Consider the following 114498-nt stretch of genomic DNA (forward strand, 5'->3'; position numbering starts at 1 on the left):
GGCATAACAAACTAATTCGTCGACTATGACACACTGTTGAGTTCTCAAACATCAGACGCACACCGCCGGTTCGGCCTCTCGGCCTCCCCGTCCGGGGCAACTCGTCTAACTTAGCGGTTTTGTTTCGCTCGGCGCAAATCCGCCGCTTTCCCGCTACATCTGGGCGCGCACCATTGTTTTCACCGAGTTTTGGAGGGTCCTGATGCGGACTCGCTTCGCCACCGGTGAGGGTGGTGTGCCACCTGAGATGGCCGCCGGTGCCGGAGGCCCGACCTGCTGGTCTTGCCTCCCGCCGCTCCTGGCGACTCGGAGAACATTATGCGAGTGCGCCGCGGAGATCAAATCGAGTAAACGTGACGGCGCCCACACACGCGTTTGCGCAGGTCAGAGGCCCAATCGGCGCCGACACGCGGGTCAGCGGACCTCGACGCCGGCGAAGTTCTTCTTGCCGCGGCGCAGCACCAGCCAGCTGCCGCCGATCAGGTCGTCCTGCGTAGGCACCTGGTCGGGGTCGTCGACGCGCACGTTGTTGACGTAGGCGCCCCCCTCGGAGACGGTGCGCCGGGCCTCGCCCTTGCTCTTCGCGAGGCCGGCGGCGACGAGCAGGTCGACGACGGTCGGCCACTCGGCGTCGCCGTCGACCGTGGTGCTCCCGGCCTCGCGCAGCGCCGCCCCGAGCGTGGTGGGGCTGAGGGTGGCCAGGTCTCCCCCGCCGAACAGGGCGGCGGACGCGGCCTTGATCCGCTCGGTCTCCTCGGCGCCGTGCACGAGGGTCGTCACCTGCTCGGCGAGCGCGCGCTGGCCGGCCCGGAGGAACGGCTTCTCGGCGTGCTGCGCCTCGATCTCCTCGATCTCGGCGCGCGAGAGGAACGTGAAGATCCGCAGCAGCTCGCCGACCTTCTCGTCCTCGACGTTGAGCCAGAACTGGTAGAAGGCGTAGGGCGACATCATCTCGGGGTCGAGCCACAGGGCGCCGCCCTCGGTCTTGCCGTACTTGGTGCCGTCGGCCTTCGTCACGAGCGGCGTCGCGAAGGCGTGCGCCTTGCCGCCGTCGGAGCGGCGGATCAGCTCGACGCCACCGGTGAGGTTGCCCCACTGGTCGGAGCCGCCGAACTGCAGCGTCACGCCGTGGTCGCGGTAGAGGTTGAGGAAGTCCATCGACTGGAGCAGCACGTAGCTGAACTCCGTGTAGCTGATGCCGGCGTCGAGCCGGCTCTTGACGACGTCGCGGGCCAGCATCCGGTTGACCGGGAAGTGCTTGCCGATGTCGCGGAGGAAGTCGATCGTCGACAGGCTCGCGGTCCAGTCGTAGTTGTTGACCATGGTCGCCGCGTTGTCGCCCTCGAAGGAGAGGAAGGGCTCGATCTGGCGGCGGACCCGCTCCACCCAGTCCTTCACGGTGTCGAGGGAGTTGAGCGTGCGCTCGCCCGACTCCTTCGGGTCGCCGATCATGCCCGTGGCGCCGCCGACGAGTGCGTACGGCGTGTGCCCGGCCTGCTGCAGGCGTCGCGCGGTGAGGATCTGGACGAGGTTGCCCATGTGCAGGCTCGGCGCGGTCGGGTCGAAGCCCACGTAGAACCGCACGCTCCCCTCGGACAGCGCGGCACGCAGCGCGTCGAGGTCCGTCGAGTGGGCGATGAGGCCGCGCCACTCGAGGTCGTCGAGGAGAGTCGGGTCGATGTTCACGGGGAACCTTTCCGGTCGGGATGTGCGGGTCAAGCGTGCCATGGGCGCTCTGACTACGCTCGTCGGAACCGGCGAAGGGACGACTGTGATCGGTGGCAGGTACACGCTCGAGCAAGAGATCGGGCGTGGTGGGATGGGAGCCGTCTGGCTCGCCCGCGACGAGGTGCTCGGACGTTCGGTCGCGCTCAAGCGGGTCGGGTTCGGGCCGGGGGGCGGCGAGCCCGACCTCGACCGGGCCGAGCGCGAGGCGCGGCTGGCCGCGCGGCTCAACCACCCGCACGTCGTCGCGGTGTTCGACCTCCTCGTCGACGGCGACGACCGCTGGCTGGTCATGGAGCACGTCCCCGGGGTGACGCTCGCCGAGCTCGTCCGCCGCGACGGGCCGCTCTCCCCCGACCAGGCCGCGACGCTGCTGCGCCAGGCCGCGGACGCGCTCGCCGCGGCGCACGGCGCCGGCATCGTGCACCGGGACGTGAAGCCGTCGAACATCCTGGTGGGGCCTGACGGTCAGGTGAAGATCTCCGACTTCGGGATCGCCCGCGCCCAGGCCGACGCCTCACTCACGCAGACCGGCCTGGTGACCGGCTCGCCGGCCTACCTGGCGCCCGAGGTCGCCTCGGGCCAGGTCGCCTCGCAGGCCAGCGACGTGTGGTCGCTGGGGGCGACGCTCTTCCACGCGCTCGCCGGCCACCCGCCGTACGAGGTGGGCGACAACGTGCTCGGCGCGCTCTACCGCATCGTGAACGAGGACCCGCCGCGGCTGGGCGCGGCGGCCGGGTGGCTGGCGCCGGTGCTCGACGCGACGATGTGCCAGGAGCCCGAGCAGCGGTGGTCGATGACGCAGGTCCGGGACGTCCTGGCGGGCGGCGCCGCCGCGCCCGTCCCGGTCGTGGCTCCCGCAACACGTCCGGTGCCCGCGCCCGAGCCCACCCGGGCCATCGCCGTCCCGCCCGTGACGCCGCGACGTCGTCCCGGCCTGCTGCTGCCGGCACTGCTCGTCGCGGGGATCGCGGTGGCCGTGCTGCTGGCCGTCTGGTGGGCCGGGCTCGACGACGGGACGCCGGAGCAGGCCGACGGCGGTCGCAGCGCCGCCCCCGACCCGTCGGCCTCCTCGTCCGCGCCCGCGCCGGAGCCGGCGAAGACCGCGGAGGGCATGACGACGTTCATCGAGGACTACCTCTCCACCGTCACCAGCGACCCGAAGGCGGCGTGGACCCAGCTGACGCCGGCCTTCCAGGCGGCGAGCGGCAACTTCGGGCAGTACCAGAGGTTCTGGCGCACCATCGACAGCGCGCACGTGGTCTCGTCCGAGGCCGATCCCGACAACGGGACGGTCACCTACCGGGTGGAGTACGAGCGCGCCGACGGCAGCACGGCCTCGGACGAGGTGACGTTGCGACTCGAGGGCAGGGACGGCGACTACCTCATCGCCGGAGAGAGCTGACGACGTCGCCGAGACGGGCTCCGGTGCCACCTCGGGCCCCCTATCGTGGGAGGCGGGAGGTCTGATGGAGCTGTCGGCCCTGTACCGGGACGTCGTGGAGAGGTCGCCGGACGCGATCTGGGTCTGCGACATCGAGGGTCGCACCATCTACGCGAACCCGGCGATGTGCGCGCTGTACGGCGTGTCCGCCGACGAGATGCAGCACGTGACCGTCTGGGACTCGCTCGACGAGCAGGGCAAGCGGGACTTCGTCCGCCACATCGACGACCTCAGGATCCACGGCGGCAACGGTGAGGACGTCGACGTCCTGTTCTGGCGCCACGACGGCACCTCCCTGTGGGTGCTGATCAGCGAGATCGAGATCCGCGACGACAGTGGCGCCGTCGTCGGCTTCACCCACCGGATCAGCGACTACAGCGGCCGCCGCCGGGCGCTGGACGCGCTGCGGGAGAGCCGGGCACAGCTCGCCGAGGCCCACCGCATCGCCCGCTTGGGCAGCTGGTGGTGGGACGTCGACGCCGACGAGATCAACGCGTCCGACGAGCTGCGGGCGCTGTACGGCCTCGACGCGTCGTCGTTCCCCGCGACCTACGAGCAGTTCCTCGAGATCGTGCACCCCAGCGACCGCGACCAGGTGGACGCGGCCGTCCACGCGGCGCGGAAGAGTCCCCAGGAGTTCGTGTTCGTCGCCCGCATCCAGGCCGGGGACGACTGGGTCTGGACGCGCGGCCGGGGCGTGTCGACCGCCGACGAGGACGGCCGCGTGTTCGCCATGTCGGGCACGCACCAGGACATCACCGAGACCAAGCTCGCCGACCTCGCGCTCGAGGACCAGGTCCGCCAGAACGCGCTCATGCAGGCCGTCGCGGTCGCCGCCAACGAGGCGCGCACGCTCACCGACGTCCTCGGGCGCGCCCGCGACCTGGTGCTGCTGCACGACGACTGGGAGCGGGCCCGGGCGTTCGTGCCCGACGGGACGGGCGAGCGGCTGGTCCCCTTCTACGTCGACGACGCGGACCGGGCCGCCGACGCCGAGACCCAGGACGAGTCCGCGATGGAGCTCGAGCTGGCCAACCGGGTCTACGAGACGCGGACCCTGCTCTGGAGCGACTCCCAGCTCACGGTCGCGTTCCCGGTCCGCTACGCCGACGAGGTGCGGGCGGTCGTCACGATCACTTCCGCGCCACCGCTCTACCGCTTCGACATGATCGAGTCGATGGCCGAGCAGGTCGCCGTCGAGCTCGGCCGGGTCGCCGAGCGCGAGCGCGTCGAGCGCGAGCTCGCCGACGCCCGCGACGCCGCGATGGAGGCCTCCCGGCAGAAGTCGGAGTTCCTGGCGACCATGAGCCACGAGATCCGCACCCCGATCAACGGCGTCATCGGGCTCAACGACCTGCTGCTGCGGACCACGCTCGCCCCGGAACAGCTCCGGCTGGCGTCGGGCGTCCAGGTGGCCAGCCGGGCGCTGCTCGGGATCATCAACGACGTCCTGGACTTCTCGAAGATCGAGGCCGGCATGCTCGAGCTCGAGAAGCTCGACTTCGAGGTGCGTGCGGTCTTCGACCAGGTCGCCAGCATGCTCGGCGAGGCCGCCCGGGCCAAGGGCCTCGAGCTGATCGTCGCCTGCCACCCCGACGTGCCCGAGGTGCTCAACGGCGACCCCACCCGGCTCGCCCAGGTGCTGACGAACCTCGGCTCCAACGCCGTGAAGTTCACCGAGTCCGGCGAGGTGTTCGTCCGGGCCACCGCCGTGCCGCGGGCCGACGGCGGCGCCCAGCTCCAGGTGACCGTGACCGACACCGGCGTCGGCGTCGCGGACGTCGAGGTCGACCACCTCTTCGAGGCCTTCACCCAGGCCGACGCCTCCACCACCCGGCGGTACGGCGGGACCGGGCTCGGCCTCGCGATCTCCCGGGAGATCGTCGAGGCCCTCGGCGGTGAGATCGGGCTGCGCGCGAACCCGGGCGGCGGCTCGGTCTTCTGGTTCACGGCCGAGCTGGACGCGCCCACCGGCCCCGGCGTCGACCCCGACGACGAGTACGGCCGCAGCTGGCTGTCGGGCCGGCACGTGCTGGTGGTCGACGACAACGCCAACAACCGGCTGATCCTCTCCGAGCAGCTCGCCCGGTGGCGGATCCGCGCGAGCACCACCGGGGACGCCGACACCGCGGAGGCCGCGGTGTCGGCGGCGCGGACCGGCGGCGACCCCTTCGAGGCCGTGGTCCTCGACCTGTCGATGCCGGGCCGCGACGGCCTGGACCTGGCCCGCTCGCTGCATGCGGATCCCGCGAACGCCGACCTGCGCCTGATCATGCTCACCTCGTCGGGCACCCCGCCGGCCGCGCGGCTCCGGGAGGCCGGCGTCGGCGTCTGCCTCGCGAAGCCCACCCTCGCCGGCGAGCTGCGGCACGCGCTGCTCGCCGAGCTGGCCCAGCGCGGTCCGCGCCCGGACTCGCAGCCGGAGCCGGCGACCGAGGCCACGATCGCCCGCCGGATCCTGGTGGTCGAGGACAACCCGGTCAACCAGCTCGTCGCCAGCGGCCTGCTGGAGGCGCTCGGCTACCACGCCGACGTGGCCGACGACGGCCAGGCCGCGTTGGAGGTGCTCGCTGGCGGCGGCTACGACCTGGTGCTGATGGATGTGCAGATGCCGCGGATGGACGGGTACGCGGCGACGCGCGCGATCCGCGCCGGCGAGGACGGCACCGGCACCCGGCTGCCGATCGTCGCGATGACCGCCGCCGCCGTCGAGGGCGAGCGCGAGCGCTGCATGGCGGCCGGCATGGACGACTTCCTGACCAAGCCCGTCGACCCGCGTGCGCTCGCCGCCGTGCTCGAGCAGTGGGTCGGAGCCGGACAGGCGGTGGCGGAACGCCGTACGCTGCCCCTCGTGACCGAGGACTCCTCCCCTCTCGACGGGCTCGCGCTCGAGCGTCTCGACGAGCTGCGCGACCTGGACCCGGGCAACACCGCCTACCTGGACCGGGCGATCGGCAACTTCGTGGCCAACACGCCGGCGACGCTCGCGTCGATCCGCGAGGCCATGGCCGACGGCGACGCACATGCCCTGAAGCAGGTCTCCCACAAGCTCGCCGGCGGCGCGCTCAACCTCGGGGTGATGGCCGCCGGACGCACCGCGCAGGAGATCGAGCTGGTCGCCGACACGGGGTCGACGGACGGCGCGGCCACCCTGGTCGACGAGCTCGAGCGGCACCTGGCCGAGGGGCGGGCCGCGCTGCAGGCCTACCAGGCGACCTACTCGACCGGCGGCGTCTGACGGTTGGACCGGGCGCTGTGCGGGTAAGCCAGCGACATGAAATCCATCATCGGCATCATCGTCGTGGTCTGGCTCGTCATCGGTGCGCTGGCCGCCTTCCAGCGCGGCTACTTCGGCGACGACCGCGACGTGAGCTGCAAGAGCGCCGGTGACACGACGCTGACGATCCTCGCCGGTCCGCTCAACTACCTCGGCGCGAACCCCAAGATCGACTGCGACGACGTGGACCTGCCGCAGCCGTCCGAGTAGAGAGCAGCGTGGTCGAGCCGGTCAGGGGCTCTCGGGTCTCCCGAGGACGCGCAGCTGGAGCATCGCGACGAACCGCTGCTCCGGGTCCGCGAGGTTGAGCTCGCCGACCTCGGCGACCCGGCGCAGCCGGTAGCGGAAGGTGTTGGGGTGCACATACAGCGCCTCCGCTGCCGCGGTGACGTCGCCGAAGGCGTCCAGCCACGCCTCGAGGGTCTCGACCAGCGCGCTCTGGTGGCGGCGGTCGTACGCGATGAGCCTGGCCAGGGAGCCGGTCGGCCGGTCCCCGCGCGCGACGGCGAGGTCGCGGACCTCGAGCATCAGCGACTCGACCTGGATGTCGTCGAGCCGGGCGGCCCGGCGTTCGCCGCGCCCGTCGCGGAGCACCCGGAGGATCCGATCGACCGAGGCCCGCGAGTGCGCGAGCCCGGTGAGGTCGCTGGCGACCGGGCCGATGCCCAGCACCGGGCGGCTGCGGTCACCGACGCGGTCGAGGAAGTCGCGGGCGATGCGCTGCGCACGCTCCTCCCCCTCCGTCGCTTGCCCGATCACCGGCACCAGGCCGTAGGTGACGTCGCCGACCAGTGCCGCGGCCGACCGCGGATGCACCGCTGAGAGGTGCAGCGCGAAGGCGTCGCTGAGCCGCTGGCGCTCCCGGGCGAGTGTGGCGCCGTCGACCGGCTCGGCGCCGTCGGCGGCCGACATCGCCACCCCGAAGACCATCAACGGCTGGCCGGTGAGACCCAGCCGGTCCAGGGCCTCGCGCGCTCCGGACCCGCCCTCGAGCGCCGAGCCGAGCAGGTCGGCGCGCAGCCGCCGCTCGACGTCGGCGCCGGCACGGACGCGGAGCAGGTGGAGCGCCACCAGCTTCGCGGCGTCCTGCAGCGCCTGGGCCCGCTCCTCGCTCAACGGTCCGCTCACGGCGGCCCAGATCGAGCCGAGCACCTCGTCGCCCGCGCGGACGGCGATCGCGACACGGGGCATCGAGAACGCGTCGTCCCCGTCGGGGACCGGACTGATGAAGACCGGCCGGTCGCTGCGGTGCAGCTCGCGGAAGACCCCGCGCTCGGTGAGGTAGCGGGAGTACCGCTCCGGCACCTGACGACCCAGGATCGTCTCGACCCGCGACGGGTCGGCCTCGTCCTGGCCACCGGAGAACGCGAGCACCCGGGAGCTGCGGTCCTCGATCGTGATCGGCGCGTCGAGCAGCGAGGCGATCGCGTTGGCGACCGCGAAGAGGTCGCCGGACGGGAGGCCGCCGAGCGACTCCGGGCCGGCCACGCCGACGTCACCCTCGGCGAGCAGGGAGCGCAGCATCGCCGCCAGGTGCGCCCAGGGCGCACCGCGGCTCAGCCCGAGCAGTGCCACTCCGGACGCGTCGACGGCCGCCCGGACGTCGGACGTCGCAGGCACCGGAGCGCGCACCACCAGACCCGCGGCCCGCGCAGCACCGAGCTCCTTGAGCAGCGCCACCAGTGCCTCGGGGCCGTCGACCCCGACGCCGAGCACCAGGGCGTGCGGAGGCAGCACGGGGAGGTCGACCGGGTCGTGGATGACCACCCCGCCGATCTCCTCGGCGCTCTCGGCGTCGCCCTGGACGAGGTCGAGCAGGGTCGCGCCGAGGTCGTCGAGGACGCGGCCGAGGCTGGCGCGCGGTCGGGGGTTGGGGACGACGGTCATGGCGCGCACCAGCGTACGGCTCCTCAGACGGGCAGCCACTCCGTCGCCGTCGTCACCGCCGCGAGCTCGTCCTCGAGCGGTACGACGCCGAGGCCCGGCCCGGTCGGGACGGACAGGTGCCCGTCGTCGAGCACGAACGGCGTCGTGATGTCGGTGCGGTAGTAGCGCCCCGACCCGCTGGTGTCACCGGGCAGGGTGAACCCCGGCAGCGCGGCCAGCGCGACGTTGGCGGCCCGGCCGAGACCGGTCTCGAGCATGCCGCCGCACCAGACCGGGACGCCGTTGGCGACGCACACGTCGTGGATCTTGCGGGCCTCGAGGTAGCCGCCGACGCGACCGGGCTTGATGTTCACGATCGCGGCGGCACCGAGCCGGATCGCGGCCGCCGCGGACTGCGCCGAGACGATCGACTCGTCCAGGCAGACCGGCGTCCGGATCAGCTTGGCGAGGTCGGCGTGGCCCAGCACATCCTCCTCCTCGAGCGGCTGCTCGATGAGGAGCAGGTCGAACGGGTCCAGCTTCGCGAGGTGCCGGGCGTCCGCGAGCGTGTACGCCGTGTTGGCGTCGACCTGCAGCAGCACGTCGTCGCCGTACGTCTCGCGCACCGCCCGCACGGGCTCGACGTCCCAGCCGGGCTCGATCTTGAGCTTGATCCGGACGTAGCCCTCGTCGAGGTAGCCGCCGACCGCGTCGAGCAGCGCCGGGATGCTGTCCATGATCCCGACCGACACCCCGCACGGGACCCGGTCGTGGACCGCCCCGAGCTCGCGCGCGAACGACCGGCCCTGGGTGCGCAGCTCGGCGTCCAGGACGCCCATCTCCAGCGCGGCCTTGGCCATCCGGTGGCCCTTGAACGGCTCGAGGACGTGCGCGACGGAGTGCGCGTCGAGCGGGCCGGACGCGGCCAGCGCCGGCACCAGGAAGCGGCGCAGCACGTCGGCGGCGGCGTCGTTGTACTCCGAGGAGTAGAGCGGGTCCGCCATCGCGACGCACTCACCCCAGCCCTCGGCCTCGTCGGTGACCACGCGCAGCAGCATCAGCTCGCGCGCCGTCTGGGTCCCGAAGGACGTCCGGAACGGCGACACCAGCGGCATGGTCACCCGCCGCAGCTCGACCCCGGTCAGCTTCACGAGTCTCTCCTCATCACGTACCAGCCGGCTCGGTCGAAGCCGGTGACGCGGGCACCGTCGGCGACCAGGGCGGTCACCGCCTCCCGCACGGCGGCGCGCCAGCGGCGCGCCAGGTCGAGGTCGGCGGCGCGCAGCGCCGCGATGTCCGGGGGTACGCCGACCAGCAGCACGCGCCCGTCCAGCCGGCCCGCCTGCGGTCCCCCGTCGGCCCCGACGCCGAGCGCGACCACGGCACCGGCCGCGACCTCCTCGTCGTACTGGGACCCGTGGACGTGGCCCGCGCAGGCGGCGACGACCTCGGGGTCGCGCAGCCGCCAACGGACGAGAAGCCGGTCGGAGTCGTCCTCGCCGTTGATGGTGTCGAGCATCGCGCCGTAGAAGTTCGGCAGGTACTCGACCGGGCGGGCGGCGAGCTTGACGATGTTGAAGTAGGCGTTGCGGCTGACCAGCGGGTCGAAGGTCCAGGCGATCTCGCCGACGCCGCGCAGCATCGCCCAGGCCCGCTGGTGCAGCTTGAGCGCGAACCCGACGTGGCGGCCGACGACGTCCGGCGCGACACCCGCGATGTGGCTGTGCAGCGCATCCTCGGTGGGGGCGTGGAAGAAGCCGACGCAGGCGCCGACCAACCGGTCGCCGTCGAACGCGCCGCCGACGTAGTTGCCCGCCTTCGTGAACGCCCGCAGCAGCTCCAGGGACATCGGCGGGTTGTCCGTGCGGCCCCAGATCGTCGCGTAGAGGCGCACCACCTCGGCGAGGTCGGCGAGGTCGGAGAGCTCGCGGACCGACACCCCGGCCGCGAGCGCGGCGGCGTCGGCCGCCTGCACCGCCTGGTCCAGGTCGGCGTCCACCGCGGTCAGCTTGGTCACGGGTCTCATGCTGCTGAGGTTCTCGGGGCGCGTCATGGTCGTGCCGCACCAGCCGCGTGGCGGTCGTTCGTCGGTTGCGCCAGGAGGTCGGCGACCAGCGCGCGCAGGAGCAGCGTGCGGCCGGGGATCTCCTCGACCAGCACGTGCTCGTCGTCAGCGTGCGCGCCGCCCCCGACGGCGCCCAGACCGTCGAGGGTCGGCGTGCCCACCCCGGCTGTGAAGTTGCCGTCCGACGCGCCGCCGACGGCGGCGGACGGCGGCACCGGGAGACCGAGGCGCACGGCGAGCGCGCACGCCCGCTCGTACAGGGCGGCCGAGTCGTCGGCCGCGAGCGGAGGTCGGTTCGGTCCGCCCCCGACCTCGAGGGACGCGCCCGGGAGCACCGCCCGCATCGACCGCATCGCGGTGTCGACGCGCTGCTGCTCCGCGACCGTGCGGACCCGGACGTCGACGGCGAAGGAGCCGCCGGCCGGCACGGTGTTGGTCGTCGTGCCGGTGCCGGACGCCGTGGGCGTCACGGTCGTGCCCTCCAGCGGCGAGCCGAGCGCGTTGACCTGGAGCACCTGGTGGGCGAGCTCGACGGTGGCGTTGACCCCGCGCTCGGGCTCGAGGCCGGCGTGCGCGGCGCGGCCGAGGACGCGGACGTCGTACAGGGAGACGCCCTTGCGCTCGGTCTTGAGCGCGCCGCCGTCGGCCGAGGCCTCCAGCACCAGTGCCGCGTCGGCGCCTCGCGCCTCGTCCTCGATCAGCGAGCGCGAGCTCGGCGAGCCCAGCTCCTCGTCGCCGGTGACCAGCAGGGTGACGCCGTCGCAGTCCTCGAGGCCGGCGATCGCGTGGATCGCCATGGCCACGCCGGTCTTCATGTCGAAGCAGCCCGGCCCGCGCAGGACGCCGTTCTCGATCGTGCACGGGTGGACCGCGAGCGAGCCCACCGGCCACACCGTGTCGTGGTGGCCGACCACCAGCACCCGCGTCGGCCCGGTGCCGAACCGCCAGCGCAGGTGGGTGCGGCCGTCGAGGACGATGTGCTCCGGCGCCGCACCGAGCCGGCGCTCGCCGATCCGCGCGACCACGTCGGCACTCCGCGCGACGGCGACGAGGTCGGCCGAGGGCGACTCGCACTCGACCATCTCGCGGATGTCGTCGAGGAGCGCGTGCAGGTCCATCAGTCCACCCGCGGAGTCGCGCGGACGCCGAAGTGCACGTAGCGCTCCCCGGTCTCCAGCTCGTAGAAGGTCACCGGCGCCCAGGTGTCGGCCTCCGGCGGCTTCACGGCGAACAGCGCCGGGCCGACCGGGACCATCGGGTACTCGTCCACCGGGTCCGGCACCATCTCGGCCAGCGGGCCGAGGATCGTGGTCCGCAGCCGGGGACCGTCGTCGCCGGCGAGCACCTCCATGCGCACGGAGGAGCGGGCGTAGGTGCCGAGGTACGGCGTGACGTCGACGTCGACCGGCTCGGCCGGCGGGGTGAACGGCTCCGACATCTCGACGCCGGCCACCGCGCGGAAGATCTCGCGGTAGAGGTCCTCGTAGAGATCGCGGGTGTGCCCGCCGTTGGTGAGCAGGGCCACCGCGACGCCCTGCCCGTTGACGAGGTCGGGCAGCAGGCGCAGGAAGCCGGCCTGGCCCAGGGTGTTGCCGTCGTGGCCGACCAGCCGGTGGCCGTGCCAGTCGAAGCGGATCCAGCCGAGTCCCCAGGAGTCGCCGAGGATGAGCTTGTCGGGCAGGTCGGCCTCGTGCCGGGTCATCGCCTCGGTCGACTCGGGCGACAGCACCTGGGTGCCGTCGGGGGCCTGCCCGCCGGAGAGGTGCATCCGCGCGAAGCCGAGCACGTCCTTGACCGTCGACTTGATCAGGCCGGCCGGGCCGACCGAGCGCGGCAGGTCCCACACCGGGGTCGGCACCTGCTCGCCCTCGGCCTCGACGTGGCCGACCGCCGCCCCGAAGAGGATCGCCTCCTCGGCCAGCGTCATCGTGTGGTCGAGACCGAGCGGCGTGAAGAGCCGGTCCTTCATGGCCTGGTCCCAGGTCTTGCCGTCGACCTTCTCGATCACCCGGCCGAGCAGCGACCAGCCGGAGTTGCAGTAGGACCAGGTCGCGCCGAGCGGGTGGTTCTGCGCGACGTCGGCGAAGAGCGCGGCGTACTTCTCCAGGCAGTCGTCGCCGCGGCCGGTGTCGGTGAAGACGTCGCCGTCGAGGCCGCTGGTGTGGGTCAGCAGGTGCCAGATCGTGAGGCGCTTGGTGACGTCGGGGTCGGAGAGCTGGAGCTCGGGGACCACCTCGACGACCGGGGTGTCGAGCGCGAGCTTGCCCTCGTCGACGAGCTGCATGACGACGGTCGCCGTCCAGACCTTGCTGATCGAGCCGATCTGGAAGACGGACTCGGTGGTGGCCGGCTGGCCCGTGCGCTTGTTGAGCACGCCGTACGCCGTCTCGAGGACCTCGTCGCCGACGAGGATGCCGAGCTGGGCGCCGGGCACCTTGTGCTTCTCGGCCAGCACCTGCAGGCGCTGCTGCCAGTGGGCGGCGTCGAGCTGATCGGTCATCAGAGGCTCCTCTTTCCGGGGACGGCGGCCAGCAGCGCGCGCGTGTAGTCGTGATCGGGTTCGGCCAGCACCTGGGCGGTGGGGCCCTGCTCGACGATCCGCCCTTGGTGCATCACCGCGACGTGGGTCGCGACGTAGCGGACGACGGCGAGGTTGTGCGAGATGAAGAGCATCGAGAGCCCGAGCTCACGCTGGAGCTCGCGCACCAGGTTGAGCACGGCGCCCTGGATGGAGACGTCGAGCGCGGAGGTGATCTCGTCGGCGACGACCACGCTCGGCCGCCCGCCGAGCGCCCGGGCCAGGGCGACCCGCTGGCGCTGACCGCCGCTCAGCTCGGAGGGCCGAGCGCCCGCGCGTGCGGGGTCGAGGTGGACGAGCTCGAGCAGCCGACCGACCTCGGCCCGCCGCTCGGCGCGCGATCCCCCCGGGGCCATGGCCTCGGAGATGCTCTCCCCGATGGTCATCCGGGGGTCGAGCGACGAGTAGGGGTCCTGGAAGACCATCTGCAGCGGGCGGCGCCGGCCGCGGGTGGGCACCGGCTCCCCGTCGAGCAGGATCCGGCCGGCGTCGAGCGGGACGAGGCCGACCGCCGCGCGGGCGAGCGTGGACTTGCCGGAGCCGGACTCCCCCACCAGCCCGACGATCTGGCCGGCCGGGACGGTCAGGCTGACCTGGTCGACCGCGGTGTAGTGGCCGTAGCGGACGGTGACGTCCTCGAAGCGGAGCTCGCTCATGACGCCTCCACCTCCTCGAGCTCGTGGTCCAGCTCCCGGTCCCGGATCTCGATCGCGATCGGCTCACCGGCGTGCCAGCAGGCGACCCGGCTGCCGTCGGGCTCCGTCACCAGCGGCGGGTCCTCGGCGCGGCAGCGCGCGGACGCGAGCGGGCAGCGGGCGGCGTACGCGCACCCGGCTGGTACGTCGGACGGGTCGACCGGGCGGCCCGGGATCACCGCGAGCGGCTGGTCGATGTCGGTGGCCATGTCGGGCACCGCGGCCACGAGCGCGCGGGTGTAGGGGTGCCGAGCGGCGCTCTCCAGGCCGGCGGCCGGCAGGTCCTCGACGATGCGGCCGGCGTACATGACGAGCACCCGGTCGCAGACCTCGCCGACGACGCTGACGTCGTGGCTGATCAGCAGCAGCGCGACGTCGTCGGCGGCCCGGATGTCGGCGAGCAGGTCGAGCACCTGCTGCTGCACGGTCACGTCGAGCGCGGTGGTCGGCTCGTCGGCCACGATCAGCGCGGGCGAGCCCATCAGACCCATGCCGATCATCGCCCGCTGCCGCATGCCGCCGGAGAACTCGTGCGGGTACTGGTGTGCCCGGGTCTCGGGGTCACTGATGCGCACGGCGCGGAGCCGGTCGACGGCGCGCGCCAGCGCGTCCTTGCGGCTCAGGCCCTGGTGGTGCCGCGCCGACTCGGCGAGCTGGCCGCCCATCCGCTGGGTCGGGTTGAACGACGTCATCGGGTCCTGGAAGACCATCGCGAGCGAGGTCCCGAGCAGCTGCCGCTGGGCCTTGGTGTCGGCGGCGCGCAGGTCGCTCCCGAGCAGCTCGAGGCGGTCCGCCTCGACGCGGCCGGAGTCGTCGACGAGCCGCGAGATCGCGAGCGCCGTCAGGGACTTGCCGGAGCCCGACTCCCCCACGACGCCGATGGCCTCGCCGCGCCGGACGGCGAACGAGACGCCGCGCACCGGGCGGATCGGACCGTTCGGGCCGGGGAACGTGACCCGCAGGTCGCGGACGTCGAGCACGACGTCCTCCGGCGCGTGTCCCGCGTCCTCGACGGGTGCGACGTCGTCGAGGTGGGCCGCGACCGACGGCAGCTCGGGGATGCCACCGACCACGCCGACGCCGAACGCCTTCGCGACCGACTCGCCGAAGAGGTTGAATGCCAGGCCCGCGATGATCACGGCGATGCCGGGCGCGAGGGCGGCCCACGGGTTGACGTAGAGCGAGCTGATGCCGTCGAAGAGCAGCCGGCCCCAGTCGTACTGGGGCTGCTGCACGCCGAGACCCAGGAACGAGAGACCCGCGAACGCGAGCAGCGCGCCGCCGGCGCTGATGGTGGCGTTGACGACGAGCGGCTCGGAGATGTTCGGCAGCACGTGGCGGAAGAGCGAGCGGAGGCGTCCGACGCCGGCGACGCTGGCGGCGGCGACGTAGTCGCGGGCCGCCACGGACGCCACGAGGGTCTGGGTGAGCCGACCGAACGCCGGTGCGCCCGCCAGACCGATGGCGAGGACGGCTCCCGTGGCTCCGACGCCGAAGATGACCGCGAAGAACAGCGCGAGCAGGATGCCCGGGAACGCGACGGCGATGTTGATGCCGGCGCCCACCAGCCGACCGGGACGACGGCCCAGCACGAACGCCGCTGTGCCCAGCAGGAGACCGACGGTGACCGCGATCAGGGTCGCGGCCAGCGCCAGCTCGACGGAGAGGCGCGTGGCGACCAGCGTCCGGTAGAGGATGTCGCGACCGAGGTTGTCGGTGCCGGCCCAGTGCTCGCTCGACGGCGGGGCCAGGATGTTGCTCGTGTCGACCGCTTCCGCGTCGTCGGTCCAGAGGATCGGGGCGACGACGGCCAGCACGAGGACTCCGAGGGACAGCACGGTGGCCGTCAGGCCGAGCGGCGTGCGCAGCACGCCCATCAGGCGGCGCACGGCTCAGCCCTCCTTGATCATCGAGCGGGGGTCGAGCAGTGCCAGGGCCACGTCGACGAGGGTGTTGATGACCAGCACGCCGACGCCGTACACGATCACGATGGCCTGCACGACCTGGTAGTCCTTGTTGAGGATCGACGACACGATCGTGCTGCCGAGCCCCGGCCACGCGAAGACGTTCTCCACGAGCACCGTGCCGGCGACCAGCGCGCTGAGGATCAGGCCGCCCAGGGTCAGCGTCGCGGTCAGCGCGTTGGGCAGGGCGTGGCGGAGGTAGACGCTGCGGTTCGGGATCCGCTTGGCCCGCGCGGTGCGCACGAAGTCGGCCCCGAGCACCGCGACCATCTCGACCCGGAGGATCCGGGCGAGGATCGCGGCCGGGCCGATGGCCAGCGCCACCACCGGCATGACGTACGCCGACGCCGTGTCGTTGCCGGCGACCGGCAGCCAGCCGAGGCTGACGCCGAAGACGTAGACGAGACCGACGGCGACGAGGAAGTCGGGGATGATGCCGACCACGACGCTCGTGGTGGTGAACGCGAGCTCGGTGCGTCGGCCGTGGCCACGGCGGGTCAGCACCCCCATGGTGACCCCCACCGGCACCGCGATCGCCACCGCGAGCAGGAAGCCCAGCACGGCGAGCTCGAGCGTCGCCGGCAACCGCTGCGCGATGATGTCCGAGACCGGGAGCCGGGAGATGAGCGACGTCCCGAGGTCGCCGTGGAGCAGGTTCTGCAGGTAGTGCAGGTACTGCACGAGGAGCGGGTCGTCGAGACCCATGTCCGCCCGGGTCGACGCCACCAGCTCCGGCGGTGCGGTCGGCCCGAGGGCCGCGCGGACCGCGTCGCCCGGGATCAGGTGGATCATGAGGAACGACGCCGTCACCAGCACCCACAGGGACACCAGCAGACGGCCGAGACGTCGTACGCCGAACCGGACCCACGGGTGAGAGAGGACTCCCACCCGTGGGGCCGGGGCGACCGAGCTCGCCAACGACATGCGTGACCTCAGCTCACTTCGCCAGCATCCGGATGCTCGTCGGCACCAGGGCGCCCGGCACCTCGAACTCCGCGCCGTTGCCGAAGGTCTTCACCACGTTGTTGGCGAACGGCACGATGTCGGCCGCCTCCATCAGAGCGGACTCGGCCTGCAGCCAGGTGTCGCAGCCGTCGGTGCCGTCCATCTTGCTGGCAGCGGTGGCGCCGTCGGTGTAGTCCTTGTTGTCGATCCCGGAGAAGTTCGTCCCACCCTCGGCCATGCCGGCGCCCGACAGGAACGGCACGAGCTGGTCGGGGGTGTTGACGTTCAGCGGGACCCAGGCGATGTCCCAGTCGCCGGTGCCGAAGATGGCGCCCTGGAGCGCGGTCTCGTCGACGCCCTTGGCGTTCACCTTCACGCCGGCGGCCTCCCACTGCTGGACGGCGAGCTCGGCCGCGGCGGCGAAGGCGCTGCCCGCCGCGCTGGAGTAGAGGAAGGTCAGCTCGGGCTTGCCGGCGAGCGCGGCCTTGGCGGCGTCCACGTCCTGCGCCGGCAGCGAGGCGGCCGAGTCACCGGGGCAGGCGACCGGCGGGATCGCGGCGAGCGTGGTGGCCGGCGTGCCGGCGTCGGCGGTCGCGACCGAGGCGAGCTCGCCGAGGTCGAGCGCCTGGGTGAGGCCCATCCGGACGGCCGGGTCGCTGGTGGCGTGGCCGTCGTTGTGGTTGTACCACTGCTCGCCGAGCAGGGCCGGCGTCTCGGCGGCGAACAGTCCCTGGGCGTCGAGGCGCTTCACGTCGGGGCCGAGGACCTGCGCGGCGTTGATCTCGCCCGTGGAGATCAGGTTCGCCGCGGTGCTCTCGTTCTCGACGATCTTCATGACGACGGTGTCGGGCATGCCCTCCTCCGCCGTCGTCGCGCCGTTCGGACCCCAGGTGTAGCCGTCCCGGATCTGGTACGTGTAGTGGTCGTTCGGGACCACCTCGGTGAGCTCGTACGGGCCACTGCCGTTGGTGCTGTCGGCCAGCGACGTGCGGTCCTGCATGCCGGCGTCGCAGACCATCGGGAGGCTGGCGAGGCCGTTGAGCACGAACGGCGCGGGCGCCGCCAGGGTGATCGTCACGGTGCCGGCGGCGTCGTCCGCCTTCGCCTTCGCCCCGGCGGGGTAGAACGTGCCGAGGAACGGGCTCTTGTTCTTCGGGTTGCCGACGTAGTCGAGGTTGTCGACGGCGGTGGTGGCCGTGAAGTCGCTGCCGTCGGCGCAGGTGATGCCGTCGTTCAGGGTCAGCGTGACCGTCGTGCCGTCGACCGCCCAGTCCTTGGCCAGCTGCGACTCGACGGCGCCGGTCTCACCGTCGACCGAGACGAGGGTGTCGTAGGCCAGCTGGTTGACGGTGAAGAGCTGGGTGCCCGCGGACGACTGCGGGTCGAGCTTGCCCGGGTCGCCCTTGAGCGCCATCGTGAAGGTGCCGCCGTCGGCGTACGTGCTGGCACCCCCCTCGTTGGTCCCGGGGTCGTCGTCGCCGCCCCCGCCGCACCCGGCGAGGAGAGCTGCGGTGACGCAGAGGCAGATCGCAGAGCTGGCTAGCTTCATGGCGTTTCCTGTCGTCGCGTTGGTGTGGTGGGGATCAGGCTCCGGCGCGCCGGATGGCGCGACCGACGTGCAGGTAGAGGGCGTGGCCCTCTCCGTCGTCCCCGAGGAAGACGTGCGGCAGGTGCATGCCGTGCTCGGACTCCAGCGGGATCAGGCTGTCGTCACGGAACGGCACGAGCTCCTTGCGGTCCGGCTGCTCGCCGAGGTCCTCGAACATGCCCTTGGGCACGGTGACGACCCAGATCCGGCCGTCGTCGTCCTGGCTGACGGTCAGCTCCCCCACCTCGGTCGCGTAGGTGCCGACGTACCGGCTGGCGTCGATCCGCTCGGCGTCAGCGGGCGGGGTGGGCAGCGCCGGCACCTGGACGCCGGTGAGCTTCTCGATGATCGGGGTGACCAGGTCCTCGTAGAAGGAGATGATGTCGCCGCCGTTGGTGAGCAGCACGACCGCGACGCCGGCCTCGGGGAGCATCCGGAGGAAGGCGTTCTGGCCGATGGTGCTGCCGTCGTGGCCGACGATGTCGCCGGTCGGCAGGTCGAAGCGCTCGAAGCCGAGGCCCCACGAGGTTCCCATGACGCCGAGGTAGGGCACGTCGACGGCGTGCGCCTGCATCGCGGCGGCGGTGCCGGGCGCGAGGACCTGGGTCCCGTCCTCGGCCCTGCCGTCCGCCATGTGCATGGCGGCGAACTTCAGCAGGTCGCGCGGTCGCATGGAGAGCATCGACCCGGCCGGCGCGTTGGAGCGGGCGAAGGTCCAGATCGGGGCGGGCTGGTAGCCGGCGCCCGGCTCGAGCTGGACGTGACCCATCGCGGCGCGGAACATGATCGCCTCGTAGGGGTTCGTGGCCGCGTGGGTCAGGCCCAGCGGCGCGAAGAGGTGGTCGCGCAGGCACGCGTCGTAGTGCTTCTCGCGGAGCACCTCGACGAGCCGGCCGAGCACGCAGAAGCCCGCGTTGTTGTAGGAGAACATCTCCCCCGGCGGGAACAGCTGGGGCACCTCGCCGAGCACGCCGAGGTACTTCTCGACGCAGTCGTCGCCGACGCCGGTGTCGGTGAAGATGTCGCCCTCGAAGCCGGCGGTGTGGTTGAGCAGCATCCGGACCGTGATGACGGCGGCCGCGGCGTCGTCGCCGATCGCGAACTCCGGCAGGTAGGTGCGGACCGGCTCGTCCAGGTCGACCCTGCCCTCGTCGACGAGCTGCATCACCAGCGTGCTCGTCCAGAGCTTGGTGATCGACCCGATCTGGAAGAGGGAGTCGGTCGTCGCCTCGACCCCGGTCCCCCGGTGCAGGAGGCCGGCGGCGTCGTCGACGACCTCGCCGTCGAACAGGACGCCGACGGCCGCGCCGGGCACGTCGTACTTCTCGATCAGCGCGGGCAGCTGCTCGGCGATCCAGGCCTTCACCTCGGACAGGGTGGTCATGGCGCCCACCGTAGGAATGACCCGCGTCACTGTGTTCGTCGTACCGGACAACTCTCGTCGGTTCGGCTGTGCTCACCGACGAGGGTTGGTCACGGGCGTGTTACGGGCCCCGTGGCTCAGTCGTCGTCGCCCACGCGGACCACGAGCGCGTCGCGCTGGAGGACGAACCGGAGGGTGGCCGCCTCCGTGAGCACGTCGCCGTCGACCTCGCAGAGCTGGGGCGGGTCGACCTTCAGCGTGACGTCACGTCCACTGACCCGCTCGAGGGCCGGGCTGTCGTCGCGGTTGGCGAGCACCCGGGCCGCGACGCCGATCCACTGGGTCAGGCTCTCGGGGCTGACCGTGGCGACGTCGAGCAGGCCGTCGTCGAAGAGCGCGTCGGGCAGCAGGACCATGCCGCCGGTGAGCTCGCCGCAGTTGCCGACGACGACGGTCCGGGCCTTGCGGGCCCCGGTCGTCTCACCGTCGACGACGAGGTCGAGCGAGAACGGCGGGTCGGTGAGGTGCTTGCCGCCGCTGGCGACGTACGCCGCCCACCCGACCTTGTCCTTCACGCCCTCGGGGGCGTCGGCCATCATCTGCGCGTCGAAGCCGACCCCGGCCATCACCGTGAAGCAGTGGACGTTGTCGGCGGGCTCCGGCAGGCCCTCGAGCTGCTCCGGGGTGGGGTCGAGCACCAGCCAGCCGACGTCGATCGCGCGGTCACGACCGGTGAAGGCGACCCGCGCGGCGTCCTCCATGGGGTCGACCCGGCCGCCGACATTGCGGGCCAGCAGGTTGCCGGTGCCGCCGGGCAGCAGCCCGAGCGGGACGCCGGTGCCGACCAGCTCCTCGGCCACCGCGCGCACGGTCCCGTCGCCGCCGAGGGCACACACCACGGAGGCGCCGCCCTCGACCGCTGCCCGGGTCTGCCCGAAGCCGGGGTCGTCCTCGGTCGTCTCGACGATCGTCGGCTCCGGCACGCCCGCCGAGCGGGCGACCTCGGCGAGCGTCTCGCGGACTTCGTCGACGTCGACCTTGATCGGGTTGACGACGACGGTGATCTCAGACCCGCGCATAGCGCGCCCGGGCGAACGAGTAGACGCCGTAGGCCGCGAGCCCGAGTGCGATGGCGATCAGGATGACCGGACCGGCGGGCAGGTCGCGCAGCGCCTTCAGCGCGCCGTCGAGGCCGGTGGTCTTGCCCACGTGCTGCTTCAGGGCGGCGGCGACGAAGAGGACACCGACCGCGACGAGCGCGATGCCCTTGCCGATGTAGCCGATCCGAGCGGCGATCACGGCCCAGTGACCGGGGTGCTCCTGGAGGTCGCCGAGGAACTTCTGCTTCCAGCCCTTGTAGATGTGGTAGACCCCGACGCCGATGATCGCTGCACCGAGCAGGCCGACCAGCACGCGGCCGGCGGGCGCGTCCATCAGGCTCCGGGTGAAGTCCTTGGTCTGCTTGTTGCTCGACGTGTGTCCGCCGAGCGCGAAGACGAGCGCGGTGTAGGCGAGCGCGGCGTACAGGACGGCCTTGCCGCCCGCCTTGGCCTTGTCGAAGGCCTCGCGCTGCGAGAAGACCTCCGTGACCTGCCACAGCGCCAGCAGCGCGAAGCCGATCCCCAGCACCCAGAGCAGGAACTGACCGAACGGCTGGTGCGCCACGGTGGCGACGGCACCCGACTGGCTCGCCTGCCCGCCGTCGCCGGTCGCGATCTGCACGGTCAGCCAGGCGAGCACCAGGTGCAGCACGCCGCTGGCGGCGTAGCCCAGCCGTGCCCCCCACTCGACGACCGGGTTGTCCCCGGCTCGGTTCGCGGCCCCCTTGGCGGCCGAGGTGGCTCTGTCGGCGTGAGCCGACATGTTCTGATGCGTCATGGTCTCCCTCATGTCTCCCGGCCCCTTGTAGGGGTGTCTACCCCGCCTGAGCGGGGCCATACCTAGGCGAAGGTCTGGTCTGCCGGCCTCTTCGACTCGGTGCGGCCGTCTGCCGACCCGTCCCCGTCCTCGTCGCCCCGGCGCAGCCAGTGCCAGGCGAGCAGGCAGGCGACGAGGCCGTTGACCATCGCGACGGCGACGTCGCTGAGGTGGTGCATGCCGCGGTAGAGCCGGGCGGTGCCGACTGCGAACGGCACCAGCAGGCAGACGGTCACCACGACCGCCCGGAGCGCGGGCTGCCGGATCCGCAGGGCCATCAGCGCCAGCGTGAAGTAGAGGCCGGTGGCCGCTCCGGTGTGCCCGCTCGGGAAGCTGGAGGTGGGCGGGGAGTCGTCGAGCTTCTCGACGTCCGGCCGCTCGCGGTCGATGAGCAGCGTGGTGAAGAAGAACACCAGGGCCTGCGCGGAGATCGCGATCAGCGGCACCACGGCGTACCACCACTGCCGCGTGTGCCACCACACCAGCCCCACCACGATGAGGCAGACGCCGATGATGCTCACGGTCGCGCCGACCCACGAGAAGACCAGCGTCACGTTGTCGAGGAACGGCGTGCGCGACGACGCCATCGACTTGTTGAGCTTCTCCTCGGAGACGCCGAACTCCTTCAGCGGGCCGTCGGTGAGGGCCCAGCCGATCGCCAGCACGGCCAGCCACCAGACGAAGAGCGGCGCGACCACGCGCACGCCGAGGTCACGGGCGGCCTCCTTCGCGGTCGGGCGAGATTGGTCGTCATGCCACCTGGTGAGCATCGTCATCAGCGGCCTCCTTCGTGTGGTTCTCAGTGGGGTTCGGTGGGCTCCAGCCCAGGTAGCCGGCGTACGACGCGGCGCAGAGGCCCACGCCGAGCAGCACGCCGGCGGTGACGTCGGAGAGGTAGTGGGCGCCCATGAAGATCCGGTCGGCGCAGGTGATGAGCACCCACGCGACGCCGACGGCGAGCAGGACGCGACGAGCCGTCACGCCCATCGCGTGGCGCAGCAGCAGCAGGACCACCGTCACGACGATCGCGTTGTTGGTGGCGTGGCCCGACGGGAACGAGTAGCCGCTGTGCACGGCGAACGGGTCCTCGACCACGGGCCGGGTCCGCTGCACCAGGAGCTTGAGCAGGACGGCGATGAGCCAGCCCGTGGCCATCGTGGCCAGCGCCCACATCGCGCGCGTGCGCAGGTGCAGCCTGGCCCAGGCGAAGACGCACGCCGGCACCCCGAGCACGGCGTACATCACCCACGGCTGGCTGACCATCTCCCAGGCGTGCGCGAACGAGTGGAACCCGTCGTGCGACCTGGTGAAGTCGGTGGCGGCGACGCTCACCTCCTGGTCGAGGTCGATGAGCGGCCCGAACTGGGTGCGCACCAGGTAGGCGAGCACGGCGATCGGGACCGCCACGACCAGCGCGTACACCACGGCCCTGGTCAGTCGACGAAGGCGTGTCTGGCTCCCCTCCATGACCGGCATCTTGCGCCTCTGCGGTCCTCCGCAAACGCACCAGGCGTTCACGAGCCGTTTGCGCAGTGACCACCGGGAGCACAATGGCCCTCGTGGACGTGAGGGAGTGGCTCCTCGTGAGCGAGGAGAGGGAGAACCCGCACACCGCGATCGATGCGGTGCGTGGCGACGGGACGGCGTGGAGCACCGGCAACAGCGTCCGGGCGCTGGTGCACGGGCGCGACTACTTCGGCGAGCTCTACGAGCGCATCTGCACGCTCGGGCCGGGCGACCGGTTCTACTTCGCCGACTGGCAGGGCGACCCCGACCAGCAGCTGACCGACGACCCGCGCGCCACGCTCAACAACACGCTGATCGACGCCGTACGCCGCGGCGTCGACGTCCGTGGGCTGCTGTGGCGCTCGCACTGGCACCGGCTGGGCTACAGCGCCCACCGGCACCGGCAGCTCGGTGACGAGATCGGCGAGGCCGGCGGCCAGTGCCTGCGCGACATGCGCGTGCGCACCCGCGGCGCCCACCACCAGAAGTTCGTGGTGATCCGGCACGCTGCCGACCCGGAGCGCGACATCGCCTACGTCGGCGGCATCGACCTGTGCAACGGCCGGCGCGACGACGCCAAGCACCAGGGCGACCGGCAGCCGGTCGAGATGGCGCGGGCCTACGGCCCCACCCCCGCCTGGCACGACGTCCAGGTGGCGATCCAGGGTCCGGCCGTCCACGACGTCGAGACGACGTTCCGGGAGCGCTGGGAGGACAGCACCCCCCTCACGCTGAACCCCGGGCGGCTGCTGTCGAGCTTCGTGCACCGTGAGGACCTCTCCCCCGAGCCGCTCGGCGACCAGGCGCCACCCCCGCCGGCGCGGCCCGACGGGCACGAGGTGGTCCAGATCGTCCGGACCTTCCCGGTGATCTATCCCAAGTCCTACGACTTCGCCCCCGAGGGCGAGCGCTCGGTGATGCTCGGCAACACCAAGGCGATCGCGCAGGCCGACCGGCTCGTCTACGTCGAGGACCAGTACCTCTGGTCCGAGGAGGTCGGCGACCACTTCGCCGGCGCCCTGCGCGACAAGCCCGACCTCCGGCTGGTCATCGTGCTGCCCGTCGTACCCGACCGTGACGGCGCTGCCGTCGAGGTGCCGCAGCTCTACGGACGGTCGCTGGCGATGCGCAAGATCCTCGAGGCGGGTGGCGACCGGGTCGCCGTCTTCGGGCTGACCAACGAGGCCGGGATGCCGGTCTACGTGCACTCGAAGACCTGCATCATCGACCACCGGTGGGCGAGCGTCGGGTCCGACAACCTCAACCGCCGCTCGTGGACCAGCGACAGCGAGATCGCGTGCGCCGTCGTCGACGACCGTGGCGATGCCGACAGCCCGGCGCCCGAGGACTCCTTCCCGCGCGTGCTGCTGCGCACGCTCGTCGCCGAGCACCTCGGCTGCAGTCCGGACGAGGTGCCGGAGGACCCCCACGAGCTCTTCGACACGATGGTCGCCTCCGCCGACGCGCTCGACGAGTGGTACGCCGGCGGCGTCCGCGTCCGCGTCCGCGACCGCCGGACGGGCGTGCGCGGCCGGTTGTCCGGGAGGATCCCGCGACGGCGCCCGGTGCCGGTGCCCCAGTGGTTGAGCGGCCACGTCCCCGGGCATGCCTACCGACGGCGGCGAGCGCTCGACCGCGCGGCGGCGTACGCCGCGGCGCCGCACGAGCACCAACGACCGCCCGGCCGGCTACGCCGGCTGGCGACGCCCGAGCTCACCGCGACGCAGCTCATCTGGGCACCGCGGCTGTACGACCTGCTGTTCGACCCGGACGGCCGGCCACGACCCGGAGAGGGGAACTGAGGATGTCGAAGCGGCGTGACGAGTGGAGCGAGGATCCGCGCGACATGCTGCGCGCCGGTCCCGACTTCGACCTGGTCGGGATGGAGCGCGACGCGACGCCCGGGTGGCGGTCGGGGAAGAAGGCGGCGTCGCGGTTCTGCGACGAGCGGGGCGACCTGCTCAGCGAGCTCCAGGAGCGGCTGTTCGCCGAGGGCCGCGCCGGCGGCACCCGGTCGCTGCTGGTCGTCGTCCAGGGACTCGACACCGCCGGCAAGGGCGGCGTCGCCCGGCACGTGATGAGCAAGGTGGACCCGCAGGGGGTCGCGCTGCGCTCCTTCGGGCCGCCGACCGACGAGGAGCTGAAGCACCACTTCCTGTGGCGGATCAAGAAGAAGCTGCCCTCCCCCGGTCTCATCGGTGTCTTCGACCGGTCGCACTACGAGGACGTGCTCATCGCGCGGGTGGACGAGCTCGTGCGCCCGGACGTGTGGGAGCGGCGGTACGACGAGATCAACGACTTCGAGGCCGACCTGGTGGAGTCCGGCACGACCGTGCTGAAGTTCGGGCTGATGGTGAGCCACGACCAGCAGGGGCTGCGGCTCATGAAGCGGCTGGACCGACCGGACAAGCACTGGAAGTACAGCACCAACGACCTGGTCACGCGTCGCAAGTGGGACGACTACCAGGACGCCTACGCCGACGTGTTCCGCCGGACGTCCACCGAGGCCGCGCCCTGGTACGTCATCCCCGCCGACCACAAGTGGTACGCCCGGGTGGCGATCACCGAGATCCTCACCCAGACCCTGATCGACATGGACCCCGAGTGGCCCTCGGTGCGCTGGGACCCCGAGGTCCAGCGCCGCGAGCTCGCCGCGCTGATGAGCACCGAGGCCCTCCGGGCCTCGCTGAAGGACACCGAGTCACAGGTCAAGAAGGCCGTCAAGGACGACCGCCGGGTGCGGGAGGAGACCGCCCGGGCGCGCGCCGACGTCGCCGACTCCGACCCGCTGGCCGAGGCCGAGGCGCAGGCTCGCGAGGCGGAGGCCGTCGCCACCGCGGCCGCGGCCATGCTCGACCTGAAGCGGACCCGCGAGCAGAAGGCGGAGCTGCTCGAGGAGCGTGGGGCGGGCTGAGCCCACGACCCCGTGAGTACCCGGGTCAGCCCGCGTCGTTGGCGCACCGGAAGCCGATGTTGCCCGAGGAGGACTCCGCTGTGTTGGACGAGCGGGCAGCGACGCGGTAGCGGTTGCAGTAGCTGTCGTGGCAGAGGTAGGACCCGCCGCGCATCACCCTCGGGACGCGGGAGTCGTCCGGCTCGGCCGGCTCCGCCGCGACGGGATCGACGACGGGGTCCTCGCCTGCCCGATCGGCGTACTCGGTCGCGCGGAACGCGTCGCGGCACCACTCCCAGACGTTGCCGACCGTGTTGTGCAGGCCGTAGCCGTTGGGCTGGAACGCGGTCACCGGCGCGGTGGTGAGGTAGCCGTCGTCGAGGGTGTTGCGCTGCGGGAAGTCGCCCTGCCAGATGTTGCAGCGCCACCGTCCGCCATGGGTGAGCTCGTCGCCCCACGGGAACCGCGCACGGTCGAGACCGCCGCGCGCGGCGTACTCCCACTCCGCCTCGGTGGGCAGGCGCTTGCCCGCCCAGTGGGCGTAGGCCTGCGCGTCGCGCCACGACACGTGCACGACCGGGTGGTTCTGCAGGTCGCCGACGCTCGAGCGCGGCCCGGCCGGGTGCCGCCAGTCCGCGCCGCGCACCGCCAGCCACCACGGCACGCCGGCCGCGCCGCGCAGGATGTCGGCCGGCGCGGCGTCGACCGCGAGGTGGAACACTGCCGACACCCCGTCTCGCTCGGCCTCGGTGACGTAGCCGGTCGCCTTGACGAAGGAGGCGAACTGGGCATTCGTCACGGCCTTCGTGTCGATGAGGTACGGCGAGAGCTGCACTCGGTGCGTGGGCCGTTCGCCGTCCGCGGCGTACCCGTCACCGTGGCTGTCCCCCATCCAGAACGTGCCTCCCGGGATCCGGACCTGTCCGCGAGTGCTCCGCTCGCCGCGCGGGACCGAGGGCACGGTGTCCGCGGCGGCGCGGGCCATGGCGGTCGCGGCAGGGGCGCAACAGGACCCGGCGTGCTCACCGTCGTGCGGTCGCGTCCCGCGGTGCGACTCGAGGAGCGGCAGGAGCGGCCGTCCGGGGTCGGCGTTGATCGCCATGGCGCCAAACTACAGTAGATCGATCGAGTTCCTGACGCGGAGGGCGCGCGGACGGCCGCCGTCTGCATCGCGGACAGTGTTGAAGTAATCCGACTGACTAACACTAGATTGCGAGCCAGCACTCACCTCACCAGAAGGAACCCCGATGCCATCTCGGAAGATGCTCACGGCGATCGCTGCGCCCGCCGTCCTCACGCTGGCCAGCCTGACTCCTGTGCTCGGTGCCTCGCCGACGAGCACCGCCAGCGCCGCGCCGACGTCCACCCCCGGCCCGCGGCCCAACCTGGTCTTCATCATGGCCGACGACCTCGGCTGGTCCGACCTGAGCACCGGGCGGGTCAACGGCGGCTTCGGCAACGACTTCAACGAGACGCCTCAGCTCGACAGGCTCGCGCAGGAGGGTCAGTCCTTCACCGAGGCCTACGCCTCCGTCCAGTGCAGCCCGACGCGGACGGCACTGCACACCGGCCAGTACGCCACCCGACCGACCAACAACGTGTACGCCGTGGGCCCGGTCACGGGTCAGGGGGGCGACCCGCTGCTGGGCGTGACCCAGGGACGGCTGGCCGAGGACGGCCGAACCGCCATCCCGGTCGGGTACACGACTCTCGGCGAGACCCTGCAGCACGCCGGATACGCGACCGGCTACTCCGGCAAGTTCCACGTCACCGCGTCGGCCGCCGAGATCGTCAGCAGCCACGGATTCGACGAGAACTGGGGCGGCAGCCAGGCCTCGAACGCGACTCACTACTTCGCGACGAACAACCGGTTCAACGACTCGGTCTCCCCCAGCCTGGACCAGTTCGCGCAGGACTACACGCAGGAGTACGTCGACCAGAACATCGCGCCGTACAGCCACGGGGTCACCGATGCCCAGCTCGACGCCCTCGTCGGCACCGACAAGCACGTCACCGACGCCCAGACCGACGCAGCCCTGGACTTCATCGACCGCAGCAAGGACCAGCCGTTCTTCGCCTTCGTGAGCGAGTTCGCCCCGCACTTCCCGGTCGACGACGCCGAGGCTCGCCCCGACCTGCTCGCCAAGTACCACGCCAAGCCGGCGGGCGAGGACCCGGCGAAGCCGTCGTACGGGGCCTTGGTCGAGGGTGTCGACCAGTCCGTGGCCCGCATCGTCGACTACCTGGAGACCACTCCCGATCCCCGCAACGGGGGCAAGCCCCTGGCCGACAACACGCTGGTGATCTTCACCTCCGACAACGGTGGCGAGGAAGACCCGGTCATCGCCGGCGCCTACAACGGTCCACTGCGCGAGGACAAGGGCTTCAAGTACGAGGGAGGCGTGCGCGTCCCCTGGATCGTGTGGAGCGACAACGACGACCTCGTTCGCGGCGGCGGTCGGTCCAACGACACGATCGTGAACAGCACCGACCTCTACCCGACGCTCGCGTCCTACGCCCGGGCTCAGCTGCCCGCCGGAGTTCCGCTGGACGGCATCGACCTCAAGCCGGCGTTCAGCAAGGGCACCCGGATCAACCGTGAGCACTTCCACCACCTGCCGGGCTACGTCCGCTTCGGGGGTGCCCTGGAGTCGAGTCCCTTCTCGAGCATCCGCGACGGTCGCTGGAAGCTCTACTACAACTACGCCGACAACTCCTTCGCGCTCTACGACCTGACCAAGGACATCGGCGAGACCAGCGATCTCGCGGCTGAGCGGCCGGGGCTCGCGCGCCAGCTCGGCGAGCAGCTGATCGCATGGCTCGACGAGACGGACGCACCGCTGGCGACCCTCCGCGCAGGCCAGCCGACGCGGGTGATCCCCGACTTCACCGGGACGACCTACGCCAACGGTGAGGTGACCCGGCACCACCGCGACACCATCACGATCGCGGCCGGCCAGCAGGTGCCCTTCGTCCTGCCGAGGCCGTAGCAGTACGTGACAGCCAGAGGGCCCGGACGCGTTGCGGCCGGGCCCTCTGGCATCTCGGGTCCTGCGAGTGGTGCGGAACTCCGCGAGCCCCGGGACGCCTGAGCTACGACGTCTGAACCTGCCTGGGTCGACGAGGACGACACTCAGTAGGCTCACCGGCGCAAGGGGCGTTAGCTCAGCTGGTTAGAGCAGGCGACTCATAATCGCCCAGTCGTCGGTTCAAGTCCGACACGCCCTACTTCGACCTGACAGGCATCGTGGCCGAGCCCGGCGGCGAGGGACGCTATCCGCGCCAGACGAGCTCTTCGGCTCGGCGCTGCGTGTCGTGCGCCTTCTCCTCCAGCAGGAGACGCCGTCGTCGTGCGCTGGGTTGGTCGTGGCCCTGCCGCGCCTCCTCACGCAACAGCCGCACGGACCGCTGCGCCAGGTCCAGGGCCGGAACTCCCTCACCGATGGCCAGGTAGGCCTCCGCCAGCTGGACCTGGGAGCGAGCGAGGTCGACCACGAAGGCTGGCACTCGCTCGGCGACATCGGCGAACAGGCGCACCGCCTGCTCGCCGGCAGGAACGGCGTCCGCGGCCTGTCCGACCTTGAGGGCCGCCGTGCACAGCAGCTCGGCAGCGGCAGCTCTGGCCGGCACCATGGCGACTGCCTCCGCCGGGCCGAGGCCCGCGATGCGCTCGAACTCCTGGCTCGCGCGTCCGACCAGCTCGAGCGCCGTGTCGGGCTGACCGAGGGCGCCGGCGATGTTCGCTCGGTTCATCAGGGACCGCCCGAACGTGTCGTCGCTGAGCGCGAGCTCAGCGTTGGCGGCCAGCTCGGACAAGGCGGCTACCGCCTCGTCGGCCGACCTGGCTGCCTCGTCCAGCCGCCCTACCCCCTGCAGAAGCGCTGCGAGGTTGCTGTTGACCTTGGCGGCGTCACGTCGGGCATCGGGGCTGCCGGTTCGTCGAGCGAACGCCTGAAGGATCTCGACGGCCTCGTACTCGTACGAGATGGCCGCCTCGGCACGGCCGGTCTCTGCCATCACCGCGGCCTGCAGGTCCAGCGCCCGGCCGAGCACGTCGGGCTGGATCCAGCCCTGGCGGGTCGCGTTCCTGAGCTTGCCGACGACTTCGTCGATGAGTGTCAGCGCGGCGTCGAACGACCGGAGGTCGTTGAGGACCGCTGCCCGGGCGAGGTTGACGCGGAGGACGTGCTGCTCGTCGATGCCGGGACCGAAGAAGCGCTCGGCCGCACGTCTGAACTCCTGCTCGGCCCGCACCAGGTTGCCGGCCTCGTAGGCCTCAGTGGCCCGACGCTCTGCGTCCCGGCCGGCCCGCTCCACCTCGCTGAAGGTCGGCGTCGCCGTCGGTGGCGGAGGTGGTGCGGAGTCGGCCGGTGTGCCGCCGCCCCGGTCTGTGAGCTCCTCGTCCGCGGGACCGGGGCCGGTGTCGTGGAAGGGGTTGCTCGAGGAGAAGGGGTTCTCCCCGATACCGCGGCCGATGTCGTAGAGCCGTTCGGGCGCGCTGGATGCGGTCTCCCGCCCGGCGGTGGCCCCGCCAGCCCAGGTGTCCGGGTCGTAGCTGAAGTGGCCGTCGCGGCGCGAGTCCGGGAGCGCCCGCTGGAGCGGCAGTGGATCCGCGACCCGCCGGGCCGCTCTGTCGATGGCTTCCACCAGGGCGGGTCGCCCGCTTGCCGCCAGGAGGGTGACTTGTTCGGCCAGGTGGGCCTGGTGCGCCATGGCGCGGCCGATGACGACGAGCGCGTCCTGCAGCTCATCGACGTCCTCGGAACCGAGGAGGTGCCCCAGGAGGTCGGGGTCTTGCTTGCTGACGGCACCGACGAGGTGCTCACCGAGGCGGTCCGGCTGCAGCGGCCCCCAGTAGCGGGAACTGGTTTCGGTCGGGTACAGCGAGCGCAGCCAGTCGGCCACCCGCCCGGGTTCGGTGAGCTCGGGGATCCGCTGCAAGAGAGTGAGGGCCGCGGGCCGGCCCTGGACGCCGATGAGCGTCGCGGCGGTGACCGCCTGGTCGCGCACGGCCTCGGGGAGCTTCAGGTCACGGGCCTCGATGGTCTTGCGCCAGTACTGGCGCTCGTGGCCGAGCAGGCGCCGTTCGACGGGGCCGGTGGTGCCGGGCGTGGCCTCCCCGGCCTCGATCAGCTCCAGCAGGGCGGCGAGCTGAAGGCTGAGCGGGTCGCCGAAGCACGGGTCGGTGAGATCGGGCGCCGTGACTGCCGCGGCCGCCTCCTGCCATCCGGTCTGCGGTTCGTCGCGGTGCAGGCGGCGGGCGAACTGGTCCACGCACGAGTGGAAGGCCGCGACACGGTCCGGCGGCTCGTGCAGTGGGTTCAGCACGACGACGGCGTCCTCGCTGAGCAGGTCCGGATAGCCGTCGCAGAGCCTGGTCCACCAGTCGCCGCGGTCGCGGGCGAGCAGGAGCAGTCGGGTGCGGGGCGGATCGTCGGCGCTCTGGTAGGCCGAGAGCAGGTCTTGGAGCTGCTCGTTCCGGCTCTCGGCGTAGTCGGCGACCAGCAGGACGGCGTGTTTGCGGGCCGTGGTGGTGAGGTCGGTGAGTCGATGGGCGGGTGCGTTGGTGGCCAGCAGCCCGCCGAGCCAGTCGCCGCCGATGCCTGCGCCCTCGGGATCGTGCTGCAGCTGACGAATCAGCTGGTGCGCCAGCCTGGTCTTGCCCCGACCGCCGGGGCCGACCAAGAGGAGGGCGTCGAACATGCCGCCGGATCGGGTCCAGGTCACGAGTTGGTCGAGTTGACGGTCTCGTCCGAGGAAGTCGATGACGCTCTCGTCGGCGCGCAGAAGTTGCGCCCACGACAGTGGCCCGTGCGAAACGGGGGGCCGGGCGAGCACCGGGTCGAGCTCGGCGGAGCCCAGGGCGATCGGCTGCCGCAGCAGCGCCCTGGCTTGAGGGTCGGCGACGATGGCCGAGGCGGGGACGGCGGTGAGCTCGTCGCGGTCGAAGCCGGGGGTGTCGATGACGACCACGCCGACCAGCGTGCCGCGGCTCATCAGGGCGGCCCCGGACATGCCGGCCCACGGCGAGCCTTCGTTGGTGGGTCGCTCGTCGACCTTGACGACGTAGCGGCCCTCGGTGAGCGCCGACTGCGGATTGACGTGGCCGCTCAGCTGGAACGAGATCCTCGTGTCCCCCTGCCGCATCACCGCCGGGTACCCGGTGGCGTCCACTGCCTGGCGGGCCTCGCGACCGGTGAAGCGGGCCCAGCGGATCGGTGGCGATCCGGGCGGCATCGGGGAGGGACCTGCGATACGCACCAGGGCGGCGTCGACCTCGCGCCGCGGCAGTGGCCAGACAACCTCACCCGCGACCGGCTGATCGGAGCCGTCGAAGCGCAGTGCCACCGGGAGCGGTGCGTCGCCGTCGAACACGACGTGCGCGGCGGTCAGCACCAGTTCGTCGCTGACCAGCAGGCCGCTGCCGTTCTCGGCGTACACCTGGCCGTGGGCGTCGGCGGGATGGAGCCCGCGAACGTCGACGAGGCGGTCTGCGTCGGCGGCCATTCCTGGCTATCCCGTCGGCGCAGCAGTCGCTGGGGGCGCGGTCTCGAGGTGGCGCTCGGAGATGAGCGGGTCGGGCTGGCCGTCCATCAGGGGGGTGAGCTGGAGCGAGATCCGGTGTGTGGTCGTCGATGCCCGCTCACCGGTGGCACCGGCGGAGACCACCCAGAACCGCACCCCGGCCTCGCCGCCCACCGTCGCCGCGATGCCGACCTCGAACTCCATCGACACGGTGCCGAGCTGGAATCGGAGCCGCTCGCCGTCGCCGCGGCCCATGGCGTCGGCGAGCTCGCGACGCAGGTCGTCGATGGCGTCGGCCAGTCTCGGCCCGGGAAGCTCGGCCATCCGATGAGTCTGTCACCGAGAGCCGCCAGCCGGTATGCACCGAACGGGCCATGACGGTGACGGCTGTTGGACGGGGGCCTCGTGCGTGCGCCTCAACGACCGGAGAGCCGCGCCCGGAGGCGCTCGGCGTCGTGCGGCGCGTAGCCCTTGGCGTCGTTGTCGAAGTAGACGACGACGTCGGCCCGCTCGGCCCAGGCGCGGCAGCGCTCGGCCCAGCGGTCGAGGGCCGCGTCGGAGTAGCCGCTGGCGTAGAGCTCGGTGTCGCCGTGGAGGCGCACGTAGACCAGGTCGCTGGTCACCGCCTCGGCCATCGGCCAGCGACCGGCGCTGTCGGCGACCACGCAGGCGATGTCGTGCTCACGCAGGAGCGCGAACGCCGCGTCGGTGCAGTAGGTCGAGCTGCGGAACTCCAGCGCGTGCCGGACCCGCTTCCCCGCCAGGCCCTGCGGGGCTCGGGTGGTCGCGCGGTCGTCGGGCACCTTGGCGTCGTGCTGCCGGGCGAGCGCGGCGAGCTCACCGACGGTGCGCGGCAGCAGGTCGAAGAAGTCGGCCAGCAGGCGGGCGTCGTACTCCAGCCGCTCGGGCAGCTGCCACAGGAACGGCCCGAGGGTGGGCCCGAGCTCGAGGACGCCGGAGGCGAAGAAGTTGGCGAGCGGGGTCTCCACGTCGCGCAGCCGCTTGAGGTGGGTGACGAACCGGCCGCCCTTGACGGCGAAGCAGAAGTCCTGAGGGACCTGCTCGCGCCAGGAGCGGTACGACGTGGGGCGCTGCAGCGAGTAGAACGACCCGTTGATCTCGATGGTGTCGAGGCGCTGGGCGGCGTAGGCGAGCTCGTCGCGCTGCCGGAGTCCCCGCGGGTAGAAGTCGCCGCGCCAGCCGGCGTAGGTCCAGCCCGAGATGCCGACGCGGATCTCACCCATGGGGACGCGGTACCCCGCCGCTGGCATGCTCAGGACATGGAGATCGAGAAGCTGGAGCCGCTCCCCGAGGACTGGGAGCGCGCGCTCTGCGTGGTCGCGCACCCCGACGACCTGGAGTTCGGCGCCGCGGCCGCGGTCGCGCGCTGGACCGGCCAGGGCAAGCAGGTCGTCTACTGCATGGTGACCTCGGGCGAGGCCGGCATCGACGCGCTGGCGCCCGACGAGTGCCGCGCGGTGCGCGAGGCCGAGCAGGTCGAGTCGGCGCGGATCGTCGGCGTCGCGGAGGTGGAGTTCCTCGGCCAGCCCGACGGCATCCTCGAGTACGGCGTGCCGTTGCGGCGGGTCATCACCGAGGTGGTGCGCCGGCACCGGCCCGAGATCGTGGTGACCGGCAACTTCCGCGACACCTGGGGCGGGCTCAACCTCAACCAGGCCGACCACATCGCCACCGGCCGCGCGGTCGTCGACGCGGTCCGCGACGCCGGCAACCGCTGGGTCTTCCCCGAGCAGCTCACCGACGGGCTGGAGCCGTGGGGCGGCGTCCGCGCGGTCTGGGCGGCTGGCTCGCCCCAGGCGACGCACGCCGTGGACACGACCGGCACGTTCGACGCCGGCGTCGCCTCGCTGGAGGCGCACCGCGCCTACATCGACGGGCTGGGCTGGGAGAACTGGGACCCGCGCGAGTTCCTCGAGGGCTTCGCCCGGCAGGCCGGCCAGCGGCTCGGCACGGCGTACGCCGCGACGTTCGAGGTGTTCCCGATGGGCTGGGGCGAGTAGCCGGGAAATGCACAGCGGGCCCGTCTCGACCGAGACGGGCCCGCTGTCTGCTCCCCCGGTTGGACTCGAACCAACAACCCTCCGGTTAACAGCCGAATGCTCTGCCAGTTGAGCTACAGGGGATCGGTGCAGCCCGCACAGATTAGCAATCGGCCAGCCGCAGGGAAAATTGAGGGGTCTACGGCGTGCCGACCTCTGCGCGGGCCGCGGCGAGGGCGGCTTCCGCCGCCTCGCGGACGGCCGGGTCGTCGGGGTCGACGCCCTCGTCGTACTCGAAGAGCCAGCGGACCGGCTGGTCGCCGCGGGGGGCGCGGCGGGCGATCACCCGGACGCCACGGCCGCCGGCCACCGGCACGTGCCGCTGCAGCAGGACGCTGGCGGTGACCCGCTCGCGGACCAGCTGGAGCAGCAGCGCGGGCTCCTCCAGCGTGAGCATGTGCTCGGGCCGGATCTCGCCCCAGGAGCCGACCTCGACGACGTGCAGGACCGCGGCGTCCTGGTCCCAGTCGGCGGACTGCACGTCCTCCCACGGGATCCGCAGGGTCTCCTCGAGGGCGAGGCCGGTGCCGAGGCGGCGTACGACGTAGAGCGCGTCGCGGCTGCCCCCGACGAGGCCCTCGGCGGCGGTGGCGTGCGCGAGCAGCCGCTCGCCGCGCTCGACCCGGATCGGCGGCCGGCGCCCGAAGAGCGGGCTCACGCCGGCCCCGCCAGGCGGTCGAGCAGCCCCCGGCGCTCGTTCTCCAGGGCGGCGAGCTCGCCGAACATCGTGATGTACGACGGGTCCTCCGGGCTGGTGCGCTGCAGGCGCGAGCGGAGGTCGTCGATGCGCCGGCTCATCCCGCCCTCCTGCAGCCGCAGCAGGTACTGGGTGAAGTAGGCGGCGTCCGGCTCCTTCTTGAGCGGGGCGACGGCCAGCGCACTGACGGTGGAGGCCGTGGCCGGGTCGGGCGCCGCGTCGCGGAGCTTGGCCGCCCAGGCGGGGTCGCCGACCCCCGCCGCGATGCCGCCCGCCTGCTCCACCAGCGTCCAGATGGTGCGCAGCACCGGGTGGGTGAAGCTGTCGGCGTGGAGCTCGGTCGTCAGCCTGCCGATGTTCATGGGGTGCTGGATGACCAGCATCAGCGTCTCGCGCTCCTTCTCGAAGCGGGGGTCGCCGACGCTCGGCAGGTCCGGACGCGCGGTCTCGGTGGCGGCCGGCGCGGTCCCGCTGGGGGCCGGACGCCGGTTGGCGGCGCGGCGCACCTCCGCGCGGGCGTCGTCGGGGTCGGCGCCGACCATGCCCGCCAGCTCCCGGGCGAAGGCGTCCACCTTGGACTTGTCGCGGATGCTCGAGACCAGCCGCGCGCCCTCGCGCAGGGCGTCGACCCGGCCGTCGGCCCGGTCGAGGTCGTACTTGCCGACGACGTTGGCCAGCACGAAGCGATAGAGCGGGATGCGGGCGTCGACGAGCCCGCGCACGGCCTCGTCGCCGTCCTTGATCCGCAGGTCGCACGGGTCGAGACCGCGCGGCTCGACGGCAACGTAGGTCTGGGAGGCGAAGTTCTGGTCGCCGCCGAAGGCCCGGATCGCGGCCTTCTGTCCCGCCGCGTCCCCGTCGAAGGTGAAGATCACCTCGCCCTGCGCACCGTCGCGGTCGACCAGGAAGCGCCGGAGCACCCGGGCGTGGTCGTCACCGAAGGCCGTGCCGCAGGTGGCGACCGCGGTCGGGACGCCGGCGAGGTGGCACGCCATCACGTCCGTGTAGCCCTCGACGATGACCGCCTGCGAGGTCCGGCCGATCTCGCGGCGGGCCAGGTCGATGCCGTAGAGCACCTGGCTCTTCTTGTAGATCGGGGTCTCGGACGTGTTGAGGTACTTCGCCTCGACCCGGTCGTCGTCGAAGAGCCGCCGGGCGCCGAACCCGATGGTCTCGCCGTTGGACTCGCGGATCGGCCAGAGCAGCCGGCCCCGGAACCGGTCGTAGCCGGACTGGCCGATCAGGCCGCCGGCGTTGAGCTCGTCGCGGCTGAAGCCGCGACCCTTGAGGTGCCGGTCGAGCGCGTGCCCGTCGCGGGGCGCGAACCCGATGCCGAACATCTCGGCCGCCGCCTGGTCGAAGCCGCGCTCGGCCAGGAACTGCCGGGCCACCAGCGCGTCCGGCGTGGAGAGCTGCTCGGCGTAGAACTCCTGGGCGATCTTGTGCGCCTCGACGAGGCGGCGTCGCGACGGGCCCTTGGGGCGCTCGGGCGCGCCGGTGCCCTCGTCCTCGCGCCGCAGCACCACGCCGTACTTGTCCGCGAGCCGCTCGACGACCTCGCCGAAGTTGAGCCCGTCGATCTTCATCAGGAAGTTGATGACGTCGCCGCCCTCGCCGCAGCCGAAGCAGTGGTAGAAGCCCCGGCTCGGGTTGACGTTGAACGACGGCGACTTCTCGTCGTGGAAGGGGCACAGCCCCTTGAGGGACCCACCGCCGGCCGGGCGGAGCGTGACGTACTCGTTGATGATGTCGTCGATGCGCGCCTTCTCGCGTACCTCGGCGATGTCCTCATCGCGGATCCGGCCTGCCACGCGGCGATCCTACGGGCGGGTCAGTACGACCCGGACAGCACGTTCACAAGTTCCTCGCCCGCCGCGTAGCGGTGCAGCTGGTCGCGCACGAGCCGGTGGGCGCGCGGCCACATCGCGGTGCTCGCGCCGCCGACGTGCGGGGAGACGAGCAGGTTCGGCGCGTCCCACAGCGGGTGGTCGGCCGGCAGCGGCTCGACCTCGGCCACGTCGGTCGCGTAGTGGAGTCCCCCGCCGTGCAGCGCGGCGACGACGGCGTCGGTGTCGACGACCGCGCCACGGGCGACGTTGACCAATAGCGCGCCCTCCTTCATCGCTGCCAGGAAGGTCGCGTCGACCAGCCCGCGCGTCTCCTCGGTGAGCGGTACGACGAGCACGACGACGTCCGCGTCGGGCAGCAGGCGGGGCAGGTCCGAGATCGCGTGCACCGCCTCCCGGGCCGAGCGCGCCACCTTGACCACGTCGACCTCGAACGGCACGAGCCGCCGCTCGACGGCCTCGCCCACGGCGCCGTACCCGACGATCACCACCCGCTTGTCGGCCAGGGACTGGTGCCACCCGGTCTGCCAGTGGTGCCGGTCCTGGTCGCGCACGAAGCCGGGCACGCCGCGCAGGCTGGCCAGGGTGAGTGTCAGCGCGAGCTCGGCGGTCGAGGCGTCGTGGATGCCGCGGCCGGTGGCGAGCAGCACGCCCTCGGGCACGTGGGGCCGCACGTTGTCGACGCCGGCGGTCAGCGTCTGGAGGACCTCGAGCGAGGTCATCCGGGGCAGCACCTCCGCGACCCTCGGACCGACCTGGTAGGGCGGCACGTAGAACCGCACGTCGGCCACGCTGTCGGGCACGTGCTCGGTCGGGTCGACCACCTCGTAGCGCAGCCCCTCCGGCGGGTCGCCGAGCTCGGCGGGGTCGAAGGGCAGCCAGACGAGTCGCTCGGTCACGGCCGCAGCCTAGGCGCGTCCGGTGAGGGCGGCGTGCCGGGCGACCGCACTCTGGTCGGTCAGCGACGCGACCTGGTCGAGCACGACGCGCAGCCGGCCGGCGTCGTCGGCCGCGGCGCCCCAGTCGTCGGCGAACGGGCGGTCGAGCGCGTCCGGGCCGCGCTCCAGCAGCTCCGCCACCAGCTCCGCGAGCAGCTCGCGCTGCCGCTCCATCAGCGCGACCCGGTCGTCGGTGCGCATCACGTAGTGGGCGGCGATCCCCTTCAGCACCGCGATCTCGAGGCGGGTCCGCTGGGGGACGACCAGGTCGGCGGCGTGGCGGACGAGGGGCCCGTCCGCCGCGGCGAGCGTCGCGTGCTGCACGGCGCCGCAGAACCGGCCGATCAGGTCGCTGGTGAGGTTCTTGAGCGCCGCGAGCGAGCGCCGGCTCCCGTCGTACGGCGTGGCCGGCCAGCTGCCCACCGCGCGCAGGTCCGCGAGGGTGGCGTCGAGGGCGTCGTCGCCGGCGTGCGGCAGGTACCAGTCGCGGACCGTCTGCCAGACGGCCGCCGTGTCGAACGACGTGAGATCCACGCGGTCGGCGACGACGCCGTCCTCGACGTCGTGCACGGAGTAGGCGACGTCGTCGGCGAGGTCCATCACCTGCGCCTCGAGGCACTGCCGCTCGCCCGGCGCCCCGGTGCGCATCCAGTCGAAGACCGGCCGGTCGTCGGCGTAGACGCCGAACTTCACGGAGTGCGCGTCGGTGCGCGGCCAGGGGTACTTGGTGCACGCGTCGAGCGTCGCCCGGGTCAGGTTGAGCCCGGCGCCGTCGGTCTTGGCCTCCAGCCGGGTCAGCAGCCGGAGCGTCTGGGCGTTGCCCTCGAAGCCGCCGCAGGCCTCACCGACCTCGGCGAGCACGCGCTCCCCGTTGTGGCCGAACGGTGGGTGGCCGAGATCGTGCGCGAGGGCCGCGGTCTCCGCGATGTCGGGCTGGCTACCCAGCGCGCGGGACAGGTCGCGGGCCACCTGCGCGACCTCGAGGCTGTGTGTCAGCCGGTTGCGCACGAAGTCGTCGCTCTGCGGGCCGACCACCTGGGTCTTGGCGGCCAGCCGCCGGGAGGCTGCGGCGTGCACGACCCGGGCGCGGTCGCGCTCGAACGCGGTGCGGATCGGCGCGTCGACGCGCTTCGGTGGCTCGGGGACGAGGCGCTCGCGGGCGGCTTCGTCGTACAGGTCGTCCATCGGGGCAACCGTACTGAGTGGCGTCAGTAGGTCGCGACGTGCACGTGGTCGTAGTGGTTGGCGGTCGCCGAGCCGCGCGACGACATGCCCCGCCAGCCCTCGCCGGCCCGCTCCGGGGTCCAGATCCGCTGGCGCCACAGGATGTCGTAGAGGTTCAGCTCGCCGGCGTGCTGCTGGAGGAAGGCCGCGATCGCGTCGCCGAGCTCGACGTCGCTGGTCATGATGTCCAGCGCCCGGCCCGAGGAGTGCTCGCCGTGGCCGTCCCAGCCCCCGTACGACGTGATCTGCGGGAAGGCGTGGCACACCGACCGGTAGACGTAGACCGCGTTGTCGGTCAGGCCGCTCTCGACCGAGGGGTCCGGGCAGGGCTGCATGGAGAGTCCCGCCGCAGCAGCGACCGGCTTCTCGTCGGACAGGTAGCCGGCGGTGACCCACCGGGGCTCGCCGTCGACGACGACCTCGGTGCGGTCTGCCATCTTGCGGCCGGTGACGAGCACGCGCTTGCCCTCGGCGAGCTCGCCGAGGCGCTTGGCGTCCTCGCTGGGGGCGGCCCAGAGGTTGAGCGGGGCGGTCGTCCACAGCCGCGTGTCCGCGCGGCGGACGGCGAGCATGGTCGCGGTCTTCTTCGCGTTGCGGTCGACCGCGGCCTGGAGCTGACGACGCTCGGCGCGCGAGTCGAGCGCGGAGCGCGAGACGACGGAGTCGCGGTCGAGGGAGCCGGAGATGCTCGCGGCGTCCTCGGCGAGCAGGGTCCCGGGGTCGGGGTTGCTCGCCGCGACGCCGATCGCGACGACCGCCGCGGTCGCCACGAGGGCGAGCGGTGCGGCGACGGTGGCGGCACGGGGCAAGCGATGGGCAGCGGTTTCCCGCTTGTGGCGATGCTCTGCCACAGCGCTGATCCTTAGCTGTTTGCGATCTGGGCGGTGCCGCTGCCCGTCCGGACGCCCCGAGAAAAGGTCACGAAAAGGCAACGACCGGTCGAGTCAACCACACGGGTGGGAGCGTTCCGAATCGCGGGTCCGGGATCCGGCCGTGTTCCTGCTCACCCGCCGGAGGTGTCGTGCGCGTCCTCGTCGATGGCGCAACCGGCCCCGTCGGCGTCGTCGAGCCAGCCCTCGGGGAGCACCACCCGCTGGCGCGGCGAGCCCTGGCGGCCGCGCGGCGCGCCGAGCTCGCTGACCGGGAACGGCTCCGTCGGGTCGAGGTCCGCGAGCAGCGCGTCGAGGTCGGCGAGCGTGGAGACCAGCCCGAGCGAGCGGCGCATCTCGCCGCCGGCGGCGAAGCCCTTGAGGTACCAGGTGACGTGCTTGCGGAACTCCTTGCAGCCCCGCTCCTCGCCCATGTGCTGGCAGAGCAGCTTGGCGTGCCGGCGCATCATCGCGATCACCTCGCCGAGCGTCGGCAGTGTCGCGACCTGCTCACCGCGGAAGGCGGCGGCCAGGTCGCGGAAGAGCCACGGCCGGCCCAGGCAGCCGCGGCCGACGACGACGCCGGCTGCCCCGGTCTGCTCGACCATCCGCAGCGCGTCGCCGGCCTCCCAGATGTCGCCGTTGCCGAGCACCGGGATGTCGACGTGGTCCACGAGCGCGCCGATCGCGTCCCAGTCGGCGGTGCCGGAGTAGGCCTGCGAGACCGTGCGGCCGTGCAGCGCGATCGCGGCACAGCCGCTCTCCTGGGCGATCCGGCCCGCGTCGAGGTAGGTCAGGTGGTCGTCGTCGATGCCCTTGCGGGTCTTCATCGTGACCGGCACGTCGTACGGCGTGGCCGCGGCGACCGCGTGCTCGAGGATGTCGGCGAGCAGCCCGCGCTTCCACGGCAGCGCGCCGCCGCCGCCCTTGCGGGTGACCTTGGGCACCGGGCAGCCGAAGTTGAGGTCGATGTGCGCGACGCCGTACTCGGCGCAGAGGATCTCGGCGGCCTTGCCGACGTAGACGGGGTCGGTGCCGTAGAGCTGCACGGAGCGCACGGTCTCGAGCTCGTCGAAGACGAGCATGTCCTTGGTGTGCTGGTCGCCCTCGACGAGGCCGCGGCTGGTGATCATCTCGCACACGTAGAGGCCCGCACCCTGCTCGGCGCAGAGCCGGCGGTAGGCCGCGTTGGTGATCCCGGCCATCGGCGCGAGCACCACCGGCACGTCGACCGTCAGCGACCCCAGGGTCAGGCCCTGGGTCGGCGGGCTGGTCGGTGCGGACATGCCGCACATTGTCTAACGCTTGTTCTTCTTCTTCGAATTCGCGGGCTTCGGCGGGACGTACTTCTCCACGTCACCGGTCCAGTAGATCGGGTCGAACGTCTCCTCGGGGCGGAAGCTCACGGCTTCGAGCGACCCGTGGTCGGGCGCGAGGTAGACCAGGCACACGTCGGCCTCCGCGCCGGGGGTGAAGCCCTTCGGCAGGGGCGTGCTCGGGCACGGCTCGAAGGAGCTCGCGAACGGCGTGGCCTCGAGCAGCAGGTCGTCCTCGTTGACCGCGTAGAGCGGCACCGGGCGGCGGCTCAGGTCGGTCTCGCCGACGTTCTTCGCGGCCACGTGCACGAAGTACGGGGTGGACGCCTCCTGCTGCGGGGTGAGCTGCCAGGCCGACATCGTCTTGCGGGTCGTCGTCTCCTCGAGCTTGGTGACCGTCAGCTCGAGCACGCCGACCAGATCCTGCCGCGGCTCGTAGGCGACCACGGCGGTGTCCCCGACCTTGAGGTGGGTGCCCTGCGGGGTCAGCTCCACCCCGTCCGGCACGGGCAGGTACGGCGTCGCGCTGCCGGTGTCCGTCGGCCCGGAGGACTCCGCCGCGGGGTCCGGGTCGCCGTCGTCGGCGCAGCCCGTCAGCACCGCGGCGGCCAGCGTGAGGGCCACGGCGGCGCGCCCGAGCGATCGGCGGATCATGCCGACATCATGCCTGCGGACCGGGCTCAGCAGCCGACGAAACGCTCGGCGAAGTAGGACACGACCCCGTCGAGGCCGATCCGCTCCTGGCCCATGGTGTCGCGCTCCCGGACCGTCACCGCGTGGTCGTCGAGCGTCTCGAAGTCGACGGTCACGCAGTAGGGCGTGCCGATCTCGTCCTGGCGGCGGTAGCGACGGCCGATCGCCCCGGAGTCGTCGAAGTCGACGTTCCAGCCCGCGCTGCGCAGCTGCATCGCGAGGTCCTTGGCCTTCGGCGACAGGTCCGCGTTGCGCGAGAGTGGCAGCACGGCGACCTTGACCGGCGCCAGGCGCGGGTCGAGCTTGAGCACGGTGCGCTTGTCGACGCCGCCCTTGGTGTTGGGGGCCTCGTCCTCGGTGTAGGCGTCGACCAGGAAGGTCATCAGGCTGCGCGAGAGGCCGGCGGCCGGCTCGATGACGTAGGGCGTGTAGCGCTCGTTGTTGGCCTGGTCGAAGTAGGACAGGTCCTGGCCGGAGTGCTTGGCGTGGGTCGAGAGGTCGAAGTCGGTGCGGTTCGCGATGCCCTCGAGCTCACCCCACTCCGAGCCGGCGAACCGGAAGCGGTACTCGATGTCGACGGTGCGCTTGGAGTAGTGGCTGAGCTTCTCCTGCGCGTGCTCGTAGTGGCGCAGGTTGTCGGGGTCGATGCCGAGGTCGACGTACCACTTGGTGCGCTCGTCGATCCAGTACTGGTGCCACTCCTCGTCCTCGCCCGGCTTGACGAAGAACTCCATCTCCATCTGCTCGAACTCGCGGGTGCGGAAGATGAAGTTGCCCGGCGTGATCTCGTTGCGGAAGCTCTTGCCGATCTGCGCGATGCCGAACGGCGGCTTCTGCCGGCTCGAGGTCACCACGTTGGCGAAGTTGACGAAGATGCCCTGCGCGGTCTCGGGGCGCAGGTAGTGGAGGCCCGACTCGTCCTCGATGACGCCGAGGTAGGTCTTGAGCAGGCCGGAGAACTGGCGCGGCTCGGTCCAAGCGCCGCGGACGCCGCAGTTGGGGCAGGCGACCGTCGCGAGGTCGACCGCGTCGGGGTCGTCGAGGCCCTTCTTCTCCGCGATCTCCTCCTGGAGGTGGTCGGCGCGGAACCGCTTGTGGCACGACTGGCACTCGGTCAGCGGGTCGGTGAAGGTGTCGACGTGGCCGCTGGCCTCCCACACCTGGCGGGGCAGGATGATCGAGGAGTCGAGGCCGACCATGTCGTCGCGCATGGTGACCATGGACTTCCACCACTGCCGCTTGATGTTCTCCTTGAGCTCCACGCCGAGCGGGCCGTAGTCCCAGGCGGAGCGGGTGCCGCCGTAGATCTCACCGCAGGGGTAGACGAAGCCGCGGCGCTTGGCGAGCGAGACGACGTGGTCGACGGTGGACGGCGGCGGCTTGGCCACGGTGGCTCCTATGGTCAGCGGTTGAGCTCGGAAGCCCTCAGCCTATCGACCGCGCGCCACCGACATTCAGGGTGGTCTCGGGCTCGACCTGCTCGTAGGCCGACGGCTCCTCGACGGCCCGCGACAGCGTGGCGACGGCCCGCAGCTTCACGTCGTAGGACGAGAGCGCGCGGCGATAGCTGCCGACGTTCTCCCACCGCGTGCTGAGCACCCACAGCTCCGGGTCGTCCACGTTGCGACCGAGCTCGCCCCCGACGTACCCGGCGCACGCCGCCAGCGCCTCCCGGGCGGTCTGCAGGTCGACGCGGAAGGACTCACCCTCGGCGACGGGGACGCGGAACCGGTTCACGACGAGCACGGGGCGAGCGTAGCCCGACCACGAGTTGACAATCGTTCTCAATTGATCTGAGAATCATTCTCATGAAGTCCCCCGTTGCCGTCGCGGCCGTCTCCCTGCTGGCGCTCAGCGGGTGCGCGGCGTTCACCGACGACTCGGTCGGGCTCGACAACGGCGTCCAGGTCGCGGCCGCCTTCTACCCGCTGCAGTACGTCGCCGGCCGCGTGGCCGGCGAGCACGCCGAGGTCACGAACCTGGCCTCCGCCCAGGGCGAGCCGCACGACCTGGAGCTGACCCCCCAGGAGACCGCCGAGGTCGCCCAGTCCGACCTGGTCGTCTACGAGCACGGCTTCCAGCCGGCGGTGGACGAGGCCGTCGACACCAACGCGGCGGGCGTGACGCTCGACGTCGCGGACGTCGTCGAGGTGCGGCCGGCAGACCCGCACTTCTGGCAGGACCCCCTGCTGATGGCCGAGCTCGGCGACGCCGTCGCCGCGGAGCTCGGCGAGATCGACCCCGCCCACGCCGCCGACTACCGCGCCAACGCGGCCGAGCTGCGCACCGACCTCGAGACGCTCGACGCGGCGTACGCCGACGGCCTCGCGCGGTGCGACCGGCACACGGTGGTGGTGTCGCACGCGGCGTTCGGCTACCTCGACCGCTACGGCCTGGAGTTCGAGCCCATCGCCGGCCTCTCCCCCGACTCCGAGCCCACCCCGGCGGACCTCGCGCACCTCCAGGAGGTGATCGAGGACGACGGCATCACGACGGTGTTCTACGAGTCGCTCGTCAGCCCGGAGATCGCCGAGCAGCTGGCCGCCGACACCGGCGCCCAGGTCGCGGTGCTCGACCCGGTCGAAGGGCTCACCGACGACACCGCCGACGAGGACTACCTTTCCCTGATGGAGGCCAACCTGGCCGCGCTCGAGGAGGCGAACGGCTGTTGACCGACCCCACCCCTGAGCCCGTCGTCGAGCTGCGCAACGGCGCGGTCGCCATCGCGGGCCGCCCGATCCTGCGACACATCGACCTCACCGTCCGGTCCGGCGAGTTCGTCGCCCTCATGGGCGCCAACGGGTCCGGCAAGTCGACCCTCGTCCGCGCGCTCACCGGCCTGTGGCCGCTGGCGAACGGCTCGCTGCAGCTGTTCGGCACGCCGTTCGGGTCCTTCCACGACTGGCGGCGGGTCGGCTTCGTGCCGCAGCGCGGCGGCGCCGCGTCCGGCGTGCCCGCCTCCGTGTGGGAGGTCGTCGCGTCCGGCCGGCTCACCCACCGCAGGCTGCTCCGCCCGCTGGCCCGCGCCGACCGGGCCGCGATCGCGGAGGCGCTCGACGTGGTGGGGCTCGCGCACCGCAGCCGGGAGAGCGTGTCCGCGCTCTCCGGGGGTCAGCAGCAGCGGGTGCTGATCGCCCGCGCCCTCGCGGGCGACCCGGAGCTGTTCTTCCTCGACGAGCCGACGGCCGGCGTGGACCTGCCCAACCAGCAGGTGCTGGCCGACACGCTCGCGACGCTCTCGAGCCGCGGCGCGACGATCGTGCTGGTCGCCCACGAGCTCGGCCCGATGGCGCCGCTGATCGACCGCGCCGTGGTGATGCGCGACGGCCGGGTGGCCTACGACGGACCGCCGCTCGCCAGCGAGCAGGTCGCCACCGCGCACCTCCACGAGCACGAGCTCCACGAGCACGGCCACCATCACCACCACGCCGAACCGGAGCGCCACGACCACGCCCCGCACATCGCCTCGCCGATCGAGGGGGACCACCGATGAGCGACTACCTCGACCTGCTCGGCCTGCCGTTCATGCAGCGCGCGATCCTGGCCGCCGTCTTCACCGGCCTCGCCGCCCCGGCGATCGGCACCTACCTCGTGCAGCGGCGGATGGCGCTCATGGGTGACGGCATCGGCCACGTCGCCGTCACCGGCGTCGCGATCGGCCTGCTGACCGGCGCCTCCCCCACGTGGACGGCCGTGCTCGTCGCGATCGCCGGCGCCATCGCCATCGAGGTGATCCGCGAGCGCGGGCACGCGAACGGCGACGTCGCGCTCGCGCTCCTCTTCTACGGCGGCCTCGCCGGCGGCGTCCTCATCACCGGGCTCGCGAACGAGAGCGGTGGCCGGCTCAACACCTACCTCTTCGGCTCGATCACCACGATCTCCGTCGACGACGTGCTCGCCGTGATGGTGCTCGCCGCCGTCGTCGTGGCGATCTGCGTGGGCCTGGCGCCACAGCTGTTCGCGGTCGCGCAGGACCAGGAGTTCGCCCGCGTGGCCGGGCTGAACGTCCGCTTCTACAATCTGCTCGTCGCCGTGCTGGCCGCGGTCAGCGTGACGGTCGCGATGCGCACCGTCGGGCTGCTGCTGGTCTCCGCGCTCATGGTGGTGCCGGTCGCGACCTCCCAGCAGCTCACCCGGTCGTTCCGCACCACGCTGACCGCGGCGATGCTGCTCGGCACGCTCGCGTCGGTGGGCGGGCTGCTGCTCTCGGCGTACCTCTCCGCGCACGCGCGGGTCGCCCCCGGGCCGACGATCGTGCTGCTGGCGCTGGCCGGCTTCGCGCTGGCCTGGCCGGCCGGCGTGCTGCTGCGCCGCCGGCGCCGGCTGCGGCAGCCCTTCCCTGTCGTCGCGAGCGCCGCGCACCAGACGATCGACGTCCACCCCCACGAGCACGGGGATGACTGCGGCCACGTCGCGGTGCCGCACGGCGACCACGTCGACTACGTGCACGACGGCCACCGGCACGCCGCCCACGGGAGGCACTATGACGAGCACTGACGCGAGCCCGCCGCCCCCGAACCCGCCGCTGCGCCCCACCCGGCAGCGGCGAGCGGTGGTCGAGGCGATGGCCTCCTTCGCCGACTTCCGCTCCGCCCAGGAGATCCACGAGCTGCTCGGGCAGCGCGGCGAGGCGGTGGGCCTGGCCACCGTCTACCGCACCCTCCAGCGGCTCGCCGAGGCCGGCGAGGTCGACGTGCTGCGGACCGAGGACGGCGAGGCGATCTACCGCCGCTGCTCCGACACGCACCACCACCACCTGGTGTGCCGGGCCTGCGGCGCGACCGTCGAGGTCGAGGGTCCGGCGGTCGAGCGCTGGACCCGCAGCATCGCCGGCGAGCACGGGTACGCCGACGTCAGCCACACGCTGGAGATCTTCGGGACCTGCGCCGCCTGCCGCTAGGCGCGGCGTCGGTCACGTGGCGTTGGGCAGCGCCCCGCCGTACCGCCGGTCGCGGCGGGCGTAGGTGTCGATCGCCTGCCAGAGATGGCGACGGTCGACGTCGGGCCAGAGCACGTCGGTGAACACGAGCTCGGCGTACGCCGCCTGCCAGAGCATGAAGTTGGACAGCCGCTGCTCCCCCGACGTCCGCCAGACCAGGTCGGCGTCGGCGACCTCGGGCACGTAGAGGTGCTTGGCGAACGTCTTCTCGCTGATCTTGTCGGGGTCGAGCCGGCCGGCAGCGACCTCGCGGCCGATGGCGCGGGCGGCGTCGGCGAGCTCCGACCGGCCGCCGTAGTTGACGCACATCGTCAGCGTGAGGACGTCGTTCTTGCGGGTGAGCTCCTCGGCGACGCGGAGCTCCTCGATCACCGACTTCCACAGCCGGGGGGCGCGGCCGGCCCAGCGGACCCGGACGCCGAGCTCGTGCATCTCGTCGCGGCGGCGTCGGATCACGTCCCGGTTGAAGCCCATCAGGAACTTCACCTCGTCCGGGGAGCGGCTCCAGTTCTCGGTCGAGAACGCGTACGCCGAGATCGCCTTCACGCCGATCTCGATGGCGCCCTCGACCACGTCGAACAGCGAGTGCTCGCCCTGCTCGTGACCCTTGGTGCGGGGCAGGCCTCGCTCCTTGGCCCAGCGGCCGTTGCCGTCCATCACGATCGCGACGTGGTTGGGGACGAGGTCCTTGGGGATCGCGGGAGGTCGAGCCCCGGAGGGGTGGGGCGTCGGTCGTCGTACGGCGCGTCTCACAGACGCACCCTAGACGTCCTCCCCGAGCGGCAGGACGACGCGGAAGGTGCTGCCCTCCCCGAGCCTGCTGGCCACCTCGACCTTGCCGCCGTGCGCCTCGACGATCGTGCGGGTGATCGCCAGTCCGAGGCCGAGCCCCTGGATGGCGTGCTCGGCCGCCTCCTGGGTGCGGTAGAACCGGCCGAAGACGAGAGGCAGGTCCTCCTCGCGGATGCCGATGCCGCTGTCGCTGACGACCAGCTCGGCCTGGTCGCCGCACCGGGTCAGCCGGACCTCGGCCCGACCGCCGGCCGGGGTGTACTTGATCGCGTTGGAGACCAGGTTGTCGACCACCTGGCCGATCCGGGTGCAGTCCAGGTCCCCGGGCACGGGGTCGTCGTCGGGCAGCACCAGCCGCAGGTCGACCTGGGCAGCGGCGGCGTGCGGCTTGGCGGCCACGACGACCTCGGCCACGACGTCGGCGAGCAGGCACGGGGCGAGCTCGACGCGCATCCCGGTGCCAGCGACCTGGGTCGCCTCGAGCAGGTCGTCGACCAGCAGCTTCAGCCGGTCGGTGCTGCGGCTGATGACCGCGAGCTGCCGGTCGACCTGCTCGGGCAGGTCCTCGCGCTCGCTCAGGATGCTGACGTAGCCGTAGATCGAGGTGAGCGGGGTCCGCAGCTCGTGCGAGACCAGGCCGATGAACTCGTCCTTGACGCGCAGGGCGCGCATCAGCTCGGTGACGTCCTGGTAGGCCAGCGCGGACCCGGTGCGGCGGCCGTTCTCGTCGTAGACGTTGCGGGCGTTGACGGCGAGCGCCCGGCGGGCCGACGGCACCTCGCCGACCCAGATCCGGAGGCCGTCGAACTCCTCGCCGCGACCACCGCGGACGCTCGGCAGCTCGTCGAGCGCGATAGGGTGGGCGCAGTCGGCGGGGTAGACGTGCCCGACCGGGTCCTCGACACCCTGCGGGAGCCGCAGCTCGTAGAGCTCCCGCATGCGGGTGTTGGTGAAGACGCGCTCACCGGTCACGTCGACCAGCTGCAGTCCGACGTCGACCGCTCCGACCAGCGCGTCGATCCGCCGGCGCTGACGCTCCACCTCCGCGAGTGCGGCGCGCTCCCGCCTGCGCGCGGCGTACGCCATGTCGAGCCAGACCGAGATCGCGGCGGCCGACAGCATCGCCACGAACGGGAGCGGGAGGACCTGGGCCACGGTGCCGTCGTCGTTGCCGTGCGCGAGGATCGCCGGCAGCACGACCAGGACGGTCGTCGCGCCGCCCGCCGCGGGCACCGACCACCACCGCAGGTAGCGGGCGAAGGCGAGGGCCGGCAGCACCACCAGCGGCAGCGTGCCGACGTCGAGGTCCAGTGCCGAGACGCCCAGGATGCCGGTCGCAGCGAGGGCCATGCCCGCGATCAGCCAGCGCGGGTTGCCGACCCGTGGCGTGACGGCGAGCACCACCAGGATCGCGACGCCCCCGAGGCCGAGCGCCAGCCAGGCCGAGAGCGGCACGTGGTCCCAGCCCTCCAGAGGCACCCCGCTGAGCAGCGAGATGGCGAGCAGCAGGACGAACCCGATCTGGAGCGTGCGCGGGTCCAGGCCGGCGCGTCGCCAGGCGCGCCGGCGCGCGGCGCCCTTCGACTCCAGCATCGGTGCCCTCTCCCCCAGGTGTGCTCTGCTCCGGGCGTTGAAATCGGCCTCCCAGGCCCGGTCCTGAGGGGTTGGCGCGTGAGTCACCGCACCACGTGCGGCATCGACTTCAGGCCCCGCTCGAGGTGCCAGGCGAGGTACGCCGCCACCAGCGTGCCCGCCTCCTTGAGGTGCCGCGCGTCGGCGAGGTCCACGACCGGCCAGTCGCCGGTGAGCAGCGCACCGAGCACCGCGACGGTCTCGGGCGCCGGCCCGGCGGACCCGGGGACGCGGCAGGTGGTGCAGAGCATCCCGCCCATGGACGGGTTGAACCAGCGGTGCGGCCCTTCCAGGCCGCAGCGCGCGCAGTGCTCGAACGACGGCGCGTATCCGGCGACCGAGAGCGAGCGGAGCAGGTAGGAGTCGAGCACCTGGCCGGCGCCGTGCTCCCCCGCCGTCATCGCGCGCAGCCCGCCGACGAGCAGCAGGAACTGCTGGACCGCCGGCTGACGCTCCTCCGGCACCAGCCGGTCGGCGGTCTCGAGCATCACCGTGCCGGCGGTGTAGCGGTCGTAGTCGACGCCGAGGCCCTTCCCGAACGGCGTGAGCGTCTCGGCCTGCGTGATCGTGTCGAGGTTGCGTCCCTCGGCGAGCTGCAGGTCGACGTGGGTGAACGGCTCCAGCCGCGACCCGAACCTCGAGGTCGTGCGCCGGACCCCCTTGGCCACCGCCCGGACCCGGCCGTGCTGACGGGTCAGCAGCGTGACGATGCGGTCGGCCTCACCCAGCTTGTGGGTGCGCAGCACGATCGCCTCGTCACGGTAGAGCACTCACCAATTGTGCCGCGCGGGCTCAGGAACTCGTACGCCGGCGGCGGCGTGGCGTCCGCCAGCACCGGGTCGCGAGGTCCACGGCGGCCTCGTCGAGCCGCGCGGGACGCAACCGCCACTCCAGCGGCGACCGAGCGCGCACCAGGGTCGCATCGGGCATCTCCCCCGCGAGCATCTCGGCGTCGGCCATCGACCGCACCGGGTCCACCGGGTGGCCGACGACCAGGGCCGGGACCGTGATCCTCCGGCGCTCGGCCGCCGAGGGAGCCGCGCGGCCGAAGAGGGCGCCGTGCACCAGCGCCGCCAGCGGGGCCGGTCGCTGGTCGCAGGCGTCGAGGGCCACGCCGGCCCAGAAGGGCACCACCCCGCGCGGCACCGGCCGGGTCACCCGACGTACGGCGCTCACCGCCAGCGGCAGGAACCGCGCCGTGAGCAGCAGCGGGCCGAAGGTGAGGATCCCCGCCTCGACGCCGTTGTCGAGGATCGGCGCCTCGAGGATCAGGCCGCGGACCCGGGTCGGCGCGATCGCGGCGGCCTCCAGGGCGACGTTGGCGCCGAGGGACACGCCCCCGACGACGGCCTGTGTCGCGCCGAGGTGGTCGAGGAGAGCGACGACCTGCTGGGCAAATGCCGTGACCGAGTAAGACTGGGGGTCCGCCGGCCGATCAGAACGACCGTGACCGAGTGGATCGAGGCTGACGACGTGCAGGCCGGCGCCGGCGAGCACCCGCGCCAGGGGCTGCTGCATGCGCCGGGGCATCAGCTCGCCGGGCACCAGCACCACCCAGGCGTCGCCCGCGCCGTACTCGGTGTACTCCAGCCGGTCGCGGCCCGCGTCGCCCTCGACGAAGAACTGCCCGATCCGCTCCGACACCAGCATGTCCTCACCCTAGGCTGACCATCATGTCGATGTCGGGTCGCGGGCCGATCTCGTGGCCGTGGGCACTGGTGCTGCTGGCCGCGGTGTTCGCCGCGGACGTGGCCGCCGTCGTCCTCGCCCCGGACGGGCCGACCGCGACCTGGTGGCCCGGCTCCGGCATCTCGATCGCGCTCCTCGTCCTCGCCAGCAGGCGCTCGTGGTGGTGGCTGGTGCCCGCGATCGCCGCCGTCACCGTGGCGGCGAATCTGGCCGGCGACCGCCCGGTCGACCTCGCGTTCTGGTACGCCGTGGCGAACGCCGTCGAAGCGCTCGTGGTCGCGTGGTTCCTGCGCCGCCACGACGACCGACGGCCGACGCTCGCCACGCTCGACGACTTCGTCGGCCTCGTGATGGGCGCGCTGCTGGGCGGCCTCGTCATGGCGGCGCTCGCGGCCACCGGCATCGCCCTCCTCGACGACGGCTCGATGCTCGCCAGCTTCCGCTCCGTGTTCGTCTCGCACTCCGCCTCGACGCTGGTGATCCTGCCGCTGGCGATGGCTCCAGCCCGACGGCTCCCGCGCTCGACCGCCTGGGAGGTGGGCGTCCAGGCGACCGCGCTCGCCGCGGTCACGCTCCTGGTCTTCTGGCCGGGCCAGACGCTGACCACGGAGTTCCTGCCGCTGCCGCTGCTGGTATGGGCGGCGATCCGGTTCGGCACGTTCGTCGTGGCCGTCGAGCTCTTCGTGTTCGCGGTGACGGTGACGTTCATGAGCGCGGCCGGCAACGGCCCGTTCGGGTTCGACTACGAGCGCGGCGCGGTCGACGCCTTCGGGATGGGCGCCGTGGTGCAGGCCTACATCCTGGCCGCCGCCCTGATGTCCTTGCCGCTCGCGATCGGCGTCGAGCAGCGCCGCCGCCTCCTCGACCGGACGACGGCCAGCGAGCGGCTCTTCCGGCACAACTTCACCGAGTCGGTCGTCGGCATGCTGCTCATGCGCAGCAGCGGACCGCACCTCCTCGAGATCACCGACATGAACGACGCCGCCGCCCGCCTGCTGGGCCCGCCCGCGGAGACGGTGGGCCGCGGCCTCGGCGACCTGCTGGACACCTCCGAGCCCCTCGACCTGGTCGCCACCCGGATCCTCACGGGGACGCTCGAGGGCTGGCGCGCCCAGGTCGGCGTCCGCGGCCGGCCCGAGACGCGGGTCAACGTCGCCGTGTCGCTGATCGCGACCCGGCCGGAGCCGATGTTCGCCGCGCAGCTGCTCGACGTGACCACCGAGCACGAGGCGCGCCGCCGGCTCGAGGCGGCCGAGCGGCTCACCAGCGCCACGCTGGACACCACCAACGCGCTGATCATCGTCTGCGACCTGTACGGCGAGGTGGTGCGCACCAACCGGGCGACGACCGCGATCAGCGGCTTCCCCGAGGAGGCCATCCTCGGGTCCGAGGTCTGGGAGTTGCCGTTCATGCCGCCGGGCTCGAGCGGCTACCCGACCGGCCTGCCGGAGGACGTCCACGCCCAGATCAGCCGGGAGACCGGGCTGATCACCAGCAGCGGCGAGCGTCGCCAGGTGCTGTGGAACGCCAGCTACGTGTGCGACGACCGCGACCGCGCCCTCAACATCGTGCTCACCGGCATCGACCTGACTGGCGAGCGGACCGCAGCGGGCCTGAACCGGCACCTGCTCGAGGCCGCGATGACCACGGCGCTGATCGGCATTGATCCCCGCGGCCGGATCACGGTCTTCAACACCGGCGCCGTCAACCTGCTCGGGTACGACGCGCAGGACACCGTCGGCACGTCGTTCATCGACCTGCTCGACCCCGACCAGGTCGCGGCCCGCTGCCCCGGCGAGACCCCCGAGGAGTGCTTCGCGCGGCTGGTCGCCGGCGTCGAGACCGACCGGGAGACCCCGGCCCGCGACTGGACCTGGCTCGGCAGCGACGGCCGCCGGCACACGATCTCGATGACGCTCAGCATGGCGGCCGACACGGTCGCCGCCCGGCTCGGCTACCTCTGCGTCGGTCGCGACGTGACCGAGGCGCGCGCCAGCCAGGAGCTCCTCGTCGCGGCGCTCGAGAAGGAGCGGGTCGCGGTCGACCGGCTCCGCCAGCTCGACACCGCGAAGAGCGAGTTCGTGTCCACGGTCAGCCACGAGCTGCGGACGCCGGTCTCCAGCATCGTCGGCTACACCGAGATGCTGCAGGACGGGTCGGTCGACGAGCCCACGCCGACCCAGCGCCGGCTGCTCGGCAGCATCGAGCGCAGCGGCCGCCGGCTGATCGCGCTCTGCGAGGACCTGCTCACCCTCGCCGGCCTGGACGCCGGTGCCACCAACTGGGACCGCGCGCACGTCGACCTCGCCGAGCTCGTGACGTCGGCCGAGGAGGCGATCCGGCCGCTGCTCTCCGGCCGCGAGCTGACCGTGACCTTCGATGCTCCCGGGCCCGTGGTGGTGCTCGGCGACCGCCGGCAGCTCGACCGGGTGCTGATCAACCTGCTCAGCAACGCCGTGAAGTTCACCGAGGACGGCGGCCGGGTCGAGTGCCGGGTGCAGCGCTCCGGCGACGACGCGCTGCTCGTGGTCACCGACAACGGCGTCGGCATCCCCGAGGAGGAGCAGTCGGGTCTCTTCCAGCGCTTCTTCAGGTCCTCGACCGCCCAGCAGCGCGCGATCCCGGGCACCGGGCTGGGCCTCTCGATCGTCGCGGCGACGGTCGCTGCCCACGGCGGGCGGATCGAGGTGCGATCCGCCCACCTGGAGGGCACGACGTTCGCCGTGCGGCTGCCGCTGGCGCGGCTCGCCGGCGTCAGGACCGGTTGACCGCGCTGATCACGGCCTTGAGCGAGGCCGTGACGATGTTGGCGTCGATCCCGACGCCCCAGTAGACCTGGTCGCGCACGAGGCACTCGACGTACGCCGCCGCCACGGCGTCACCGCCGGCGGAGAGCGCGTGCTCGGCGTAGTCGAGCACGCGCACGTCCCAGTCGTGCGGGAGCTCGTTGATCGCAGCGACGAACGCGGCGATCGGGCCGTTGCCCACGCCGTGGAGCGAGGTGAGCTCGCCGTCGACGTACACGTTGACGTCGAGGGCGTCCTTCTCCCCCGCGGCCGAGGAGGTGTGCACGGAGTTGAGCTTCAGCGGCGCCTCGCGGTCGAGGTACTCGGCGCGGAAGATGCCCCAGATCTCGTCGGAGCTGAGCTCGCCGCCCTCGGCGTCGGTGCGCTCCTGGATGACCCGGCTGAACTCGATCTGGGCGCGGCGCGGCAGGTCGAGCTTGTGCTCGGCCTTGAGCAGGTAGGCGACGCCGCCCTTGCCGGACTGGCTGTTGACGCGGATGACCGCCTCGTAGGTGCGGCCGACGTCGCGGGGGTCGATCGGCAGGTACGGCGCCTCCCACGGAAGCGTGCCGACGTCGACGCCCTGCTCCTCGGCCTGGCGGTCGAGGTCCTCGAGGCCCTTCTTGATCGCGTCCTGGTGCGAGCCCGAGAACGCCGTGTAGACCAGGTCACCCGCGTAGGGGTGCCGCGGGTGGACCGGCAGGTTGGTGCAGTACTCGACCGTGCGCCGGATCTCGTCGATGTCGGAGAAGTCGACCATCGGGTCGACACCCTGGCTGAAGAGGTTCATGCCCAGCGTCACCAGGTCGACGTTGCCCGTGCGCTCGCCGTGCCCGAAGAGGCAGCCCTCGACACGGTCGGCACCGGCCATCATCGCGAGCTCGGTCGCGGCGACCGCCGTACCGCGGTCGTTGTGCGGGTGCAGCGAGATCACCGTGCTCTGGCGCCGGGTGAGCTGGCGGCCGAACCACTCGATCTGGTCGGCGTACACGTTGGGCGTCGCGACCTCGATCGTGGCCGGCAGGTTGAGGATGATCTCCCGGCCGTCCTCGGGCTGCCACACGTCGCTGACCGCCTCGCAGACCTCGACCGAGAACGGCAGCTCGGTGCTGGTGAAGATCTCCGGGCTGTACTCGTAGCCGATCACGGTCATGTCGAGGTAGGCCTCGCCGTGCTTCATGACCAGCTCGGTGCCGCGGACCGCGATGTCCTTGATCTCGTCCTTGCTGGCGCGGAAGACCACGCGGCGGAAGAGCGGCGCCAGCGCGTTGTAGAGGTGGATGTTGGCGCGGGGCACGCCGACCAGCGACTGCACGCTGCGCTCGATGAGGTCCTCGCGCGCCTGCGTCAGCACCGAGATCGTCACGTCGTCGGGGATGTGGTCGCCCTCGATGAGCTGGCGCACGAACGCGAAGTCGGTCTCGCTCGCGCTCGGGAACCCGACCTCGATCTCCTTGTAGCCCATCCGCACGAGGAGGTCGAACATCTTCATCTTGCGGGCCGGGCTCATCGGGTCGATGAGCGCCTGGTTGCCGTCGCGCAGGTCGGTGCTGAGCCACCGGGGCGCCTCGGTGATCGTGCGCGTCGGCCAGGTGCGGTCCGGCAGGTCGATCGGCGGGAACGGGCGGTAGCGGTGCACCGGCATCCCGCTGGGCTTCTGCTGGGGAATCATGAGGTCCTCGCTGGGTTGGGGCTCTGGCTCTGGAGGCCGGCGCACGCGATCACTCCGCAGCGAGGAGGTCCGGCTGGGTCAGACCTCGCTGCGGCAGCGAAGGAGGAGGCTGCGCATCATGACGCGCTCACCATAGCCCAGGTGGTTCTGGCCGTGCCTCGTGTTGTCCGGGTTGCGGACCGGCTGGTCGGTGTCGGTTGGCTGCGGGCGGTCTGGGGCGCGGACCGACAGGCAGCTACGGGACGATGCGGGCGCGGGCCGGCCTCGCCTGCCGGCTCGCGACAGGCGCCGAGAAAAGATGTTCCGAACACTAGAACATACGATCGAATAGATGTAGAATGTGGTATGGCCCGCCGCACCGCGACTCTCACCGATCCGGTGCTGGCGGCTGCCCGCGACGCCGCTCACGCGGAGGTGGTGGCGGCGGCGCGGAAGTTCGAGCTGGCCGCGACCTGGGCGGCGATGCATCCGGCTCCGGTCACCGACCCGGTGGTCACCGCGACCGGGGTGGTGGAGATGTACGGCGACCAGCCCGTCACCCTGGCCGGTGAGGGTGCGCCGGGCATGTCGGAGTTCGCGGTCGCCGAGTTCGCGGCCGCGATCGGCATCTCGACCCGTGCCGGGCGGGACCTGATCGGTGCGGCGCTGGAGTGCCGGCACCGGCTGCCTCGGGTCTGGGCGCGGGTGATGGCTGGTGAGGTGCCGGTGTGGAAGGTCCGCCGGCTGACCGAGCAGACCCACCGCCTCCCGATGACCGGCGCCGCCTACGTGGATCGGCACCTGGCGCCGGTGCTGGACTCGTGCTCGTTCGCGCAGATCGAGCGGGCCGTGGAGACCGCGTGCGCCCAGACCGAGGACGAGAAGGCCGAGCTCGACCGCCTGGACGCCGCCGCCACCGAGTTCTTCCAGGTCCGGTTGGGCGATGCGCACCTCAACAACGGCCGGGTGCCGGTCGACGGGCTGCTGGACTACCCGGTCGCCCTGGCCCTGGAGCAGGCGCTCCAGGCCGGCTCCCATCACCTGCTGGCCGAGCACCCCGAGCTCACGCTGGATCAGCGCCGTGCCCTGGCGCTCGGCCACCTCGCCGCCGGGAGTGCTGGTGTCGCGGAGGTCGTGGTCTATGCCCACCACACCCCGGCCGAGGGCCACGGCATCGTCGACGTCGAGAAGCTCGGCCACACCACCACCGAGCAGCTCACCGACTGGTGCCGCCACCTCGCCACCCGCGTGACCATCCGCCCGGTCCTCGACCTGGACGCCGAGCTCACCACCGACTGCTACGCCCCCACCGTGCTGCAGCGGGAGCAGGCGGTCCTGACCAACCCGACCTGCGTGTTCGCCCACTGCGCCCGGTCCGCGCAGGGCTGCGACCTCGACCACATCGAACCCTGGGATCCCACCGGTGCCGGCGGCGCGACGACGTCGTGGAACCTCGCGCCCCTGTGTCGCCTGCACCACCGGATGAAGACCCACGGCCACTGGACCTACCGACGCCTGAGTCGGACGCGGTTCGAGTGGACCAGCCCCTCCGGTGACCTCTACGACGTCGACCGCACCCTCACCAGACGACGAACCCGCTGACCCTCACCCCACCCGCTTCGGTTGGTGGGGCCACAGTCATGTCCGTCGTGTTCTCTCGGCGGTGACCACAGCACCCGGGCCCCAGCGAACCCGCCAGCCGGGCCCCGGGCCGCCACCACCGTTCCGACGAGCCAAGCGACCGCAACCACGCGTCTCGTCCCCGCGTCACCGCCGGCGACCCCAGACCACCGCAGCGCTACGCAGATCGGACCAGGTCCGTGGGCCGGCTGCCTGTCACCGGCCGGCCGGTGGTGCATTCGTCGTGTTCCCTCTCGGCGGTGACCACAGCACCCGGGCCCCAGCGAACCCGCCGGCCGGGCGACGGCCGCCACCACCGTTCCGACGAGCCAAGCGACCGCAACCACGGATCCCGTCCCCGCGTCACCGACGGTGACCACAGACCGCCGCAGCGCTACGCAGATCGGACCAGGTCCGTCCGCCGGCCGCCAGGCGAAGCCGACGACCGCGTCGTCGGCCTCGTCGGTGGCCACCACCAGCCGGTAGCCGTCGCGCGCGGCATGCCGGTCGAAGAGCTCCGAGCGCCACGTGGCGTAGTCGGCGAAGTCCCCGAAGACCTGGTCGTAGCAGGGCCACACGGCAGCGGCGAGAGAGAGCGCCTCGTCGCCGCGCAGCGACCTGACAGACACCGTGACAGGCTAGCGCCGTGGCGAGACTGCTGGTGGTGCACCACTCCCCCGCGCCGATGATGTCCGCGCTGACCGAGGCGGTGATCGCAGGGGCGCACGACGACGAGGTCGAGGGCGTCGAGGTGGTGGTGCGGCAGGCGCTGGAGGCGAGCGCGGCGGACGTGCTCGCGGCCGACGGCTACCTGCTCGGGACGACGGCCAACTTCGGCTACATGAGCGGGGCGCTCAAGCACTTCTTCGACACCATCTTCCTCGAGGCGGGCGGCGCGCTGTCCGACGACGGGTCGGCGTCGGCGGGCGCCCGGCAGGGCAAGAGGCCGTACGGGCTGTGGGTGCACGGGCGCTACGACACGACGGGCGCGGTGCGGTCGGTGCAGTCGATCGTCGGCGCGCTGCCGTGGGTGCCGGCGGCGGCGGTGCTCGAGGTGCTCGGCGACGTGACCGAGGAGCACCGCGAGGCGGCCTACGAGTTGGGCGGCACGCTCGCCGCGCTGCTCACGCCGTAGTGCCGGGCTCCAGCCGGGCTCCGCGGTCGAGCACGGTGCCGGGCGCGATGCGCGAGCCGCGGCCGACGAGGACGATCTCGTCGGAGTCGTCCGGGTCGGTGTCGGGGCTGCCGACCTCGGCGCCGGCGCCGATCACGCAGTCGCGGTCGACGATCGCCCAGTCCAGGCGAGCCCCCTCCTCGACGACGGTGTCCTCGAAGACCACCGAGTCGCGGACGAGCGCACCCGGCCCGACCACGACTCCCGGGCCGAGGACGCTGCGGATCACCGTGCCCTGGACGAGCGCTCCCGGAGACACCAGGCTGTCCGCGAGCCGGGCTCCCTCCGCGACCCGGGCGGCGTGCCGCTGGGGCTGGTGCCCGAGCACCGGCCAGTCCGGGTCACCGAAGACGCCGAGGTCGCTGGTCAGCACGTCGTGGTGCGCGGCGAGGTACTTGTGCGGCTGGCCGAGGTCCTTCCAGTAGCCGTCGATCGGGTGCGCGACGACCGTGCCGCGCTCCATCAGCCGCGGGACCAGGTGCTCCCCGAAGTCGCCCAGGCCGGTGTCGCCCGCCTCGGCGTCGGCGCCCAGCTCGCGGTGCAGCTCCTCGAGCGTCGCGACCAGGGTCGCGACGTCGTACACGAAGATCTCCGCCGCCACGGTCCCGGTCGTAGGCCGGGCCGGCTTGTAGTCGAACGACGTCACGCGGCCGTCGTCGTCGGTCTCGACGGTCGCGTGGTCGCCCGCCTCCTCGAGCGGGACGGTCGCCGTGACGATCGTGCAGTCGGCGCCGGCGCGGCGGTGGGTGGCGACGGCCGCCATCATGTCGAACCGGTAGACGTGGTCGGCGCTGCACACCACCAGGACCTCGGGGTCGTCGGCGACCACCTGGTCGCGGATCCGGTAGAGCACGTCCGCGTTGCCGTGGGCGAAGCCGTCCTCGTCGGTGCCGCCGGTGCCCTCCTCGGGCATCAGCAGGCGCAGCCCGCCGCGGTTGCGGTCGAGGTCCCACGGGCGCCCGTTGGCGACCTGCTCGCCGAGGTCGGCGCCCTGGTACTGCACCGAGAGCCAGACGTCGCTGATGCCGCTGTTGGCGAGGTTCGACAGGGGGATGTCGACGAGGCGGTAGACGCCCGCGAACGGCAGCACCGGCTTGGCCCGCTCCCGGGTGAGCACGTCCATGCGCGAGCCGGAGCCACCGGCCTGGACGAGGGCGAGGACGTGTTGCCGGGTCATGCCTCCGACCGTGCCCTCCCCACGGTGCCGCCACACCCCTCGGCGGTACGATCGCCGCCGTGCGCGCCGTCCTCCTCACCCTGTCGGTCGCGCTGTCCCTCTCCTGGCTCACCGCCTGCGGCGACGGCCAGCCGGCGGACCTCGCGGCACCCGAGGTCGGCGCCTGCCGGGAGCTGACGCCGGCCGACGTCGCGAAGCCCACCGACGACACCGAGCCGGTGCCGTGCGAGGACGAGCACACCGCGGAGACGTACGCCGTCGGCGAGATGCCCGCGACCTTCGGCGACATGGACTGGGACGACGTCGCGGTGAGCGAGTGGGCGGCCAAGACGTGCACGAGCGAGTTCCGCGACTTCCTCGGCGCCGACGTCAGCATGGTGATGCGGACCGTGCTCAGCTGGGCCTGGTTCCGACCGTCGGAGGGCGCCTGGGACGACGGCGCGCGGTGGTACCGCTGCGACGTGGTCGGCGGCGGGCAGCAGAGCAAGTCCTACGTCGCCCTGCCCACCTCCGCCAAGGGCCTGCTCGCCGGCCCACCCGAGGACGAGTGGATGGTCTGCGCGGACGGCAAGACGGTGGACGGCGCGGTGAAGGTGCCGTGCACCGAGCCCCACGAGTGGCGCGCGGTCACGACGATCTCGCTGGGCGAGGCCGACGACGACTACCCCGGTGACAAGGAGGTCGTCGACAAGACCCAGGACTTCTGCTCGAAGTCGGTGGGCGCGTGGCTGAACTACCCCGTCGACTACGACTACGGCTACACGTGGTTCCAGAAGGCCGCGTGGGACGCCGGCAACCGCCGCTCGGTGTGCTGGGCGAAGACGGAGCTGTGAGCCGCGCCCTCGGCCTCGTCCTCGCCGCCGCGCTGCTGCTCGGCGGCTGCACCGGCGACGACCCGGCCGACCCGGGGTCGGGGCCGACGGAGTCCGGCAGCCCGACGGACACCGCCAGCCCGACGGCCAGCCCGACGCCGCCGCCGCAGCCTCGCGACCGGTCGTGCTACCGGCTCGACCACGCCGACGCGCTCGCGCCGACGGCCGCGGTCGACAGCGTGCCGTGCACGGGGCGGCACACCGCGATGACCTACGCCGTCGGCGACCTCGGCGCCGGCGCCGACCCGGCCCGCACCTGCACGCAGCGGTTCGCGACGTTCGTGGGCGGTACGCCGGAGGACCGGCGGCTCAGCATGCTCCGGCCGGTGTGGTTCACCCCGACCGAGGACGACCTGGCGGCCGGCGCGAGCTGGTACCGGTGCGACGCCGTCGCGCTGGCCGGACCCGATCGGCTCGCGCCGCTGACCGGCCGGCTCAAGGGCGCGCTCGACCGCGAGCAGCAGCGGGACCGCTACGCGATGTGCAGCCCCGCCTCGCCGGGCGCGCCCGGCTTCGAGCGCGTTGTCTGCTCGGGCCGGCACGACTGGCGCGCGGTCGCGACCGTGCCGTTCACCGCCGAGCGCTACCCCGGGCTCGCGAAGGTCCGCAGCGGCGGCGAGGAGCCCTGCCAGGACGCCGGCGCCGACGCGGCGGGCGGCGCGCTCGACTACGAGTGGGGCTACGAGTGGCCCACCGCCGACCAGTGGCGGGCCGGGCAGCGCTACGGCATCTGCTGGGCGCCGGTCAGCTGAGCGGCCATCAGCTCGACCAGCCGCTGCAGGCCCTTGAACGGGCGCACCATCACCGTGAAGTCGGTCAGGCGTCCGTCGGGTCCCCAGGTCAGCATGTCGACGCCGTGCACGGTGAGCCCGTCGAGCTCGGCGCGGAACTCCAGCACGGCCGAGCCCGCGGCGTACCACTCCCGCACGTAGGTGAGCGTCGGGCCGAGCACGACGATCGCGGCCGCGAGGTACGCCGTCGTCAGGGCCTTGCCCTCCTGCGTCGCGTGCACCGCGGGCGAGTGGAAGGTGACGTTGTCCGCGAGCAGCGCGTCGAGCCGCGAAGGGTCACGCGCCTCGGCGAGGGCGTGCCACGCGATGACCGGCGCCGGGACGTCCATCAGAAGCCCAGCTTCCGGAGCTGGCGGGGGTCGCGCTGCCAGTCCTTGGCGACCTTCACGTGCAGGTCGAGGTAGACCGGCGTGCCGAGCAGCGCCTCGATCTGCTTGCGCGAGGTGGTGCCGATCGACTTCAGGCGCGAGCCCTTCGGGCCGATGAGGATGCCCTTCTGGGAGTCGCGCTCGACGTAGACGTTGGCGTGGATGTCGAGCAGTGGCTTGTCGTCGGGCCGGTCCTCCCGCAGCCGCATCTCCTCGACGACGACCGCCACCGAGTGCGGGAGCTCGTCGCGCAGCCCGTCGAGCGCCGCCTCGCGGATCAGCTCCGCGGCGAGGATCTCCTCGGGCGCATCGGTCAGGTCGCCGTCCGGGTAGAGCTGCGGACCCTCCGGCAGCTGGCCGACCAGCAGGTCCTGGAGGAGCGCGATCTGGTCTCCGGCCTTGGCGGACACGGGCACGATCTCCGCCCAGTCGACGCCGATCTCGGTGCCGAGGGCGGCGATGTCGAGCAGGTGGGAGCCGATCTGCTCGGACGTCGCCAGGTCGGTCTTGGTCGCGATCGCGACCTTCTTGGTGCGCTTGATCTTGGCCATCTCGGTGGCGATGAACTTGTCACCGGGACCGATCTTCTCGTTCGCCGGGAAGCACACGGCGACCACGTCGACCTCGGCCAGCGTGGTCTTCACGAGGTCGTTGAGGCGCTCGCCGAGCAGCGTGCGCGGACGGTGCAGGCCCGGGGTGTCGACCAGGATCAGCTGGGCGTCGTCGCGGTGCACGATCCCGCGGACCACGGTGCGGGTCGTCTGCGGCTTGTCGGAGGTGATCACGACCTTCTGGCCGACGAGCGCGTTGGTCAGCGTCGACTTGCCGGCGTTGGGCCGGCCGACGAACGAGACGAACCCCGACCTGTGGCTCTGCTCTTGCCCTGTGGTCATGACCCGTCCCTCGCCTCGTCGTACTCCGCCCAGATCTGCCCGTCGCTCTTGCCCGCCGCCTTGCCTGCCCGCCAGATCGGGCCGGGGTCGACCGCGCGCGGCTGGCGCTGCGCCACCCCACGCCAGTAGCCCATCACGTCGTAGGCCGCGGAGGGCAGCTTGCGGTCGCGCATCAGGTGCTTGCGGATCGCGCGCATCTGCGCGGACTCCCCCGCCATCCAGAAGTACCCGTCCCCCGCGGGCCAGTCGATCCCCTCGACGACCTCGGCCAGCCGGCTCTGACCCTCGCCCGGCGGCTTCAGCCAGGTGACGTCGGCGCTCGCGGGCAGGTAGCCGGTGAGCGTGTCGGGCACCTCGGCCCAGATCCGCGTGGGCACGTCGACGGTCTCGGCGATCCGGGCCATGGCGGGCATCGCGGTCAGGTCGCCGACCAGCAGCAGCCACCGCGCGTCCGCGGGCATCGCGAAGGAGCCCTTGGGCTCGGTGATGGTGACGGTCTCGCCGACGACCTCTCGCGCGGCCCACTCCGTCACGAGCCCGACCTCGTGCACGACGACGTCGAGCACGAGCTCCGCGCCGTCCCAGGAGCGCACCGTGTAGTAGCGGCTCTGGAACTGGCCGGGCACGACCAGACCGACCCACTCGTCCGGGACCCCGGTCGACCTGAACGACGCGAGACCGGGGCCGCCGAGCGTCAGTCGCACCAGGTGGTCCGACAGCTGCTCACGGCGCAGCACCTCTGCTGCGTGCTGCTGGGCCCTCGTGCTCACCACACGAGGCTATCGGCACTCAGAAGGTGTGGCGGAGGGGGTAGCCGCTGACGCCGTTGCCGTCGGTCTTCGTGGCGAGCACGTGGTGCAGCTGGATCTCGTTGCGCTCGAACGCGAGGCGCGAGCCCGCCATGTAGAGGCCCCACACCTTGGCGGTGCCCTCGTTGGTCTCGGCGACGCAGGCGTCCCAGTGGTCGACGAGGTTCTGGCACCAGCCCGCGAGGGTCTTGGCGTAGTGGACCCGGAAGTTCTCGTGGTGGTGCACCTCGAGGCCGACGTTCTCGACCGCGGAGACGATCGTCCCCGAGCCGATGAGCTCGCCGTCGGGGAACACGTAGCGATCGATGAACTGACCTGCGGTTGCCCGCGAGGCGTTGTCCTTGCGGGTGATGCAGTGGTTGAGCAGCCGGCCCTCCGGACGCAGCCGGTCGCGGATCCAGCCGAAGTACGCCGGGTAGTTCTTGACTCCGATGTGCTCGGTGAGGCCGATCGAGGAGATCGCGTCGAAGCCGGACTCCTCGACGTGGCGGTAGTCCATGAACCGCACCTCGGCCAGGTGGTCGAGCCCCTCCTCCTTGATCCGCTGCTGCGCCCAGGTCGCCTGCTCGCGCGACAGCGTGACGCCGAGCGCCCGGACGCCGTACTCACGCGCCGCATGGCGCACCATGCCGCCCCAGCCGCAGCCGAGGTCGAGCAGCCGCCGTCCGGGCTGCAGGTCGAGCTTGCGCGCCACGAGGTCGTACTTGGTCTCCTGTGCCTCCTCCAGCGTCGCGTCCGCCGACGGGTAGACCGCGCAGGTGTAGGTCATCGACGGACCGAGCACGTGCTCGTAGAAGGTGTTGGAGACGTCGTAGTGGTGGTGGATCGACTCGGCGTCGCGGTGCTCGGAGTGCCGGAACCCCTCGACCAGCCGGCGCCAGCGCGGCAGCGACTCCTGCGGAGGCGGCGGCGGGGGCTTGAGCTTGTCGAAGCCGAGGCCGCGCACGATGCTGAGCGCCTCGGCCGGCGTGGGGCGGCGGAACTTGGTGTGGTTCTGCAGCAGCCGCAGCGCCTCGTAGGGGTCGCCCGGGTGCACGCCGTGCAGCGCGAGGTCGCCCTGCACGTAGGCGCGCGCCATGCCGAGGTCGCCGGGCGCAGTGAGCATGTAGGAGAGCCCGCGCTCGTTGAGCAGCTCGAGGTGGATCTCGGCGTCCCGCGGACCGGCCTCGCTGCCGTCGTACGCCGTGAAGCGCACCGGCATGCCGTCGCGCAGGAGCGACCCGAACGCGTCGCCGATCTTCAGAGAGCTCATCGTCTCCTCACCGCCTTGTCGTAGAGGGTGGTCAACCGGTCCTGCGGGTCGTAGCGACCCTTCACGACGGCCAGGTTGGCGCCGTCGTAGAGATCGTCGAAGGTCTCGCGGTCGTAGAACGCCTCGCTGTAGAGCGACTTGTGGCCGTCGAGCGCGTGCACCTCGGCCTCGATCGCGCGGTTGCGCGGGGCGTCGACGGCCTCCGGGCCGACGTGGACGGTGCCCCAGAAGCCGACGTTGACGTAGAGCCGGTGCGGTTCGAGCGGGTAGGACGGCCAGTCGCGCTCGGCCTTGCACGGACACAGCCACACGGGCCGCATGCCGACCTCGTCATCGAACCAGTCCAGGAACTCAGGCAGCCGCTCGACCGGCACCTCGATGTCCTGGATGACCCGCTCGCGCAGCGGCCGTCCGGCACGCCGGTCCAGCCGGTCGGCGATCGAGAAGCGGCGGTCCAGGCCGAGCAGCCTCATGTAGACGTCGGATCGCCGCCAGCGCCTCGGCCAGAGCCGCCGCACGGTCGGGTGCTGGGCCCCGAACGCGCCCGAGCACCAGAACCAGTCGGTGTCCCAGCGCCACAGGTAGTCGTACATCGTCAGCAGGTCGGTCTCGCGCCGCTGGATGGACCGGTAGTAGATCTCCCGCCCGGCGTAGTCGCTCGTCGGCCCCGGCTCGTCCTGCCAGGTCGCCAGCGTCAGGTAGTACTCCCCCGGCTCGAACGCGACGCCGTCCATCGCGTCGACCCGCACCCCGTCGTACGACGCGGACTCGGCGACGTCGGCGATCGACTTGGCGAGCAGGCCGGCGTCGTCGAAGCGCACGTGCCGCAGCGCGACGTGACCGGGCACCGCCTCGAGCCGGATCTTGAGGCGGGTCGCGTAGCCGAGGGAGCCGTAGGAGTTGGGGAACGCGTCGAAGAGGTCGTCGCCGGGCGCACAGGTGACGACCGTGCCGCCGCCGGTGAAGACGTCCATCTCCAGCACCGACTCGTGCGGCAGCCCGTTGCGGAAGCTGGTCGACTCGATGCCGAGGCCGGTGACCGCCCCGCCGAGGGTGATCGTCCGCAGCTGCGGCACGACGTAGGGGATCAGCCCGTGCAGCAGGGTCGCGTCGACGAGGTCCTCGTAGGTGCACATCCCCTGGACGTCGGCGGTGCGGGCGTCGACGTCGATGGCGATCACGCCGTCGAGGCCGGAGACGTCGAGTCCCGGCGCCCTCGTGGCGTCACGGTGCCGGAAGAGGTTGGAGGTCCTCTTCGCCAACCGGACCGGGGCGTCCGGCGGGATCGCCGCGTAGGACGTCCGCAACCTCTCCACCGCGCGCTCGTGTGCGGGCCAGCCACGGAGACTCACGGTCGGAAACTTACTCCTCCGGAGCTCAGGCGTGGACCGTCTCAGCGATCGAACCCTTGACGTCGCCCCGGTGGACGACGACGCCGGGTCCCGCGAAGTCGCGGACGACGGTGAGGTCGTCGGGGAACAGCACGTCGGCGTCGGTGAGGACGACCGCGGCCTCGAGGCCCTGCGATCCGGAGGCCACGGCCATCGCGACGCAGACGCCGAGCGCCGAGACCTTGAGCGACGGCAGGTCGACGGTGGCGGCGGCGTAGGTGCGGCCGTCGGTGTCGCGCACGGCCGCACCCTCGGCGGCGCGGGTGCGGGCGCGGGTGGCGCGCGCCAGGGTCACCAGCTTCTTGTCCTCCGGCGACAGGGGGTCGGGCAGCTCACTCATCGTCGTCCTCGCCATCGTCGTCGGTCACCCGCGAGATCAGCACGGTGCCGATCCGGTTGCGGCGGCCGGTGGCCTGCTCGGCCTCGAACCGCAGGCTGTGCGCCTCGACGACCGAGCCCGGGATCGGCACCCGGCCCAGGTGCTTCGCCATCAGGCCGCCCACGCTGTCGACGTCCTCCTCCTCGACGTCGAAGCCGAAGAGCTCGTCGAGGTCGTCGATCGGGTAGCGCGACGAGACCCGCACCAGCCCGTCGTCGAGAGGCTCGACGTCGACCTCGTCGGCGTCGTACTCGTCGGTGATCTCGCCGACGATCTCCTCGAGGATGTCCTCGATCGTGATCACGCCGGCGGTCCCGCCGTACTCGTCGACGACGACCGCGACGTGCTGGCGCATCGCCTGCATCTCCGAGAGCAGCGCGTCGACCGGCTTGGAGTCCGGGACGAAGTGGGCCGGCCGCATCAGCTCGTCGATGCGCTGGGTCAGCTCCGCCTCGGGGGCGTCGAAGTCGCGGCGCACGACGTCCTTGAGGTAGGCGAAGCCGACGATGTCGTCGAGGTTCTCGCCGACGACCGGCAGCCGGGAGAAGCCGCTGCGCAGGAAGAGCGAGCGGGTCTGCCGCAGGTTCTTGTGCCGCTCGACGTAGACGACGTCGGTGCGGGGCACCATCACCTCGCGGGCCGTCGTGTCGCCGAGCTCGAGCACGTCGTGGATCATCTTGCGCTCGCCGGACTCGATGAGCGACGAGGCCTCCGCGAGGTCGACCAGCTCGCGCAGCTCGGTCTCCGTCGAGAACGGGCCCTCGCGGAAGCCCTTGCCCGGCGTCAGCGCGTTGCCGACCAGGATCAGCAGCCGCGGCAGCGGGCCGAGGACCGCGGTCACCCGCGCGAGCGGGCCGGCGGAGAGCAGCGCCACCCGCTCGGCGTGCTGCCGGCCGACCGTGCGCGGCGCGACGCCGATCGCGACGAACGAGACCACGAGCATCACGGCGATCGTGGTGATCACCGCGGGCCACCAGGCGCCGTCGTAGGCCTCGTCGACGGTCATCGCGACGAGCACGATCGCGGCGACCTCGCACAGCAGCCGCAGGAACAGCACCGTGTTGAGGTAGCGCGGGGGGTCCGAGAGGAGCGCGACGAGGCGACGTGCGCCCGGCCGGCCCTCGGCGAGCAGCTCGTCGGCGCGGGCGCGAGAGAACGACGACAGGGCGGCGTCGGCGGCGGAGAGGAGACCGGCGAGGACGACGAGGACCGCTGCGAGCACCAGCGGCCAGAGGCTCACTGCGTCTGTCCCGAGGCCCGCCAGGCCGCCAGCAGCCGGTCCTGGAGACCGAACATCTCCTTGTGCTCCTCGGGCTCCGCGTGGTCGTAGCCCAGCAGGTGCAGGATGCCGTGGACGGTGAGCAGCTCGATCTCGGCCTCGGTGCCGTGGCCGGCCGTCTCGCCCTGGCGGATCGCGACCGCCGGGCAGAGCACCAGGTCACCGAGCACGCCCTCCTCGGGGTCCTCGTCGACGAGCCCCGGCCGCAGCTCGTCCATCGGGAAGGCGAGGACGTCGGTCGGCCCCTCCTTCTCCATCCACTGCTCGTTGAGCTGGGCGATCGTCGGCTCGTCGACGGCCTTGATGCAGAGCTCGGCCATCGGGTGCACGCGCATGTCGTCCATGACGAAGCGGCTCAGCGCGGCCAGCCGCTTCACGTCGAGGTCGTAGCCGGACTCGTTGAGGATCTCGATGGTCATGACCGGCTGCCCTGCTGGCGCAGGGTGATCCGCGCGTCGTGCTCGTCGTAGGCTGCGACGATCCTGCCGACGAGCTTGTGGCGCACGACGTCGTGGGCGGTCAGCCGGTTGAACGAGATGTCGTCGATCTCGTCGAGGATCTCCTCGACCGCGCGCAGTCCGGACTTCTGACCATTGGGCAGGTCGGTCTGGGTGACGTCGCCGGTGACCACGATCTTGGAGCCGAAGCCCAGGCGGGTCAGGAACATCTTCATCTGCTCGGGCGTGGTGTTCTGCGCCTCGTCGAGGATCACGAACGAGTCGTTGAGCGACCGGCCGCGCAGGAACGCCAGCGGCGCGACCTCGATGGTCCCGGCCGCGAGCAGCTTGGGGATCGTCTCGGGGTCGAGCATGTCGTGCAGCGCGTCGTAGAGCGGGCGCAGGTAGGGGTCGATCTTCTCGGTGAGCGTGCCCGGCAGGAAGCCGAGCTTCTCCCCCGCCTCGACGGCGGGGCGGCTCAGGATGATCCGGTTGACGTTCTTGGACTGGAGCGCCTGGACCGCCTTCGCGACCGCGAGGTAGGTCTTGCCGGTGCCGGCCGGGCCGATGCCGAACGTGATCGTGTGCTTGTCGATCGAGTCGACGTAGCGCTTCTGGTTGAGCGTCTTGGGCCGGATCGAGCGGCCGCGGTTGCTCAGGATGTTGAGGCTGAGCACGTCGGCCGGCCGCTCCGTGGTCTCTGCGCGCAGCATCGAGAGCACCCGCTCGACGGTCTCGGGCGTGACGCCCTGACCGGTGCGGATGATCGCGACCAGCTCCTCGAGCAGCCGCTCGGCCAGTGCGACCTCCCCGGGCTCACCCTGCAAGGTGATCCGGTTGCCGCGGACGTGGACCTCCGCGTCGAAGGACTGCTCGATCAGCGCGAGGTGCTCGTCCCCGGCTCCGAGCAGGCTGACCATGTTGATGCTGTTGGGGACCACGACGGTGTGCCGGGTCGAGTGGGTCTCTGTCATGTCGGCTCCATGCTACGGGAGCGGCACAGCCCAGCCCACCGAGTTGCGGCGTACCGTGGTCGCATGCGGGAGGACGAGGACGACGACCTCGACGCGCCGCCGATCTGGTTCGCGGGCCAGCACCTGCCACCGGACGCGCGCCGGATGGGGCTGAGCCACCACGTGGGCGAGGGCGCGATCCTCGACTTCGCCGGCCGGCTGGACTCGGCCAAGCCGGTCCACCGGATCACCGCCTGGGTGCTGCTGCTGGTCTTCGGGCTGCCGGTCGTGCTCTCCGTGCTGCGGCTCGTCGCGGCGCTCTAGCTCTCCTCGTCCCAGGCGACGGTGAGCGTGCCGAGGCACATCTCGTCGGTGCTCCCCTCGGCCCAGATGACGTAGCGGTCGTCGCGCTGGCTCTCGAACGCCGGCAGGCGGTCGCGCAGCCACTGCTGGTGGGTGCAGCTCACCTGGACGTGGTCGCCCGCGTCGAGGTGCAGCGGCTCGCGGAGCGGCTGGGACCCCTGGTTGTCGAAGTCCCAGATCGGGATGTCGAGCACGGTCTTCTCGCGCGGTGTCCCCGGGTTGGTGACGATCTTGATCTTCCTGCCGAGCAGGTGCATGTGCCCGGCGACGCCGAGGATCGTCATCCCGCGCCACAGCTCACGGGTGCACGACGTCGTCTGCGTCGCCTTCGGCACCGTATTGCAGAGGATGTGCAGGGCGTTGTGGGTGAACTGGTCCGGACCGAAACGGGCTCGGACGTCGGCCTCGGCTGCCGGGCGGCTGCACAGCGGGCTGTCGTCGTGGTCGGGCCGGCACGGGAGCTCGACCGGAGCCGGCAGCAGGTAGGTGTGCAGCGGGGTCAGGCCCGTGCGGCCCGGCATCCAGCGCAGCTGGGCGCTGGACACGTCGGGTGCCGCGCCCTTGAGCAGGTTGTAGTGCACCTGCATGACGATCCGCGAGCCCGCCTGAAGACGAGTGCCGTAGCCGTCGCGCACCTTGGTCTCGTCGCCACCGGGCGCCCAGGCAGCCAGCCAGTTGGCGTCGTCGACGTTGGAGAACTCGCCGTCGAGGCCGGTGCCGCCGAAGCAGGTCCACCCCGGGTCCGCGCTGGCGGCGTCCTTGCGCTCCGCCTCCGCGACCTGGTCCGGCGAGACCCGGAAGAGGATCACGTGGTGCACGACCTGGGGGTTGCCGGGCAGCACGTGGCTGCCGGTGAGCCAGACGTCGTTCTTCAGGTGCGGGTCGAGCAGGAAGCAGCGGTAGTCGTCGGTGCCCTCCCCGGTGGGCGCGGAGGGCGTGTACTCCTGCTCCATCGTCAGCTTCATCCGGTGCTCGCCGGCGCGCAGCGGCAGCTTCTTGCCCGGCGGGAGGGCGGCGAGCTGGGCGGCCTCGACCTCGGGCGGGTCCGGCGGGGCCAGGACCTCGGCGGGTGAGCCGGTGCGCCGGTCCTGTCCCTCCTGCACGCAGCCGGTCAGGCTCAGCGCGGTGAGCAGCGCGAGCGGTACGGCGAGGGCGGCGAGTCGTCTCATCCGGGTGGCCAGGTCAGCGAGCGTCCACCGAGGACGTGGAGGTGCGTGTGGAAGACGGTCTGACCGGCGTCCGCGCCCGTGTTGAACACGAGGCGGTAGTCGGTGTGCCCCTCGGCCGCGACGATCGCCGCGGCCGCCGTGACCAGCTCGGCCGAGGTGGCGGGGTCGGCGGCAGCCAGGGAGGCGGCGTCGCGGTGGTGCTCGCGCGGGACGACCAGGACGTGCGTCGGCGCCTGCGGCGCGAGGTCGCGGAACGCGACGACGCGGTCGCTCGAGTGCACGACCTCCGCGGAGATCTCGCCCGCGACGATCCTGCAGAACAGGCAGTCGTCCACCAGACCTCCTTCGACGCCGTTGCCCTGAGGGTAAACCGATCGGCAGCCCGAAGCGTCCCATTAGCGTGACGACCGTGGCAGACCGACCCGTGTGGACGGCGGACGAGGCGCTGGTGCAGCTGTACGCCGCCCACTGGCGACAGCTCGTCCGCCTCTCGGTGCTGCTCGTGCGCGACCAGGGCACGGCGGAGGAGGTCGTGCAGGACGCGTTCGTCGCGGTCCACGGCCGCTGGGACCGGCTGCGCGACCCGGACCGAGCGTTGGCCTACCTGCGCCAGACCGTCGTCAACCGCTCCCGCTCCGCGCTGCGGCACCAGGCCGTCGTGGACCGGCACGCCGCACGTCGTACGCCGTCGGCCGACGAGCCCGGAGCCGACCAGGCCGCCCTGGCCACCGGGCGCCGCGCGGCCGTGCTCGACGCGCTCCGCGCGCTGCCGGACCGCCAGCGCGAGGTGCTCGCGCTGCGCTACTACCTGGATCTCTCCGAGTCCGAGATCGCCGAGACGTTGGGCATCAGCCGGGGTGCCGTGAAGAGCCATGCGTCCCGGGGCGCCGCCGCCCTGCGGCCCCTGCTCGAGAAGGAGCTGTGATGGACCTGCAGGAGCTGATCCACGACGCCGTGGCGGGAGTCGAGCCCACCGACCGGCTGGCGGCGATCCAGGCACGCGCCGCGACGCCCGCCGGCGCGGCCCGGCGGTGGTGGTACGCCGCCGGCGGGGTCGCGCTCGCGACCGCCGCCGCCGTCACCGTGGTGGCGGTCGTCAGCGACGACACCCCCGACCCCGGGCACCACCACGGCGAGCACGACATGACCGCCGACGACCCGGCGGTGGGCACCCAGCTGCTGCCGATCTACTTCGTCGGCGACGCGGCGGACGGGTCGCGTCTCTACCGCGAGTTCGACGAGGTGCCCGCGGGCGACCCCCTCGAGGCTGCGCTGGCGCGGATGCAGCGGCCGTCGACCGATCCCGACTACCAGGTCGTCTGGCCGCAGGGGACGCTCGAGTCCGCCCGGCTCGGCGACGGCACCATCGACGTGGAGCTCGGGGACGTGCGCACGGGGTTCCGGGCCGAGGACCTGGAGGTCCAGGAGGTCGTCTACACGCTCCAGGCGGTCGCCGGTGAGCGGCTGCCGGTGAGGTTCCTGCAGGACGGCGAGCCCGTGCTCGGGCCGGTCGACGCCGCGCCGGAGCTCGACGTCCTCAACCTCGTCAGCATCAGCGACCCCGGCGAGGGGACGGCGTACGAGGGACCGCGCGCGTCGATCCTGGCGCGGGGCCGGGCGAGCTCCTTCGAGGCGACGGTCCCGTGGGAGATCCGGGACGACCGCGGGGAGGTCGTGCGCGAGGGCTTCGCGACCGCCGAGGGCTGGCAGGACCATCTCTACCCCTGGCAGACCCGGGTCGACGTCTCGGACCTGCCCGCCGGGTTCTACACGTTCGTGGTCGAGACCGCGGACCCGTCGGGCGGTGCCGAGCAGAGCCTGCTGTTCACCGACACGCGCACGATCATCGTCCGATAGTCGGCCGGGACCGGGAAGATGGAGATCATGTCCACGCGCACCAGTCTCGCCGCCGCTGTGTCCGTCTCCGCGCTCGCCCTCGTGGGGCTGGCCGGGTGCGGCGAGGAGGAGCCGACGCGACCGAGCAGCGCCGACACGACGGAGGCGTCCGACCCGGCGGCCGCCGACGCGACCGACGAGCCGTCCCCCGACGCGCCGGCGACCACGACGGTGCCGGTCTACTTCGTCGGCGACACCCCGCAGGGGCCGCGGCTCTACCGCGAGTTCCGGCAGGTCGGGTCCGACAACCCCGCCGCCGAGGCGCTCGCGCTGATGACCGCGGGCGACGCGCTCGACCCCGACTACCGCTCGCTCTACCCCGAGGGGCAGTTCGCCGACGTCGAGATCACGGACTCCGCGATCACCGTCGCCCTGCCGGACGAGTCGTGGTCGCTGCCGGTCGAGGGCCAGTCCGACGAGGACGCGCGGCTCGCGGCCCAGCAGCTCGCCTACACGCTGCAGGGCATCGCCCAGGCGCGCACGCCCATCTCGGTCACCCTCGACGGCCAGCCCGCCGACCTCTTCGGTCTCGGGGGCGAGCTGAGCAACGAGCCGGAGCTCGACGTCCGTGCCCTGGTCAACGTCACCGCGCCCGCGGAGGGCGCGAAGGTGGGCGACACCTTCACCGCCGAGGGCGTGTCGAGCTCGTTCGAGGCGACGACCCCCTGGGAGGTCCGCGACGCCGACGGCACGGTCGTCAAGGAGGGCTTCGCCACCGCCGAGGGCTGGATGGACAAGCTCTACCCGTGGTCGAGCGAGGTCGACGTGTCCGACCTGCCTGCGGGCGAGTACACGTTCGTGGCGCGCACCGACGACCCGTCCGACGGCGAGGGCGCCGGCCCCACCGAGGACTCCAAGACGATCATCGTCTCGTGAGGCTGACGCGGCAGCGGCTCAACCGCACGCTGCTGCGGCGACAGCACCTGCTCGAGCGCACCTCGGCGACGCCCTACGAGATGGCCCGGCACCTGGTCGGGCTGCAGGGCCAGGAGCCGCTCCCGCCGTACCTCTCGCTCGACGCGCGGATCGCCGGGTTCGACCCGGCCGACGTGACGCGGGCGCTCGAGGACCGCACGCTCGTGCGGCTGCTGACCCTGCGCGGCACCATCCACGTGCTGACGGCCGACGACGCGCTGGCGCTGCGGCCCTGGACGCAGCCGGTGCTCGACCGGGTGCTGCGCAACCACGCGCCGGCCGACGCGGACGTGGTCCGGGCCGTGGTGCACGAGGCGCTCGCCGACGGGCCGGTCGGGCAGCGCGAGCTGGCCGACGCCCTGGCGTCGGCGCTGCCGGACGTGCCGCGGCCCGACCTCGGCGTGCTCGCCCGCGGGCTGGTGCCGCTCGTCCAGCTGCCGCCACGCGGCACCTGGCGCGGTCCCGGCGCGATCGTCTACGACCACCTGTCGCGGTGGGTGGGCCGCCCGGAGACCGAGCCGGACGTGCCCACGATCGTCCGCCGCTACCTGGGCGCCTACGGGCCCGCGACGGCCGCGGACGTCACCGCTTGGTCCGGCGTCACCCGGCTGGCGCCCCTGCTCAAGGCCATGGACGACCTGGTGCGGCACGAGGACGAGGACGGGAAGGTGCTCTTCGACGTGCCCGGCGCCGTGGTCGGGGACGAGGACACGCCGGCACCAGTGCGGCTGCTCGGCACCTACGACAACCTGTGGATCTCCCACGCCGGCCGCGACCGCGTCACCGAGCCCGCCAAGCGGGCCCGCTGGATGGGCGCGAACGGCGGAGTGGGGTCGATGCTGTTCGTCGACGGGTGGCTGGAGGGCCTGTGGCGCGCGGTCGACGACCGGGTCGAGGTGCTGGAGCTGTTCCGCGACCTCACGCCGGCCGAGCGGACCGGGCTCGACGAGGAGGTCGGGCGGGTCGAGGCGCTGCTGGCCGGCTAGGGCTCAGGCCCCAGCACTAGGCCCAGCGCTCGGTCCGGGCCAGGAGCGCGGCCACGGCCGCGACGCCCGCGGTGGAGGTGCGCAGCACCTCGAGACCCAGGCGCACGGGGACGGCACCGGCGGCGGCGAAGGCCGCGACCTCGTCGTCGGACAGCCCGCCCTCCGGGCCGACGACCACGACGATGCGTCCGGCCGGCACCTCGACCGCGGCCAGCGACGACGTGGCCTCCTCGTGCAGGACGACGGCCAGGTCGGCCTCCGCGACCAGCGCGGACACCTCGGCCGTCGACGCCAGCTCGGCGACCTCGGGGAACCAGGAGCGCCGGGCCTGCTTGGCCGCCTCGCGGGCGGTGGCTCGCCACTTCGCCAGCGACTTCGCGGCCCGCTCGCCCTTCCACACGGCCACGGAGCGCGACGCCGCCCACGGCACCACGCGGGCGACGCCGATCTCGGTGAGCACCTCGACCGCCAGCTCACCCCGCTCACCCTTGGGCAGCGCCTGCACGACCACGACCTCGGGCACCGGCGGTGGGGCGGCCGACACGGTCTCGACGGCCAGGGTGAAGACCCGCTTGCCGGTCGAGGCGACCGGCCCCTCGACCGCGACGCCCGCGCCGTCGGTCAGCACGACCCGTTCGCCGACCCGCAGGCGGCGTACGGCGACCGCGTGGTGGGCCTCGTCGCCCTCGACCGTGACCTCGTCGCCCACGCCGACACCCGCGAGCGTGGGCACCAGGTGGACGGGGAGGGACATCAGTGCTGGTTGAACGCGTCGCGGAGCCGGCCGAACATGCCCTTGTTGCTCGGGCGCACCTGACCGGAGGGCTTCTCCTCGCCACGGATCGCGGCCAGCTCGGTCAGCAGCTCCTCCTGGCGCGGGTCGAGGTTGCGCGGCGTCTCGACGACCACCGTGACGACGAGGTCGCCGCGGCCGCCGCGCAGCCCGGGCACTCCGCGCCCGCGGAGCACCTGCTCGGAGCCCGACTGGGTGCCCGCGCGGATGTCGAGGTCGACGCTCGTCTCGACGTCGCTGGACTCGTCGGTGACGACGTCGGCCTCGAGCGTCGGCAGCGTGACCGTCGTGCCGAGCGCGGCCGCGGTCATCGGCAGCGTGACCGTGCAGTGCAGGTCGTTGCCGTGCCGGGTGAAGACCTCGTGCTGCGCGACCACGATCTCGACGTAGAGGTCGCCGGCGGGGCCACCGCCGGGTCCGACCTCGCCCTCGCCGGCGAGCTGCACCCGGGTGCCGGTGTCGACACCGGCGGGGATCTTGACGGTGAGCGTGCGGCGGGCGCGCACCCGGCCGTCCCCGGAGCACTCGCGGCACGGGTCGGGGATGACGGTGCCGAAGCCACGGCAGGCCGCGCACGGGCGCAGCGTGCGGATCTCGCCGAGGAAGGACCGCTGCACCTGCGCGACCTCACCGGCGCCGTGGCAGGTCTCGCACGTCTGCGGGTGGGTGCCCGGCGCGGCGCCCTCGCCGTGGCAGGTCGAGCAGCGGACGGCCGTGTCGACCTTGAGCTCGCGGGCGACGCCGAACGCCGCCTCGGCGAGCTCCACCTCGAGCCGGATCAGCGCGTCCTGGCCGCGCCGCTCCCGCGGTCGGGGGCCGCGGCCGCCCTGGGCGCCGGCCGCGCCGCCGAAGAAGGCGTCCATGATGTCGGTGAACGAGAACCCGGCTCCCTGGCCGGCGAACCCGCCGCCCCCGAACGGGTCACCGCCGCGGTCGTACGACGCGCGCTTCTGCGGGTCGGAGAGGACCTCGTAGGCCAGCGAGATCTCCTTGAACCGCTCCTGCGCCGCGGGGTCGGGGTTGACGTCCGGGTGGTACTGCCGGGCGAGCCGCCGGTAGGCCTTCTTGATGGCGTCGGCGTCGGCGTCGCGGGCAACACCGAGAAGCTCGTACGGGTCCTGGCTCAACTGGGTTCCTTCGGTGTCGTGCTGGTGCGGGAGAAAGGCGCTCAGGCCTCGTCGAGGATGCGGGAGACGTAGCGGGCGACGGCGCGGACCGCGGCCATGCTGCCGGGATAGTCCATCCGGGTCGGTCCGACGATGCCGAGCCGGGCGAGCGCGAGCTCGCCGGGTCCGTAGCCGGCGGCGACGACGCTGGTGGACGCGAGCTCCTGGTAGGGGCCCTCGTGGCCGATGCGGACGGTGAGCGGCTCGGGCGACGCGGCCTCGCCGATCAGCTTGAGCAGCACGACGTGCTCCTCGAGCGCCTCGAGGAGGGGGCGTACGGCGGAGTCGAAGCTGTCGCCGTAGCGAGCCAGGTTGGCCGCGCCCCCGACCGCGATCCGCTCGTCGGAGCGGTGGTCGGACATCGCCTCGATGAGCGTCTCCACGACAGCCCGGGTGGCCGGCGGGACCGGCCCGTCGGCGGTGAGCAGCGCGGCGAGACCGGCGTTGGCGTCGGCGATGACCTCGCCGGTCGCGGTCCGGTTGACGAGCGCCCGGAGGTCGGCGAGCGCCTGCTCGTCGACCTCGGTCGCCAGCTCGACCAGGCGCTGCTCGACCCGGCCGGTGCTGAGGATGAGCACGACCAGGAGCCGGGTCGGCGCGAGGCCGACCAGCTCGACGTGGCGCACCGTGGAGCGGGAGAGCGTGGGGTACTGGACGATCGCGACCTGGCGGGTCAGCTGGGCGAGCAGCCGGACCGACCGCTGGACGACGTCGTCGAGGTCGACGGCACCGTCGAGGATCGTGGCGATCGCGCGCTTCTCGGCCGCGCTCATCGGCTTGACGGTGGTCAGCCGGTCCACGAACAGCCGGTAGCCCTTGTCGGTCGGCACCCGGCCGGCGCTCGTGTGCGGCTGGGTGATGTAGCCCTCCTCCTCGAGCGCGGCCATGTCGTTGCGGACCGTCGCCGACGAGACGCCGAGGCCGTGCCGCTCGACCAGGGCCTTGGACCCGACCGGCTCCTCGGTGTGGACGTAGTCCTCGACGATCGCGCGGAGCACGGCCAGCCGCCGGTCCTCCTGCATGTCCGCCTCCTGTCCGCGGGTCTCGGTCTGGCACTCAACAGCTCGGAGTGCCAAGCCTACTCGCTACCCTGAGCCGGTGGCATTCACCGAGGTCGCCGACCGGGTCTGGGTCGCGCGCTACGCGCTCTACGACGTCAACGTCACGCTCGTGGGCGGCTCCGACGGGCTGATCGTCGTCGACACCCACGGCACCGCGGCCGCGGCCGGCGAGGTGGTCGCCGACGTCGAGCGGCTGGGGGTGGGCCGCGTCACCGGCATCGTCAACACCCACGCGCACTTCGACCACGTGCTCGGCAACGCGACCTTCCACTCGGCCTACGGCGAGGTGCCGGTCGTCGCGCACGACGCGGCGGTCGAGGAGCTGGTCGCGTGGCGCGCGGCCGCCCCCGCCGAGGCGGCCGGGCTGGTGCTGCCCGACCGCACCTTCTCGAGCGCGATCGTGCTCGACCTCGGCGACCGCGCCGTCGAGCTCGTGCACCCCGGCCGCGGCCACACCAGCGGCGACCTCGTGGTGCGGGTGCCCGACGCCGACGTGCTGCTCGCGGGCGACCTGGTCGAGGAGTCGGCGGCGCCGGCGTACGGCGCGGACTCGTGGCCGATGGAGTGGCCGCTCAGCCTCGACATCGTGCTCGGCCTCACCACCGGCGGCTCGGTCGTGGTGCCGGGCCACGGGGCGCCGGTCGACCGCGACTTCGTCGAGGAGCAGCGCAACGCGATCGGCATCGTCGCCGAGACCATCCGCGACCTGGCCGGCCGGGGCGTCCCCCTGGCGGAGGCGCTGGCCGCCGGGGAGTGGCCCTTCCCGCGCGAGGGGCTCGCCGACGCCGTACGCCGCGGCTACGAGCAGCTGCCACGCAGCCAGAAGCGGTTGCCGCTCGTCTGACGGGGGTACGGCTCGGCCATGAGCAACCACGAGCCCGAGCGCATGCCGGAGCGCGACATCAGCGACGACGACCTGCCGGAGGACCTGCAGCCCACCGACGACAACCCGCTCGCGAAGGACCTCACCGACGAGGACGACCCCAAGCCCGCCGACGAGCTCGACATGCAGGGCGGCAAGCCGCCCGAGGGCTCCGAGGAGCAGAGCGACGCCGAGCAGAGTGACGAGGACGACTCCGAGGGGTGACCGGCGCGTCCGCCCAGCGACTGTCGGTGGCGCGACCTAGCGTGGCCGGGTGACTCCGAACGACCGCTACGGCACCGACGTCCTCGCCACCGACTGGCGCGCCCCCAAGCGCGGCCGCGCCGTCGAGGCGCCCGCCGAGATCGGCGCCGTCGTCGAGGAGGTCACCACCGACTGGTGCGGCGAGATCATCGCCGTCGACCGTGACCTGCACACGCTCACGCTCGAGGACCGCCGCGGCAAGCGCCGCACGTTCCCGCTCGGCCCCGGCTTCCTGCTCGAGGGCCGACCGGTGATCCTGAGCGCGCCCGTCCGTGGGGCCGCGCCCGCCAGGCCGACCCGCACGGCGTCGGGGTCGGTCGCGGTCCACGACGCGAAGGCCCGGGTCGCCCGGGCGAGCCGGATCTTCGTCGAGGGCCGGCACGACGCCGAGCTGGTCGAGAAGGTCTGGGGCGACGACCTGCGCATCGAGGGCGTGGTCGTCGAGTACCTCGGCGGCGTCGACGACCTCGCCGACCACCTGCGCGACTTCAAGCCCGGGCCGGAGCGCAAGATCGGCGTGCTCGTCGACCACCTGGTGCCGGGGTCGAAGGAGAGCCGGATCGCCCAGGGCATCGCGAAGTCCCCCGTCGGGCAGCACGTGCTGATCGTCGGCCACCCGTTCATCGACATCTGGGCGGCGGTCAAGCCCGAGCGGCTCGGGCTGGCGCGCTGGCCCGACGTGCCGCGCTCGATCGAGTGGAAGAAGGGCGTGTGCCAGCAGCTCGGCTGGCCGCACCGCGACCAGGCCGACACGGCGCGCGCCTGGCAGCACATCCTCAGCAAGGTCTCGTCCTACCAGGACCTCGACCCGGCCCTGCTGGGCCGGGTCGAGGAGCTGATCGACTTCGTCAGCGCCTGACGGCGAGCCGGGCGACCAGCAGGACCGCCACGGCCTGCAGGAGGCCGCCGGCGATGCTGAACGCGACCGGGAACTCACCGGAGCCGAGGACGAATCCCGCCAGGTAGAGCGGGCCGGCCCACACGGTGACCTCGGACCGGACCCGGATCAGCGCGATGCCGGCGAGCAGGCTGCCGAGGATAGTCATCACCAGCAGCGGGGTGAGGACGGCGAAGACCGGTCCCCCCTGGAGCCGCGTCCAGATCTCGACCGCGCCGGTGGTCACCTCGCCGTCGTCGACGAACGAGCAGGCCGCGAGCCGGAGTCCGGCGAACCCGGCACCGCCGATCGCCGCGAGGGTCAGCATCGTGGCGGCGGTCGCGGCCAGCCGGGGGATTCTCTCGTGCAGGGCGGCGAACAGCGTCAGCGCCCAGGCGACCAGCGTGATCATGCCGACCAGGAACACGACGCTCGAGGCGAGGTACTGGCCGGGGCTCTCGGCGATCGCGCCGAGCAGGGCGTCGGCGTCGTCGCGCGGCAGCATGCCGGTCGGGTCGAGGGCGTACTGCGCGGCCAGCGCCAGCGGCGACACGACCGCGGCACCGGCGAGCAGCCGGCGGCGGACCGGCACGGCGCGGACCGCCGTGGCCGTGGGGGTGGGCTTCGGGTCCAGGACACCGGTGCCCAGGCGGATCTCGTTCACTTCGTTCTCCTCAATGGATCGGTTGGTGGCGAGAACTCTCCGGCCGGCCACGTCCCGCCGGCATCTGCCCGATGTCCCGATCTCGGTCCGGGACATCGAACCCGCTCCCCCGGGACCCGTCCGCTGGAAGGATGGGCCGCACCATGAGGACCCGGATGATCACGATCGGCGCCGCCGCCGGCGGACTGCTCTGCGTGGCGCTCGCGCTGGTCGTCGCCGTCGACCTGGCCGTCAACGACAGCCATCGCCCCGAGGTCGACCAGCTCCTGCGCGGCGTGACCGCCGGCATCGCGTACGGCGGGCTGGGCGGCTTCCTCGCCACCCGCCGGCCGCAACTGTCCGTGGGCTGGGTGATGCTGCTGATCGGCTTCAGCAACGCCTTCTCGTCGGCGATGGGCGTGCTCGCCGACCGCTCGCTCGACGGCGGCACCGCCGTGACCGGCTGGGCCTTCTGGCTGTCGAGCTGGTCGTGGGTGCCGGGCTACGTGCTGGTGCCGACGGTGCTGCTGCTCATCCTGCCGACCGGGCGCGCCTACGGCCGCTACGGCCGGGCGCTGGTCGCCGTCGCCGGCGCCGGGACCGCGCTGGTCACCCTGGCCTGGGCGCTCACGCCGTACGACCAGCAGGACTACGCGCTGCCCGACCGCTTCTCCCACCTGACCAACCCGGTCGGCCTCGACGGCACCGGGATCCTGCTGCCGATCGCGCTGGCCGCGGTGCTCGTCGGCATGGTGGCCGGGCTGGTGACCCTCGCCCTCCGGCTGCGGACCTCCCGCGGCCACGAGCGGGAGCAGGTCTACTGGGTGCTCGCCGGCGCGCTGATGACCGCGCTGTGCCTGGTCGCCGCGTTCGGCGCTCCCGGCGCCAGCAACGTGCTGGTCGCGGTCGCGATGCTGCCGCTGCCGCTCGCGATCACCTGGTCGTCGGTGCGACGCCGGCTTTGGGACCTCGACCTGGTCGTCAACAAGACGCTCGTGCTCGCCGCGCTCGGTGCCGTAGGCGCCCTGGTCGGGATCGCGGTGCCGGCGCCGACCGGCCTCGCGGCCGCGATCGCGGTGGCGGTCGCCTTGCCGCTGCACGGCCCCGTCCAGCAGGTCGTCAACCGGTTCCTCTACCGCGACGCGACCGAGCCGACCGAGGCGGTGCACCGTCTCGGCGAGCAGGTCGGCGCGGCCACCTCGCCGCGCGAGGCGCTGCGCCACGTGCTGGACGTGGTGGCGAGCACCCTCGGCACCGAGCACGCCGAGGTGCGCCTGGCCGACGGGACGACCGTCCAGCGCGGCGAGGCGGCCCGGGAGCTGGCGACCGTGCCGCTGGCCCACCACCAGGTGCTGGTGGGCGAGCTCTCGGTCGGGGTGCCGCCCGGGGGTCTGGGAGCGCGCGGCGAGCTCCTGCTCGCCGAGGTCGCCCGGCACGCCGCCGTCGTCGCGCACGCGCTCGCTCTCCAGGACGCCGTGCAGCACTCGCGGGAGCAGGTCGTGGTGGCCCGCGAGGAGGAGCGGCGACGGATCCGCAACGACCTCCACGACGACCTCGGCCCCCGGCTGGCCGCCACCGCGCTCCAGCTCGAGAACGCCGTCGAGCTCGTGGGCGACGACCCCGGTCGTGCCGTGCAGGTGCTCGAGCGCGCGACCGGCTACCTGCGCGACGGGGTCGCCGACGTACGCCGGATCGTCGACGACCTGCGACCTGCGGCGCTCGACGACCTCGGCCTCGAGCAGGCGGTGCGGGAGCAGGCCGCCCGGCTGGGCGAGCACGGGCTCTCGGTGTCCGTCGCCACCGACGGCGACCTGGTCGGGCTGCCCGCGGCGGCCGAGGTCGCGGCCTACCGGATCACCGCGGAGGCGATGACGAACGTGGCCCGGCACGCCGAGGCCCGGCACCTGCGGGTGCGGCTGGCCCGCGTGCCGGACGGCATCGCGATCGAGGTCGCCGACGACGGCCGCGGCCTGCCCGACGACCTGGTGCTCGGCGTCGGGCTCGGCTCGATGCACCAGCGCGCGGCCGAGCTCGGCGGCAGCTGCGTGGTGCGCGGCGAGCCCGGGGAGGGGACGACAGTGGCGGCGACGATCCCGGTGGGAGTGCGATGAGCGAGCCGAACGAGCTGCGGGTGCTGGTGGTCGACGACCACCCGATGTTCCGCGAGGGGCTGACCGCGGTCGTCGACAGCCTGCCCTGGGCGACGGTCGTCGGCGAGGCCGGCGACGGCGACGCGGCGGTGGCCGAGGCGTTGCGCACCCGGCCGGACGTGGTGCTGATGGATCTCCAGATGCCGGGCACCAACGGGCTGGAGGCGACCCGCCGGCTGGTGGCGCAGCTGCCCGGGACGGCGGTCGTCGTGCTCACCATGGTCGAGAACGACGAGGCCGTCGCCGCCGCCCTCCGGGCCGGTGCCCGCGGCTACCTCGTCAAGGGGGCGAGCAAGCAGGAGATCACTCGCGCGCTGGAGGCCGCCGGCCACGGCGAGGTGATCCTCGGCGCCGGGGTCGGCGCCGGCGTGCTCTCCCGGCTCGTGACCCGTGGGGACGCGCTCGCGCCCTTCCAGCAGCTGAGCGAGCGCGAGCGCGAGGTGCTCGACCTGGTGGCGCGCGGCCTCACCAACGGCGCGATCGCGCAGCAGCTGTACCTCTCGGAGAAGACGGTGCGCAACGTCGTCTCGTCGATCCTCACCAAGCTCCCCGCCGCGACCCGCGCCGAGGCCGTGGCCCGGGCGCGGGACGCCGGCCTGGGCGGGGCGTCGGCCTGAGCGTCAGGGGCGCAGCGGCAGCCCGTTGGCGTCGGTGCTGTCGGTGGCCAGCATGATGATGCCGTCGATGAGGCCCCACAGCGACCCGATGCCGCAGGTCAGGATCGTCACCACGAGCTGCCAGACGCCGGTCTTGGTGTCGCCGATGTAGAAGCGGCCGACGCCGAACCCGCCGAGGAAGATCCCGAGCAGGCCGGCCACCAGCTTCTGCTTGTCGGAGTAGGGCAGTCCGGTCTTGGGGTCGACGCCGTAGGGCGCCTGGGGGCTCGCGCCGTACGGTGCGGCCGGGTAGCCGCTCGGCGGCGGCGGCGGCGGAGGCGGGGCCTGGCCGTACGGCGGCGGGGTGGGCTCGCCCTGGGGCGGCGGGACGGCGTTGGGGTCCTGCGGGCCTTCGGTCATGGCGCCAGCCTAGGGGTTCGCGGGCTACGGGAGCAGGTCCCGCACCAGAGCGTCGGCGAGCAGGCGGCCCTGCCGGGTCGGCACCAGCCGCTCCGCGTGCCGGGTCAGCAGACCCTCCTCGACGAGCCGGGCGACGTTGGCCCGACCGTCCCGGTCGAGCACCTCGACCGGCAGGCCCTCGCGGAGGCGGAGCTCGAGCAGCACCCGCTCGACGCGGCGGTCCTCGTCGCCGAGCACCTCGCGGGCGTGGGCTGGTGTGACCCCGCGGTCGAGGCGCTCGGCGTACGCCGCGGGGTGCTTGACGTTCCACCACCGCACCCCGCCGACGTGGGAGTGGGCGCCGGGGCCGACGCCCCACCAGTCGCCGCCCGTCCAGTAGTGCAGGTTGTGACGGCACCGACTCGCCTCGTCCTTGGCCCAGTTGGAGACCTCGTACCACTCCAGGCCGGCCCGCCCGAGGCGCTCGTCGGCGATGAGGTACTTGTCGGCGAGGTCGTCGTCGTCGGGCATCGGCAGCTCACCGCGCTTGACCCGGCGAGCCAGCGCGGTGCCCTCCTCGACGATGAGGGAGTACGCCGAGACGTGGTCGGGGCGACAGGCCAGCGCGGCCTCCACCGTGAGCTCCCAGTCGGCGACCGACTCCCCGGGCGTGCCGTAGATCAGGTCGAGGCTGAGCTGCTCGAACCCGGCCGCTCGCGCCCACTCCACCACCGCGGGCACGCGGAGCGGGTCGTGGGTCCTGTCGAGCACCGCGAGCACGTGGTCGACGGCCGACTGCATGCCGAAGGAGATCCGGTTGAACCCGGCCGCCCGCAGCTCGTCGAGGTCCCAGGCGGCGACGCTGTCGGGGTTGGCCTCGGTCGTCACCTCGACGTCGTCGGCCAGCCCGAACTCCCCCGCGATCGCCGCCACGATGCTGCCCAGGTCGCCGGGGCTCAGCAGGGTCGGCGTGCCGCCCCCGACGAAGATCGTGTCCACCCGGACGTCCGCGCCGCCGAGCACCGCGCGCGCCCGGCGTACCTCCGCGATCGCGGCCTCGGCGTAGGTCGCCCGGCTCGCACCCCGCGCGCTCCCGGCCGGCCCGAGCTCCTCGGCGGTGTAGGTGTTGAAGTCGCAGTAGCCGCAGCGGACCGTGCAGAACGGCACGTGCACGTAGAACCCGAACGGCCGCGTCCCCAGCCCCGCCAGCGCCGACGCCGGCAGCGCCCCGTCCTCCGGGACCGGGTCGCCCACGGGCAGTGCTGACGGCATGCGCCCATCCTCCCACCCGGTGCTCAGTGGAAGTCGCGGGACCGGTGCCGAGCGCGCAGCGCCTGCCCGGCGGCGGGGTGCACCTCCTCCAGTGGCGCGAGCCGGTCGGCGACCAGGTTGGTGACGCCGTCCTGCCGCTCCAGCAGCCCGCGGATCACCATGCCCGCTGACGACGCGGCGACCTGCCGGTAGCGCCGCCACACCCCCTGCGTGCAGATCACGTTGAGCATCCCGGTCTCGTCCTCGAGGTTGAGGAAGGTGACTCCCCCGGCGGTGCCCGGCCGCTGCCGGTGGGTGACCAGCCCGGCGACGTGGACACGGCGACCGGCCTCGGCGGTGAACGCCTCCTCGACCGACTTGATCCCTGCCGCCCGCAGCGGCTCGCGCAGCAGGGCGACCGGGTGGACGTCGGGGGTGATGCCGGTGGCCCAGAGGTCGGCCATCGTGGTCTCCACGACGTCCATGTCGGGCAGCATCGGCGCGTCCCCGCTCACCCGGATCCCGGGCAGGTGCTCCTCGCCCTCGGTCCAGCCGGCGTTCCACAGCGCCTGCCGGCGGGTCACCCCGAACGCATCGTCGAGCACGCCCGCCGTGGCCAGCGCCTCGAGCTGCCGGGCGTCCAGCTCCGCCCGACGGGAGAGGTCGGCCTGGTCGGCGAACGGCCGCTCCGCCCGCGCCGCCACGATCCGCTCCGCCACGGTCGTCCCGATGCCGCGCACGGAGTCGAGCCCCAGCCGGACGGCGTACGCCGTGTCGCGGCGGTGCTCGGGCGTCGGGTCGGGCGTGCCCGGCACCCACTCGGTGCGGGTGCCGTCGTGGAGGCACGCCAGCAGTCCCGTCGGGCCGGGCGGGCCGATCTGCTCGAGGTCGGCGAGCGCCGCCGACCGCAGCAGGTCGGGCCGCAGCACCTCGACGCCGTGCCGGCGGGCGTCGTGGGTCAACGACTGCGGTGAGTAGAAGCCCATGGGCTGGTTGCGCAGCAGCGCGGCCAGGAACGCGGCCGGGTAGTGCAGCTTGCACCACGAGCTCGCGTAGACGAGCTTGGCGAAGGAGAGCGCGTGGCTCTCGGCGAACCCGAAGTTCGCGAACGACAGGATCTTCAGGTAGATCGCGTCGGCCTCCTCGCCGACCAGCCCCTTGGCGGCCATCCCGGAGTAGAGCTTCTCCTTGATCGACTCGATCCGCTCCACCCCGCGCTTGGAGCCCATCGCCCGGCGCAGCAGGTCGGCCTCGTCGCGGGTGCAGTCGCCGAGCGCCCGCGCCATGTCCATCAGCTGCTCCTGGAAGAGGGGGACGCCGAGGGTGCGCTCGAGCACCGGCACCAGCGTCGGGTGCGCGTAGGTGACCTCCTCGCGGCCGGTCGCGCGGCGTACGTAGGGGTGCACCGCGCCGCCCTGGATCGGGCCGGGCCGGATCAGCGCGATCTCGATCGCGAGGTCGTAGAACTCCCGCGGCTGCAGCCGCGGCAGCGTGCCGATCTGGGCCCGGCTCTCCACCTGGAAGACGCCGACCGAGTCGGCGCGGCAGAGCATGTCGTAGACCGCCGGCTCCTCCTTGGGGATCGTCTCCAGCTCCCAGCGCTCCCCCAGGTGCTCCTCGACGATCCGCATCATGTGGTCGAGCGCGCCGAGCATGCCGAGCCCGAGCAGGTCGAACTTCACCAGCCCCATGAACTCGCAGGCGTCCTTGTCCCACTGGAGCACGGTGCGCTTCTCCATCCGCGCCCGCTCGATCGGCACCACCTCGCCGATCGGCCGCTCGGTCAGCACCATCCCTCCGGAGTGGATGCCCAGGTGCCGCGGCGCCCCGAGGAACTGGTTGGCCAGGTCGACCACCGGGGCGGGCACGCCGTGCTCGCCGTCCGCAGCGACCTTGGTCCAGCTGGTGACCTGCTTGGACCAGGCGTCCTGCTGCCCGGGCGAGTGGCCGAGCGCCTTCGCCGCGTCGCGGACCGCCATCTTGGGCCGGTAGCCGACGACGTTGGCGACCTGGGCGGCGTTGTGCCGGCCGTAGCGCTCGTAGACCCACTGGATCACCTCCTCGCGCCGGTCGGAGTCGAAGTCGACGTCGATGTCGGGCTCCTCGTCGCGGTGCTCGGAGATGAACCGCTCGAAGGGCAGGCGGTAGAAGACCGGGTCGATCGCGGTGATGCCGAGCGCGTAGCAGACCGCCGAGCTGGCGGCCGATCCCCTGCCCTGGCAGAGGATCCGCTTGCTGCGCGCGAACTCGACGATGTCGTGGACGATCACGAAGTAGCCGGCGAAGTCCTTCTCCTCGATCACCTTCAGCTCGTGGTCGACCTTGGCCCGTGCCTCGGCCTCCAGCGAGGTGCCGGCGTAGCGCTGCGCGAAGCCGCGCTCGGTCAGCTCGCGCAGCCAGCTGATCTGGGTGTGGCCGGGCGGCACCGACTTCGGCAGCCGCGGGGTGGCCTTCTGGAGGTCGAAGGAGACCTCGTCGGCGATCTCCACGGTGCGCGCGACCACGCCGGGGTGCCGCGCGAACCGTCGTGCCATCTCCTCCCCCGACCGCAGGCAGGCGGCCCCCGACACCGGCAGCCAGCCGTCCATCTCGGCGAGGCTGCGCCGGGCGCGCACGGCCGCCATCGCGCCCGCGAGCCGGTGCCGTTCGGGGGTCGCGTGGTGGACGTTGTTGGTGGCCACCACCCGCAGCCCGCGCTCGGCGGCGATCGCGGCGAGCAGGTCGTTGTCGCGGCTGTCGGTCGGGTGGCCGTGGTCGGTCAGCTCGACGACGACGTGCTCGCGGCCGAAGAGGCCGACCAGCCGGTCGAGCTCCGCCGCGGCGTACGACGGTCCGCGCGCCAGCCCCTGGCGCACGGCGCCCTTGCGGCAGCCGGTGAGCACCAGCCAGTGGCCGCCTCGTGGACCGTCGGCGCGCTCCGCGAGCTCGCGCTCGACGTAGAGAGGCCGGCCCTTCTCGTCGCCCCGCAGCTGGGCGTCGGTGATCGCGCCGGCCAGCCGGTGGTAGCCCTCGACCCCACGCGCGAGCACCAGCAGGTGGCTGCCCTCGGGGTCGGGCTCGCCGTTCTGCGGCCGGGTCAGCCCGAGGGAGAGCTCGGCACCGTAGATCGTCTGCAGCCCACCGTGGAGCTGCGCGGTCTCGGCGAAGAGCGGCGCGCCGTAGAAGCCGTCGTGGTCGGTGATCGCCAGCGCGTGCAGGCCGAGCCGGAGCGCCTCCAGCACCAGGTGGTCGGGTCCGCTCGCGCCGTCGAGGAAGCTGAAGTTGGAGTGGCAGTGCAGCTCGGCGTACGGCGTGACCGGGCCGGCCGGTCGCTCGACGTCGACCACCTGGCGCTTGCGCTTGCGCTGCGAGATCGGCGCCTCGGGGTCCTGGGGCGTGTTGGTCCGGCCGGAGAGCCGCTTCTCCAGCTCGCCCCAGGAGATGTTCGGGTTGCTCCAGCCCATCAGGCGGCACCCCTAGTCATAGGCAGCCTCGGTCCACCAGACGCCGGTGTCCCACGTCATCAGCCACGCCCGGCCGTCGACGCCGATCACCTGGAAGCGCGCGACCCGCCGCGGGGTGGCGTCCCACCACAGCTCCTCGACCGGCCACGGCCCGGCCCACGCGGCGACCGGGTGCCAGCCGCCGGTGGGGTCGGGCCGGAACCGGCTCGGCTCGCCGAGCACGGCGCCGCGGTCGTCGACCGCGACCGGCCGGCCGCCGTCGGTGACCACCTCGGCCGGCCACGGCGTCGCCAGCACCCGGGCGGGAGCAGGAGGCGGGATCGCGCCCGGCCACGGGTGGCTCGCGGGCCGCAGCCCGGTCGGCCGCTCACCCCACGGCACGAACGCCTGCCGCTGGGCCGGCGACCGGCCGCCCTGGAGCACCGGCTGCACGACCGCCTCGTGGCCGAGCATGCCCTGCACGCGAGCGATGCCGCGCTGCACGCGCTCGTCGGTGCCGCCCCAGAGCGCGTCGGCGTGCACCGCGTCGGGCACCACGGTCATCGGCGTGAACGCCACCCGGTTGACCGGCGCCCGCACGTCGCCGGCGCGGAACCCGCCCTGCAGCTGCCAGTGCAGCCGGTCGACGAGGTCGACCGCCGTGAACCAGCGCGGGTGCAGCCACTCGCGCACCGAGGGCGGGTCGTCCGCCCCTTCGACGTAGGCCTCGATCCGCACCTCGGTGCAGACCAGCTGCTGGGCGGCCAGTCCGGCGACCACCCGGTCGGCGGTCTGCCGGACGCTGAACGCGATCGTCTCGGCGCTGTCGAGCGGCGGCTCGAAGTCGACGTGGCAGGCAAGCTCGGGCGGCGGCGTGCGGGTGGCGAGGGGCACGGCGCCGGCGCCGCCGACGACCCGGTGCACCCAGGCGACCGTGCTGGCCGGACCGCCGAACCGGTCGCGCACCGCGGTCGCGGGCAGGTCGGCCAGCTCGCCGAGGGTGCGCAGGCCCAGCCGCCGCAGCAGGCTGACCGCCTCTCTGCCCTCGACACCGTCGTCGATGGCCTCGACCGGCAGCCCACGCAGGAACGGCACCGACTCCCCCGGCGCGATGACGTGGCAGTCCTGGGGCGCCGCGCGGCGGGCGGCCTGCTCGGCGGTGAAGAGCTCGTCGGCCACCCCGACCCGGCTGTCCCAGACCCCGAGCCCCACCAGCCGCTCGGCGAGCAGCGCGGCTGCCGCCGGCTCGCCACCGCGCAGCCGGCGAGGAGCGCGCAGCGCGGCCAGCCCCGGTCGCATCGGCGCCACCCCGGGGTGCTGCTCCTCGACCGCGGCGAGCACCGGCTCGAAGCACCGCGCGTCCCGGTCGGGGTTGGCGGGGTGCACCCGCAGCTCGGGGCAGCGGGACTGCGCATCGCGCCGCCGCATCCCCCGGCGTACGCCGTGCGTGCGGGCCGCCGCGTTGGTCGCCTGCACGATGTTGGCGTGGAGGACCGCCGCGGGCAGGTGGGTGGGCTGCCCCTCGTCGGCCAGCGCGGCGACCACCGGCCAGTCGGGGCACCACAGCGCCATCACGCGGGTCACGCCACCCCCTCGGCGAGGGGGACGGAGGGTGCCGGCTCGACGGGTCGGTAGGACTGGTCCTCGGCCGGGAACCACAGCGCGCCGCGGCGGGGCGGCGCCGTGCCGCGCTGCGCCTCGACCACGAGGCGGCGGGCGCGCAGGTGCCCGTGGCCGCCGCCGAGCCCGGACCAGGCCGGCTCGCGGGTGGTCAGCCGGACCTCGCAGCGGGGCCAGTCACCCCAGGCGACGAGGGCGGCGCCCCGCTTGCGGAGCCGGGCGGCGAGCTTCTCCGCCGCCGACGGGACGACCCGGCCGGGCGGCTTGACCACGACCACGGTGGCGACGTCCACCAGGGCGGCGGTGACCTCCAGCCACTGGTCCCCCGCGTCGGGCACCAGCACCGTGCGCTCCAGATCGACCCCCAGCGCGACCGCGGCCTCCGCCCCGAAGTCGGGGACGCCCACGACGCCGCACCAACCGCCGGCCCGCGACGGGCCGGCCAGCAGCGCCAGCGCGAGCGTCGCGCTGTCGACGGAGTAGGCCGCCCCCGCCCGCAGCTGCACCAGCCCGGCGAGCGCCGGGTGGGTCTCCAGCGGCGGCGCCGTCGTGCCGGCCTCCAGGCGCGCCATCCGGGTGCGCAGGTCGGCGACGACGTCGAGCGTGGTGTCGAGGGCGGTGGTCACACTCCATGATCGAACATGTGTTCGATCGGGTCAACACCGCCCCCACGCCGACTCGGCGCGTCTTGCCCGGCTGCGAAGCGCGAGTCGGCGCGTCTTGCCCGGACAGTGGGCAAGATGCGCCGACTCGGCGTCGGTCAGGAGTAGAACGAGTCGATCAGCGTCTTGTTGTTCTCCTCGACGACGTTGCGCTTGACCTTCATCGACGGGGTGAGCTCACCGGACTCGATGGTGAGGTCGTGGTCGAGGACCTTCCACTTCTTGATGGTCTCCCACCGGTTGAGCTTCTCGTTGAGCTGCTCGACGTACCCACCGACCATCGACTGCACCGCGTCGGACCGCACGATCTCGGTGTAGGACTCGCCGGCCATGCCGTTCTCCTCGGCCCAGCCCGCCATCGCGTCGGGGTCGAGCGTGATCAGGGCGGAGACGAAGTTGCGCTCGTTGCCGAACACCAGGAACTGGCTCGCGTAGGGGCAGATCGCCTTGAACTTCGACTCGATCGCCGGCGGCGCGACGTACTTGCCACCGGAGGTCTTGAAGAGGTCCTTGATCCGCCCGGTGATCGTCAGGTAGCCGTCGGCGTCGAGGCTGCCCTTGTCACCGGTGTGCAGCCAGCCGTCCTCGGTGAGGGTGCTGGCGGTCTCCTCCGGCAGGTTGTGGTAGCCGGCCATGATGTGCGGGCCGCGTAGCAGGACCTCGTCGTTGTCGCCGATCCTGACCTCGCTGCCGGGCAGCGCGGGGCCGACGGTGCCGATCTTGTACTTGCTCGGGTGGTTGACCGTCGCGCCCGCGGCGTTCTCGGTCATCCCGTAGCCCTCGAGGATGAGGATGCCCGCGGCGTGGAACCACTCGGCGATGTCGGCGTTGAGCGCCGCCGAGCCGGAGATGAAGAAGCGCACCCGGCCGCCGAAGCGCTCGCGGACCTTGCTGAAGACCAGCTTGTCGAAGACGTCCTTCTGCAGCGCCAGCAGCAGCGGCACGCTCTTGCCCTCGCGCTTGAGGCGGTCGACCTTGACGCCGACCTCGAACGCCTTGAGGAAGATCTTCTCCTTCAGACCGCCCTCCGCGGCCTGCATGGTGATGATCCGGGCGTGCGCCTTCTCGAAGATGCGCGGGGCGGCGCCCATGAACGTCGGCTTCACGATCGCGCAGTTGTCGACGATCCTCTCGACCCGGCCGTCGACCGCGGTCGCGAACCCGCACGCGAGCTGAGCGGAGAGCAGCACCTTGCCGAACGAGTGCGCCATCGGCAGCCACAGGAACTGCAGGTCGTCCTCGTGGAGGATGTCCTGCACCTGGATCGCGGTGCCCTCGTAGACCCACGCCCGGTGCAGCAGCCGGACGCCCTTGGGGCGTCCGGTCGTGCCGGAGGTGTAGATCAGCGTCGCGAGCTGGTCCGGGGCGATCGACTTCGCGGTCTCCTCGATCACGCCCGGATGCTCGGCCAGGTAGGCGTCACCCAGCTTCGCGAGGTCGTCGAGACCGATGATCCAGTCGCCGTCGGCCGTGCCGTCGAACGTGACGACCTTGGCGAGGTGCGGCAGCTCGGCCTTGTTGGCGGTCAGCTTCGCGACCTGCTCGTCGTCCTCGGCGAACACCACGCGGCACTCGGCGTCGGCGAGGATGTACGTCGTGTCCTCGGCGTTCGTCGTCGGGTAGACCGTCGTCGTCGCCCCGGCGGCGCACATGATCGCCAGGTCGGCGAGGATCCACTCGTAGCGGGTGCCCGACGCGATGCCCACGCGCTGCTCGGACTGCAGGCCGAGCGAGAGCAGGCCGGCCGCGAGCCGCTGGACCTGCTCGCCGGTCTGGCGCCAGGTCATCGACTCCCAGGTCTCACCACGCGGGTAGCGGAACGCCTCCTTGTCCGCCGAGGCAGCGACGCGGTCGAGGAACTGCACCGCGCAGTTCTGGGACAGTCGGTCGACGAAGCTCGCGTCGACGTTCGGGGGGCTGGCCTGGGCGGTCAATGTCACTCCTGCTGGGCGCCGAGACGGACGAGGTTGCGAAGTAACCTAGATCACTCACCCAACTCACGGGTAGCAAGGGTGGAATTCGTCACCATGCGCGCCCGGAAGGCGGCGCTCACCGTCACTCCGCCGGCCGGCCGGTGTACGACGGTGAGCCTGTCACCGGCCGAGACCTCGCCCTCCGCCACCACCCGCAGGTACGGCCCCGGACGTCCGGCGGCGACGAACCGCCGCGACCACGACCGGTTGTCGAGACCCGAGATCCGCAGCCACGAGCTGAAGACCCGGCAGGGCGTCCGGAAGCCCGCCACCTCGAGCTCAGCCGTCCCGATCCGCCAGCGCTCACCGAGCACCGCCTCGTTGACGTCGATGCCGGCCGTGGTCAGGTTCTCGCCGAAGAACCCGTCGGGCAGCTCCCGGCCGAGCTCCTCGCCCCACCGGTCCAGATCCTCCCGGGCGAAGGCGTAGACCGCCTTGTCCACCCCTCCGTGGTGCGTGCGGTTGGAGACCTGGTCGCCGTCGAGCCCGAGCGTGCGCACGGCGACCGGACCCGTCACCGGGGTCTTGTGGATCGCGGTCCGCCGGCTCCGCGTCCAGGACACCTCGCGGGGCGTTCCGACGTTGACCGAGCGCACGGACGCCATGGCGTCGGTCATTCCTGCACCGACTTCGCGATCGCGATGCACCGGGTCACCCAGCCGGGCTCCTGCGCGGCGCGGACGACGCACCGCAGCACCACCCAGTCCCGCGCCCGGTCCTCGTCCAGGCCAGCGGCGTCGATCACCGCGTGGAAGCGGGCCCGCACGCCACGGCGCACGTCTCCGGCGAGCTCGTCCCAGCGGTGCCACAGCAGCGGCGCGACCTCGAAGTGCGGGTCGCCGCTGAGCGGTTCGGGCGCGATCGCGAGCCACGGCTGCCGGTCGCCGGGGAGCACGTGCCCGTAGTGCAGGTCGGTGTGCAGGAGCCGCCCGTCGGTCCCGTCGTCGGTGGCGAAGGCGCGCCCGAGCGCGACCGCCTGCTCCACCAGCCGCCGCGGGAGCGGCGCCCCCGCGAGGCGCCCGGTCCGGCGCACCACCTCGTCGGACAGCCGCGGCAGCTGGGGCGGCGCGGTGACGTGCAGACGGCCGTAGAGGTCGCCGACGATCTCGCAGGCCTCGACGTCCCAGTGGTCAACCAGGCCCTCGGGGTGCACGCGCTCGAGGAGGACGGCGGACCGGTGCGGGTCGGCCCGCAGCAGCCGGACCGCACCCTGGCCGTGCCAGTGCTGGAGCGCGAGGTGCTCGTGCTCGGCGGCCCCGATCTTGAGCACGGCCGGCTGTCCTCCCGGCGTGCGCACCGGCACCACGGACGTCGGCTCGCCGTCCGGCACCAGCTCCCACTCGGCGAGCAGCTCGTCGACCACGGTCACCGCCCCATCCCAGCAGACGACGAAACACTTGCCGATCTGGAAAGCATTCGATAACTTTCCGGCATGGAAAGCGACGAGATCCGCCAGACCCTGCGGGAGGCCGACCGCGCCGAGGCGGCCCCGTGGACGGACTACCCGCCGACGCCACGCTGGTACCCGCCCGCCGTCGGGGCCTGGGCCGCCCTGCTGACCGTGGCCTTCACCGAGCTCGACGGCGCCTGGCAGTGGCTGGCCCTGGCAGCGCTCATCGGCGCCGAGCTCGGCTTCGTCCGCTGGTACGTGCGCTACCGCAACAGCGTGATGCCCACCGGGCGACCGCCGCGGGAGTTCCGCGGCGCCATCGCGCTCTTCCTGGTGGGCGCGACCGCCCTGGTGGTCGGCACCGGCGCGCTGGTCGCCCTGGTCGCGCCGTGGGCGGGCGCTGCCTTCGCGTTCGTCGGGACGACGCTGGTGGTCGCCTGGTACGAGTCGGCGTACGCCGACGCGGCCCGCCGCGCCCGCGAGCGGCTCGCGTGAGCACCTCCGCCCTCGACGGGCTGGACCCCGCCCTGACCGCGCCGAAGCGGCTGGCGGCGATGGCCCTGCTGTCGCGCTCGGCCGCTGCTGACTTCAGCGTGCTGCGCGACCACCTCGGCGTCAGCGAGTCGGACCTGTCCAAGCAGATGTCCGCGCTCGTCGCGGCCGGCTACGTCAGCGCGCGCAAGAGCGGCCACGGGCGCGGCAGCGCGACGACGTACGCCGCGACCCGCGCGGGGAAGCGTGCTTACGCGCGGCACCGGTCCGCGCTCGAGGCGATCCTCGACGGGCAGCCCGGGCCGGGGTGATCCGGCACCGCGTCACTTCTTGGACTTCTCCGTCGGCTGCGTGGTCGAGAGCGCGGCGACGAACGCCTCCGGCGGGACCTCGACGGTGCCGATGTTCTTCATCCGCTTCTTGCCGGCCTTCTGCTTCTCCAGGAGCTTGCGCTTGCGGGTGATGTCGCCGCCGTAGCACTTGGCGAGCACGTCCTTGCGGATCGCGCGGATGTTCTCGCGGGCGATGACCCGGGCGCCGATGGCGGCCTGGATCGGCACCTCGAACTGCTGCCTCGGGATGAGCTCCTTGAGCTTGCCGGCCATCATCACGCCGTAGGAGTAGGCCGCGTCCTTGTGCACGATCGCCGAGAACGCGTCGACCGGCTCGCCCTGCAGCAGGACGTCGACCTTGACCAGGGCGGCCGCCTGCTCACCGGAGCGCTCGTAGTCGAGCGAGGCGTAGCCCTTGGTGCGCGACTTCAGCTGGTCGAAGAAGTCGAAGACGATCTCGCCCATCGGCAGCGTGTAGCGCATCTCGACGCGGTCCTCGGAGAGGTAGTCCATGCCGAGGAGGGTGCCGCGCTTGGTCTGGCAGAGCTCCATGATCGTGCCGATGAAGTCGCTCGGGCTGAGGATGGTGGCGCGGACGACGGGCTCGCGGACCTCGTCGATCTTGCCGTCGGGGAACTCGCTCGGGTTGGTCACCACCACCTCGGAGCCGTCCTCCATGACCACGTTGTAGACCACGTTGGGCGCGGTCGAGATGAGGTCGAGGTCGAACTCGCGCTCGAGGCGGTCGCGGGTGATCTCCATGTGCAGCAGGCCGAGGAAGCCGCAGCGGAAGCCGAAGCCCAGCGCGCCGGAGGTCTCCGGCTCGTAGGTGAGCGCGGCGTCGTTGAGCTGGAGCTTCTCCAGCGCCTCGCGCAGGTCGCCGAACTGGTCGCCGTCGATCGGGTAGAGGCCGGCGTAGACCATCGGGTTGGGGTGCTTGTAGCCGCCGAGCGCCTCGGTCGCGCCGCCGTGCTGGGTCGTGACCGTGTCACCGACCCGGGACTGACGGACGTCCTTCACGCCGGTGATGAGGTAGCCCACCTCGCCGACGCCGATCTCACCGGCCTTGACCTGCTCCGGGCTGATGACGCCGAGCTCGAGCAGCTCGTGGGTGGCGCCGGTCGACATCATCTTGATCCGGTCGCGGTGGGTGAGGCTGCCGTCGATCACGCGGACGTAGGTGATCACGCCCCGGTAGGTGTCGTAGACCGAGTCGAAGATCAGCGCGCGGGCCGGCTTGTCGGCCTCGCCCACCGGCGGCGGGGTCTCGTTGACGATGTGGTTGAGCAGGCTCTCCACGCCCAGCCCGGTCTTCGCGCTGACCTGGAGCACGTCGCTCGGGTCGCAGCCGACCAGGCCGGCGAGCTCCGCGGCGTACTTCTCGGGGTTGGCGCTCGGCAGGTCGATCTTGTTGAGCACCGGGATGATGTGCAGGTCGGCGCCCATGGCGAGGTAGAGGTTGGCCAGCGTCTGCGCCTCGATGCCCTGCGCGGCGTCGACGAGCAGGATCGCGGCCTCGCACGCCTCGAGGGAGCGCGACACCTCGTAGGTGAAGTCGACGTGGCCCGGGGTGTCGATCATGTTGAGCACGTAGGTGCCCGGCTCGGCGCCCTCGGCGTTGCCGGCCGGCACCGTCCAGGGCATCCGGACGGCCTGGCTCTTGATCGTGATGCCGCGCTCGCGCTCGATGTCCATCCGGTCGAGGTACTGCGCCCGGGCGGCGCGCTCGTCGACGACTCCGGTGAGCTGGAGCATCCGGTCGGCGAGGGTCGACTTGCCGTGGTCGATGTGGGCGATGATGCAGAAGTTGCGGATGATCGCCGGGTCGGTGTGGCCAGGCTGCGGCGCGTTCAGATTGGACACAGACGTCTCTCGGGTCACGTACGGGGGGCCCGCTCATTCTCCCACAGGCGTGCGCCGGGAGCCGCCTCCGCGCACACCTGCGGCGATGTACCAGGATGGCGGCGTGACCGCCGCCGTACGCATCCCGACGACCATCCCCCACGGCCGGACGGCGCGGCGGCTGGAGTGGCCGCACCTGCCGCCGCACGTGCGGGCGCTCGTGGAGGAGCACTGCGGCTCCCCCGTCGTCGAGGCGGTCTCGCAGGGCGCCGGGTTCACCCCCGGCTTCGCGTCGGTCCTGGTCTGTGCGGACGGGACGCGGCACTTCGTCAAGGCCGCGTCGACCAAGGCGCAGCGGATGTTCGCCGAGGCCTACCGCGAGGAGGCCCGCAAACTCGCGGCGCTGCCCGACGGCGCGCCCGCGCCCCGGCTCCTGTGGCTGCACGACGCGGACGACTGGGTCGTCCTCGGCATCGAGCACGTCGCGGCGCGCCAGCCGGCCCGCCCGTGGCGAGCCGGCGACCTGGACGTCTGCCTCGCGATGACCGAGCAGATGGCGGCCGCGCTCACGCCCCCGCCGACCGGGCTCGAGGTCGCGGAGTTCCGCACGGAGTTCGCGGAGTGGCCGGCGTACTGGGACCAACTCCGGAGCACGCCGCCGGAGCTGGCGGGTTTCGCCGCCCACGCCGACGAGGCGGCCGGCCTCGCCGCCCGGTTCGCGGACGTCACTGCCGGCGAGACCCTCGTGCACACCGACATCCGCGACGACAACCTGATGCTGACCGACGACGGGCGCGTGCTGCTGTGCGACTGGAACTGGCCGGTCGTCGGTGCCGCGTGGCTCGACACCGTGTTCCTGATGATCGGCCCCCGCGGCGACGGGCTCGACGTCGAGGCGGCGCTCTCCGCGTCGCCGGTGACCCGCGACGTGCCGGCCGAGTCGATCGACGTGGTGATCGCGCTGATCACGGCCTACTTCCTGCTCTCGGCTACGCTGCCGGTGCCGCCGACCTCGCCGTACATGCGCGACGCGCAGCGCTGGCAGGGCGAGGTGTGCTGGCAGTGGCTCGCCGAGCGGCGCGGCTGGTCCTGAGCGCGATTTGGGCGGCCGCGAGCACCGCTGCTAGCCTTGTTCGTCGCGTGTCGGACGCCCTGGCTCCGATCGCGCCCCTGACGAACCGACCGATCACCCTCCCCATCACGAAGGCGTAGCAAGTGGCGAACATCAAGTCCCAGATCAAGCGCAACAAGCAGAACGAGAAGCGGCACGAGCGCAACAAGGCCGTGAAGTCCGGTCTCAAGACCGCCGTCCGCAAGTTCCGCGAGGCCGCCGAGGCTGGCGACAAGGACACCGCGGTCAAGCTCGGCCAGGACGCGGCCAAGAAGCTCGACAAGGCCGCCTCGAAGGGCGTCATCCACAAGAACCAGGCCGCGAACCGCAAGTCCGCGATCGCCAAGAAGGCCGCTTCTCTCTGATCCTGCGACCTGTCGGCGACAGGTCCTGATCGGTCGTCACGTCGACCCGTCCGAGTCTCTCGGGCGGGTCGTCGTCATTTCCGAGCGACCCTCAGCGCTGATCGCGCAGCGCGGTGACGGTGAGCACCAGCCGCTCGAGGGTGTACGACGCGTCGCTGGCGGCGCCCTTGATGTCGGCGTCGGCCTGGGCGATCGCGCGGATCGCCCGCGCGATGCCGCCGTCGGACCAGCCGCGCGACTGGTCGCGGATCGTGCGCAGCTTCCACGGCGGCACCCCGACCTCGCGGGCCAGGTCGGCCTCGCGCATGCCCCGCGGAGCCGACTTGTAGCGGGCGACGCCGCGCGCTCCCCCGGCGAACGCCGAGGTCACGAGCACGGGAGCGGTGCCGCCGTCGAGCGCCCAGCGCAGCTCCTCGAGCGCCTGCGTGCGACGGCCCCAGAAGGCGGCGTCGGCGACGGCGAACGACTTCGCCTCGGCCCGGCCGCCGAAGTAGCGCTTCACGATGTCGACGGTGAGCGCCTGCCCCGGGAAGTCGTTGGCGAGCTGGTGGGCAGCGGCCGCGAGCGAGCGCAGGTCCTGTCCGACCGCCTGGACCAGCAGGTCGGCGGCGTCCGGCTCCATGCCCGATCCGTGGAGGCGGGCCTCGGAGGCGACGAACGCCGGGAACTCCGAGGGTCGCAGCTCGGTGGTCTTGGTCTCGGTGACGGTGGCGAGCTTGCGCAGCTTGGTCAGCACTCCCGAGCCCTTGGGACCGCCGCTGTGCATCAGCACCAGCGCCACCTCGTCGGCCGGCGCCGCGGCGTAGCCGAGGATCCCCTCGACGGACTCCTCCGGCAGGTCCTCGAGGCCCCGGACGACCACGCACCGGGTCGAGGAGAAGAGCGACGGCGCCGACAGCTCGCCGAGCGTCGCCAACGTCAGGTCGGCCCCGCGGGTCTCCGCGAACTCCATCTCGGGGTCGTGGTGGCGCACCGCGTCGCGGACCGAGGTCACCGCCCGCTCCCGGAGGAACTCCTCCTTGCCGGTCACCAGCGTGACCTTGGCCAGGACGTCTGCTGCGCGGAGCTTCGTGGTGCCTGCCATGGTGGGCACAGCCTGTCACAGCCCGCCGACGGTGACCGTCGCGAGGCTCGTGCCATCGACGACGACGGCGAGGTCGCCGCCCGTGTCGGTGCGCAGCACCCGCGTCCCGGCCGCCACCAGCGGGCCGAGCGCCTCGGCGGCCGGGTGGCCGTAGTCGTTGTCGGCGCCCACCGACACCAGCGCGACCCGGGCACCGAGGCCGAGCAGCCAGGGCTCGTCCTGGTAGCGGCTGCCGTGGTGCGGCACCTTCAGCACGTCGACGCGCAGGTCCGGCCAGGTGCGGGCGAGCGCCGCCTGCCCGTGCGGCTCGACGTCGCCGGTCAGCAGCAGCCGGACGCCGCGCACCTCGGCCAGCAGCACCACGCTCGCGTCGTTGGCGGTGCTGCCGTCGCCGGGTCCGGTCTCGGGCGCGCCGGGCGGCGGCCAGAGGACCGTGAGCCGGAGGTCGCCGACCTGCTGCGGCACGGCGTACGGCGCGACCGTGGGCGTGACGCCGTGCGCGGCAGCGATCTCGGACACGGCCTGCACGGCCTCCGGCGGGTCCTGCAGGGACGTCGTCTCGACGGCTCCGACGGCGCGCCCCTCGAAGAGGGCGGCGAAGCCGTCCACGTGGTCGGCGTGGAAGTGGGTCAGCACCGCCAGCGGCACCGTGCGGACGCCGAGCCGGTCCAGGCACCGGTCCAGGGCGACCGGGTCCGGGCCGGCGTCGACCACGACGCCGGCGCCGCCGTCGGCGGCCAGCACCAGGGCGTCGCCCTGGCCGACGTCGCAGGCCACCATCACCCAGCCGCGCGGCGGCCAGCCGGGCTGCGGTGGGCGGACCGCCACGACCAGCCCGAGCAGCAGGCAGCACCCGACCCCGGTCACCGGGTGCCGGAGCAGCACGGGACCCGCGACCGCGACCGCTGCTACGAGCAGGGTCAGCACCGCGAGCGCCAGCGCACCGGACCCCCAGCCGACAGCGGCACCGGGGAGGTCGGCGGCACGGGTCGCGACCGCGACGATCCACGCCACGCACCAGCCGGCGAGCGTGCCCAGCAACCGCCCGGCCGGCGCCCAGACCAGGCCGACGAGGCCACCGCCGAGGCCGAGCACGGTCGCCGGGGCGACCGCCGGCGCGACCGCCAGGTTGGCGGCGACCGCGACCAGGCTGACCTGTCCCGACAGGGCGGCGACGACCGGCGTGCACGCGAGCTGCGCAGCGGCGGGGACGGCGACCGCCTCCGCCGCGACGCGGGGCAGCCAGCGGGCGAGCGCGTCGCGCCACACCGGTGCGAGCAGCACGATGCCACCGGTCGCCAGCGCCGAGAGCGCGAAGCCCGGCTGCACCGCCAGGCCCGGCTGCACGAGGAGCAGGACGACGACGGCGACGCCGAGTGCCCTCGGACCGCGGCGCCGTCCGTCGACGCCCAGGCCGACCAGGCCCACCGCCCCCATCACCGCCGCCCGCAGCACGCTGGGCTCCGTGCGCGCCAGGAGCACGAACCCGACGATCCCGAGCGCCCCGACGACGTAGAGCCAGCGGCCGCGCACCCCGCACGTGCGGGCGAGGAGCAGCAGGAAGCCGACCACCAGGGTCAGGTTCGTCCCGGAGACCGCGAGCAGGTGAGTCAATCCGGTCGTCCGGAAGTCGGCGGCGAGCTGCTCGTCGAGACCCGCATCGTCGCCGTCGACCAGCGCCGGCACCAACGCGGCCTGGTCGGCGGGCCGGTGCGCCACGGCGGCTCGCACCGATGCGCGGACTGCGCTCGCTGCGCGCCACCAGGGGTCCGGACCGGCCACCGCCTCGGGCGGACCTCGGCTGGCCAGGACCCCGGCGACGTCGTCGTCGGCCGGCCCGAGCCTGCCGGTCGTCCGCACCCGGCTGCCGAGCGGCGCCTCGAGCCATGCGGTGTCACCGACCACCAGCACGGTCGTGCGGGTCGCGAAGGTCTGAGCGCGCCCGGTGAGGGACCGGACCTCGAGGCGGCACACCACGGTGCTGCCGAAGCGGCCCTGGACCTCCCGCGGGTCGCTGACCACCACGCCTTCGACGCGCACCGCCGCTCGCTCGACGGCGAGTGCGGCGACCGGACCCCGTCGGACCTGCTCCAGCCGCAGCACGGTGACGCCGCCGACCGCCGCGAGCACGAGCACGCCGGCGAGCGCCGCTCCGAGGCCGCTGCCGGACCGGCGACGCAGCGCCAGCCCGAGCACCGCCGCCAGCACCAGGGCGCCGCCGACCGACCACCATCCCTGCCAGCGTCCCGCACCGGCGCCTGCCCAGGCGGCGACCGCGAGTCCGAGCATCCGCAGGTCGGGACCACCCGCACGCACGCCGCCTCACACCGTCACGTGCGGGGTCAGCTGGGCCAGGGTGGCGTCGCCGATGCCGTCGACCTCGAGCAGCTCCTCGATCGCGCTGAAGCCGCCGTGCTGCTCGCGCCAGGTCACGATCGCCTGGGCCGTGACCGGGCCGACCTCCGGCAGCGTCTCGAGCTCGGCCAGGGAGGCGGTGTTGATGTTGACGAGCACCGTGCCCAGCGGGCCGGACGGCGCGGGAGGCCCGGGACCGGCGCCCCCTGCCGCCCCCGCCGGTGCCCCGACGAGGATCTGCTCGCCGTCGACGAGCAGCCGGGCGAGGTTGACGGAGGACAGGTTGGCGCCGCGACGGGCTCCGCCGGCCGCCTCGACGGCGTCGACCACCCGCGACCCGGTGTCGAGCACGACGATGCCGGGCCGACGGACCGCACCGCTGACGTCGACGGTGACCGTGCCGGAGCCGGTGGGCGCCCCGGAGGCGGTCGGCGTGGAGGCCGCCGGCGTCGCGCCGGTGAGGGCCGGTGTCGTGCCGGAGGGAGCCGTCGGCGGGGGCGCCTCCACCACGCTCGGCTGGCTGCGCACCACCCACCACGCCGTCAGCGCCAGCCCGACGGCCGCCAGCACCGCGACGACCACCAGGTGGGTCGGGCCGAGCCCCCAGCGGTCCCGCCAGGGCTGGGGGCCGGGCGCCGCCCGCCGCGAGGCGTGCCGACCCGGCAGCGGGATCTCAGGACCCGGGTCGAGCGCCTCGTCGGGATCCGGTCGCTGGGCGGCCAGCTCGGCGCCGAGCTGCGCGAGCCGGCGCGAGACGGCTTCCTGGTGGCCGGTGCGGTGGCGGAAGGGAGGCATGACGCGACGCTAGGGAGACGGGCCGACGTCGGCGGCCGGCCGTCCCGTGGGCTGTGGAGAACGCGGTCGGGGCGGCGCCTGTGGACGATTCGCGGCTCAGGCGCGAGGAGCGACGCAGACCGCGATCATGCCGGGGCCGACGTGCGCACCGAGGACGGCGCCGAGCTCGCCGCACCAGACCTCGCGGCCCTCGAGGTTGGGCTCCAGGCGCTCGCCGAGCCGCTCGGCGAGCTGACCGGCCCGGTCGGGGTTGGCCAGGTGTGCCACGCAGACGTCCACCGGTACGTCCCCGGCCCGCTGGACCGCCAGCTCCTCCAGCCGGCCGAGCGCTCGCGCGGAGGTCCGCACGCGCTCCAGGGAGGCCACCCGGCCGTCCTCGATCTGGAGCAGCGGCTTGACCGCGAGCGCGCCACCGAGGAGCGCCGCGGCAGCGCCGATCCGGCCGCCGCGCCGGAGGTACTCGAGGGTGTCCACGTAGAAGAGCGACGACGACGCCTCCGCGCGCAGTCGGGCGGCGACGGCCGCGTCCTCGGCGCTGCCACCCGCCGCGACGACGTCGGAGGCGGCGAGGGCGGCGAACCCGGTGGCGAAGCCGACCTGCCGGGTGTCGACCGGCAGCACGCGGACCGACGCGTCCCGCGCGGCGAGCTGCGCGGACTCGAACGTCCCGCTCATCTCCCCGGAGAGGTGGACCGAGACGATCTCCGTGGCACCGTCGCGGGCGGCCCGCTCGTAGACCTCGAGGAGCGCCGCGGGGCTCGGCCGGGAGGTGCTCACCGGCTTCCACTCCCGCAGCGCGGCGGCGACCAGCTCGGGGGTGGCGCCGTCCGGTCCCTCGTCGAGCACCTCGGCGCCGATGACGACCTGCAGCGGGACCACGACGATCCCCCGCTCGGCCGCCACCTCGACCGGGAGGCTGGCGGTCGAGTCGGTGACGATCGCGACCGGCATGCGGGGAAGGTTAGACGAATCCCCGAGCGGGCGGCGCCGCGGACGCCGTAGGGTGCCCGCGACGGGGACCCCGAGGGAGAGACAGATGACCGCTTACGCCAGCGCCGTGTCGTCGAGCGGTCCGGCCCAGGAGCCCGGCGACGACGGCGCGTTCCGTCCGTCCGACCTCCGCAAGTACGGCCAGCAGCTGGTCCGCAGGTTCGTCGCCCAGGCCCGAGCTGCCGAGCAGCCGACGATCGCGTCCGTCGTCGGCGACCACCTCGGCCTGCCGCCGACCGACCTGGCGGTCGTCGACGAGACCTGGCCCGCCTACGAGCACGTCAACGTGCAGGCCGCCCTCGACGCCTGGCTCGACGCCGCCGACGCCCACGAGGTCCACGGCCTGACCGAGTACCGGCACCGCGGCTCGTTCGGGTTCGCCGACCTGCTCGGCCAGCATCCCGCGATGCACCTGCACGGCCCGCGGCTCGGCAACGTCACGAGGACGACGCTGCCGACCGGCCCCGACGGCCAGACCCGCGAGTGCCTCCGGGCGGCGATCCTGCTGGTGACGGACGGTGACGACAGGGTCGCAGCGCTGTTCCGCGGCCCCGACCCGGAGAGCGACCTGGGCGGCGTGGTCGTCGAGGTCGTCGCCAACCGCGTGGGCGCCGCGGCTGCCGTGACGGCCCGGCTGCGCGAGCAGTCGGTCGCCCGCAACGTCTTCCGCGGTCAGGTGGTCTCCTTCGGCCGCAGCATGTTCGGCGAGCGGTCCTCGCCGCTGCGGTTCCACACCCGGCCCGCGCTCTCCCCGGACGACCTGATCCTGCCGTCCGCGACCTTCGCCGACGTACGGCGGCAGGTGGTGGGCGTCGCCCGCAACAGCGACCGGCTCCGCGCGGCGGGCCAGCACCTCAAGCGCGGGCTGCTGCTCTACGGCCCACCGGGCGTCGGCAAGACGCACACGGTGCGCTACCTGATGGGAGAGCTCACCGAGACCACGATCGTCGAGCTGACCGGGGACACGCTCGGCGCGATCCGCGAGGCGTGCTCGATCGCGCGCACCCTCCAGCCGGCGATGATCGTCGTCGAGGACGTCGACCTGATCGCCCAGCAGCGTGACCACTACGGCGGCGAGACGCCGCTGCTCTTCACGCTCCTCAACGAGATGGACGGCCTCGACGAGGACGCCGACGTGGTGTTCCTGCTGACCACCAACCGTGCCGACCTCCTCGAGCCCGCCCTCGCGTCACGGCCGGGCCGGGTCGACCAGGCGGTGCACATCGACCTCCCCGACCGCGAGTCGCGACGCCGCCTCGTGCACCTGTACGCCGGCACCCTCGACGTCGACCTCTCCCGGCTCGACGACGTCCTGGACCGCACCGACGGCGTGACCGCGTCGTTCCTGAAGGAGCTGCTCCGGCGGGCCGCCGTGGTCGCCGCCGACAGGGAGCCGCCAGGCCCGGGCGCCGGTGACCGCCCGTTGTCGGTCACCAGCACGGACCTCGCCGGCGCCCTCGACGAGCTGCTCGACACCCGCAACCAGATGACGCGGGCCGTGCTGGGCCTCCGCGGGGAGTAGCCGCGTCAGACGACGACGTTGACCAGCTTCGGGGCGCGCACGATCACCTTGCGCACCGGGCGTCCGTCGATCGCCTTCACGACCCCCGGGTCGGCCATCGCCAGCTGCTCCAGGTCGGCCTCGCTGATGTCGGGAGCGACCTCCAGCCGAGCCTTGACCTTGCCCTGGATCTGCACGACCGCCGTCACCGACTCCTCGACCAGCAGCGCCGGGTCGACCGCCGGCCAGCCGGCGCGGGCGACGGTCGGCTGGTGGCCCAGCCGCGCCCACATCTCCTCGGCGGTGTACGGCGCCACCAGCGACAGCAGGATCGCGACCGCCTCGGCAGCCTCGCGCACGGCGGGGTCCGCCGGGCCGCAGCCCGAGTCGATCGCCTTGCGGGTCGCGTTCACCAGCTCCATCACCCGGGCGATCATGACGTTGAAGCGGTAGGCCTCGACCAGCTCGGCCGCGTCGTGCACGGTGCGCGCGGTGATCCGGCGCAGCGCGACGTCGCCCCCGTCGGCGGCCGTGCCTGCCGGCGAGGTCACGTCACCCGACAGCCGCCAGGCACGCTGCAGGAAGCGCAGCGAGCCGGCCGGCGACATCTCCGCCCAGTCGATGTCGTCCTCCGGCGGGCCGGCGAAGACCAGGGTCAGGCGTACGGCGTCCACGCCGAACTCCGCGAGCTGCTCCCCCAGGTTGACGCCGTTGCCCAGCGACTTGCTCATCTTCTTGCCGCGGTTGATGACGAAGCCCTGGTTCAGCTGGGCGGCGAACGGCTCGCCGACGTCCAGCATCCCCATGTCACGCAGCACCTTGGTGAAGAAGCGCGCGTACAGCAGGTGCAGCACGGCGTGCTCGACGCCGCCGACGTAGATGTCGGCCGGCATCCACGCCTTGGCCTTCTCCACGTCGAAGGGGCCCTCGGTGTAGTCCGGCGAGCAGTAGCGCAGGAAGTACCACGACGAGTCGACGAACGTGTCCATCGTGTCGCTGTCGCGCTTGGCGGGACCACCGCACGTGGGGCACTCGACGTTGACCCAGTCCTCGGCCGCGGCCAGCGGCGAGACGCCCTTCGGCTTCAGGTCCGCGCCCCGCAGCTCGGGCAGCTCCAGCGGCAGCTGGTCGTAGGGGACGGGGACCTCGCCGTCCCGCTCGCAGTGGACGATCGGGATCGGCACGCCCCAGTAGCGCTGCCGGCTCAGCAGCCAGTCGCGCAGCCGGAAGTTGACCGTGCCCCTGCCCGTGCCGGCGGCCTCCAGCTGCTCGACGATGGTGTGGATGCCGGTCCCCTTGTCGGTGATGCCGTCCAGCGGGCCGGAGTTGACGTAGACCCCGTCGCGCGTCGTGGCGACGTAGGTCTCCTCCGGGTTGTCCTCACCGGTGTCCACGACGCGGCGCACCGGCAGGCCGAACTTCTTCGCGAAGTCCAGGTCGCGCTGGTCGTGCGCGGGGACGGCCATGATCGCGCCGGTGCCGTAGTCGGCCAGCACGTAGTCGGCGGCCCACACCGGAATCCGCTCGCCGTTGACCGGGTTGACGGCGTGCACGCCCAGGAAGACACCGGTCTTCGGGCGGTCGGTCGACAGCCGGTCGACCTCGGTCGCCTTGCGCACCTCGGTCAGGTAGTCCTCCAGCGCAGGGCGCTGCTCCTCGCTGACCAGCTCCGCGGCAAGCTTGGCGTCGGCGGCCACGACCATGAACGTCGCGCCGTACAGCGTGTCCGGCCGCGTCGTGTAGACGGTGACCGGCTCGTCGCGGCCCTCGACGCGGAAGTCGACGTGCGCCCCCTCGGAGCGGCCGATCCAGTTGCGCTGGGCGGTGACGACGCGGGCCGGCCAGGTCGGCTCCAGGTCGTCCAGGCAGTCCAGCAGCTCCTGGGCGTACTCGGTGATCTTGAAGTACCACTGGGTCAGCTCGCGCTTGGTGACCTCGGCCCCGCAGCGCTCGCACTTGCCGTCGACCACCTGCTCGTTGGCCAGCACGGTCTGGTCGTTGGGGCACCAGTTGACCGGGCTGTTCTTGCGGTAGGCCAGCCCCCGCTCGCGGAACTTCAGGAACAGCCACTGGGTCCAGCGGTAGTACTCCGGGTCGGAGGTGTGCAGCCGGCGCGACCAGTCGAAGGAGATGCCGTAGTGCTTGAACGAGTCGTACTGCGTCTCGATGTTGGCGTAGGTGTACGTCGCCGGGTGCTCGTCGTTGCGGATCGCGGCGTTCTCGGCGGGCAGGCCGAAGGAGTCCCAGCCCATCGGGTTCAGCACCTCGTAGCCGCGCTGCCACCAGTAGCGCGCGATCACGTCGTGGAGCGCGGTGACCTCGGCGTGACCCATGTGCAGGTCACCGCTCGGGTAGGGGAACATCGTCAGCGCGTACCTCTTCTCGCGCGGCGAGTCGTCGTCGGCGCGGAACGGCTGCAGCTCCTCCCACACGGGCAGCCACTTGCGCTGCACCTGCTCGACGTCGTAGGTCTCCTGCTCGCTCATCTGTCTCTCTCCGGCCTGGTCACGGGTCTGCTCTGGGTTCACTCGGGGCACAAAAAAGCCCCTCGGGCACGAGGGGCAGCCGCGTCGATGTCATCGCTCCGACGCGGCTAGGTAAGGAGCAGGGTCCTCCGCATGGCCCCAGGGTACCGCGCTCGCCGTCGTGGCTACAGTCACCGCCATGCCTGACCAACGGACCGTCACCGACATGTTCCGCCTCGACGACCGGGTCGCGGTCGTCACCGGCGCCTCCAGTGGCCTCGGCGTCGCGTTCGCCCAGGGGCTGGCCGAGGCCGGCGCCGACCTCGTGCTCGCGGCGCGACGGGTCGACCGGCTCGCGGACACCGCGCGCCTCGTCGAGGCGGCCGGCCGCCGCGCCCTCGTGGTCGAGGCCGACGTCGCCGACCCCGAGTCCTGCACCCGGGTCGTCGCCCTGGCGATGGAGGAGTACGGGCGCGTCGACGTGCTCGTCAACAACGCCGGGATCGGCACGGCGGTGCCGGCGACCCGGGAGGCGCCCGAGCAGTTCCGCCAGGTCATCGACGTCAACCTCAACGGCTGCTACTGGATGGCGCAGGCGTGCGGACGGGTGATGCAGCCGGGCTCGTCGATCATCAACATCAGCTCGGTGCTCGGCCTCACGACGGCGGGGCTGCCTCAGGCGGCGTACGCCTCGTCGAAGGCGGGCCTGATCGGCCTGACCCGCGACCTGGCGCAGCAGTGGACCGGCCGCAAGGGCATCCGGGTCAACGCGATCGCGCCCGGGTTCTTCGCCTCCGAGATGACCGAGCAGTACCCGCCGGGCTACCTGGAGTCGCAGCAGCAGCGCATCCCGGCGGGCCGCAAGGGCGACCCCGCCGAGCTCGCCGCGGCGGTGGTCTTCCTGGCCTCCGACGCCGGCGGCTACGTCACCGGTCAGACCCTGGCCGTCGACGGCGGCATGACCATCACCTGACTTACTGTTGTTTCTTGATCTTTTGGGTCTACTTTGGAGTCCTCATCCCTAGGAGGCCCCATGTCCGTCACCGACCAGCTGCTCGAGAACAACGAGAAGTACGCCGCGGGGTTCGCCGGTCCGCTCCCCCTCCCGCCCGCCAAGCACGTCGCGGTGCTGGCCTGCATGGACGCCCGGATCGACGTCTACGGCGTGCTGGGCCTCCAGGAGGGCGAGGCGCACGTGATCCGCAACGCCGGCGGCGTGGTGACCCACGACGAGATCCGCTCGCTCGCGATCAGCCAGCGACTGCTCGGCACCCGGGAGATCGTGCTCATCCACCACACCGACTGCGGGATGCTGACCTTCTCCGACGACGAGTTCGCGGCCTCGCTCGAGGCCGACACGGGTGAGCGGCCGGGCTGGCACGCGCGCGCCTTCAACGACCTCGACGAGGACGTCCGGTCCTCGGTGCGCGAGATCGTCGCGAGCCCGTTCGTCCCGCACACCGACTCGGTGCGCGGCTTCGTCTTCGACGTCGCCACCGGGCGGCTGCGCGAGGTCCGCTGAGTCACGACGTCGGCGTCCGGCCGGTCCAGCGACGGAACCCGACGATGAAGCTGGACGCCTCGGCGTACCCGAGCCGCAGGGCGACGTCCTGCACGGGCAGCGTCCGGAGCAGCTCGACGGCGAGGGACTCGCGCACCTCGTCGAGCAGCCGCTGGTACGACGTGCCGTCCGCCGCGAGGCGCCGGCGCAGGGTCCGCTCGCTCACGCCGAGGGCGCCCGCGACGCCAGCCATCGGGGCTCCCGAGGACAGCTGCTGGGTGACGAGCACGCGCACCTCCCCCGCCAGCCCCGTGCGGGCGCGGCGGCGCGCGACGACGTCGCGGCACACCGCCTCCGAGACCGCGCGGGTCGCGGTGTCCGCCCGCGAGAGCCGACGATCGAGGTCGGCGAGCGGCAGCGTCACCACCACGGCGTCGCCGTCGCGCGCCGACCGCAGGTCGATCCCGCCGGGCACGATCTCGCGCAGCACCGCGCGGATCGCCGCCGCGTCGCGGTCGACCAGGAACCGGCGGACGTCCGCCGGCAGCCCGGCGCCGCCGACGACGATCCGCACCACGTCACCCTCGACCGACGCGGTCGGGATGGCGAAGGTGTGGCTGAGGTCGAGGAAGCGCAGCGCGACGTTCATCGCGTCGAGGACCGTGCGGCTGGAGACCAGCGCATACCCGAGGACCCCGAACGTCGCGGCCCGGTAGCGCCGGCCGACCTCCTCGCCGACCTCGCCCAGCCGACCCCGCAGGTTGCGCACGACCCGGAGCTCCTGGGCGGCGGTGACCTCCGTCGCCGCGTCGAGACCGGCCACGGTGAGGCCGGAGCCGGCCAGCAGGTCGTCGTCGGCGAGCCCCCGGTCGCGGGCGTGGTCGACGAGCAGCCGCACGCCGGACGCCGCGCGGGCGAAGTCCCAGTCCCGCACCGCCGCCTGCTCGAACCGCACCGCGCCGGACACCATGGCCGGAATTATGGATCAGGCACCGCGGCGCTGCTCCTACCGTTCACGCCATGGCTCCCCGCGTGGTGATCATCGGTGCCGGGTTCGGCGGCCTCGGCGTGGCGCACGCGCTGCGCGAGAGCGGGATCGACGACGTGACGGTGCTCGAGCGCGCCGACGACGTCGGCGGGGTCTGGCGCGACAACACCTATCCGGGCGCGGCCTGCGACGTCCCCTCCCCGCTCTACTCCTGGTCGTGGGCGACCAACCCCGACTGGTCGCGTCGCTACTCGCCGCAGCCGGAGATCCTCGACTACATCCGCCGGACCGCCGCCGAGCGCGGTCTCCGCGACCTGGTCCGCACCGGCGTCGAGGTCACGGGGCTCCGCTGGGACGACGGGTGGGAGGTGCGCACCGCCGGCGGCACGACCTACCTCGCCGACGTGGTGGTCTCGGCGGTCGGCCAGCTCTCGGAGCCGGTGGTCCCGGCGATCCCCGGCGTGGAGACGTTCGCCGGCCCGGCGTTCCACTCCGCCCGGTGGCGCCACGACGTGGATCTGCGCGGCCAGCGGGTCGCCGTCATCGGCACCGGGGCCAGCGCCGTCCAGCTGGTGCCCGGGATCGTCGACGAGGTGGCGGCGATGACGGTCTTCCAGCGCTCCGCGCCGTACGTCGTGCTGCGGCCGGACCGGCTGTACTCGACGCTCCACCACCGGCTCTTCCACCGCTTCCCGCGCGCCCTGGCGTTCGAGCGCCGGGCGACCTACGAGCTCACCGAGCTCTTCAACCGCGCGCTCGAGGGCAGCTCGCGGCTCACCCGCCCGCTGCTCGCGGCGATCAGGGGCGTCTGGCGGATGCACCTGCACCGGCAGGTGAAGGACGCCGGCCTGCGCCGCCGGCTGGTGCCGGACTACCCGCTCGGCTGCAAGCGGCTGCTGTTCTCCAACGACTGGTACCCCGCCCTCGCCCGCGACCACGTCGACGTCGTCACCGACCGCGTGGTTGCGATCGAGCCGGGCGGCGTCCGCACCAGCGACGGCCACCTGCACGAGGCGGACGTGCTGGTCTGGGGCACCGGATTCGCGGCGACCGACTTCCTCGGCAGCATCGCCGTGCACGGCGTGGCGGGCGCGGACCTGCACGACGTCTGGTCGGACGGCGCCCGGGCGCACCTCGGCCTGACGGTGCCCGGCTTCCCGAACCTCTTCTGCGTCTACGGCCCCAACACCAACCTCGGCGGCAGCTCGATCATCCAGATGCTCGAGGCCCAGGCGAGCTGGATCGCCGAGGTGGTGGGCCGGATCGCCGCGGGAGAGGCCCGGCGCGTCGCCGTCCGCCGGGAGGCGTGGGAGGCCTACGACCGGGAGATGCAGGGCCGTCTCGGCACCGGCATCTGGTCGCACTGCGACAGCTGGTACCGCGACGGCGCCCGGATCACCACCAACTGGCCCGGCCAGGTGGCGGAGTACCAGCGCCGGCTCGCGGAGGTCGACTGGTCCGACCTCGAGGACGTCGGCCGGCCGGGTCCTCGAAAGATCACCGGTTTTTGACGATGACGAGGACGACCGCCGGGTGACTTACTGGTCCCGGGACAGGGACTCGGTCGTCGATCGGCACGCGCAGTCACCCTGGCTCCACGGCTCCACGCAGTGCACCTGACCGGCTCCGAGCAGGTGCGAGGCGAGGAGGGAACCATGTTCCACAGGCGAGGTTTCGCGGTCACCTCGGTGACCATCGGCGCGCTCCTGGGCGCGCTCGGGGTGTCCGACGCGTCGACCCCACCGCACGTGGGGACCGACGCCAGCGAGGTGATCCGCTGGAACCAGATCGCGACGACGACGCTGGCGGCGGTCCCGGCACCGGACGGCGGCGCCCCACCCGCCTTCTCGATCAACATGGGGATGGTGCAGGGCGCCGTCTACGACGCGGTCAACGCGATCGGGCCGAAGCAGTACCGTCCGTACCTCCTGAACAGGCGCACCGGCGCCAGGGCGTCGGTCGACGCCGCGGTCGCGACGGCTGCGTACGACGTGCTGTCAGAGCTCGTCTCGACGGCGCCGGAGAGGGCGCCGTTCCCCGGTCGTGCGGGACTGCTGAGCGCGCTCGACTCCGCGTACGCGGAGTCGCTCGACGCGGTCGACGATGACTCGTTCACGAGGCAGGGCGTCGTGGTGGGACACGCGGCGGCCGACGCGATGCTCGATGCGAGAGAGGGCGACGGACGGTTCGGCCCGTCGCCGTGGGTGTCGAACCCCGCGCCCGGACACTGGCAGCCGCTGGCTCCTGGCGGCGTGCCCGCCCTCGACCCGACCCCGTGGGCGGGCGACGTGACGCCGTTCCTCCTCCGGAGCTCCTCGCAGTTCCGGTCCGCACCACCGCCCTCGCTCGACAGCCAGCAGTGGGCGACGGAGTTCAACGAGGTCAAGAGCCTGGGCAGGGCCACCGGCTCGACCCGCACCGCGGACCAGACCTACATCGCCAAGTGGTGGCAGAGCGCACCCGTGCTGAGCTGGAACGAGGTGTCCCGGCAGCTCATCGCCCGGACCGATCTCGACGCCGCCGACAGCGCACGGCTCCTCGCGCTGCAGAACCTGAGTGGCGCGGACGCGGCGATCAACTGCTGGAACGACAAGTACCACTTCGACTTCTGGCGGCCGTGGAACGCGATCCCACGGGCGTTGGAGGACGGGAACCCGGCCACGGATCCCGACCTCGCCTGGACGGCGCTCATCACCGCGCCGTACCCCGAGTGGGCGTCGGGACACAACTGCCTCGACGCGGCACACACCACCGTCCTGCGGATGTTCTTCGGCGACGACCCCGTGGGTGGGTCGTTCCAGATCACGAGCACCTTCGTGAACCCCGGCGGGCCGGCAGTGCGCACCTTCGACACGTTCACACAGCCGCTCGCCGAGCTCATCGAGGCACGCATCTGGGCCGGCCTCCACTACCGCAGTGCGGACGTGGCAGGCCAGGCGCTCGGCCGGAGGGTCGCCGCCTACGGCGCCGCTCACTACTTCCAGCCGGTCGGCCGCTGACTCGCAGAGTGTGACCGGCGCGCGTCACCACGCGCGCCGGTCGAGGCTCAGCCCTCGCCGCCGGCGATGTTGACCATCCAGCTCACGCCGAACCTGTCGGTGAGGTCGCCGAACCAGTCGCCCCACGGCGCCTTGTCGAGCGGCACGTTGACGGTGCCGCCGGCGGCGAGCCCGTCGAACCAGCCGCGCAGCGTGTCGGCGTCGTCACCGCTCAGCGAGATCCGGCCGTTGGGGAAGTCGCCCTCCATGTGGCTCGGGACGTCGGAGCCGAAGATGTTGACGGAGTCGGAGACGGTGAGCGCCGAGTGCATGACCTGACCCGCCTCGGAGTCGGGCACGCCCATGCCGCCCATGTCGCCGAACGTCATCACGTCCAGCTGGCCGCCGAAGACGGAGTGGTAGAAGGTCATCGCGTCCCGGGCCTCGCCGCGGAAGTTGAGGTAGGGGTTGAGCTGGGTGGTCATCGCACGCTCCTCGGTCGGTGTGGTTCGACGCTACCGACCACCGCCGACAGGCGGAATCATCGCCGCTGGGGGGCTCAGGACGTGGCCTGCACCTTGGCCCACCGGTAGTCGGCCTTGCCCGACGGCGACCGCTGCACCGACGCCACCCGGACGATCGCCTTGGGCACCTTGTAGCGGGCGACGTGCTTCTCGGCCTCGGCGAGCAGGTCCTCGTCGGTCGCCGAGACGCCGTCCTCGAGCTGGACGACCGCGACCGCCTCGCTGCCCCACCGCTCCGACGGGCGGCCGACCACGACCACGTCGCGGACCGCCGGGTGCGCGGCCAGGGCACGCTCGACCTCCTCGACGAAGATCTTCTCGCCGCCGGAGTTGATCGTGACCCCGTCGCGGCCGAGCAGCACGATCTGGCCCTCCGCGTTGATGACCGCCCGGTCGCCCGGGATCGAGAACCGCACCCCGTCGATCACCGGGAAGGTGCGCGCGGTCTTGGCGGCGTCGCCGAGGTAGCCGAGCGGCACCCGGCCGCGCTGGGCCAGCCAGCCCTCGCCCTCACCGGGCTCGAGCACGCGCGCGAACAGGTCGTCGACGACGGTCGTGGCCGGCACGGGGTTGAAGGTCGCGGTCCCGGCCTCCATGCCCTTGAGCGACAGCGAGCTCATCTGCAGCCCGGTCTCGGAGGCGCCGGCGGCGTCCATCACGAGAGCGTGCGGGAGCGCGGCCAGGATGCGGTCACGCACGCCCGGCGTCAGCGGCGCGCCGCCGTTGTTGAACGCCGCCAGCCCGGACAGGTCGTGGCCGCCGCGCTCGACCTCCTCGATCAGCGGCAGCGCGACCGCGTCGCCGACGACCGGGATGCTGACGACCCTCTCTCGGGCGGCGACGGCGATCGCGTCCGCCGCGTCGAGGTGCCGGACCTCGTCGGGGAGCACGATCGTGCCGCCGCCGGTGATCGTGTGGAACGTCGACCACTGGGCGGCGCCGTGCATGAACGGCGGGATCATCAACAGCCTCATGGCACCGCCGGCGGCGCGCGCGGCCTCCGCGATGGCGTCGTACGACGGGAAGGGCTCGTTGGTGCCGAAGGGCGTGCCGCCCATCGAGGTGACGTAGATGTCGTCGTTGCGCCACAGCACGCCCTTGGGCATGCCGGTGGTCCCGCCGGTGTAGAGGATGTAGAGGTCGTCGCCGTCGGGCTCGGGCATCCCTCCCGCGGGCGCCGGCGTGGCGACGACGGTCTCGTAGTCCAGTGCGCCCGGGAGCAGGTCGTGGCCGGAGTCGTCGGCGACCTGGACGAGCAGCTCGAGGTCGGGCAGCTGGTCGCGGATCGCGGCCAGGCGCGGCGCGAACTCGGCGTGGTAGACCAGCGCCTTCGTCCGGGCGTCGGTGAGGAGGTAGACCAGCTCCTCCTCGACGTAGCGGTAGTTGACGTTGAACGGGGCGACCCGGGCGCGGTAGCTGCCGACCATCGCCTCGAGGTACTCGTTGCCGTTGTGCAGGTAGATGCCGAGGTGGTCCTGCCCGGACTCGTGGCCGGCCAGCGCGTCCCGCTCGGTGTGGCAGCCCAGCCCCCGCTCGACCAGCAGGTGGGCGATCCCGGACGCGCGCGCGTCGAGCTCGGCGTACGTCTGCCTCCGGTCCCGCCACGCCAGCACCACCTGGTCGGGCACGGCGGCGGCGACCGTCGCGACCACCGTCGAGAGGTTGAATCCGTGCGGACCGGGACCGGGCATGCGACCACCTCGGGTAGAACGGGTTCTCGTTCCGCGGGATGCTAGCGGACGACCACCCCGCCCGGGGTGGGGTGCGGCCACCCGCCCAGCGCGGAGCATGGCTGGCACGCTCACCGAGGAGGCGCAGCACATGAGCACGCCACGCAA

At 72.7% G+C, this 114498-nt stretch carries 101 protein-coding genes, 2 tRNA genes and 1 pseudogene (1 of these 104 only partly in view); 37 read left to right on the forward strand and 67 right to left on the reverse strand.

The features are described from left to right. Nucleotides 1–414: 414 nt before the first annotated feature. Entirely contained in the window at nucleotides 415–1686 is a 1272-nt protein-coding gene (gene tyrS, locus HZF07_RS22110) for a tyrosine--tRNA ligase (RefSeq protein ID WP_309504924.1), read from the reverse strand. A 40-nt stretch (nucleotides 1687–1726) separates the two neighbouring features. Here tyrS and HZF07_RS22115 point away from each other — a divergent pair, with 40 nt between their 5' ends. From HZF07_RS22115 to HZF07_RS22125, 3 genes are all read left to right on the forward strand, one after another. Next, nucleotides 1727–3130: a serine/threonine-protein kinase gene (locus HZF07_RS22115; RefSeq protein WP_258562839.1), complete on the forward strand. Its 1404-nt coding sequence runs from the start codon at nucleotides 1727–1729 to the stop codon at nucleotides 3128–3130. A 64-nt stretch (nucleotides 3131–3194) separates the two neighbouring features. Further along, a complete protein-coding gene (locus HZF07_RS22120) occupies nucleotides 3195–6407 on the forward strand; it encodes a response regulator (RefSeq protein ID WP_157339749.1) in 3213 nt (1070 codons plus the stop codon). Between the two features lie 36 nt (nucleotides 6408–6443). After that, entirely contained in the window at nucleotides 6444–6656 is a 213-nt protein-coding gene (locus HZF07_RS22125) for a hypothetical protein (RefSeq protein ID WP_157339750.1), read from the forward strand. A gap of 21 nt (nucleotides 6657–6677) precedes the next feature. Here HZF07_RS22125 and HZF07_RS22130 read toward each other — a convergent pair whose 3' ends face one another. The 14 genes from HZF07_RS22130 to HZF07_RS22195 form a co-directional block, all read right to left on the reverse strand. Next, on the reverse strand, nucleotides 6678–8333 hold the full coding sequence (locus HZF07_RS22130) for a PucR family transcriptional regulator (protein WP_157339751.1): 1656 nt from the start codon (nucleotides 8331–8333) through the stop codon (nucleotides 6678–6680). A 23-nt stretch (nucleotides 8334–8356) separates the two neighbouring features. After that, the gene (menC, locus tag HZF07_RS22135; RefSeq protein ID WP_181645594.1) at nucleotides 8357–9463 is read right to left on the reverse strand and encodes an o-succinylbenzoate synthase; all 1107 of its coding nucleotides are present in this window, start codon (nucleotides 9461–9463) and stop codon (nucleotides 8357–8359) included. Next, a complete protein-coding gene (locus HZF07_RS22140) occupies nucleotides 9460–10329 on the reverse strand; it encodes a GNAT family N-acetyltransferase (protein ID WP_309504925.1) in 870 nt (289 codons plus the stop codon). Before HZF07_RS22140 ends, menC begins: the two co-directional genes overlap by 4 nt. Before the next feature lie 32 nt (nucleotides 10330–10361). Further along, on the reverse strand, nucleotides 10362–11495 hold the full coding sequence (locus tag HZF07_RS22145; RefSeq protein WP_157339753.1) for a M20 family metallopeptidase: 1134 nt from the start codon (nucleotides 11493–11495) through the stop codon (nucleotides 10362–10364). Beyond that, nucleotides 11495–12877 (reverse strand): serine hydrolase domain-containing protein, encoded by a 1383-nt coding sequence (locus tag HZF07_RS22150; protein ID WP_157339754.1) that lies wholly within the window; start codon nucleotides 12875–12877, stop codon nucleotides 11495–11497. Before HZF07_RS22150 ends, HZF07_RS22145 begins: the two co-directional genes overlap by 1 nt. Then, the gene (locus HZF07_RS22155; protein ID WP_157339755.1) at nucleotides 12877–13611 is read right to left on the reverse strand and encodes an ABC transporter ATP-binding protein; all 735 of its coding nucleotides are present in this window, start codon (nucleotides 13609–13611) and stop codon (nucleotides 12877–12879) included. Before HZF07_RS22155 ends, HZF07_RS22150 begins: the two co-directional genes overlap by 1 nt. Next, complete coding sequence (locus tag HZF07_RS22160) at nucleotides 13608–15539, reverse strand: dipeptide/oligopeptide/nickel ABC transporter permease/ATP-binding protein (RefSeq protein WP_309504926.1); 1932 nt, start codon at nucleotides 15537–15539, stop codon at nucleotides 13608–13610. The genes HZF07_RS22155 and HZF07_RS22160 overlap by 4 nt, the downstream gene beginning before the upstream one ends. A gap of 3 nt (nucleotides 15540–15542) precedes the next feature. Further along, on the reverse strand, nucleotides 15543–16502 hold the full coding sequence (locus HZF07_RS22165; RefSeq protein WP_309504927.1) for an ABC transporter permease: 960 nt from the start codon (nucleotides 16500–16502) through the stop codon (nucleotides 15543–15545). Nucleotides 16503–16551: 49 nt separating this feature from the next. Beyond that, a complete protein-coding gene (locus HZF07_RS22170) occupies nucleotides 16552–18108 on the reverse strand; it encodes an ABC transporter substrate-binding protein (RefSeq protein ID WP_157339757.1) in 1557 nt (518 codons plus the stop codon). Between the two features lie 34 nt (nucleotides 18109–18142). Continuing rightward, the gene (locus tag HZF07_RS22175; protein WP_157339758.1) at nucleotides 18143–19531 is read right to left on the reverse strand and encodes a serine hydrolase domain-containing protein; all 1389 of its coding nucleotides are present in this window, start codon (nucleotides 19529–19531) and stop codon (nucleotides 18143–18145) included. Between the two features lie 116 nt (nucleotides 19532–19647). Beyond that, nucleotides 19648–20589, reverse strand: coding sequence for a diacylglycerol/lipid kinase family protein (locus HZF07_RS22180; RefSeq protein WP_157339759.1), 942 nt, complete (start codon nucleotides 20587–20589; stop codon nucleotides 19648–19650). Then, nucleotides 20576–21388 (reverse strand): DUF1206 domain-containing protein, encoded by an 813-nt coding sequence (locus HZF07_RS22185; protein WP_198346316.1) that lies wholly within the window; start codon nucleotides 21386–21388, stop codon nucleotides 20576–20578. Before HZF07_RS22185 ends, HZF07_RS22180 begins: the two co-directional genes overlap by 14 nt. Nucleotides 21389–21450: 62 nt before the next feature. Then, the gene (locus HZF07_RS22190) at nucleotides 21451–22203 is read right to left on the reverse strand and encodes a phosphatase PAP2 family protein (RefSeq protein WP_157339760.1); all 753 of its coding nucleotides are present in this window, start codon (nucleotides 22201–22203) and stop codon (nucleotides 21451–21453) included. Then, on the reverse strand, nucleotides 22178–22849 hold the full coding sequence (locus tag HZF07_RS22195) for a phosphatase PAP2 family protein (RefSeq protein WP_198346317.1): 672 nt from the start codon (nucleotides 22847–22849) through the stop codon (nucleotides 22178–22180). The genes HZF07_RS22190 and HZF07_RS22195 overlap by 26 nt, the downstream gene beginning before the upstream one ends. Before the next feature lie 137 nt (nucleotides 22850–22986). On the opposite strand from HZF07_RS22195, the gene HZF07_RS22200 reads away from it, so the two are divergent. Further along, entirely contained in the window at nucleotides 22987–24735 is a 1749-nt protein-coding gene (locus tag HZF07_RS22200) for a phospholipase D family protein (RefSeq protein ID WP_181645595.1), read from the forward strand. 44 nt (nucleotides 24736–24779) lie between these two features. Continuing rightward, nucleotides 24780–25583 (forward strand): annotated as a pseudogene (locus HZF07_RS22205) (PPK2 family polyphosphate kinase); the annotation flags it as partial. Nucleotides 25584–25872: 289 nt separating this feature from the next. On the opposite strand, the gene HZF07_RS22210 reads toward HZF07_RS22205, so the two are convergent. Beyond that, on the reverse strand, nucleotides 25873–26718 hold the full coding sequence (locus tag HZF07_RS22210; protein ID WP_458329475.1) for a formylglycine-generating enzyme family protein: 846 nt from the start codon (nucleotides 26716–26718) through the stop codon (nucleotides 25873–25875). A 355-nt stretch (nucleotides 26719–27073) separates the two neighbouring features. On the opposite strand from HZF07_RS22210, the gene HZF07_RS22215 reads away from it, so the two are divergent. Together HZF07_RS22215 and HZF07_RS22220 are read left to right on the forward strand one after the other, a co-directional pair. Further along, nucleotides 27074–28816 carry a sulfatase-like hydrolase/transferase gene (locus HZF07_RS22215; RefSeq protein WP_157339762.1) on the forward strand — a complete coding sequence of 581 codons (1743 nt, stop codon included), beginning with the start codon at nucleotides 27074–27076 and terminating at the stop codon, nucleotides 28814–28816. Between the two features lie 164 nt (nucleotides 28817–28980). Further along, nucleotides 28981–29054: transfer RNA gene (locus HZF07_RS22220), tRNA-Ile, on the forward strand. A gap of 45 nt (nucleotides 29055–29099) precedes the next feature. Here HZF07_RS22220 and HZF07_RS22225 read toward each other — a convergent pair. The 3 genes from HZF07_RS22225 to HZF07_RS22235 form a co-directional block, all read right to left on the reverse strand. Continuing rightward, nucleotides 29100–32333 carry a S1 family peptidase gene (locus tag HZF07_RS22225; protein ID WP_157339763.1) on the reverse strand — a complete coding sequence of 1078 codons (3234 nt, stop codon included), beginning with the start codon at nucleotides 32331–32333 and terminating at the stop codon, nucleotides 29100–29102. 6 nt (nucleotides 32334–32339) lie between these two features. Next, a complete protein-coding gene (locus tag HZF07_RS22230) occupies nucleotides 32340–32675 on the reverse strand; it encodes a trypco2 family protein (protein ID WP_181645597.1) in 336 nt (111 codons plus the stop codon). 92 nt (nucleotides 32676–32767) lie between these two features. Next, complete coding sequence (locus HZF07_RS22235; RefSeq protein WP_157339764.1) at nucleotides 32768–33595, reverse strand: DUF72 domain-containing protein; 828 nt, start codon at nucleotides 33593–33595, stop codon at nucleotides 32768–32770. Nucleotides 33596–33631: 36 nt separating this feature from the next. On the opposite strand from HZF07_RS22235, the gene HZF07_RS22240 reads away from it, so the two are divergent. Further along, nucleotides 33632–34372, forward strand: a complete 741-nt coding sequence (locus HZF07_RS22240; protein WP_157339765.1) for a PIG-L deacetylase family protein — start codon at nucleotides 33632–33634, stop codon at nucleotides 34370–34372. Between the two features lie 50 nt (nucleotides 34373–34422). Here HZF07_RS22240 and HZF07_RS22245 read toward each other — a convergent pair. From HZF07_RS22245 to HZF07_RS22290, 10 genes are all read right to left on the reverse strand, one after another. Beyond that, a tRNA-Asn gene (locus HZF07_RS22245) sits at nucleotides 34423–34495 on the reverse strand. Nucleotides 34496–34550: 55 nt separating this feature from the next. Next, nucleotides 34551–35069: a hypothetical protein gene (locus HZF07_RS22250; RefSeq protein WP_157339766.1), complete on the reverse strand. Its 519-nt coding sequence runs from the start codon at nucleotides 35067–35069 to the stop codon at nucleotides 34551–34553. Then, entirely contained in the window at nucleotides 35066–36919 is a 1854-nt protein-coding gene (dnaG, locus tag HZF07_RS22255; protein WP_181645598.1) for a DNA primase, read from the reverse strand. The genes HZF07_RS22250 and dnaG overlap by 4 nt, the downstream gene beginning before the upstream one ends. A 20-nt stretch (nucleotides 36920–36939) precedes the next feature. After that, nucleotides 36940–37854 carry a 2-hydroxyacid dehydrogenase gene (locus tag HZF07_RS22260; RefSeq protein WP_181645599.1) on the reverse strand — a complete coding sequence of 305 codons (915 nt, stop codon included), beginning with the start codon at nucleotides 37852–37854 and terminating at the stop codon, nucleotides 36940–36942. A 9-nt stretch (nucleotides 37855–37863) separates the two neighbouring features. Continuing rightward, the gene (locus HZF07_RS22265; protein WP_157339767.1) at nucleotides 37864–39078 is read right to left on the reverse strand and encodes a deoxyguanosinetriphosphate triphosphohydrolase; all 1215 of its coding nucleotides are present in this window, start codon (nucleotides 39076–39078) and stop codon (nucleotides 37864–37866) included. A 23-nt stretch (nucleotides 39079–39101) separates the two neighbouring features. Next, nucleotides 39102–39968, reverse strand: a complete 867-nt coding sequence (locus HZF07_RS22270; protein ID WP_181645600.1) for an SH3 domain-containing protein — start codon at nucleotides 39966–39968, stop codon at nucleotides 39102–39104. Between the two features lie 152 nt (nucleotides 39969–40120). Then, nucleotides 40121–41272, reverse strand: a complete 1152-nt coding sequence (gene dusB, locus HZF07_RS22275; RefSeq protein WP_157339768.1) for a tRNA dihydrouridine synthase DusB — start codon at nucleotides 41270–41272, stop codon at nucleotides 40121–40123. 12 nt (nucleotides 41273–41284) lie between these two features. Then, entirely contained in the window at nucleotides 41285–41956 is a 672-nt protein-coding gene (locus tag HZF07_RS22280) for a hypothetical protein (RefSeq protein WP_157339769.1), read from the reverse strand. Between the two features lie 26 nt (nucleotides 41957–41982). Then, entirely contained in the window at nucleotides 41983–43383 is a 1401-nt protein-coding gene (locus HZF07_RS22285) for a glycine--tRNA ligase (RefSeq protein ID WP_181645601.1), read from the reverse strand. Between the two features lie 37 nt (nucleotides 43384–43420). Further along, the gene (locus HZF07_RS22290) at nucleotides 43421–43741 is read right to left on the reverse strand and encodes an antibiotic biosynthesis monooxygenase family protein (protein WP_181645602.1); all 321 of its coding nucleotides are present in this window, start codon (nucleotides 43739–43741) and stop codon (nucleotides 43421–43423) included. A gap of 62 nt (nucleotides 43742–43803) precedes the next feature. Here HZF07_RS22290 and HZF07_RS22295 point away from each other — a divergent pair, with 62 nt between their 5' ends. From HZF07_RS22295 to HZF07_RS22310, 4 genes are read left to right on the forward strand one after another with little or no spacing between them, the layout of a single operon-like run. After that, nucleotides 43804–44667: a metal ABC transporter substrate-binding protein gene (locus HZF07_RS22295; protein WP_157339771.1), complete on the forward strand. Its 864-nt coding sequence runs from the start codon at nucleotides 43804–43806 to the stop codon at nucleotides 44665–44667. Continuing rightward, nucleotides 44664–45488: a metal ABC transporter ATP-binding protein gene (locus HZF07_RS22300; RefSeq protein WP_157339772.1), complete on the forward strand. Its 825-nt coding sequence runs from the start codon at nucleotides 44664–44666 to the stop codon at nucleotides 45486–45488. The genes HZF07_RS22295 and HZF07_RS22300 overlap by 4 nt, the downstream gene beginning before the upstream one ends. Continuing rightward, nucleotides 45485–46492 (forward strand): metal ABC transporter permease, encoded by a 1008-nt coding sequence (locus HZF07_RS22305; RefSeq protein ID WP_157339773.1) that lies wholly within the window; start codon nucleotides 45485–45487, stop codon nucleotides 46490–46492. The genes HZF07_RS22300 and HZF07_RS22305 overlap by 4 nt, the downstream gene beginning before the upstream one ends. Next, entirely contained in the window at nucleotides 46479–46895 is a 417-nt protein-coding gene (locus tag HZF07_RS22310; protein WP_157339774.1) for a Fur family transcriptional regulator, read from the forward strand. Before HZF07_RS22305 ends, HZF07_RS22310 begins: the two co-directional genes overlap by 14 nt. A 12-nt stretch (nucleotides 46896–46907) precedes the next feature. Here the strand turns inward: HZF07_RS22310 and HZF07_RS22315 are convergent, their stop codons facing one another. The 4 genes from HZF07_RS22315 to HZF07_RS22330 form a co-directional block, all read right to left on the reverse strand. After that, on the reverse strand, nucleotides 46908–47687 hold the full coding sequence (locus HZF07_RS22315; RefSeq protein ID WP_181645603.1) for an isoprenyl transferase: 780 nt from the start codon (nucleotides 47685–47687) through the stop codon (nucleotides 46908–46910). A gap of 9 nt (nucleotides 47688–47696) precedes the next feature. Further along, nucleotides 47697–49319 (reverse strand): sensor histidine kinase, encoded by a 1623-nt coding sequence (locus tag HZF07_RS22320; protein ID WP_157339775.1) that lies wholly within the window; start codon nucleotides 49317–49319, stop codon nucleotides 47697–47699. 83 nt (nucleotides 49320–49402) lie between these two features. After that, nucleotides 49403–50128 (reverse strand): DNA repair protein RecO, encoded by a 726-nt coding sequence (recO, locus tag HZF07_RS22325; RefSeq protein WP_181645604.1) that lies wholly within the window; start codon nucleotides 50126–50128, stop codon nucleotides 49403–49405. A 22-nt stretch (nucleotides 50129–50150) separates the two neighbouring features. Next, nucleotides 50151–51008 (reverse strand): alpha/beta fold hydrolase, encoded by an 858-nt coding sequence (locus HZF07_RS22330; RefSeq protein ID WP_157339776.1) that lies wholly within the window; start codon nucleotides 51006–51008, stop codon nucleotides 50151–50153. A gap of 23 nt (nucleotides 51009–51031) precedes the next feature. On the opposite strand from HZF07_RS22330, the gene HZF07_RS22335 reads away from it, so the two are divergent. Next, nucleotides 51032–53815 carry an ATP-binding protein gene (locus HZF07_RS22335; RefSeq protein ID WP_157339777.1) on the forward strand — a complete coding sequence of 928 codons (2784 nt, stop codon included), beginning with the start codon at nucleotides 51032–51034 and terminating at the stop codon, nucleotides 53813–53815. Here the strand turns inward: HZF07_RS22335 and leuA are convergent. Continuing rightward, nucleotides 53802–55505, reverse strand: a complete 1704-nt coding sequence (gene leuA / locus HZF07_RS22340; RefSeq protein ID WP_157339778.1) for a 2-isopropylmalate synthase — start codon at nucleotides 55503–55505, stop codon at nucleotides 53802–53804. The genes HZF07_RS22335 and leuA overlap by 14 nt on opposite strands. A 345-nt stretch (nucleotides 55506–55850) precedes the next feature. Here leuA and HZF07_RS24225 point away from each other — a divergent pair, with 345 nt between their 5' ends. Both HZF07_RS24225 and HZF07_RS22350 read left to right on the forward strand, forming a co-directional pair. Then, nucleotides 55851–57086: an HNH endonuclease signature motif containing protein gene (locus HZF07_RS24225; protein WP_232522977.1), complete on the forward strand. Its 1236-nt coding sequence runs from the start codon at nucleotides 55851–55853 to the stop codon at nucleotides 57084–57086. 664 nt (nucleotides 57087–57750) lie between these two features. Next, nucleotides 57751–58239 (forward strand): flavodoxin family protein, encoded by a 489-nt coding sequence (locus HZF07_RS22350; protein WP_181645605.1) that lies wholly within the window; start codon nucleotides 57751–57753, stop codon nucleotides 58237–58239. On the opposite strand, the gene HZF07_RS22355 is transcribed toward HZF07_RS22350, so the two are convergent. Continuing rightward, nucleotides 58229–59455: a glucose-1-phosphate adenylyltransferase family protein gene (locus HZF07_RS22355; protein ID WP_157339779.1), complete on the reverse strand. Its 1227-nt coding sequence runs from the start codon at nucleotides 59453–59455 to the stop codon at nucleotides 58229–58231. The two genes, HZF07_RS22350 and HZF07_RS22355, sit on opposite strands and share 11 nt — an antisense overlap. Nucleotides 59456–59514: 59 nt before the next feature. On the opposite strand from HZF07_RS22355, the gene HZF07_RS22360 reads away from it, so the two are divergent. Both HZF07_RS22360 and HZF07_RS22365 read left to right on the forward strand, forming a co-directional pair. Next, nucleotides 59515–60288 (forward strand): septum formation family protein, encoded by a 774-nt coding sequence (locus HZF07_RS22360; RefSeq protein WP_309504929.1) that lies wholly within the window; start codon nucleotides 59515–59517, stop codon nucleotides 60286–60288. Continuing rightward, a complete protein-coding gene (locus HZF07_RS22365) occupies nucleotides 60285–61079 on the forward strand; it encodes a septum formation family protein (protein ID WP_309504930.1) in 795 nt (264 codons plus the stop codon). Before HZF07_RS22360 ends, HZF07_RS22365 begins: the two co-directional genes overlap by 4 nt. Here the strand turns inward: HZF07_RS22365 and HZF07_RS22370 are convergent. Genes HZF07_RS22370 through HZF07_RS22410 form a run of 9 tightly spaced genes read right to left on the reverse strand, consistent with a single transcriptional unit; the run spans nucleotide 61049 to nucleotide 68900 of the window. After that, nucleotides 61049–61447, reverse strand: a complete 399-nt coding sequence (locus HZF07_RS22370; protein ID WP_157339780.1) for a nuclear transport factor 2 family protein — start codon at nucleotides 61445–61447, stop codon at nucleotides 61049–61051. The genes HZF07_RS22365 and HZF07_RS22370 overlap by 31 nt on opposite strands. Beyond that, entirely contained in the window at nucleotides 61447–62379 is a 933-nt protein-coding gene (era, locus tag HZF07_RS22375; RefSeq protein ID WP_157339781.1) for a GTPase Era, read from the reverse strand. Before era ends, HZF07_RS22370 begins: the two co-directional genes overlap by 1 nt. Further along, nucleotides 62376–63149, reverse strand: coding sequence for a siderophore-interacting protein (locus tag HZF07_RS22380; RefSeq protein WP_181645606.1), 774 nt, complete (start codon nucleotides 63147–63149; stop codon nucleotides 62376–62378). The genes era and HZF07_RS22380 overlap by 4 nt, the downstream gene beginning before the upstream one ends. Before the next feature lie 19 nt (nucleotides 63150–63168). Further along, the gene (locus HZF07_RS22385; RefSeq protein WP_157339782.1) at nucleotides 63169–64440 is read right to left on the reverse strand and encodes a class I SAM-dependent methyltransferase; all 1272 of its coding nucleotides are present in this window, start codon (nucleotides 64438–64440) and stop codon (nucleotides 63169–63171) included. Further along, nucleotides 64437–65792 (reverse strand): FAD-binding oxidoreductase, encoded by a 1356-nt coding sequence (locus HZF07_RS22390; protein ID WP_181645607.1) that lies wholly within the window; start codon nucleotides 65790–65792, stop codon nucleotides 64437–64439. Before HZF07_RS22390 ends, HZF07_RS22385 begins: the two co-directional genes overlap by 4 nt. Before the next feature lie 25 nt (nucleotides 65793–65817). Further along, nucleotides 65818–66171, reverse strand: a complete 354-nt coding sequence (locus tag HZF07_RS22395) for a cytidine deaminase (protein WP_181645608.1) — start codon at nucleotides 66169–66171, stop codon at nucleotides 65818–65820. Next, nucleotides 66164–67450 carry a hemolysin family protein gene (locus tag HZF07_RS22400; protein ID WP_181645609.1) on the reverse strand — a complete coding sequence of 429 codons (1287 nt, stop codon included), beginning with the start codon at nucleotides 67448–67450 and terminating at the stop codon, nucleotides 66164–66166. Before HZF07_RS22400 ends, HZF07_RS22395 begins: the two co-directional genes overlap by 8 nt. Then, nucleotides 67447–67908, reverse strand: a complete 462-nt coding sequence (ybeY, locus tag HZF07_RS22405; protein ID WP_157339784.1) for an rRNA maturation RNase YbeY — start codon at nucleotides 67906–67908, stop codon at nucleotides 67447–67449. Before ybeY ends, HZF07_RS22400 begins: the two co-directional genes overlap by 4 nt. Next, nucleotides 67905–68900, reverse strand: coding sequence for a PhoH family protein (locus HZF07_RS22410; protein WP_157339785.1), 996 nt, complete (start codon nucleotides 68898–68900; stop codon nucleotides 67905–67907). The genes ybeY and HZF07_RS22410 overlap by 4 nt, the downstream gene beginning before the upstream one ends. Before the next feature lie 63 nt (nucleotides 68901–68963). On the opposite strand from HZF07_RS22410, the gene HZF07_RS22415 reads away from it, so the two are divergent. Continuing rightward, entirely contained in the window at nucleotides 68964–69203 is a 240-nt protein-coding gene (locus HZF07_RS22415) for a hypothetical protein (protein WP_157339786.1), read from the forward strand. Here HZF07_RS22415 and HZF07_RS22420 read toward each other — a convergent pair. After that, on the reverse strand, nucleotides 69200–70411 hold the full coding sequence (locus HZF07_RS22420; RefSeq protein WP_157339787.1) for a hypothetical protein: 1212 nt from the start codon (nucleotides 70409–70411) through the stop codon (nucleotides 69200–69202). The two genes, HZF07_RS22415 and HZF07_RS22420, sit on opposite strands and share 4 nt — an antisense overlap. Beyond that, a complete protein-coding gene (locus HZF07_RS22425; protein WP_309504931.1) occupies nucleotides 70408–70746 on the reverse strand; it encodes an HIT domain-containing protein in 339 nt (112 codons plus the stop codon). The genes HZF07_RS22420 and HZF07_RS22425 overlap by 4 nt, the downstream gene beginning before the upstream one ends. A 74-nt stretch (nucleotides 70747–70820) precedes the next feature. On the opposite strand from HZF07_RS22425, the gene HZF07_RS22430 reads away from it, so the two are divergent. From HZF07_RS22430 to HZF07_RS22445, 4 genes are read left to right on the forward strand one after another with little or no spacing between them, the layout of a single operon-like run. Beyond that, nucleotides 70821–71336 carry a SigE family RNA polymerase sigma factor gene (locus HZF07_RS22430; RefSeq protein WP_309504932.1) on the forward strand — a complete coding sequence of 172 codons (516 nt, stop codon included), beginning with the start codon at nucleotides 70821–70823 and terminating at the stop codon, nucleotides 71334–71336. Continuing rightward, nucleotides 71336–72268, forward strand: a complete 933-nt coding sequence (locus HZF07_RS22435) for a Gmad2 immunoglobulin-like domain-containing protein (protein ID WP_157339788.1) — start codon at nucleotides 71336–71338, stop codon at nucleotides 72266–72268. Before HZF07_RS22430 ends, HZF07_RS22435 begins: the two co-directional genes overlap by 1 nt. A 27-nt stretch (nucleotides 72269–72295) precedes the next feature. Beyond that, nucleotides 72296–73183, forward strand: a complete 888-nt coding sequence (locus tag HZF07_RS22440; RefSeq protein WP_181645610.1) for a Gmad2 immunoglobulin-like domain-containing protein — start codon at nucleotides 72296–72298, stop codon at nucleotides 73181–73183. Continuing rightward, nucleotides 73180–74208: a winged helix DNA-binding domain-containing protein gene (locus HZF07_RS22445; protein ID WP_157339790.1), complete on the forward strand. Its 1029-nt coding sequence runs from the start codon at nucleotides 73180–73182 to the stop codon at nucleotides 74206–74208. The genes HZF07_RS22440 and HZF07_RS22445 overlap by 4 nt, the downstream gene beginning before the upstream one ends. 16 nt (nucleotides 74209–74224) lie before the next feature. On the opposite strand, the gene HZF07_RS22450 is transcribed toward HZF07_RS22445, so the two are convergent. The 3 genes from HZF07_RS22450 to hrcA are packed head-to-tail and all read right to left on the reverse strand — an operon-like array spanning nucleotide 74225 to nucleotide 77189. Further along, nucleotides 74225–74962 (reverse strand): 16S rRNA (uracil(1498)-N(3))-methyltransferase, encoded by a 738-nt coding sequence (locus HZF07_RS22450; protein ID WP_157339791.1) that lies wholly within the window; start codon nucleotides 74960–74962, stop codon nucleotides 74225–74227. Continuing rightward, nucleotides 74962–76128 carry a molecular chaperone DnaJ gene (gene dnaJ / locus HZF07_RS22455; protein ID WP_157339792.1) on the reverse strand — a complete coding sequence of 389 codons (1167 nt, stop codon included), beginning with the start codon at nucleotides 76126–76128 and terminating at the stop codon, nucleotides 74962–74964. Before dnaJ ends, HZF07_RS22450 begins: the two co-directional genes overlap by 1 nt. 41 nt (nucleotides 76129–76169) lie before the next feature. After that, nucleotides 76170–77189, reverse strand: coding sequence for a heat-inducible transcriptional repressor HrcA (gene hrcA, locus HZF07_RS22460; RefSeq protein ID WP_157339793.1), 1020 nt, complete (start codon nucleotides 77187–77189; stop codon nucleotides 76170–76172). A 76-nt stretch (nucleotides 77190–77265) separates the two neighbouring features. Here hrcA and HZF07_RS22465 point away from each other — a divergent pair, with 76 nt between their 5' ends. Genes HZF07_RS22465 through HZF07_RS22475 form a run of 3 tightly spaced genes read left to right on the forward strand, consistent with a single transcriptional unit; the run spans nucleotide 77266 to nucleotide 79213 of the window. Beyond that, nucleotides 77266–78072, forward strand: coding sequence for an MBL fold metallo-hydrolase (locus tag HZF07_RS22465; protein WP_309504933.1), 807 nt, complete (start codon nucleotides 77266–77268; stop codon nucleotides 78070–78072). An 18-nt stretch (nucleotides 78073–78090) separates the two neighbouring features. Continuing rightward, entirely contained in the window at nucleotides 78091–78315 is a 225-nt protein-coding gene (locus tag HZF07_RS22470) for a hypothetical protein (RefSeq protein ID WP_157339795.1), read from the forward strand. Between the two features lie 49 nt (nucleotides 78316–78364). Continuing rightward, complete coding sequence (locus tag HZF07_RS22475; RefSeq protein WP_181645611.1) at nucleotides 78365–79213, forward strand: DUF3097 domain-containing protein; 849 nt, start codon at nucleotides 78365–78367, stop codon at nucleotides 79211–79213. On the opposite strand, the gene HZF07_RS22480 is transcribed toward HZF07_RS22475, so the two are convergent. After that, nucleotides 79203–79895 carry a hypothetical protein gene (locus tag HZF07_RS22480; RefSeq protein WP_157339796.1) on the reverse strand — a complete coding sequence of 231 codons (693 nt, stop codon included), beginning with the start codon at nucleotides 79893–79895 and terminating at the stop codon, nucleotides 79203–79205. The genes HZF07_RS22475 and HZF07_RS22480 overlap by 11 nt on opposite strands. Nucleotides 79896–80038: 143 nt before the next feature. Between HZF07_RS22480 and HZF07_RS22485 the strand changes: the two genes are divergently transcribed. Together HZF07_RS22485 and HZF07_RS22490 are read left to right on the forward strand one after the other, a co-directional pair. Further along, nucleotides 80039–81985 carry a sensor histidine kinase gene (locus HZF07_RS22485; RefSeq protein WP_157339797.1) on the forward strand — a complete coding sequence of 649 codons (1947 nt, stop codon included), beginning with the start codon at nucleotides 80039–80041 and terminating at the stop codon, nucleotides 81983–81985. Further along, nucleotides 81982–82641, forward strand: coding sequence for a response regulator transcription factor (locus tag HZF07_RS22490; protein WP_181645612.1), 660 nt, complete (start codon nucleotides 81982–81984; stop codon nucleotides 82639–82641). The genes HZF07_RS22485 and HZF07_RS22490 overlap by 4 nt, the downstream gene beginning before the upstream one ends. 3 nt (nucleotides 82642–82644) lie before the next feature. Here the strand turns inward: HZF07_RS22490 and HZF07_RS22495 are convergent, their stop codons facing one another. The 8 genes from HZF07_RS22495 to HZF07_RS22530 form a co-directional block, all read right to left on the reverse strand. Next, nucleotides 82645–83040 (reverse strand): TM2 domain-containing protein, encoded by a 396-nt coding sequence (locus HZF07_RS22495; protein WP_157339798.1) that lies wholly within the window; start codon nucleotides 83038–83040, stop codon nucleotides 82645–82647. A gap of 24 nt (nucleotides 83041–83064) precedes the next feature. Then, the gene (gene hemW / locus HZF07_RS22500; RefSeq protein WP_157339799.1) at nucleotides 83065–84291 is read right to left on the reverse strand and encodes a radical SAM family heme chaperone HemW; all 1227 of its coding nucleotides are present in this window, start codon (nucleotides 84289–84291) and stop codon (nucleotides 83065–83067) included. 23 nt (nucleotides 84292–84314) lie between these two features. Next, the gene (locus HZF07_RS22505) at nucleotides 84315–87713 is read right to left on the reverse strand and encodes an error-prone DNA polymerase (protein WP_157339800.1); all 3399 of its coding nucleotides are present in this window, start codon (nucleotides 87711–87713) and stop codon (nucleotides 84315–84317) included. Between the two features lie 12 nt (nucleotides 87714–87725). Then, nucleotides 87726–89276 (reverse strand): DNA polymerase Y family protein, encoded by a 1551-nt coding sequence (locus HZF07_RS22510; protein ID WP_309504934.1) that lies wholly within the window; start codon nucleotides 89274–89276, stop codon nucleotides 87726–87728. Beyond that, nucleotides 89273–89938, reverse strand: coding sequence for a hypothetical protein (locus HZF07_RS22515; RefSeq protein ID WP_309504935.1), 666 nt, complete (start codon nucleotides 89936–89938; stop codon nucleotides 89273–89275). The genes HZF07_RS22510 and HZF07_RS22515 overlap by 4 nt, the downstream gene beginning before the upstream one ends. A 134-nt stretch (nucleotides 89939–90072) precedes the next feature. After that, nucleotides 90073–91908 (reverse strand): AMP-dependent synthetase/ligase, encoded by a 1836-nt coding sequence (locus HZF07_RS22520; protein ID WP_157339801.1) that lies wholly within the window; start codon nucleotides 91906–91908, stop codon nucleotides 90073–90075. Nucleotides 91909–91958: 50 nt separating this feature from the next. Further along, nucleotides 91959–92564 (reverse strand): MOSC domain-containing protein, encoded by a 606-nt coding sequence (locus HZF07_RS22525; RefSeq protein WP_232522978.1) that lies wholly within the window; start codon nucleotides 92562–92564, stop codon nucleotides 91959–91961. Then, the gene (locus HZF07_RS22530) at nucleotides 92561–93316 is read right to left on the reverse strand and encodes an aminoglycoside phosphotransferase family protein (protein ID WP_309504936.1); all 756 of its coding nucleotides are present in this window, start codon (nucleotides 93314–93316) and stop codon (nucleotides 92561–92563) included. The genes HZF07_RS22525 and HZF07_RS22530 overlap by 4 nt, the downstream gene beginning before the upstream one ends. Nucleotides 93317–93379: 63 nt before the next feature. Here HZF07_RS22530 and HZF07_RS22535 point away from each other — a divergent pair, with 63 nt between their 5' ends. Together HZF07_RS22535 and HZF07_RS22540 are read left to right on the forward strand one after the other, a co-directional pair. Beyond that, nucleotides 93380–93832 carry a hypothetical protein gene (locus tag HZF07_RS22535; RefSeq protein WP_157339802.1) on the forward strand — a complete coding sequence of 151 codons (453 nt, stop codon included), beginning with the start codon at nucleotides 93380–93382 and terminating at the stop codon, nucleotides 93830–93832. After that, entirely contained in the window at nucleotides 93829–94140 is a 312-nt protein-coding gene (locus HZF07_RS22540) for a transcriptional regulator (protein ID WP_309504937.1), read from the forward strand. Before HZF07_RS22535 ends, HZF07_RS22540 begins: the two co-directional genes overlap by 4 nt. Before the next feature lie 12 nt (nucleotides 94141–94152). Here HZF07_RS22540 and lepA read toward each other — a convergent pair whose 3' ends face one another. Beyond that, the gene (lepA, locus tag HZF07_RS22545) at nucleotides 94153–96015 is read right to left on the reverse strand and encodes a translation elongation factor 4 (protein WP_157339946.1); all 1863 of its coding nucleotides are present in this window, start codon (nucleotides 96013–96015) and stop codon (nucleotides 94153–94155) included. A gap of 112 nt (nucleotides 96016–96127) precedes the next feature. Between lepA and HZF07_RS22550 the strand changes: the two genes are divergently transcribed. Next, a complete protein-coding gene (locus HZF07_RS22550; RefSeq protein ID WP_309504938.1) occupies nucleotides 96128–97096 on the forward strand; it encodes a phosphotransferase family protein in 969 nt (322 codons plus the stop codon). A 122-nt stretch (nucleotides 97097–97218) separates the two neighbouring features. Next, entirely contained in the window at nucleotides 97219–97479 is a 261-nt protein-coding gene (rpsT, locus tag HZF07_RS22555; RefSeq protein WP_181645613.1) for a 30S ribosomal protein S20, read from the forward strand. Nucleotides 97480–97570: 91 nt separating this feature from the next. Here the strand turns inward: rpsT and holA are convergent, their stop codons facing one another. From holA to HZF07_RS22575, 4 genes are all read right to left on the reverse strand, one after another. Then, nucleotides 97571–98563 (reverse strand): DNA polymerase III subunit delta, encoded by a 993-nt coding sequence (gene holA, locus HZF07_RS22560; RefSeq protein ID WP_157339804.1) that lies wholly within the window; start codon nucleotides 98561–98563, stop codon nucleotides 97571–97573. A 15-nt stretch (nucleotides 98564–98578) separates the two neighbouring features. Then, nucleotides 98579–100879, reverse strand: coding sequence for a ComEC/Rec2 family competence protein (locus HZF07_RS22565; RefSeq protein WP_309504939.1), 2301 nt, complete (start codon nucleotides 100877–100879; stop codon nucleotides 98579–98581). Between the two features lie 6 nt (nucleotides 100880–100885). Then, on the reverse strand, nucleotides 100886–101713 hold the full coding sequence (locus HZF07_RS22570; RefSeq protein WP_157339805.1) for a ComEA family DNA-binding protein: 828 nt from the start codon (nucleotides 101711–101713) through the stop codon (nucleotides 100886–100888). Between the two features lie 96 nt (nucleotides 101714–101809). Beyond that, nucleotides 101810–102664: a DegV family protein gene (locus tag HZF07_RS22575; protein WP_157339806.1), complete on the reverse strand. Its 855-nt coding sequence runs from the start codon at nucleotides 102662–102664 to the stop codon at nucleotides 101810–101812. A gap of 85 nt (nucleotides 102665–102749) precedes the next feature. Between HZF07_RS22575 and HZF07_RS22580 the strand changes: the two genes are divergently transcribed. Continuing rightward, entirely contained in the window at nucleotides 102750–104225 is a 1476-nt protein-coding gene (locus HZF07_RS22580; RefSeq protein ID WP_157339807.1) for an AAA family ATPase, read from the forward strand. Nucleotides 104226–104230: 5 nt separating this feature from the next. Here HZF07_RS22580 and leuS read toward each other — a convergent pair whose 3' ends face one another. Further along, on the reverse strand, nucleotides 104231–106690 hold the full coding sequence (gene leuS, locus HZF07_RS22585; RefSeq protein ID WP_157339808.1) for a leucine--tRNA ligase: 2460 nt from the start codon (nucleotides 106688–106690) through the stop codon (nucleotides 104231–104233). Between the two features lie 178 nt (nucleotides 106691–106868). On the opposite strand from leuS, the gene HZF07_RS22590 reads away from it, so the two are divergent. Both HZF07_RS22590 and HZF07_RS22595 read left to right on the forward strand, forming a co-directional pair. After that, nucleotides 106869–107642 carry an SDR family NAD(P)-dependent oxidoreductase gene (locus HZF07_RS22590; RefSeq protein WP_157339809.1) on the forward strand — a complete coding sequence of 258 codons (774 nt, stop codon included), beginning with the start codon at nucleotides 106869–106871 and terminating at the stop codon, nucleotides 107640–107642. A gap of 60 nt (nucleotides 107643–107702) precedes the next feature. After that, nucleotides 107703–108191, forward strand: a complete 489-nt coding sequence (locus HZF07_RS22595) for a beta-class carbonic anhydrase (RefSeq protein WP_157339810.1) — start codon at nucleotides 107703–107705, stop codon at nucleotides 108189–108191. A gap of 1 nt (nucleotide 108192) precedes the next feature. Here the strand turns inward: HZF07_RS22595 and HZF07_RS22600 are convergent, their stop codons facing one another. After that, on the reverse strand, nucleotides 108193–109140 hold the full coding sequence (locus HZF07_RS22600) for an AraC family transcriptional regulator (RefSeq protein ID WP_157339811.1): 948 nt from the start codon (nucleotides 109138–109140) through the stop codon (nucleotides 108193–108195). A gap of 50 nt (nucleotides 109141–109190) precedes the next feature. Here HZF07_RS22600 and HZF07_RS22605 point away from each other — a divergent pair, with 50 nt between their 5' ends. After that, nucleotides 109191–110669, forward strand: a complete 1479-nt coding sequence (locus HZF07_RS22605) for a flavin-containing monooxygenase (RefSeq protein ID WP_157339812.1) — start codon at nucleotides 109191–109193, stop codon at nucleotides 110667–110669. Between the two features lie 144 nt (nucleotides 110670–110813). Continuing rightward, nucleotides 110814–112157, forward strand: a complete 1344-nt coding sequence (locus tag HZF07_RS22610; RefSeq protein WP_157339813.1) for a vanadium-dependent haloperoxidase — start codon at nucleotides 110814–110816, stop codon at nucleotides 112155–112157. Between the two features lie 47 nt (nucleotides 112158–112204). Here HZF07_RS22610 and HZF07_RS22615 read toward each other — a convergent pair whose 3' ends face one another. After that, nucleotides 112205–112621 carry a VOC family protein gene (locus tag HZF07_RS22615; protein WP_157339814.1) on the reverse strand — a complete coding sequence of 139 codons (417 nt, stop codon included), beginning with the start codon at nucleotides 112619–112621 and terminating at the stop codon, nucleotides 112205–112207. 74 nt (nucleotides 112622–112695) lie between these two features. Beyond that, nucleotides 112696–114351 (reverse strand): acyl-CoA synthetase, encoded by a 1656-nt coding sequence (locus HZF07_RS22620; protein WP_157339815.1) that lies wholly within the window; start codon nucleotides 114349–114351, stop codon nucleotides 112696–112698. Nucleotides 114352–114481: 130 nt separating this feature from the next. Between HZF07_RS22620 and HZF07_RS22625 the strand changes: the two genes are divergently transcribed. After that, nucleotides 114482–114498, forward strand: the beginning of a protein-coding gene (locus tag HZF07_RS22625) for a DUF7144 family membrane protein (RefSeq protein ID WP_198346318.1). The gene runs 400 nt beyond the window's last position; only the first 17 of its 417 coding nucleotides appear in the window; its start codon is at nucleotides 114482–114484; the stop codon falls past the right edge of the window.

It is taken from the genome of Nocardioides agri, from assembly GCF_013778305.1.
GTDB lineage: Bacteria > Actinomycetota > Actinomycetes > Propionibacteriales > Nocardioidaceae > Nocardioides > Nocardioides agri.

Bases quoted from the DNA above. Each gene is read 5' to 3' on its own strand.
- HZF07_RS22420 (WP_157339787.1), bottom strand. From the start codon at position 70,411: ATGAGACGACTCGCCGCCCTCGCCGTACCGCTCGCGCTGCTCACCGCG.
- HZF07_RS22235 (WP_157339764.1), bottom strand. From the start codon at position 33,595: ATGGGTGAGATCCGCGTCGGCATCTCGGGCTGGACCTACGCCGGCTGG.
- HZF07_RS22215 (WP_157339762.1), top strand. From the start codon at position 27,074: ATGCCATCTCGGAAGATGCTCACGGCGATCGCTGCGCCCGCCGTCCTC.
- HZF07_RS22395 (WP_181645608.1), bottom strand. From the start codon at position 66,171: ATGAGTGAGCTGCCCGACCCCCTGTCGCCGGAGGACAAGAAGCTGGTG.
- HZF07_RS22370 (WP_157339780.1), bottom strand. From the start codon at position 61,447: ATGGACGTCCCGGCGCCGGTCATCGCGTGGCACGCCCTCGCCGAGGCG.
- HZF07_RS22225 (WP_157339763.1), bottom strand. From the start codon at position 32,333: ATGGCCGCCGACGCAGACCGCCTCGTCGACGTTCGCGGGCTCCATCCC.
- HZF07_RS22280 (WP_157339769.1), bottom strand. From the start codon at position 41,956: ATGATCCGCCGATCGCTCGGGCGCGCCGCCGTGGCCCTCACGCTGGCC.
- HZF07_RS22145 (WP_157339753.1), bottom strand. From the start codon at position 11,495: ATGGACCTGCACGCGCTCCTCGACGACATCCGCGAGATGGTCGAGTGC.
- HZF07_RS22435 (WP_157339788.1), top strand. From the start codon at position 71,336: ATGGACCTGCAGGAGCTGATCCACGACGCCGTGGCGGGAGTCGAGCCC.
- HZF07_RS22505 (WP_157339800.1), bottom strand. From the start codon at position 87,713: ATGGGCTGGAGCAACCCGAACATCTCCTGGGGCGAGCTGGAGAAGCGG.
- HZF07_RS22335 (WP_157339777.1), top strand. From the start codon at position 51,032: ATGTCGATGTCGGGTCGCGGGCCGATCTCGTGGCCGTGGGCACTGGTG.
- HZF07_RS22150 (WP_157339754.1), bottom strand. From the start codon at position 12,877: ATGACCGATCAGCTCGACGCCGCCCACTGGCAGCAGCGCCTGCAGGTG.
- HZF07_RS22440 (WP_181645610.1), top strand. From the start codon at position 72,296: ATGTCCACGCGCACCAGTCTCGCCGCCGCTGTGTCCGTCTCCGCGCTC.
- HZF07_RS22120 (WP_157339749.1), top strand. From the start codon at position 3,195: ATGGAGCTGTCGGCCCTGTACCGGGACGTCGTGGAGAGGTCGCCGGAC.
- HZF07_RS22320 (WP_157339775.1), bottom strand. From the start codon at position 49,319: ATGCTGGAGTCGAAGGGCGCCGCGCGCCGGCGCGCCTGGCGACGCGCC.
- HZF07_RS22470 (WP_157339795.1), top strand. From the start codon at position 78,091: ATGAGCAACCACGAGCCCGAGCGCATGCCGGAGCGCGACATCAGCGAC.
- HZF07_RS22450 (WP_157339791.1), bottom strand. From the start codon at position 74,962: ATGTCCCTCCCCGTCCACCTGGTGCCCACGCTCGCGGGTGTCGGCGTG.
- HZF07_RS22190 (WP_157339760.1), bottom strand. From the start codon at position 22,203: ATGACGATGCTCACCAGGTGGCATGACGACCAATCTCGCCCGACCGCG.
- HZF07_RS22575 (WP_157339806.1), bottom strand. From the start codon at position 102,664: ATGCCGGTCGCGATCGTCACCGACTCGACCGCCAGCCTCCCGGTCGAG.
- HZF07_RS22175 (WP_157339758.1), bottom strand. From the start codon at position 19,531: ATGACCACCCTGTCCGAGGTGAAGGCCTGGATCGCCGAGCAGCTGCCC.
- HZF07_RS22355 (WP_157339779.1), bottom strand. From the start codon at position 59,455: ATGACCCGGCAACACGTCCTCGCCCTCGTCCAGGCCGGTGGCTCCGGC.
- HZF07_RS22210 (WP_458329475.1), bottom strand. From the start codon at position 26,718: ATGGGGGACAGCCACGGTGACGGGTACGCCGCGGACGGCGAACGGCCC.
- HZF07_RS22620 (WP_157339815.1), bottom strand. From the start codon at position 114,351: ATGCCCGGTCCCGGTCCGCACGGATTCAACCTCTCGACGGTGGTCGCG.
- HZF07_RS22155 (WP_157339755.1), bottom strand. From the start codon at position 13,611: ATGAGCGAGCTCCGCTTCGAGGACGTCACCGTCCGCTACGGCCACTAC.
- HZF07_RS22490 (WP_181645612.1), top strand. From the start codon at position 81,982: ATGAGCGAGCCGAACGAGCTGCGGGTGCTGGTGGTCGACGACCACCCG.
- HZF07_RS22610 (WP_157339813.1), top strand. From the start codon at position 110,814: ATGTTCCACAGGCGAGGTTTCGCGGTCACCTCGGTGACCATCGGCGCG.
- HZF07_RS22310 (WP_157339774.1), top strand. From the start codon at position 46,479: ATGACGAGCACTGACGCGAGCCCGCCGCCCCCGAACCCGCCGCTGCGC.
- leuA (WP_157339778.1), bottom strand. From the start codon at position 55,505: ATGATTCCCCAGCAGAAGCCCAGCGGGATGCCGGTGCACCGCTACCGC.
- HZF07_RS22115 (WP_258562839.1), top strand. From the start codon at position 1,727: ATGGGCGCTCTGACTACGCTCGTCGGAACCGGCGAAGGGACGACTGTG.
- HZF07_RS22570 (WP_157339805.1), bottom strand. From the start codon at position 101,713: ATGCCTCCCTTCCGCCACCGCACCGGCCACCAGGAAGCCGTCTCGCGC.
- HZF07_RS22125 (WP_157339750.1), top strand. From the start codon at position 6,444: ATGAAATCCATCATCGGCATCATCGTCGTGGTCTGGCTCGTCATCGGT.
- HZF07_RS22410 (WP_157339785.1), bottom strand. From the start codon at position 68,900: ATGACAGAGACCCACTCGACCCGGCACACCGTCGTGGTCCCCAACAGC.
- HZF07_RS22265 (WP_157339767.1), bottom strand. From the start codon at position 39,078: ATGGACGACCTGTACGACGAAGCCGCCCGCGAGCGCCTCGTCCCCGAG.
- HZF07_RS22415 (WP_157339786.1), top strand. From the start codon at position 68,964: ATGCGGGAGGACGAGGACGACGACCTCGACGCGCCGCCGATCTGGTTC.
- leuS (WP_157339808.1), bottom strand. From the start codon at position 106,690: ATGAGCGAGCAGGAGACCTACGACGTCGAGCAGGTGCAGCGCAAGTGG.
- HZF07_RS22305 (WP_157339773.1), top strand. From the start codon at position 45,485: ATGAGCGACTACCTCGACCTGCTCGGCCTGCCGTTCATGCAGCGCGCG.
- HZF07_RS22595 (WP_157339810.1), top strand. From the start codon at position 107,703: ATGTCCGTCACCGACCAGCTGCTCGAGAACAACGAGAAGTACGCCGCG.
- hemW (WP_157339799.1), bottom strand. From the start codon at position 84,291: ATGCCGTCAGCACTGCCCGTGGGCGACCCGGTCCCGGAGGACGGGGCG.
- HZF07_RS24225 (WP_232522977.1), top strand. From the start codon at position 55,851: ATGGCCCGCCGCACCGCGACTCTCACCGATCCGGTGCTGGCGGCTGCC.
- HZF07_RS22580 (WP_157339807.1), top strand. From the start codon at position 102,750: ATGACCGCTTACGCCAGCGCCGTGTCGTCGAGCGGTCCGGCCCAGGAG.
- hrcA (WP_157339793.1), bottom strand. From the start codon at position 77,189: ATGCAGGAGGACCGGCGGCTGGCCGTGCTCCGCGCGATCGTCGAGGAC.
- HZF07_RS22495 (WP_157339798.1), bottom strand. From the start codon at position 83,040: ATGACCGAAGGCCCGCAGGACCCCAACGCCGTCCCGCCGCCCCAGGGC.
- HZF07_RS22385 (WP_157339782.1), bottom strand. From the start codon at position 64,440: ATGAGCTCTCTGAAGATCGGCGACGCGTTCGGGTCGCTCCTGCGCGAC.
- HZF07_RS22600 (WP_157339811.1), bottom strand. From the start codon at position 109,140: ATGGTGTCCGGCGCGGTGCGGTTCGAGCAGGCGGCGGTGCGGGACTGG.
- HZF07_RS22230 (WP_181645597.1), bottom strand. From the start codon at position 32,675: ATGGCCGAGCTTCCCGGGCCGAGACTGGCCGACGCCATCGACGACCTG.
- dusB (WP_157339768.1), bottom strand. From the start codon at position 41,272: ATGTCCGCACCGACCAGCCCGCCGACCCAGGGCCTGACCCTGGGGTCG.
- HZF07_RS22330 (WP_157339776.1), bottom strand. From the start codon at position 51,008: ATGCTGGTGTCGGAGCGGATCGGGCAGTTCTTCGTCGAGGGCGACGCG.
- HZF07_RS22485 (WP_157339797.1), top strand. From the start codon at position 80,039: ATGAGGACCCGGATGATCACGATCGGCGCCGCCGCCGGCGGACTGCTC.
- HZF07_RS22590 (WP_157339809.1), top strand. From the start codon at position 106,869: ATGCCTGACCAACGGACCGTCACCGACATGTTCCGCCTCGACGACCGG.
- HZF07_RS22615 (WP_157339814.1), bottom strand. From the start codon at position 112,621: ATGACCACCCAGCTCAACCCCTACCTCAACTTCCGCGGCGAGGCCCGG.
- HZF07_RS22525 (WP_232522978.1), bottom strand. From the start codon at position 92,564: ATGACCGACGCCATGGCGTCCGTGCGCTCGGTCAACGTCGGAACGCCC.
- HZF07_RS22535 (WP_157339802.1), top strand. From the start codon at position 93,380: ATGGAAAGCGACGAGATCCGCCAGACCCTGCGGGAGGCCGACCGCGCC.
- HZF07_RS22605 (WP_157339812.1), top strand. From the start codon at position 109,191: ATGGCTCCCCGCGTGGTGATCATCGGTGCCGGGTTCGGCGGCCTCGGC.
- ybeY (WP_157339784.1), bottom strand. From the start codon at position 67,908: ATGACCATCGAGATCCTCAACGAGTCCGGCTACGACCTCGACGTGAAG.
- HZF07_RS22295 (WP_157339771.1), top strand. From the start codon at position 43,804: ATGAAGTCCCCCGTTGCCGTCGCGGCCGTCTCCCTGCTGGCGCTCAGC.
- HZF07_RS22170 (WP_157339757.1), bottom strand. From the start codon at position 18,108: ATGAAGCTAGCCAGCTCTGCGATCTGCCTCTGCGTCACCGCAGCTCTC.
- HZF07_RS22180 (WP_157339759.1), bottom strand. From the start codon at position 20,589: ATGCGCGGGTCTGAGATCACCGTCGTCGTCAACCCGATCAAGGTCGAC.
- holA (WP_157339804.1), bottom strand. From the start codon at position 98,563: ATGGCAGGCACCACGAAGCTCCGCGCAGCAGACGTCCTGGCCAAGGTC.
- HZF07_RS22185 (WP_198346316.1), bottom strand. From the start codon at position 21,388: ATGACGCATCAGAACATGTCGGCTCACGCCGACAGAGCCACCTCGGCC.
- era (WP_157339781.1), bottom strand. From the start codon at position 62,379: ATGACCACAGGGCAAGAGCAGAGCCACAGGTCGGGGTTCGTCTCGTTC.
- HZF07_RS22240 (WP_157339765.1), top strand. From the start codon at position 33,632: ATGGAGATCGAGAAGCTGGAGCCGCTCCCCGAGGACTGGGAGCGCGCG.
- HZF07_RS22130 (WP_157339751.1), bottom strand. From the start codon at position 8,333: ATGACCGTCGTCCCCAACCCCCGACCGCGCGCCAGCCTCGGCCGCGTC.